Annotated in this window: 80 protein-coding genes and 2 tRNA genes (1 of these 82 running past the window's edge); 59 read left to right on the top strand and 23 right to left on the bottom strand. The window is 61.7% G+C overall.

The features are described 5' to 3' along the window. Both VJ923_RS02550 and VJ923_RS02545 read left to right on the top strand, forming a co-directional pair. Positions 1-829, top strand: partial view of a metallophosphoesterase family protein gene (locus tag VJ923_RS02550; protein ID WP_326438225.1) — the 3' portion only. The gene continues 452 nt to the left of window position 1, outside the view; the window shows 829 of its 1,281 coding nt (coding positions 453-1,281); its start codon lies off the left edge, out of view; its stop codon occupies positions 827-829. After that, positions 826-3,039: an ATP-binding protein gene (locus VJ923_RS02545; RefSeq protein WP_326438223.1), complete on the top strand. Its 2,214-nt coding sequence runs from the start codon at positions 826-828 to the stop codon at positions 3,037-3,039. Before VJ923_RS02550 ends, VJ923_RS02545 begins: the two co-directional genes overlap by 4 nt. 41 nt (positions 3,040-3,080) lie before the next feature. On the opposite strand, the gene VJ923_RS02540 is transcribed toward VJ923_RS02545, so the two are convergent. Next, a complete protein-coding gene (locus tag VJ923_RS02540; protein ID WP_326438221.1) occupies positions 3,081-4,340 on the bottom strand; it encodes an immunoglobulin-like domain-containing protein in 1,260 nt (419 codons plus the stop codon). Positions 4,341-4,493: 153 nt separating this feature from the next. On the opposite strand from VJ923_RS02540, the gene VJ923_RS02535 reads away from it, so the two are divergent. From VJ923_RS02535 to VJ923_RS02480, 12 genes are all read left to right on the top strand, one after another. Further along, complete coding sequence (locus VJ923_RS02535; protein WP_326438219.1) at positions 4,494-5,819, top strand: adenylosuccinate synthase; 1,326 nt, start codon at positions 4,494-4,496, stop codon at positions 5,817-5,819. Between the two features lie 203 nt (positions 5,820-6,022). Next, complete coding sequence (gene purD / locus VJ923_RS02530) at positions 6,023-7,312, top strand: phosphoribosylamine--glycine ligase (RefSeq protein WP_326438217.1); 1,290 nt, start codon at positions 6,023-6,025, stop codon at positions 7,310-7,312. A gap of 106 nt (positions 7,313-7,418) precedes the next feature. Further along, positions 7,419-8,750, top strand: a complete 1,332-nt coding sequence (locus VJ923_RS02525) for a coproporphyrinogen III oxidase family protein (RefSeq protein WP_326438215.1) — start codon at positions 7,419-7,421, stop codon at positions 8,748-8,750. 3 nt (positions 8,751-8,753) lie between these two features. Next, complete coding sequence (locus VJ923_RS02520; protein ID WP_326438213.1) at positions 8,754-9,437, top strand: A24 family peptidase; 684 nt, start codon at positions 8,754-8,756, stop codon at positions 9,435-9,437. A 182-nt stretch (positions 9,438-9,619) separates the two neighbouring features. Continuing rightward, positions 9,620-9,695, top strand: a tRNA-Phe gene (locus VJ923_RS02515). Positions 9,696-9,942: 247 nt separating this feature from the next. Next, entirely contained in the window at positions 9,943-11,118 is a 1,176-nt protein-coding gene (locus VJ923_RS02510) for an FIST signal transduction protein (RefSeq protein WP_326438211.1), read from the top strand. Between the two features lie 37 nt (positions 11,119-11,155). Further along, positions 11,156-12,589: an aldehyde dehydrogenase family protein gene (locus VJ923_RS02505; RefSeq protein ID WP_326438209.1), complete on the top strand. Its 1,434-nt coding sequence runs from the start codon at positions 11,156-11,158 to the stop codon at positions 12,587-12,589. 245 nt (positions 12,590-12,834) lie between these two features. Further along, positions 12,835-14,505 (top strand): sensor histidine kinase, encoded by a 1,671-nt coding sequence (locus VJ923_RS02500; RefSeq protein WP_326438207.1) that lies wholly within the window; start codon positions 12,835-12,837, stop codon positions 14,503-14,505. Between the two features lie 31 nt (positions 14,506-14,536). Further along, a complete protein-coding gene (locus tag VJ923_RS02495) occupies positions 14,537-15,244 on the top strand; it encodes a response regulator transcription factor (protein ID WP_326438205.1) in 708 nt (235 codons plus the stop codon). A 178-nt stretch (positions 15,245-15,422) separates the two neighbouring features. Then, positions 15,423-18,002, top strand: a complete 2,580-nt coding sequence (locus VJ923_RS02490) for a molybdopterin-containing oxidoreductase family protein (protein ID WP_326438202.1) — start codon at positions 15,423-15,425, stop codon at positions 18,000-18,002. Between the two features lie 11 nt (positions 18,003-18,013). Beyond that, positions 18,014-18,589, top strand: a complete 576-nt coding sequence (locus VJ923_RS02485; protein ID WP_326438200.1) for a 4Fe-4S dicluster domain-containing protein — start codon at positions 18,014-18,016, stop codon at positions 18,587-18,589. 292 nt (positions 18,590-18,881) lie between these two features. After that, positions 18,882-20,228: a sensor domain-containing diguanylate cyclase gene (locus VJ923_RS02480; protein ID WP_326438198.1), complete on the top strand. Its 1,347-nt coding sequence runs from the start codon at positions 18,882-18,884 to the stop codon at positions 20,226-20,228. A gap of 140 nt (positions 20,229-20,368) precedes the next feature. Here the strand turns inward: VJ923_RS02480 and VJ923_RS02475 are convergent, their stop codons facing one another. The 4 genes from VJ923_RS02475 to VJ923_RS02460 form a co-directional block, all read right to left on the bottom strand. After that, on the bottom strand, positions 20,369-21,289 hold the full coding sequence (locus VJ923_RS02475) for a hypothetical protein (protein WP_326438196.1): 921 nt from the start codon (positions 21,287-21,289) through the stop codon (positions 20,369-20,371). 144 nt (positions 21,290-21,433) lie between these two features. Then, the gene (proC, locus tag VJ923_RS02470; RefSeq protein ID WP_326438194.1) at positions 21,434-22,297 is read right to left on the bottom strand and encodes a pyrroline-5-carboxylate reductase; all 864 of its coding nucleotides are present in this window, start codon (positions 22,295-22,297) and stop codon (positions 21,434-21,436) included. A 220-nt stretch (positions 22,298-22,517) separates the two neighbouring features. Next, entirely contained in the window at positions 22,518-23,909 is a 1,392-nt protein-coding gene (locus tag VJ923_RS02465; RefSeq protein ID WP_326438192.1) for an APC family permease, read from the bottom strand. 245 nt (positions 23,910-24,154) lie between these two features. Then, entirely contained in the window at positions 24,155-25,060 is a 906-nt protein-coding gene (locus tag VJ923_RS02460) for an acetamidase/formamidase family protein (RefSeq protein WP_326438190.1), read from the bottom strand. Positions 25,061-25,524: 464 nt separating this feature from the next. Here VJ923_RS02460 and VJ923_RS02455 point away from each other — a divergent pair, with 464 nt between their 5' ends. Then, positions 25,525-26,676, top strand: a complete 1,152-nt coding sequence (locus VJ923_RS02455) for a hypothetical protein (RefSeq protein WP_326438188.1) — start codon at positions 25,525-25,527, stop codon at positions 26,674-26,676. 199 nt (positions 26,677-26,875) lie between these two features. Here VJ923_RS02455 and VJ923_RS02450 read toward each other — a convergent pair whose 3' ends face one another. After that, positions 26,876-27,337: a pyridoxamine 5'-phosphate oxidase family protein gene (locus VJ923_RS02450; protein WP_326438186.1), complete on the bottom strand. Its 462-nt coding sequence runs from the start codon at positions 27,335-27,337 to the stop codon at positions 26,876-26,878. Between the two features lie 96 nt (positions 27,338-27,433). On the opposite strand from VJ923_RS02450, the gene VJ923_RS02445 reads away from it, so the two are divergent. Beyond that, the gene (locus tag VJ923_RS02445; protein ID WP_326438185.1) at positions 27,434-27,964 is read left to right on the top strand and encodes a phosphatase PAP2 family protein; all 531 of its coding nucleotides are present in this window, start codon (positions 27,434-27,436) and stop codon (positions 27,962-27,964) included. A gap of 31 nt (positions 27,965-27,995) precedes the next feature. On the opposite strand, the gene VJ923_RS02440 is transcribed toward VJ923_RS02445, so the two are convergent. Next, positions 27,996-29,585 (bottom strand): helix-turn-helix transcriptional regulator, encoded by a 1,590-nt coding sequence (locus VJ923_RS02440; protein WP_326438183.1) that lies wholly within the window; start codon positions 29,583-29,585, stop codon positions 27,996-27,998. Between the two features lie 224 nt (positions 29,586-29,809). On the opposite strand from VJ923_RS02440, the gene VJ923_RS02435 reads away from it, so the two are divergent. Then, positions 29,810-31,321: a flavocytochrome c gene (locus VJ923_RS02435; RefSeq protein ID WP_326438181.1), complete on the top strand. Its 1,512-nt coding sequence runs from the start codon at positions 29,810-29,812 to the stop codon at positions 31,319-31,321. A gap of 268 nt (positions 31,322-31,589) precedes the next feature. After that, on the top strand, positions 31,590-32,705 hold the full coding sequence (locus tag VJ923_RS02430) for a helix-turn-helix transcriptional regulator (protein ID WP_326438179.1): 1,116 nt from the start codon (positions 31,590-31,592) through the stop codon (positions 32,703-32,705). A 17-nt stretch (positions 32,706-32,722) separates the two neighbouring features. Here VJ923_RS02430 and VJ923_RS02425 read toward each other — a convergent pair whose 3' ends face one another. Beyond that, positions 32,723-33,955: an aminotransferase-like domain-containing protein gene (locus VJ923_RS02425; RefSeq protein ID WP_326438177.1), complete on the bottom strand. Its 1,233-nt coding sequence runs from the start codon at positions 33,953-33,955 to the stop codon at positions 32,723-32,725. 483 nt (positions 33,956-34,438) lie between these two features. Between VJ923_RS02425 and VJ923_RS02420 the strand changes: the two genes are divergently transcribed. Continuing rightward, the gene (locus VJ923_RS02420; protein ID WP_326438175.1) at positions 34,439-35,134 is read left to right on the top strand and encodes an SOS response-associated peptidase; all 696 of its coding nucleotides are present in this window, start codon (positions 34,439-34,441) and stop codon (positions 35,132-35,134) included. A gap of 135 nt (positions 35,135-35,269) precedes the next feature. Here VJ923_RS02420 and VJ923_RS12305 read toward each other — a convergent pair whose 3' ends face one another. Continuing rightward, positions 35,270-36,184 carry a nitroreductase family protein gene (locus tag VJ923_RS12305; RefSeq protein WP_326438173.1) on the bottom strand — a complete coding sequence of 305 codons (915 nt, stop codon included), beginning with the start codon at positions 36,182-36,184 and terminating at the stop codon, positions 35,270-35,272. Between the two features lie 901 nt (positions 36,185-37,085). Between VJ923_RS12305 and VJ923_RS02410 the strand changes: the two genes are divergently transcribed. After that, entirely contained in the window at positions 37,086-37,430 is a 345-nt protein-coding gene (locus VJ923_RS02410) for a GIY-YIG nuclease family protein (RefSeq protein WP_326438171.1), read from the top strand. Between the two features lie 33 nt (positions 37,431-37,463). Here the strand turns inward: VJ923_RS02410 and VJ923_RS02405 are convergent, their stop codons facing one another. From VJ923_RS02405 to VJ923_RS02395, 3 genes are all read right to left on the bottom strand, one after another. Next, entirely contained in the window at positions 37,464-38,552 is a 1,089-nt protein-coding gene (locus tag VJ923_RS02405) for a HipA domain-containing protein (RefSeq protein WP_326438169.1), read from the bottom strand. 117 nt (positions 38,553-38,669) lie between these two features. Further along, positions 38,670-38,744, bottom strand: a tRNA-Gly gene (locus VJ923_RS02400). 125 nt (positions 38,745-38,869) lie between these two features. Next, positions 38,870-40,378 (bottom strand): aldehyde dehydrogenase family protein, encoded by a 1,509-nt coding sequence (locus tag VJ923_RS02395; protein WP_326438167.1) that lies wholly within the window; start codon positions 40,376-40,378, stop codon positions 38,870-38,872. A gap of 120 nt (positions 40,379-40,498) precedes the next feature. On the opposite strand from VJ923_RS02395, the gene VJ923_RS02390 reads away from it, so the two are divergent. Continuing rightward, positions 40,499-41,188, top strand: a complete 690-nt coding sequence (locus VJ923_RS02390) for an HAD family hydrolase (protein ID WP_326438165.1) — start codon at positions 40,499-40,501, stop codon at positions 41,186-41,188. A gap of 49 nt (positions 41,189-41,237) precedes the next feature. Then, on the top strand, positions 41,238-41,666 hold the full coding sequence (locus VJ923_RS02385; protein WP_326438163.1) for a VanZ family protein: 429 nt from the start codon (positions 41,238-41,240) through the stop codon (positions 41,664-41,666). A gap of 164 nt (positions 41,667-41,830) precedes the next feature. Here the strand turns inward: VJ923_RS02385 and VJ923_RS02380 are convergent, their stop codons facing one another. Continuing rightward, positions 41,831-43,312, bottom strand: a complete 1,482-nt coding sequence (locus VJ923_RS02380) for a helix-turn-helix transcriptional regulator (protein ID WP_326438162.1) — start codon at positions 43,310-43,312, stop codon at positions 41,831-41,833. A 217-nt stretch (positions 43,313-43,529) separates the two neighbouring features. Between VJ923_RS02380 and VJ923_RS02375 the strand changes: the two genes are divergently transcribed. Together VJ923_RS02375 and VJ923_RS02370 are read left to right on the top strand one after the other, a co-directional pair. Continuing rightward, complete coding sequence (locus tag VJ923_RS02375; protein WP_326438160.1) at positions 43,530-46,007, top strand: molybdopterin-dependent oxidoreductase; 2,478 nt, start codon at positions 43,530-43,532, stop codon at positions 46,005-46,007. A gap of 14 nt (positions 46,008-46,021) precedes the next feature. Then, positions 46,022-46,639 carry a 4Fe-4S dicluster domain-containing protein gene (locus VJ923_RS02370; RefSeq protein ID WP_326438158.1) on the top strand — a complete coding sequence of 206 codons (618 nt, stop codon included), beginning with the start codon at positions 46,022-46,024 and terminating at the stop codon, positions 46,637-46,639. A gap of 177 nt (positions 46,640-46,816) precedes the next feature. Here VJ923_RS02370 and galE read toward each other — a convergent pair whose 3' ends face one another. Then, positions 46,817-48,034 (bottom strand): UDP-glucose 4-epimerase GalE, encoded by a 1,218-nt coding sequence (galE, locus tag VJ923_RS02365; RefSeq protein ID WP_326438155.1) that lies wholly within the window; start codon positions 48,032-48,034, stop codon positions 46,817-46,819. Positions 48,035-48,376: 342 nt separating this feature from the next. Here galE and VJ923_RS02360 point away from each other — a divergent pair, with 342 nt between their 5' ends. Continuing rightward, on the top strand, positions 48,377-49,789 hold the full coding sequence (locus VJ923_RS02360) for a phosphohexomutase domain-containing protein (protein WP_326438153.1): 1,413 nt from the start codon (positions 48,377-48,379) through the stop codon (positions 49,787-49,789). Positions 49,790-49,825: 36 nt separating this feature from the next. Here VJ923_RS02360 and VJ923_RS02355 read toward each other — a convergent pair whose 3' ends face one another. After that, positions 49,826-50,269 (bottom strand): hypothetical protein, encoded by a 444-nt coding sequence (locus VJ923_RS02355; RefSeq protein ID WP_326438151.1) that lies wholly within the window; start codon positions 50,267-50,269, stop codon positions 49,826-49,828. 158 nt (positions 50,270-50,427) lie between these two features. On the opposite strand from VJ923_RS02355, the gene VJ923_RS02350 reads away from it, so the two are divergent. From VJ923_RS02350 to VJ923_RS02325, 6 genes are all read left to right on the top strand, one after another. Further along, on the top strand, positions 50,428-50,682 hold the full coding sequence (locus tag VJ923_RS02350) for a dynein gamma chain protein (protein WP_326438149.1): 255 nt from the start codon (positions 50,428-50,430) through the stop codon (positions 50,680-50,682). Between the two features lie 12 nt (positions 50,683-50,694). Next, positions 50,695-51,135 carry a nickel-responsive transcriptional regulator NikR gene (gene nikR / locus VJ923_RS02345; RefSeq protein ID WP_326438147.1) on the top strand — a complete coding sequence of 147 codons (441 nt, stop codon included), beginning with the start codon at positions 50,695-50,697 and terminating at the stop codon, positions 51,133-51,135. Continuing rightward, positions 51,117-52,142 (top strand): hydrogenase expression/formation protein HypE, encoded by a 1,026-nt coding sequence (gene hypE, locus VJ923_RS02340; RefSeq protein WP_326438145.1) that lies wholly within the window; start codon positions 51,117-51,119, stop codon positions 52,140-52,142. The genes nikR and hypE overlap by 19 nt, the downstream gene beginning before the upstream one ends. Positions 52,143-52,329: 187 nt before the next feature. Beyond that, on the top strand, positions 52,330-52,518 hold the full coding sequence (locus VJ923_RS02335; RefSeq protein ID WP_022738207.1) for a 4Fe-4S binding protein: 189 nt from the start codon (positions 52,330-52,332) through the stop codon (positions 52,516-52,518). Positions 52,519-52,734: 216 nt separating this feature from the next. Then, positions 52,735-53,235 carry a hypothetical protein gene (locus VJ923_RS02330; protein ID WP_326438137.1) on the top strand — a complete coding sequence of 167 codons (501 nt, stop codon included), beginning with the start codon at positions 52,735-52,737 and terminating at the stop codon, positions 53,233-53,235. A gap of 314 nt (positions 53,236-53,549) precedes the next feature. Continuing rightward, a complete protein-coding gene (locus VJ923_RS02325; protein ID WP_326438684.1) occupies positions 53,550-58,694 on the top strand; it encodes an InlB B-repeat-containing protein in 5,145 nt (1,714 codons plus the stop codon). Positions 58,695-58,957: 263 nt separating this feature from the next. On the opposite strand, the gene VJ923_RS02320 is transcribed toward VJ923_RS02325, so the two are convergent. Further along, the gene (locus VJ923_RS02320) at positions 58,958-60,406 is read right to left on the bottom strand and encodes an ATP-binding protein (protein WP_326438135.1); all 1,449 of its coding nucleotides are present in this window, start codon (positions 60,404-60,406) and stop codon (positions 58,958-58,960) included. 444 nt (positions 60,407-60,850) lie between these two features. Between VJ923_RS02320 and dnaK the strand changes: the two genes are divergently transcribed. From dnaK to VJ923_RS02290, 6 genes are all read left to right on the top strand, one after another. Then, on the top strand, positions 60,851-62,755 hold the full coding sequence (gene dnaK / locus VJ923_RS02315) for a molecular chaperone DnaK (RefSeq protein WP_326438133.1): 1,905 nt from the start codon (positions 60,851-60,853) through the stop codon (positions 62,753-62,755). A 5-nt stretch (positions 62,756-62,760) separates the two neighbouring features. Beyond that, positions 62,761-63,432 (top strand): nucleotide exchange factor GrpE, encoded by a 672-nt coding sequence (locus VJ923_RS02310; RefSeq protein ID WP_326438131.1) that lies wholly within the window; start codon positions 62,761-62,763, stop codon positions 63,430-63,432. Positions 63,433-63,501: 69 nt separating this feature from the next. Beyond that, entirely contained in the window at positions 63,502-64,452 is a 951-nt protein-coding gene (locus VJ923_RS02305) for a DnaJ C-terminal domain-containing protein (protein WP_326438129.1), read from the top strand. Beyond that, positions 64,443-64,820: a heat shock protein transcriptional repressor HspR gene (locus tag VJ923_RS02300; RefSeq protein WP_326438127.1), complete on the top strand. Its 378-nt coding sequence runs from the start codon at positions 64,443-64,445 to the stop codon at positions 64,818-64,820. Before VJ923_RS02305 ends, VJ923_RS02300 begins: the two co-directional genes overlap by 10 nt. A gap of 11 nt (positions 64,821-64,831) precedes the next feature. Continuing rightward, on the top strand, positions 64,832-67,675 hold the full coding sequence (locus VJ923_RS02295) for an ATP-dependent Clp protease ATP-binding subunit (protein WP_326438125.1): 2,844 nt from the start codon (positions 64,832-64,834) through the stop codon (positions 67,673-67,675). A 625-nt stretch (positions 67,676-68,300) separates the two neighbouring features. Continuing rightward, complete coding sequence (locus VJ923_RS02290) at positions 68,301-69,368, top strand: DUF559 domain-containing protein (RefSeq protein ID WP_326438123.1); 1,068 nt, start codon at positions 68,301-68,303, stop codon at positions 69,366-69,368. Positions 69,369-69,780: 412 nt separating this feature from the next. On the opposite strand, the gene VJ923_RS02285 is transcribed toward VJ923_RS02290, so the two are convergent. Both VJ923_RS02285 and VJ923_RS02280 read right to left on the bottom strand, forming a co-directional pair. After that, positions 69,781-71,955: a YhgE/Pip domain-containing protein gene (locus tag VJ923_RS02285; protein ID WP_326438121.1), complete on the bottom strand. Its 2,175-nt coding sequence runs from the start codon at positions 71,953-71,955 to the stop codon at positions 69,781-69,783. Next, positions 71,952-74,591 (bottom strand): YhgE/Pip domain-containing protein, encoded by a 2,640-nt coding sequence (locus VJ923_RS02280; protein ID WP_326438682.1) that lies wholly within the window; start codon positions 74,589-74,591, stop codon positions 71,952-71,954. The genes VJ923_RS02285 and VJ923_RS02280 overlap by 4 nt, the downstream gene beginning before the upstream one ends. A gap of 287 nt (positions 74,592-74,878) precedes the next feature. On the opposite strand from VJ923_RS02280, the gene VJ923_RS02275 reads away from it, so the two are divergent. From VJ923_RS02275 to VJ923_RS02235, 9 genes are all read left to right on the top strand, one after another. Continuing rightward, positions 74,879-75,433, top strand: coding sequence for a hypothetical protein (locus VJ923_RS02275; RefSeq protein ID WP_326438119.1), 555 nt, complete (start codon positions 74,879-74,881; stop codon positions 75,431-75,433). A gap of 541 nt (positions 75,434-75,974) precedes the next feature. Next, positions 75,975-76,883: a homocysteine S-methyltransferase family protein gene (locus tag VJ923_RS02270; RefSeq protein ID WP_326438117.1), complete on the top strand. Its 909-nt coding sequence runs from the start codon at positions 75,975-75,977 to the stop codon at positions 76,881-76,883. Between the two features lie 8 nt (positions 76,884-76,891). Then, positions 76,892-77,803, top strand: a complete 912-nt coding sequence (locus tag VJ923_RS02265; RefSeq protein ID WP_326438115.1) for an energy-coupling factor transporter transmembrane component T — start codon at positions 76,892-76,894, stop codon at positions 77,801-77,803. Continuing rightward, the gene (locus VJ923_RS02260; RefSeq protein WP_326438113.1) at positions 77,776-79,497 is read left to right on the top strand and encodes an ABC transporter ATP-binding protein; all 1,722 of its coding nucleotides are present in this window, start codon (positions 77,776-77,778) and stop codon (positions 79,495-79,497) included. Before VJ923_RS02265 ends, VJ923_RS02260 begins: the two co-directional genes overlap by 28 nt. Beyond that, positions 79,485-80,279, top strand: a complete 795-nt coding sequence (locus VJ923_RS02255; RefSeq protein WP_326438111.1) for an ECF transporter S component — start codon at positions 79,485-79,487, stop codon at positions 80,277-80,279. The genes VJ923_RS02260 and VJ923_RS02255 overlap by 13 nt, the downstream gene beginning before the upstream one ends. A gap of 301 nt (positions 80,280-80,580) precedes the next feature. Next, positions 80,581-82,914, top strand: a complete 2,334-nt coding sequence (locus VJ923_RS02250) for an anaerobic ribonucleoside triphosphate reductase (protein WP_326438109.1) — start codon at positions 80,581-80,583, stop codon at positions 82,912-82,914. Positions 82,915-83,452: 538 nt separating this feature from the next. Further along, a complete protein-coding gene (locus VJ923_RS02245; protein ID WP_326438107.1) occupies positions 83,453-84,487 on the top strand; it encodes a Na/Pi cotransporter family protein in 1,035 nt (344 codons plus the stop codon). Between the two features lie 126 nt (positions 84,488-84,613). Next, the gene (locus tag VJ923_RS02240) at positions 84,614-85,354 is read left to right on the top strand and encodes a response regulator transcription factor (RefSeq protein WP_326438104.1); all 741 of its coding nucleotides are present in this window, start codon (positions 84,614-84,616) and stop codon (positions 85,352-85,354) included. After that, entirely contained in the window at positions 85,344-86,198 is an 855-nt protein-coding gene (locus VJ923_RS02235; protein WP_326438102.1) for a sensor histidine kinase, read from the top strand. The genes VJ923_RS02240 and VJ923_RS02235 overlap by 11 nt, the downstream gene beginning before the upstream one ends. Before the next feature lie 106 nt (positions 86,199-86,304). Here VJ923_RS02235 and VJ923_RS02230 read toward each other — a convergent pair whose 3' ends face one another. Next, positions 86,305-86,919, bottom strand: coding sequence for a 4Fe-4S cluster-binding domain-containing protein (locus tag VJ923_RS02230; protein ID WP_326438100.1), 615 nt, complete (start codon positions 86,917-86,919; stop codon positions 86,305-86,307). A gap of 374 nt (positions 86,920-87,293) precedes the next feature. Beyond that, positions 87,294-88,130 (bottom strand): mechanosensitive ion channel family protein, encoded by an 837-nt coding sequence (locus VJ923_RS02225; protein ID WP_326438098.1) that lies wholly within the window; start codon positions 88,128-88,130, stop codon positions 87,294-87,296. A 189-nt stretch (positions 88,131-88,319) separates the two neighbouring features. On the opposite strand from VJ923_RS02225, the gene mobB reads away from it, so the two are divergent. Together mobB and VJ923_RS02215 are read left to right on the top strand one after the other, a co-directional pair. Beyond that, on the top strand, positions 88,320-89,597 hold the full coding sequence (gene mobB, locus VJ923_RS02220; protein WP_326438096.1) for a molybdopterin-guanine dinucleotide biosynthesis protein B: 1,278 nt from the start codon (positions 88,320-88,322) through the stop codon (positions 89,595-89,597). 18 nt (positions 89,598-89,615) lie between these two features. Next, positions 89,616-90,788, top strand: coding sequence for a 4Fe-4S binding protein (locus VJ923_RS02215; RefSeq protein WP_326438093.1), 1,173 nt, complete (start codon positions 89,616-89,618; stop codon positions 90,786-90,788). Positions 90,789-90,950: 162 nt separating this feature from the next. On the opposite strand, the gene VJ923_RS02210 is transcribed toward VJ923_RS02215, so the two are convergent. Further along, positions 90,951-92,576 carry an FAD-dependent oxidoreductase gene (locus tag VJ923_RS02210; RefSeq protein ID WP_326438091.1) on the bottom strand — a complete coding sequence of 542 codons (1,626 nt, stop codon included), beginning with the start codon at positions 92,574-92,576 and terminating at the stop codon, positions 90,951-90,953. Between the two features lie 294 nt (positions 92,577-92,870). Here VJ923_RS02210 and VJ923_RS02205 point away from each other — a divergent pair, with 294 nt between their 5' ends. Continuing rightward, entirely contained in the window at positions 92,871-94,295 is a 1,425-nt protein-coding gene (locus VJ923_RS02205) for a response regulator transcription factor (protein ID WP_326438089.1), read from the top strand. 19 nt (positions 94,296-94,314) lie between these two features. On the opposite strand, the gene VJ923_RS02200 is transcribed toward VJ923_RS02205, so the two are convergent. Next, the gene (locus VJ923_RS02200) at positions 94,315-95,721 is read right to left on the bottom strand and encodes a response regulator transcription factor (protein ID WP_326438087.1); all 1,407 of its coding nucleotides are present in this window, start codon (positions 95,719-95,721) and stop codon (positions 94,315-94,317) included. A 225-nt stretch (positions 95,722-95,946) separates the two neighbouring features. Between VJ923_RS02200 and VJ923_RS02195 the strand changes: the two genes are divergently transcribed. The 9 genes from VJ923_RS02195 (at position 95,947) to VJ923_RS02155 (ending at position 106,012) form a co-directional block, all read left to right on the top strand. Then, positions 95,947-97,596 (top strand): FAD-dependent oxidoreductase, encoded by a 1,650-nt coding sequence (locus VJ923_RS02195; protein WP_326438085.1) that lies wholly within the window; start codon positions 95,947-95,949, stop codon positions 97,594-97,596. Positions 97,597-97,804: 208 nt separating this feature from the next. Next, entirely contained in the window at positions 97,805-98,656 is an 852-nt protein-coding gene (locus VJ923_RS02190; protein WP_326438083.1) for a transporter substrate-binding domain-containing protein, read from the top strand. A 122-nt stretch (positions 98,657-98,778) separates the two neighbouring features. Beyond that, positions 98,779-99,432, top strand: a complete 654-nt coding sequence (locus VJ923_RS02185; RefSeq protein WP_326438680.1) for an amino acid ABC transporter permease — start codon at positions 98,779-98,781, stop codon at positions 99,430-99,432. Positions 99,433-99,442: 10 nt separating this feature from the next. Then, complete coding sequence (locus tag VJ923_RS02180) at positions 99,443-100,216, top strand: amino acid ABC transporter ATP-binding protein (protein WP_326438081.1); 774 nt, start codon at positions 99,443-99,445, stop codon at positions 100,214-100,216. Positions 100,217-100,687: 471 nt separating this feature from the next. After that, positions 100,688-101,659: a histidine phosphatase family protein gene (locus VJ923_RS02175; RefSeq protein WP_326438079.1), complete on the top strand. Its 972-nt coding sequence runs from the start codon at positions 100,688-100,690 to the stop codon at positions 101,657-101,659. A gap of 180 nt (positions 101,660-101,839) precedes the next feature. Beyond that, entirely contained in the window at positions 101,840-103,405 is a 1,566-nt protein-coding gene (locus VJ923_RS02170) for a trypsin-like peptidase domain-containing protein (RefSeq protein ID WP_326438077.1), read from the top strand. Between the two features lie 288 nt (positions 103,406-103,693). After that, the gene (locus VJ923_RS02165) at positions 103,694-104,983 is read left to right on the top strand and encodes a radical SAM/SPASM domain-containing protein (RefSeq protein ID WP_326438075.1); all 1,290 of its coding nucleotides are present in this window, start codon (positions 103,694-103,696) and stop codon (positions 104,981-104,983) included. A gap of 164 nt (positions 104,984-105,147) precedes the next feature. Then, on the top strand, positions 105,148-105,678 hold the full coding sequence (locus VJ923_RS02160; protein WP_326438073.1) for a DUF2975 domain-containing protein: 531 nt from the start codon (positions 105,148-105,150) through the stop codon (positions 105,676-105,678). Between the two features lie 13 nt (positions 105,679-105,691). Then, the gene (locus VJ923_RS02155; RefSeq protein WP_326438071.1) at positions 105,692-106,012 is read left to right on the top strand and encodes a helix-turn-helix domain-containing protein; all 321 of its coding nucleotides are present in this window, start codon (positions 105,692-105,694) and stop codon (positions 106,010-106,012) included. Between the two features lie 432 nt (positions 106,013-106,444). Here the strand turns inward: VJ923_RS02155 and VJ923_RS02150 are convergent, their stop codons facing one another. Beyond that, positions 106,445-106,873 carry a hypothetical protein gene (locus VJ923_RS02150; RefSeq protein WP_326438069.1) on the bottom strand — a complete coding sequence of 143 codons (429 nt, stop codon included), beginning with the start codon at positions 106,871-106,873 and terminating at the stop codon, positions 106,445-106,447. Positions 106,874-106,915: 42 nt separating this feature from the next. On the opposite strand from VJ923_RS02150, the gene VJ923_RS02145 reads away from it, so the two are divergent. Then, positions 106,916-115,343 (top strand): DNRLRE domain-containing protein (locus VJ923_RS02145; protein WP_326438067.1); only part of this gene is annotated, 8,428 nt, incomplete at its 3' end.

Here is a 115,343-nt window from a genome sequence, read left to right as displayed (position 1 = left end):
GAACATCGCCGAGGGCATTACCCGGGCGGCGGCCATCCGCGCTTTGGGGCCGCGCGCTGCCGAGGCTCCCTATGCCGTGGGCGTGCTTCATACCGGGCTTACGCTGGACCCGGTGAAGGCGCCGACTAATCCGGTGGAGCTGCTCCGCGCGGGCTTCGACTACTGGGCCTTGGGCCATATTCACAAGCGCTGGGTCAACGACGAGCGCGTGCCGCGCATTGTCTTTTCCGGTTGCATTCAAGGGCGCGATGTGCGGGAGACAGGGCCGCGTGGCGTCAACCTCGTGACGCTATCGGTGGGCCGGCCTCCCGAAATTGCCTTTGTGCCCACGGCCTCGGTGGTATGGGAGGCCGTCAAGGTAGATGCCTCCGATTGCGCGAACATCCCGGCTCTGGTCGCCAAGACGATGCGCGAGCTGTTCGCCGTTAACGGCGACGCTTCGTGCGAGATGATGGTCTCGCGCATCACGTTCGTGGGCGCCACCCCCTTGCACGAGGTCCTTGCGCGGCCAGGGGTTTTGGAAGAGGTGCGCGAATCGCTGAACGACTCGTACTCCGAGTTCTTCTGCGATGGGCTCTTCGATGCCACGACCGCCCCTATCGATGAGGCGGCTCTACGGGCCGAAGGCCTTTTCCCCGCGGTGTTTCTGCGCACCGCCGACAGCTTCGCGGACGATTTGCCCGGTCAGATCGATTATCTTCAAGAGGAGTACCTCGCCCGCAACGTGCCCCTCACCTCGGCGCTTTCCGAGAAAAAAGCGCGCCAGCTCACCGAAGAGGCTACGCATCTGGTGCTCGATCTTCTGCTGCAGGGGGGCGATGGTCGATGAGCGAGCAAACCCCAGCCTACCTGCGTACGCTTCATATGGAGCGCTTCGGGCGCTTCCATGATACCGTTGTCGGCCCGTTCGGCCCGGCGCTGAACATCGTGTTTGGCCCCAACGAGGCGGGCAAGACCACTATTGCCTCCTTCGTGGGCGGCGTGTTGTTCGGTTGGGAAGAGGCTCGCGGCAACCGCAACACCTACAAGCCCGAGGGAGCCGAGCGGGCAGGGTCGCTGCTGTTCGGGGCCGCGCAGGCCACCGCCGGTGCCGTTCCTGAAATCTACACGCTCGCTCGCCAGCGAAACGTCGACGGTCTTCAGGGCGACGAGTGGCTGGTGGAAGATATCGACAAGGACACCTACCGCACGATGTTCTCGCTGAACAGCGATGAGCTGCGCTCGCTGCGCAACACGACGGACACCACTGCGAAGCTGCTCACGGCGGGCTCGGGAACCGGGTCGTCGCCGGCGCATGCCTTGGCCCATGTGAACGAGCGCCTGGCTGCCTTCACGTCGCGCGCCGCCTCGGCGGAGCAGTCCATCCCGCAGCTTTTGGCCCGCCGCAACGAACTGCGCGCCGAGCAGCAAGCGGCATCGGATGCGGCCGACGTGCTGCGAGCCCAAGACCGCGAGCTGCACGAATTGGAGCCGGAGCGCGCCGCCATGGCCGAGCGCGTGGCGGAAGCCAACCGGGTCATTGAGGCTCTGACCACAGCGAAAAGTGCCGTGGAGAGCCTTGATGTCGAGCGCGACAAGCTGGCGGTGGACATCGAGCGCTTGCACGTTGCGGCCGATGAGGCCGCCGAAGAGCTGCGCACTCACGAGCGCGCCGTCGGCCGCCGCCTTTCCCGGCTGACCGTCTCTGACGAGCGGGCTCTGCGCGACCGACTGGAAACGCTTGCGGCGCGCCAATCTCGCCAAGCCCACGCGATGGAGACGGCCCGGGCGAACTACACGTCCTCGGCGGCAGTTTACGAGGCGCTGCAGGAAACCGCCGACGAGGCCGCCGACCGTCGCCGCGAACATTCGAAACGCCGCATACAGGTGGCGTTCTGCGTCGTTATTCCCGCGGTGCTCTTCCTCTTGGGCGTGCCGCTGTTTATCGAAGGGCGCGACCGCGGCTCGCTCAGCTACATGGCCATCGGTCTTCTGCTGTCGGTGTTCGCTGCGCTGATGGCCGTGGGCGGCTTCGCTCTGCTGTTCCGCCCCGATAAGGAAGAGGGCGCTCGAAAGGCCCGCTTCGATGATGCCCACTGGGTCATGGTGCAGGATAAGAAGAAGCTCGAGGCATGCGAGGCAGAAGAGAATCAGCTGTCTGCCCGCGTGGCCCAGGCGCTTGAGGAAGAGGGCCTCGCCGAGGCCCAGGGCTCGGTGCGCCAGGCGCGGGCTATCCTGGATGAGGCCCGCGAAGTGCGTCAGGCCATGGCGCTCTGTCGCCAGCGCCAGCAAGCGGCTGCTTCCCGCTGTGCCGAGGCCGAGCGGCGTTTGGAGGAGATCGCCGCCGCCCGCGCCAGCGCCTTGGAGCGGGCCGGCTTGTCCGCCGAGGGCGACGTGTCCCTGGTGGAAGAAGAGCTCGACCGCCGCTGCCGCCAGCGCACGGGGCTCATCGAGGCCCTCGAGACCATGAACCAGCGCGCCGGCGAGCTTGCGGCCCTTCTCGCCCAGGCCGAAACCGAGGGTGATTTTGATCGTCTTAAAATCGAGGTGCAGGAAGTGACGACCCGCTTGGAAGAGGCGCGGGCCGATTTCGCCCGCCTGCTGCTTGCCAAGCGCATGCTGGAAGCGGCCATCGCCACTTGGGAATCGAAGCGCCAGCCCGAAGTGTACGCGCGGGCCAGCCGCCTGCTCTCCCTTATGACCGACGGCCACTGGACCGAAGTGACGCTGACGCGGGAGGGGGCGCTGCAGGTGGCCGACGCCCACGGTCGCACCCGGCAGACGGTGCACCTCTCGCTGGGCACCTGCCAGCAGCTCTACCTTGCGCTGCGCATCGCCCTTCTGGAATGCGCCGACAACGTGGGCCGCTCTATTCCCATCTTGGCCGACGACATCCTCGTGAATTTCGACGAGCACCGCCGCCTGGGCGCGGCCCGGGCCTTGGTGGAGCTGGCCGAGCACCGCCAGGTCATCCTCTTCACCTGTCACGAGGAAGTGGCCCGCACGCTGAAAAAGGCCGCCAAGCAGGCCGCACTGCCGGCCACGGTGATTAACCTCTAGGCCGTCGCCGCCCGCAGCGCTAAGCGGGCCCCGCGGTTCGGCTACTGCTCGCCGCCGTTGGGCTCGACGAGGTATTTGAAGCCTTCCTGCTCGTACTCGCCGGCAATGCGCACGCGCGGGAGGGCCTCCGGCGCGTCGCCGGGAACGATGCGGCGGTTCTCGATGGTGAACGCGCACAGCACCCCGGCCTCCTCCATGGCCGCCCAGGCGTTCTCGTTGTTGTCGCCATAGGGGTAGGCGAAGGCCTCGGTGGTGCCGAGCACGGTCTGGGCCTGCTTCAAATCGTCGACGATCTCCTCGGTGCTCATGGCGTGGATAATGCCCCCGCGGCCCACATCGGAGCCGTCGCGGTGCATGTTGTAGGAATGGGACTGCCAGCTGATGTAGGGGCTGGAGTATTCGCGCAGCTTGTCCTCGGTGCTCTCCTGCGACACGATGAGGAACGACGTTGCCGGCACCTGGTACTGGTTCAGCAGGGGGATGCCGTACTTCAGAAAGCCCTTCTGCCCATCGTCGAAGGTGAGCACGACGCTGCGGGCCGGCAGCGTGTGGGTGCCCTCGGCGAAGGCGCGCACCTCCTGGTAGGAGGGGAAGTAGTAGTTGTTCTCGGTCAGGTACTGCAGCTGGGCTTCGAACTTCGTGTCCAGCAGGTAGTTGGCATCGGGCGTCTCGGGCGGGTCGTCTTCGGTATAAACGTAGTGGTACATGAGCACGGGCAGCGAGGTGGCGGCGCCGGCGAAGTCGTCGAAGCTTTCCACAACGTGCACCGTGCGCTCGGCGGTGGCGGCAAGGCCCCGACCCCGAGGGTCGGTGGCGGTGTAGGTGATGGTGTAGTCGCCGGCGGTGGCGGTGTCTACCTCGCCGGAGATTTCGACGCCCTCGATGGCGCCCATCTCGGGGTCATAGGCGTGGCATCCGGGTTCCAGGTACTCCTCGCCCTGCAGCACGTAGGTGTCGGAATCGCCGCCCAGGGTCATGATGATGCTGTCGGAAGGAGCCGGCTCGTCAGCTTCGATAAAGCCGCCCCCTCCGCTGCTTTCCGCCTCGATACGGGCGAGCTCGTCGGCATCGAAGGTGGTCGCTGCCGAGGGCGGTTCGAAGGAGTGCGGGCGCGTGAGCTCGGTGACGAGGAACACGCCCAGGGCTCCCACCATGAGAACGGCCATCGCCGCGCTGAAGACGGTTCGGTTGCGCCGTTGGCGACGAAGCACGGCTCGGTGCATCGTCGCCCTATCGCCGCCGATCGCCGGCCGCGACACCGGGCCCGAAACGGGGCGCTGGGGAGGCAGGTTGTCGGTCATGGAGAGCCTTCCTGGATCTTGCGCGTCTTAACTCCGTAAATCTTAGCACGAAGCCCCGCCTTCCACAGCATTGCGCTGTGCGGCTGGTATACTGAACGCTTGCGGGAATGCCGTCTAAGGGGTGTTCCTCATCCAACGTCGAAAGGATTCAGCATGCCCAGCACAGTGCTCGTCGGCGCCCAGTGGGGCGACGAAGGCAAGGGTAAGATCACCGACCTCATCGCCAGCGACTACGACTATGTCGTGCGCTTCCAGGGCGGCAACAACGCCGGCCACACCGTCATCCACGGCGACAAGAAGCTCGCGCTGCACCTCATGCCCTCCGGGGTCATGTACGAGAACGCGGTGCCGGTCATCGGCAACGGCGTGGTGGTCGACCCGGGCGTGCTCGTGAAGGAGATGGCCATGCTGGAAGCCGAGGGCGTTTCCTGCAAGAACCTGCGCATCTCCAACGACGCGCATCTCATCATGCCCTATCACAAGGACCTCGACGGCGCCGACGAGAAGAGCCTCGGCGATAAGAAGATCGGTACCACCAAGCGTGGCATCGGTCCGTGCTACCAGGACAAGATGGGCCGCAAGGGCATCCGCATGCAGGATCTGCTGGACGAGAAGATCTTCCGCCTGAAGCTGGAAGCGGTGCTCGCTCAGAAGAACCCCATTCTGGAGAAGATTTACGGCCTGCACACCTACACGGTGGAAGAAATCTGCGACGAGTACCTGCCCTACGCCCGCATCCTCGCCCCCTACGTGTGCGAGTCGGCCCACATGCTGAACGAGGCCTTGGCCGACGGCAAGTCCATCCTGTTCGAGGGCGCCCAGGGCACCCTGCTCGATATCGATCACGGCACCTACCCGTTCGTCACCTCCTCTAGCTGCTGCGCCGGCGGCGCGGCCACGGGCACGGGCGTGGGCCCTGCGGCCATCGATCGCGTGCTCGGCATTCAGAAGGCCTATGTCACCCGCGTGGGCGAAGGCCCCTTCCCCACGGAGCTGAAGTTCCCCGAGAACGGCGGCGAAGGCCAGGACGCGGAAGACGGCGAGCTGCTCTGCAAAGCGGGCCACGAGTTCGGCGTTACCACCGGGCGCAAGCGCCGCTGCGGCTGGTTCGACGCGGTCATCGGCCGCTATGCCGCCGAGGTGAACGGGCTTACGGATGTGGCGCTGACGAAACTGGACGTGCTTTCCGCCTTCGACACCATCAAGGTGTGCGTGGCCTACGAGTGCAACGGCGAGCGCTACGACTACTTCCCCATGCAGCAGTCGGTGCTGCACCACGCCAAGCCCATCTACGTGGAGCTTCCCGGCTGGAAGGGCGAGGACATCACCGGTTGCCGCACCTACGAGGAGCTGCCGGAGAACACGCGCAAGTACATCGAGTACCTGGAGGAGATCACCGGCGTGCCCATGAGCATCGTCTCCGTGGGTCCCGATCGTGATCAGACTATTATGCGCGATGTGTGGATGAGGGAAGACTAACTAGCTCGTCCGAGGGCGTTGGCGGCGGAGGGGCGCCGTACTCTGACAGTCCTCGCTTGGTGGAACAGCCCACTGGGCTGTTCCAGTCGCTGCGGAACTCCGTGCGGACCCCTCCGCCGCCAACGCCCTCTGCGTTTCTCCCGGGCGATGGGGGTTGCAAACGACCTGTGATTTCCTAGAAGGAATTACTGAAAGGAACAGACGTGAATATTCTGGTTTTGGGTTCGGGCGGCCGCGAGCATGCCATTGCGTGGGCCCTGCAGAAATCCCCGAGCACCGACGTGCTGTACGTGGCTCCGGGCAACGGCGGCACCGCGGAGATTGCCGAGAATGTCGATATCGATGTGGCCGACGGCGAGGCGCTGCTGAGCTTCGTGCACGAGCGCAACATCGGCCTAGTGGTCATCGGCCCCGAGGCTCCCCTGGTGGATGGCGTGGCCGACCTTTTGCGCGCCGATGGCGTGCCGGTGTTCGGCCCCAATGCCGACGGCGCCCAGCTGGAGGGCTCGAAGGCCTATTCCAAGGAGTTCATGGAAGCCAACGGCATTCCCACGGCTGCCTATGGGCGCTTCGATAACGAGGCCGACGCGCTCGCCTACGTGCGCGAGCAGGGCGCGCCCATCGTCATCAAGGCCGACGGCCTGGCTGCGGGCAAGGGCGTCGTGGTGGCCGAAACGCTGGAAGACGCCGAGGCGGCGGTGAGCGCCTGCTTCGACGGCGCCTTCGGCGAGGCCGGCTCCACGGTGGTCATCGAGGAGTGCATGACCGGCCCCGAATGCTCGCTTCTGTGCTTCGTTACCGGCGGCAAGTCGTTCCCCATGGCCCCGGCCCAAGACCACAAGCGCGCCTACGATGGCGACCTTGGCCCGAACACTGGCGGCATGGGCGTGTACTCGCCGGTGCCCATCGTTACCGATGAGGAGATGGCCGCCATGGTTTCCATCATGGAGACGGCCGCTGCGGCCACGGCCCGCGAGCCGTTCGCCGTGGATTACCGCGGCACGCTCTATGGCGGCTTCATGCTTACCCCCGAGGGTCCGAAGATCGTTGAGTTCAACGTGCGCTTCGGCGACCCGGAGACTCAGGTGGTGCTGCCCCGTCTGGAAAGCGACCTGGTGGAGGTCATGCTCGCTGTGGCCGAGGGACGGCCTGAGGACATCAATCTGGAATGGTCCGACGATTGGGCCGTGTCGGTGGTGCTTGCCAGCGAGGGCTATCCCGGCTCGTACGAGAAGGGCAAGGTCATCCTGGGTATCGAAGAGGCCGAAGAGCTCGACGGCGTCACAGTGTTCCATGCCGGCACCCGCCGCAACTACGACGGCGAGCTGCTCACCAACGGTGGGCGCGTGCTGAACGTGGTGGCCCAAGGCGACAGCTTCGAGGAGGCTCGCGAGCGCGCCTACGAGGCGTGCGACCTCATCAACTTCGAAGGCAAGATGTACCGTCACGACATCGGCAAAAAAGCGCTGCAAGGCCGCAGCGCCTGGGAATAGCGGCAGTATCGAACGACTCACTGCCAGGGATAGAATTCGCAGGGGCAGACATCGGTCTGCCCTCCCTGTACCCCCGCGCCCCGCTTAGAAAGAAGGAATGCCCTACATGCTCTCAGAACGTATGCTTTCGAAGGTGGTAGAGGCCTGCACGGCCAACTACCTTAAGCTTAAGCCCTGCGACGAGCAGTTCATGCCTCGCCCGCAGCCGGGCCAGCCCTACATGCTGTACATGCACGTGCCGTTCTGCGAGCGTTTGTGCCCTTACTGCTCGTTCAACCGCTTCCCCTTCCGTGTGGACCGCGCCAAGCCCTACTTCGAGAACATGCGCAAGGAAATGCGCATGCTGAAGGACTTGGGCTACGACTTCGATTCGGTCTACATCGGCGGCGGCACGCCCACTATCATGATTGACGAGCTGTGCGAGACCATCGACATGGCCCGCGACCTGTTTTCGATCAAGGAAGTATCCAGCGAGACGAACCCGAACCACCTCATTCCGGAGTACCTTGAGAAGCTGAAGGGCCGCGTGCAGCGTTTGTCCGTGGGCGTTCAGTCTTTCGACGACGATTTGCTGCGACAGATGGACCGCTACGAGAAATATGGCAGTGGCCAGGAGATTCTCGAGCGCATCCAGGAAGCGAGCCCGTATTTCGTGTCCATGAACGCGGACATGATCTTCAATTTTCCCGCGCAAACTGAAGACACGCTCATCCACGACATCGAGATGGTGGTGGCCTCCGGCGCCAGCCAGACGACGTTCTACCCGCTGATGGCCTCGCCTTCGGTGCAGCGCTCGCTGGCGGCCACGGTGGGCAAGGTGGACTACAACCGCGAGCGCCGCTTCTACGAGATTATCTGCGACCTGCTGCTGGGGGACTTGCCCGACGGCCGCTCGGGACTTTTCGAGCTGGGAAGCGCGTGGACGTTCAACCGTCGCGGCACTGGCGCCGCCGGCGAGGACGCCATGATCGACGAGTACGTGGTCGATTACGAGGAGTACCCGGCCATCGGCTCGGGCGGCATCACGTACTTGGGCGAGAACCTGTACGTGAACACGTTCTCGGTGAACGAGTACAACGAGACCATTGAGGCCGGTCATATGTCCATGATGGGCAAGACCACCTTCTCGCTGCACGACCGTATGCGCTACCGTTTCATGATGCAGCTGTTCGGCCTGCACCTGGACAAGCGCCAGTTCAAGCGCGACTTCGGCATGTCGGTTGAGCGCGGTCTTCCGGTGGAGATGGCCTTCATGCGCGCCTCGGGGGCGTTCGCTACCGACAACGCCGACGAACTGACGCTCACCTCGAAGGGTCGCTACCTTGTGGTGGTGATGATGCGCCAGTTCTTCATCGGCGTGAACAATCTGCGCGATCAGGCCCGCGCCGCGCTTGTCGGCGAAGAGCGCGAGCTTATCTTCGGAGACGGATGCAAGTAGGCTATGACGTACGTTTCCGTCATAACTCTGGTTGCCTATGTCCTCGTGCTGGCGTTGCTGGCCGTGGTGTCGGTTATCGACGTTCGCTCCCGGCGCGTGCCCAACGGGCTGGCGGCGGCTATAGGGTTGTTGTGGGCGGTATGGCGTCTGGTGCTTGGGTTTGCGGGGAAGCATATGGGCCTCGGGTTTAAGGCCGAGCTCTTGGGCCCCGCGCCCGATGTGGTGGTTCCTCCGGGATTCAGCATCGGAGGCATCTCGCTGGCGAGCGGCATTCTTGGTGCCGTGGTGCTGGGCGGCGGGTTGCTGGTGCTGACAACGGTGTACGAGGCGATCACGCACAAGGAATCTTTCGGCGGCGGAGACATCAAGCTCATGACGGTGCTGGGGTTGTTCCTTGGCATGGAACGCGGCGTGATCTGCCTGCTCGCTGCGTGCGTTCTCAGCGTGGTGTACGTGCTGGGGCGCGCGTTGCTGCAGCGCCTTGTGCGGCGCAGCGCTATGGTGGCATCGGATTCGGACGCTTCGCGCCGTGGTCTCTCGAAGACTGCCGGCGGGAGCTCTAAGCCCTTCCTGAGCGGCGCCATCCAAGGGGTCGCCTCCGAGCGTGATCGCGACTCGCTCCTTGCGGGCACCATGCCCTTCGCGCCGTTCATTACCTTGGGCGCCCTCATCGCCTTCGTCGCGTAAAACCGCCCGTGCGGTTCGCGCTGCCGAGCATGGCGGAGACGGTCGGCCGTCCCAATTGAGCCGCGAGGCTGAACAGCAAGGTGCCGTTTTCCGTTTCGCCGCAAGAAAGTTCTTGCATACGGGCGATAGTCCCGCTAGAATATATGCTCGCGTCGAAACGGTTTCCGTTTCCGCAAGCCAATGGTCGGGTAGCTCAGTTGGTAGAGCAGCGGACTGAAAATCCGCGTGCCGAGGGTTCAAGTCCCCCTCCGACCACCATAATCTCCAGCGCCTTCGGGCGCTTTTTTATTTCTCCAACGGGAAACAGTGTTTCAAATGCGCTTGCGCCTAGCAGGAGTGAGTCCATAAGTGCTTGTTGAACATTAGTCAATAGGTCATCAATTAAATATTAGTCAAAAGGTATGGAATTCTCGAAAAACGGCGCGAATCGGCACCGATGGGCGGTAGGAAAGTGATACGGTGGCAGTTAGGGCTATTCTGCCCAACCTATGACTAGGAGGAAACCATGTTCAAAGCTAACGTAGGTTCCAGCACTGCTGCCGACGCCCGTACCGCGGGCAAGGAAGCTGCCGTTCAGGCGGCTGCCGGCCTCGACGCCACCCAGGTGGCCATGGTCTATTGCAGCTGTGATTACGATGTCGACGAAGTAGTCGCTGGCGTGGGCGAGGCGCTGGGCGAGGTGCCCGTGCTCGGCAACACTTCTTTCACCGGCGTGATTGTCAACGGCGCCGGCTATGTGGGCGGCGATACGCCGTTCGTGGGCGTGCTGGCCCTGTCCGATCCCGACATGACCGTGGGCGTGGCTGCCGCCGATCGTGCCGACAACGATGACCCGACAGCTGCCGGCGCTGCTCTGGCCACCGCCGCCATGGAGGCTGCGGGCATGACCGCTGCTTCCGACTTCTTCTACATGGCCGCCAGCCCGGCGGAGGAGGAGTTCTACCTGAAAGGCATCTCTTCGGTGGTGGGCCGCATCCCGTTCTTTGGCGGCTCTGCCGCGGACAACGCCATCGCCGGCGAGTGGAAGCTCTACACCACCGGCGAGTCCTTCGCCGACGGCTGTATCGCCGCATTTTTCTGGAACGGCCCGGACATGACCAACGTGTTTACCGGCGCCTATCGCGAAACCGACGACTTCGGCGTCATCACCAAGATCGACGGCAACCGCACCCTGGTAGAGATCGACGGCGTTCCGGCCGCCAAGAAGTTCCAGGAGTGGACCGGTTGCTCTGACGAGGACATCGCCGGCGGCAACCTGCTCGCCTACACGGTGTGCTCGCCGCTGGGCGTGAAGGACCGCCTGGGCGACCTCATCGCCATTCGCCATCCCATGAACGGCAACGACGACTTCTCCATCAATGTGGGCAACAACCTGGCCGAGAAGACCTGCGTCATCCGCATGGAGGCCACCGTTGACGAGCTCATCCAGTCTGTGCCCGACACGTTGCGCGAGCTTATCGATCGCATGCCCGGCGAGCCTGCGGCCTTCCATTTGGTGCACTGCGGCGGTCGCCGCGCCGGCATCGATGCCCGTATCGGTGAGGTGGCCGACGCGGTGGCCGAGGTTGCGGGAGAAGTGCCCTACCTCGTCGAGTTCACCTTCGGCGAGTACGGTTTCGAAGGCGACAACAACAATACCTGCGGTGGCCTGATGCTGTCCTTTACGGGTTTTAGCAAGTAGTTGGCATAGTTAGATTCAAACAAAGGAGCATTACTCTATGAAGATGTTTATCAATGGCAAGGCGGTCGATTCTTCCGATGGCGCCTCTATTGACGTGATCAACCCGGCGACGGGCGAAGTGGTCGATACCGTACCTGCCGCCACCGCCGAGGATGTGGCCGAGGCTGTGAAGTTCGCCCGCGCCGCCCAGCCCGAGTGGAACAAGGTACCGGTGTGGAAGCGCGCCGAAATTATGATGGCCTTCCTCGATCTGGTGGAGCGCGACAAGGAGAAGCTCGCGCGCACGCTGTCCGATGAGACGGGCAAGCCCATCACCGAGGCCCGCGCCGAGATCGGCAACATTCCGATCGCCTTCAAGGCCTTCTCCGAGCGCGCGAAGCACCTTTACGACGAGGTGATTACCGCTGGCAGCGAGCAGGGCCAGGAGACCACGGTGCTCATCACGCGCCGCGAGCCCTTGGGCGTGGTGGCCGCCGTCATCCCCTTCAACTTCCCCTGCGACTTGTTCGATCAGAAGGTGGCCCCGGCGCTTCTGGCCGGCAACTCGGTCATCGTGAAGCCCTCCACCGACAACCCCCTGACGCTGTGCATGCTGACGGCGCTGCTCGGTGAGGCCGGCGTGACGCCCGGCGCCGCCCAGATCGTCACCGGCCGCGGCTCGGTGGTGGGCCATGAGCTGTGCGCGAACCCCGACCTTGACCTGGTGACCCTCACCGGCTCCACCGAGGTGGGCATCGAGACCGCCGAGGTGTGCGCGAAGACCCTCACCCACACCGCGCTGGAGCTCGGCGGCAACGACGCCTTCATCGTCATGGCCGACGCCGACGTGGAGCTGGCCGCCAGCGAGGTCATCTGGGGCCGCATGTACAACACCGGCCAGGTGTGCTGCGCCTCCAAGCGCTTCCTCGTGCACGAGGATGTGGCCGAGGAGTTCACGAAGAAGGTCGTGGAGAAGATCGGCGCCCTGAAGCAGGGCATGCCCTCCGAGGACGAGACCCAGATCGGCTGCCTCATCTCCGAGAAGGCCGCGAAGACCGTGGAGGAGCAGATTCAGCTCACCGTTCAGCAGGGCGGCAAGATCGTGCTCGGCGGCGGTCGTGACGGCGCCTTCATCGAGCCGACGGTTATCGTGGACGTGCCGAAGACGGCGGATGTTGCCATCGACATGGAGATCTTCGGCCCGGTGGTGCCCATCATCACGTTTGCGACCGCCGAGGAGGCCATCGAGATCGCCAACGCCTCGATGTTCGGCCTGTCCAGCTGCATCTTCTCGGCCGACCAGAAGACCTGCGCCAAGTTCGCTTGCGAGCTTGAGGCCGGCGGCGTGGTCATCAACGGCGCCAGCTTCTACCGCTCCTTCGAGCAGCCCTTCGGCGGCTACAAGTACTCGGGCATCGGCACCGAGGGCGTCATGAGCACCTTCGACGAGATGACCCACACGAAGTCCATCGTGCTGAAGAACATCCTGTAAGCGCGGGATAGCAAGCGAGAAGCGGGAAACCGGCAACGGGGTCTCGTAACAGAACAAACTAGGCCACAGGGCCGAAAGCCGCAGAGCTTTCGGCCCTGCTGCTTTGTCTTTCTCTTTGAAGTGAAGCGAGTGATGCATTGGATCTTTGAAGATTGGCTAAACTAATCCGACAGCGCGTAGCTTGACTGCTTACTGCGGGGCGCGCTATCCTGATGCGCTTCAATTGCCCTCAAAAGGAGGCGCTTATGAAAGCCAATTTAGAGCTGAGACTTGCGGTGCCTACCACTATCGTTATTTCGCTGCTTCTTGTCGTCAGCGTCATTTCCGATGTGTGGTTGCAAAAGCAGCAGACAGAAGAAATGCTGTTTGAGCAGGCCTATATCCTCTCTCAAGAGATGCAGTCCGTTTGGGATTTTATTTCAGTCAATCAGAACACTATTAACACCGATGGAGACGGTACGTTTACGTTCAAGGGGCTTCATTGTTCCATCGTTGGCACTTCGGTTGGTGCGCTTTTCACCAATCGAACCGATTATGTAATTCGCTATGTGTCTGAGTACCCGCGAAATCCGAAGAACTCGCCTGACTCATTCGAGTCAGGAGCCATAAACGAGTTTAAAGGTAACCCCGAAATGATCGAGTATGCATCGTTTGGCACGATGCCCGATGGCGAAGACTACTACCGCTACTCGGTACCTTTACGCATGCAGTCGGCGTGTGCTGATTGTCATGGAAGCCCTGTTGGAGAAATTGATGTGACGGGGTTTCCAAAGGAAGGTTTGAAAGATGGCGATTTGGTAGGGATTGCGAGTATCTCAATTCCTGTAAAAGCGTACGAAGAGAACCTAAGGGGTCAGATTGTACAGCGTGCCTTTTTGTCTTTCGTGGTGCTGGCCGCCTGCTTGCTGACCATTGTTTTGGTAACCAAGCGGTATGTTATCCGCCCCTTGGGCAGCGTCGCCTCCGCTGTTCGTAAAATCGGTTCCGGCGATTTAGATACGCGTATCGAAATTGATCCTGCTACGGCAAAGGGCGAGATAAGGACGCTCTCAACGCACGTTAACGATATGGCTGACGAGCTAGAATCGTTGCACAAAGATTTGGAGAACTTAGTTGAAGTGCGCACTGAGCAGCTCGCCGAGGCTAACGAGAAGCTCATTGTACAGGCTCGTGAGCTAGAGACAGTGAATGAGCAGTTGCGAGAAAACGATTTGTACAAGTCGCATTTCTTTACGATGATGAGCCACGAGCTGCGTACTCCCATCACGGCTATTCGCGCCTATATCGATATGCTCGACGATACAAGCGCTTTGGATGAAAGAGCTCGCAGCAGCGCTGTTGAAGCAATAAAGACCAACATCCATGCTCTCTCAAAATTGGTAGATAACATTCTCGACTCAGCCCGTATCGAAGCAGGAGCCGCAACGTTGGAAAAAGGCGTTGCCGATGTGGCTGATATTATGAATGAGCTGTCGCGGTCGCTGGGGCCGCTCGCTGTTGACAAGGGAATTGATCTGGAGATAGCCCATGACGGTGAAGTGCCCTTGTTTATGACAGATGAGGATAAGCTCCTCCATATACTGGAGAATCTTGGCTCAAATGCTATTAAATACACTGATCAAGGTGGGCATGTGCAGGTAAATGCATGTCTGTCAGATAATGGGGTTATTCAGTTTGAGGTTATTGATGATGGCGCTGGTATTTCAGAGGAAGACCAGAAAGTCATTTTTGACAAATTCATTCAAGGAAAGAGCTTTGTCGCGCGTCCTGTGAGTGGGAGTGGATTAGGTCTTGCTTTGGCAAGAGAATATGCAGAGCTGCTCGGGGGTGATATTCTGATGCGCAGCGAGCTGGGCTCTGGTAGCGTCTTTACGGTTATCTTGCCGTTCGAAGAGCCTGATTTCGATTTGGATTAAGAGGGATCGATTTGAGTCAAGGGAGGCGCGCATGATTGAGAAAACTGTTCTCGTTGTGGACGACGAGAAGAGCATTCGCGACGCCGTGACGTTTTACTTGAAAAAGGAAGGGTACCGGGTCGTACCGGCCAAAGATGGAACAGAGGCGCTCGAGGTTTTCGAAATGACCCCCGTTGATCTTGTGGTTCTCGATATCATGATGCAGGGCTACGGCGGTTTTGAAGTGTGCTCTGCCATTCGCGATAAAAGTGAGACGGTGCCCATCATCATGCTCTCGGCAAAACGGGATTTGGTTGATAAAAGTCTAGGATTCAAGCTTGGCGCTGATGACTACATCACGAAGCCTTTTGAGCCAGCTGAACTGGTCATGCGTGTTAACTCATGCATCCGACGAAATGAAGCCCGCGGTCGCGAAAGCACCTCAGGGACGGGGAAGCCGGGAGAGGTTATTACGCTGGGCGATCTTGTCATTGACACGCGATCGCGTCAAGTGACTGCTCAAGACCGGTCCCTCGATTTGACGGCGAAAGAATACAATATTTTGCATCTTCTCGCTCAGCGGCCCAACACGGTATTTACGCGTCAGCAGATTCTCGACGCAGTGTGGGGCTACGATTATTACGGGAGCGCCGGAGTGGTGGCGGTGTTCATTCGTAAGCTTCGCGAAAAGATCGAAGCTGATCCGTCAAAGCCGACCCACATCCTTACTGAGTGGGGCGTGGGTTACCGCATCGTATAAGTCTACGCTCTCTAAGAAAAAGTAATAATTCTTAATCTTTTCCTTAATCGGGAGCTAAAGAATGCGCTCTACCATAGGTTTTGTCATGGCATTCGATGCGTGAGGTTTCGGAGGGGCAGAGTAGACAGCCTTCTTCGTTGACGCATTATTTGCCGCCGAGAGGAGAAGAGGAGGCACCATGGGAAAGAAGACCGCCGCAAATCAATCGAACTCGGCTGGGCGTCGAGAGGGTTTCGGTCCTACGCTGGGCCGAAGGGAATTTGCTGCTGCAGCGGGCGCATCTGCGGTCGCCTTGGCTTTGGGCGGATGCGCCTCGAAGCAAGAGCCGCACACGATGCCCGATACCAGCGTCAAAGATACGGTAGCCGCAAACCAGAATGAATCGTTGGAAAAGTTTAGAGTCACCAGTGGGTACAATTGCTGTTATTGCACCATCCAGGGCTATAAGCGCGACGGGTCTATTGTGTACATCGAGCCAGGCGAGTTGCCCGGCATGCCCGAGCGCAACCATGCTTGCCAGCGCTGCATGTCCTGGTGGCAGCGGGCTATCGATGAAAACGAGCGAGTTATGTACCCCATGAAGCGCACGGGGGAGCGTGGCAGCGGTCAGTTCGAGCGCATTTCGTGGGATGAGGCTATCGACTTGATGGCCGAAAAGCTGAATGCTGCTCTAGCGAAAGACCCGCGCTCGGCCAGCTTCTATATTTTTACGGGCAACATGTGCACCTTCGATTGGTGGGCGCCCGTTCGCATGGCCCATTGTCTTGGAGCGACCACCTGGGCCATGGAGGGTATCATGGGCGACCATGCCACATCGGTTGGCTTCACTATGGTTACTGGCAATCCTGACCCGGGTCATGACGCGCTTGACTTCCTGAACTCCAATTTGCTGCTTTTCTTTGGTACTAACATGGTGGACACCATTGTCCCCTCGGCGCGTTATCTTGCTCGCGCAAAAGAGAAAGGCATCAAGCTTGTCGTATTGGATCCACGCCTCAGCTCAACGGCGGCCATGGCCGACCAGTGGATCCCTATCAATCCCGGCACCGATACCGCCCTCATCCTCGCCATGATGCGCGTCATCATTGAGCGCGATTTGCATGATAAGACTTGGCTGGCTAACTATTCATGCGCGCCCCTTCTCGTGTCCGATGCCGATGGTACTTATATCCGCACTGAAAGCGGTGCCTACTGTGCGTGGGATACGGCCACGAATGCGATGGTCGAGGCGGCGGCTTCTCAAGGAGAGGACGACAACACTTCAGGTCCTGAGAACACCTGGGCTCTTACGGGTAATTTTGAGGTAAACGGGGTGGCATGCCATCCCACGATGGATGACCTGGTGGCCGAGGTAAGTAAATGGACTCTCGAAAAAGCTGCCGAGATTACCGGAGTCGATGCGGCCACTATCGAGCAGTTGGCACTCGACTATGCCAATGCCAACCCTGCAGCTATTCAGACGTGCACGGGGTCTTCTCGCTATTATCACGGCTATGAGATTTCTCGAGCTGCGGCAACGTTATCTGGCTTGTGTGGCTATACGGGTCGATCTGGCGGCGGTGCTTCGCGCAACAATGGCGGCGCTCCCATTGACGGCGCCTCTCTAAGCTTCACGGGCTCTGCGGGTTCCGAGGTCCCTCTCATGAACTCGGCCGAATGGGACGTAGTAGGCGATGGTGAGTCCTTCGGTACGTATATGGGTGCTACCTTGGCCCTGTACAGTAGCGATCCCGAAGCGTTTCAAAATGCTCGTGTGTTCAAGAGTTCTGAGATTTACGACGCAGCTTTGACTGGCAAGCCGGTTCCCATAGATTTCTTGTATATCGCCACCTCTAATTTTATTAACCAGAGTCCCGATGCCCACAAGATTATTGACGAGGTGTTCCCTGCCATCGACTTTATCGTCACGGCCGATCCGTTCAACACCTGGACTGCCCAGTATTCCGATTTGGTGTTGCCCGCCTCTACGTGGTTAGAGAATTGGGATATATCTACTAGCGGCACCGGACCTTACATCCGCGTGAACAAGCCTGTCTTAGACCGCGTAGGCGAGAGCAAGTCGGACACGGAAATCATGACGTTGCTTGCTAAGAAAGTTGGCCAGGAGGCGGCGTGGAGCAAGACGGATGAGGAGTGGGTCCGTACGTTCCTCGATAGCGATCATCCCGCTTTCGCAGGTTGCAATATTGAGGATGTTATCAATGAGGGCATTCTTGCTCGTGCCGACGGTATCTACGATCGGGCTACTTATCCGCTCGGTGATAAGGTTTTTGCCACTCCTACGGGGCGCCTGGAGTTTTATACCGAAATGCTCTATGAATTTGGAGCTCACGTCCCAACGTATCTCCGCGGTGAGGACAATCCTGAGAACAAATATGCGGACAAGTACCCTCTGACCTTTATGCAGTTCCATGATCGTGCACGGGTTCACACTCAACATGCTCATACTAAATTGCTAGAGGTCTTGGAGGCGGAGCCTCATATTCAGATTCATCCCGATGATGCAGCAGATCGCGGCATCGCCCACGGTGACGTAGTGAAGATTTTCAATGACAGAGGCTTTTTCAAGTGCAAGGCGCAGGTGACGCCCGGCATTGTGAGGGGCGTCATAGCTATGGGCCAAGGGTGGGAGCCTCGAGACTTTATTGAGGGCCACTATCAGTACTTGACTCACTACGAGAAGAACCCTGTTGAAGAGGCTATCAGTATGACGAATGCAGCGTTCTATGATGTGCGCGCTGAAGTTGAGAAGGCGTAGAAGGGACAACTATGAGCACGAATCAGTACGGAATGGTTATCGATTTGCGCAGCTGCACGGGTTGTCAGACCTGCGTGGTTAGTTGCAAAACCTCTAATGAGGTGCCCGAAGACGGTTGGTGGAACCACCTTCTGGATTATCACGATGGCGAGGTATATATTGCCTCCGCCATCGATGGGAAGGTCTCGCTGCGCTTTCGGCCTACCCTTTGCAACCACTGCGAAAACCCGATATGCGTAGCCAATTGTCCAACGGGCGCTATGCATAAAAACGAGGAAACGGGCATCGTTGCCGTGGATCAAGACGTGTGCATTGGCTGCAACACTTGCGGAAAATCATGTCCCTACGAGGTGCCTGTTCTTCAGAAAGAGCAGGGGGTTATGGGGAAGTGCAATTTATGCGCTGGTCGTATAGACCAAGGAAAAGATCCCTTCTGCGTACAGGCGTGTCCCACGCGCATTCGAAAAGTTGGTTTGATTTCTGATCCTAACAGCGAGGTTTCAAAGCTTATTGCGGAGCATGACGCTCAGGTGTGGCAGCCCGAAAATGGCACCGGCCCCTCGGTGTACTATATTCTTCCTGCATAGGGAAAACGTACCCGAAAGAGAAAGGGTCGCCGACGTAGGTTGGCGACCCTTTGCAAAAGAGAGATTCCTGAACGCTTAGAGCTAGCAAGCCCTCCCTCGAGAAGGTCCCACTTTGTGGGGCCTTCTTCTTGCAGAAACTAACATCTCCCTGTGCTTGCTTAGATGGTTCCTACCGCATTAAAGCAATTCTCTTATATACGAATTCACGCAGGTAGAAAGCTCGCTTAGCGGGTTTTGGAAAGCAGGGGAGAGCGCGGGTGGTATCATCGTTGCGGATAGAAAGGGGCTGGCAGTGACGAAGTTCCATCGCGTGACGGAAGGGAAGCTCGGTTCGCATGAGGGGCGCGAGATCGAAGACGAGGTTTCCCAGGAGTTTCTCGATCGCATCCCCGGCGGCCTGCTCCGCTATCGGGCCGATGACGTGGGAACCATCGATTTCGTGAGCCGCGACGTGCTCGCCATGTTCAACTGCGCCACGTACGATGAATTCAGCGCCATCACGGGTAACGTGTTTCCCGGCATGGTGCATCCCGACGACCGCGATAGTGCGCTTTCGGATATTGCCGCCCAAATTGCTCGCGGTAAGAGCGACGCGGTCACCTATCGGCTGAACCGTCTTGACGGCGTCGATCTGTGGGTGGACGAGCGCGGGCGCTACGTGGTGGACTCTGCCGGAAGCGGCTGGGTCTACGTTACCATCATCGACATTACCGAGAAGGTGCGCTACCAGCGAGAGATTGAGCGCGCGAACGAGCGGGTGACGCTGCTGACGGCGCTCAGCCACGACGTGATGTTCGATATCGACTGCCAGGGCCAAACCGGCGAGGTGTTTGGCGACTTCAACGCCCGGTTCGGGCGCGAGCCTCAGTCCTGCGACCTGGTGCTGCGCAAGCGCTGCCAGCGTCCGTGCAGCCTCAAGGTAAAAGTGCACGACAACGACCCTCTTTTGGCTCAGGTGGAGCGAGGCGATTTCGTCGATATGGAAACCTCCCTACCCGATGCGAGCGGTGAGCCCATCTGGTGCCGCTACCAGTCGTTCGTGCTGTTCGATGAGAAAGGCAGCCCTTTGCGTCATGTGGGTCGCCTGCTCGATACCCACGAGATGATTATGCGCGAGGCGAGCCTCCGCAAGCGCGCCGATTTGGACGGTCTGACGAGCGTCTACAACCGCAAGGCCGCCATGACCCGCATCGAGAAATCGCTCGCGAGCGACGATTGCCGCGGCGGCTGCAGCCTGTTCCTTGTTGATGTGGACAACTTCAAGCAGGTCAATGATGGGTTTGGCCATCCCGAGGGCGACCGCGTGCTGAAGGAGATTGCGGGCTTCCTCTCGCGGAAGATGCGCAAGGACGATATCGTGGCACGTCTGGGTGGCGATGAGTTCGCCGTTTTCGCGGCCGGGCTTGGCCCCGGCCCGGCACTCGAGCGCGTGCTCGGTCAGCTATCTGGCGGCATCTACGCCGACGGTGGCCGTCCCGAGGACATGCCGGCCGACCTGCGCCCCTCCATTACCGTGGGTGCCGCCGCAACAGTGCGCAACCCCGTCACCTTCGACGAGCTGTACCAGAAGGCCGACGAGGCCCTTTACGTGGCCAAGCGTGCCGGCAAATCGCGCGCCGCTCTCCGCGTCCTTGATTAGCCTGCGAAACCAACAGGGCCTCTGCACCCCTATCGCACGTTTTCTGTATAGCAAATGACCTGGGAAAACTTGAAGTATTCCCAGGTCATTCCCCGTTTTTTTGGCATGCGCGAATTGGACGATATCGGTGCAGGTGCCAATTAGGACAGCGTATAGAAGGCGTAGCTGGCCTCGCCCTGGGCGTAATCGGTTTCGATTTCATAGAGATAGCCCGGCTCGATGGTGAAGGCAACGGTGCCGTCTGCCTGCAGGGTGCTGGGCACCATCTCGTCCTCGGCAGCGGGGTCTACGGTGGGGGCGTCCCCCTCGTTCGTGAGAGGCTTGCGCTCGACGGTGGCATTGGTCGGCGTTGCCGAGAACCCGGCGACAGCGTCGATGGCGGCAGGGATGCGGGCGTCTATGATGTCGCTGGCAAGAGCGCCGCTTGCGTCAGCGGCCTCGCCGTCAAGGTCCTCCTCGCTGTTGTTCCCGTTGTCCCCCGGCACAACCCAGTGGTAGTCGAACGGGTTCAGCACAACGGAGGTCTGGGCCAGGTCGGTGGTGTACTCCACATAACCCGTCGGTACCGCAGAGGGGTCGGGTGTGGCGATAACCTCGGCTACGAGGGCGGCGTACTGGTCGGCATCGGCCGGCGTTCCCTGGGAAATCACTTCCACCTTGGTAATGCCCGGGTACTGTCCCGGGTAGCTTTCCAGCATGATGCCGTTGCCCGTTACCTGCACAAGGTTGCCTGCGACCAAATCGTCGGCATCAATTTCTGCGCCGTTCTCGCTCACCACGGCGTCATCGATGAGCGTGGGGAAGTAGGGCGCGCCCGTCTCTTGGTCGACGAACAGGACGGTGTCGTCGTCGGCGTAAGCCACCATAGCGGTGCTGATTACTTCGCCTGCGTCGGCGCTGGGGGCCGGCGTTTCGGCGGCGCGGTTGCCGACGGCATCGGGCTTGCCCGCCGACTCCTGGGAGCCTCCCATGCAGCCGGGCAGTACGAGCATAAGGCAGGCGGCGGCAAGGCCGAGCGAGATGACGGCTGCCTTCAAAGGGAGGGAGGTGGTCTTGTTCATGGCAGAACCTTTCAACGAGAAGAACGTCGGTACGGTCTTGGAAGTCGCGTCCTTACAGGGTCGCTTATGTCCTTCCATCATAGGGGCGCTTTCAGGGCCCGGTGTTGGGCTCGCGAAAACTGTTCCTCGGTTGCTACGCAATGGCTACAGCGTCTTTGCCTTTTGAACGCAGGCCGCGACGGCGTTCATGGTAGCGGCGCGGAAGGCGCCTTCTTCCAGCGCACGTACGCCTTCGATGGTGGTACCGCCCGGCGAGCAGACCATGTCCTTCAAGTCGCCGGGGTGGCGCCCCGTCTCCAGCACGAGCTGGGCCGATCCGGCCACGGCGGCCGCGGCAAATTCGTAGGCTTGAGCGCGCGGCATGCCCGCCGCTACGGCGCCGTCGGCGAGGGCTTCGATGAACATGAACGCAAAAGCGGGCGAGCTGCCCGCGACAGCGCTGGCTGCATCCATAAGGCGCTCGGGTATAACGATGGCGCGCCCGAAGCTTTCCATAAGCTGCAGGCACAGCGCCTCGTCGGCCTCGGTAGCGCCCGGGCCGGGTACGACGGCCGTGCAGCCGGCATTCACGAGGGCCGGGGTGTTGGGCATGCAGCGGATGAGCCGCATGGAGGCCGTATCGCGGCCGAACAGCTCGGCAATGCGCTTCAGGGTGAGTCCGGCGGCGATGCTGATGACGAGGGTGTCCTCGCGCACTGTGTCGCGAATCTCGTCGATGACCTCGGGGAAGAACACGGGCTTCACGGCCAGCACGAGCACGTCGGCGGCGCTTGACGCTTCGCGGTTATCGGCGGTTGTCGCAATGCCGAATTCGGCGGCCTTCGCCTGGCGGGTCTTCTCGGTCTTTGCCGACCCGATGATGTTGGCGGCCGTGAGGGCGGCCAGCATGGACTGCGCGCCGCCGCCCGTCTCGCCGCTACCCGCGGGGCAGCCGCTGGCGCCCTCGCGCAGCAGGCCGCCGATGATGGCCGTCGCCATGTTCCCCAGTCCTATGAAGCCGATTTTCATATGGCTCTCCCTTGGTTGTGTTTCAATTGTCCAAAACGCGCTTTTTTGTCCAAGTTTCTGACCAGGGAAAACTTAAAGAAATACCAGGTAGACCGATGCTTTCTATTTGGCCAAAAAGGTGCGTTTTGGACCCTATCTGCTTCGCGAAAGCCAGTATACAAGAAGAGCCCCCGGCGAACCGAGGGCTCACGTAAGCGGACCGGGACGGGCTGTGTGCTCCCTACACGTCCAGGTTCTTGAAGGCGTCGGGCACTTCCTTGAAACCCTTCGACTTCACGGCGCAGATGATGAAGCCGATGACGAACCAGGAGATGCCCAGCGCATAGGTCATCATATCGAAGCCGGTGAACACGTAGGCCAGGATGAGGATGCCGATCCAGGGGCAGATGAGGAACTTCACGATGTCGCCGAAGGTGCGGCGCTTCTTCTCCTTGATGAAGAAGAACCAGAACACGGCGAAGTTCAGCATGATGAACGAGGCCAGCGCGCCGAAGTTCACCAGGGTGGCCAGGTCGGCCATGGTGAGGATCAGCGACAGAATCATGGCCACGGCGCCAATGAAGATGGCGCCCACCCAGGGGGTCTGGTACTTGGGATGCACCTTGCCGAAGATGCTGGGGATTACCTTGTCGCGGCCCATGGAGTACAGCAGGCGCGACGCGGCCAGCTGCGCGTTCATGATGTTGGCGATGCCGATGGCCACGATGTTGATGATGAGCATGATGTTCATGAACAGGTCGCCGCCGATCATCTGGCAACCGTAGAACCAGGCGTTCTCGGCATGCTCGGGCGTCCAGCTGGCCCAATCGGGCTGCACGAGCGAGGCGATGTAGGTCTGCGCCACGAAGCACACGATGATGATGCCCAGCGCGATGAGGATGCCGCGGCCGATGTTCTTCTCGGGACGGTTGGTTTCCTCTGCCAGGGTGGAGATACCGTCGAAGCCAAGGAAGTTCAGGGCCGCGATGGAAATGCCGGCGGCCAGGAAGTGGGCGTCCACCTTGCCGGGCTGCCACAGCGGATCGGCGTTGAACTCGCCGGCACCGCCGCCGCCCATGATGAAGTTGCAGCCGAGCGCGATGAACGCGATGACGGCCAGAATCTCAACGGCGAAGATGACGAAGTCGATGCCGCGGGTCATAGAGATGCCGCGGATGTTCACGAAGGTGTTGAACACTACGAACACGATGACCCACAGATACCACGGGCTGTTCGGCACGAGCATGGTGCCCCAGTTGGCCACCATGACGTACAGCAGGGCCGGCGTGATGCAGTAGTCCAGCAGGATCAGCCAGCCGGAGATGAAGCCCACATGCGGGTTGATGCCGCGTTGCACGTAGGAGTACACCGAGCCCGCGATGGGGAATTTGTTGCTCATGCGCACGTAGCTGAGTGCCGTGAAGAAGATGGCCACAAAGCCGACGATGTAGACGAGCGTGGACATGCCCAGGGCGTCCTGCTGCACAAGGCCCCAGATGGAATGCGGCGCAATAATGACCATGAACAGAACGCCGTAAAGCACGACGTCCCACAGGCCTAGGCCGCGGCGCAGTTCCTGCTTATAGCCGAACTGCTCGAGAGACGAGTTGTCCCCCTGGAGTTTCTCTGCCATAGTTCCTTCTTTCGCTTTTGAATCGAGCGACCCATGCCTTCTCCGAAACAAGGGCCGACCGATTCCCCCATTGCGCTCTTTGCGCGGCGATAGCTTAGCATTTTACTTAAGTTTTGTGTGTCAGAACAAGAAGGAAGTCGCCTGTACAGGCGCTATATTGGGGGAGAAAGGCCGCAAGCGAACAAAAAAGGCCGACGCACAAGCGCCGGCCCCGTCGGTGTTATGGATGAACCCCTTGCGGGTTCCTACCCCACGAGTGGGGGGAATTCCGGCAACTTCGGGGTGCCGATGCGCAGGGACAGCTGCACCTCGCAGGGCTTGCATCCCTGGCTGATTTCCACATCGGACTGCACCGACATGTACATGTAGGTGTCCACGGCGTCCCAGCCGGTAATGCCCATGAGCAGCCGCTGCATCTCCTTCGACGCGCACACGAGCGCCTCGTTGTACTCCTGGGCGCTGGCGTTCACGTACCACTTGCCCGCCGGCCCGAAGGTCTCAAGCACAGGCCAGTTCAGCTCGAAGCTCTTCAGCACGCCCACGCGCACGGTGATCTCGGCGGCGATCTCGATGCCGGTGCCGCACAGCTCGGCGTCGCCCATGGTGGCGTGCACGTCGCCCATCTGCAGCAGCGCGCCGGGCACGCGCACGGGGAAGTAGAGGCGGGTGCCCTTGGTGATGAGCTTGTTGTCCATGTTGCCGCCGTAGTTGCCCACAAAGCCGTCGGCCGGGGCGCCTTCCGCCGGCGCGGTGCCGATGACGCCGATCATGGGGTTGATGGGGAAGCGCACGCCGTTGAAGTCGGCCATGCCGTCCTCAATCTTGATCTTCTTCGTGCGGTACTCGGTGTCCTCGAAGAGCGGCCCGCAGTGGTCGTCGGTGGCGATGGTGCCCTCATCGGCCACCTGGATGTCGTAGATGTCCACCACGAGCACATCGCCCACCTCGGCGCCTTCCACGTACACGGGGCCGGCAGCGGGGTTGGTGATGTTGTAGGAGAAGTCCATGTCGCGCATGGTGACGGTCTCGTCGGTCAGGCGCCCCGAGAAGCAGTCGAGGGTTTTGAACACCATGACCTCGCCTGGCTGGGCCGTGTAGCACGGCGGGTTGTCCTTGGAAAACGCGTAGACTCGCTCTTCGATGACCTGCATGGGCGCCCCCTTTGCGCATGCGGCGCGGGCGATGCGCGCCGGCGCCTGGAAAATAATGGAACCATGATACTCCGTCTGAGGTTTTCCGCCCTTCCGCGCGACTGGAGTTTTTCGCGCTCGTGCAAAAAAACAGTCGCGGTGGCCGCCGGCGCGCGCCCGGGCTTGGATGCCGGTGCTCGTTGTTTGCGACGTGGGTGTCGGCACCCTTTCCGAAAGCGAGCTTGCGGGCAATGAGCGGGAACTATAAGCGAGAAAGTCCTGTATAGCGATACCGTGGAGCAAGCGTGGGGGCCGTATGGGGAATGGGCGGCGCGCGGGGCGTTCTCGTTATCTTCGCGATATTGGGCGGAAACATCTGATATAACGTGTGCGGCAAAAGTCTAGTACTTTGCTAGATTTACTGAATGAAGCTATGTACGAAGGAGCGCGGGCCTTGGGCGCGACGTTCCTGGAAACGAGGATGGATGAAAAAGCTCGCATCACGTTCCGCTCGGCAGATGCTGCGCAAGGGGGCCGCAGCCTTGTCGGTGGCCCTGGTTCTCGGGGCCGCCGTGCCCTGTTTGGCGTGGGCCTCGGCCGCGGAGAACGACCTGGAGCCCCTCGAGCAGGCGGACGAGCAGGCCGCCGAGCTTACCTCGCTGACCCTGTCTATATACGAGATCGTCTTCTACGACGACCCCTCCTTTTCCGAGCCGGACGGTTTGCGTCTGATGGAAACGAAGGTGATCGACGGGCTGAAGGTGGGCGAGACCATTGACCTGTGGAACTATGTGGAAGCGCGCGAGGACTTCACTTTCTTCGATGGTTGGCCCCGCTACATCGTTTTGAGTGAGAATCCCGAGGAGAACCGTGCGCAGCTGCATTACAGGCGCATCAAGAGTCCGACCGTGGTGAACTACTACCTCGTCGGCGAGGCGCTCACGGCCCCACTGATGAAGGCCGCGCCGATTGTTGATAACGTGGCCGGCGTGCCGGTCTCCTTCTGGAAGATGGGGTCGTACCAGGTGGAAAGCCTGCCGCTGGGAGCTCAGATTGCGAGCGATCAGTGCGCGGTGGACCTGGACGGGTTGGTGTATCTCGACGCGGACAAGGACTCGATTAAGGTGGAGCCTTTGGTGTCTGCCAACGAGCTCAACCTGTTCTACACGGTGGACACGGCCGCGACGCTTCCCGATGACACGCCGGTGGAAGGCCCCAGTGCTCCTGAGGCTCCTGGCGAAGGCGCGGGAGGCGACTCGGACACCGATGACGTTCCGGGCGGCGATGGTGCCGGAACCGACGCTCCGGATGAGGGTGGCTTCCCCTCCGAAGATGGCCCGTCGCAAGAGGGAGGCGCTTCTGAAGGCTCTGCCGGCGGTGTCGCCGACGGGGGATCTTCCGAAGGTGAAGGCGATGACGATGCGGCCCAGCCGAGCGCGGGAGCAGACGATGCTCCGACGGCTGTCATTGAAGATGAGCCGTCTCCGCTCGCCGCGCCCCGCGCGAAGGTGGCCACCCTTCCGCAAACGAGCGACGTCAACGGAGCTCTTGCGGGCCTGCTCGTGACGGCCGTCGCCGCAGCCGCCCTCGCTCTTGCTGCTCGCGGCGCGTCATCCTCTCTCCTGAAGTGGCGTTAGCGACCCGTTCAGGTTGAGCGACGAGGATTTCCCGGCAAAAAACATCCTTGATGGGTGTGGTCGTTGCCCGGTGTTTTCGTCATGATAAAGAAGCACTGCGGAACCCGGCGCCAAAGCCTCTGGCGCCGGGTCGCTTTTTAGTTTGGGGCTTTTCGGCAAAAGGGACAGGGTCGGGCGACCGCGCCAGCGCCGCGGGCAGCTAGGCGTGGAGCCGGGCTTTGGCGGTCAGCTTCTCGGGGACGATCTTCCACACGAGGGTGCGCTTGAGCTCCTCGGCGATGGCGGTGCTGAAATAGTCCAGGTTGCTGGGCGCGTAGTGTTCGACGATGGCGCGCAGGCCGGCGATTTGCTCGGCCTCGTCGGTCACCTCGGCTACAGTGCCGCGCACCGCCGCGCTCGCGTACTCCGTGGCATATTCCTCGGGCAGGGGTACCACATCGCGCACGGCGGTCAGGCACACGGCTGGGTTTGCGCGCAGCAGCTTCGACTTCTCGCCGTGCTTGGCGGAGTGGAAGTAAATCGCGCCGTCGTGTACGGCCGGCGACACGGGAATGGCGTAAGGGCCGCCGTCCTCGCCGATCATGGAGAGCACGGCGAAGGGGCACGTCTTCAGCACGTCCCAGCCGAACTCCTCGCTCTGTTCGCGATCCTTTCTGCGCATACCAGCCCCTTTCCTGCAACGGTTTTGCCCGCATTATAGCGCCGGGTGCTTCGGTTCGGATATCATGGGAAGGAGAATCCCCAGGGAAAGGCTCCAATGGCCGCAGAAAAACACAACGAGGCATACGCACGGCGCTATGGGCGCTGGACGGAGGCGCTGCGAAGGCGGCCGTGGGCGCCCCCTTTGCTGGGTGCGGTGAACCGGGGTATCGTCTGGGTGTTTTACGGGGCTTATGGCGTGTTGCTTTTGGGGGCGTGCGTGACGAGCCCTTGGAAGCTTATCGCGCTTGCGGGCGTGCCGGCGGCGGGGTTTGCGCTGGTGAGCCGGTTCCGCGCGCGCCTCAACGCGCCGCGGCCCTATGAGTGCTGCAATGTGGTTCCGCTCATCGCGCGCGACGGTGCGGGCGCGTCGTTTCCCAGTCGCCATGCCTTCTCGGCTGCCGCCATTGCGACGAGCTGGTTTGCGGCCAGCGCTCCGGTGGCCGTGGCGCTGCTGGCGGCGACGGGCGTGCTCGCAGGCTGCCGCGTTCTCGGGGGCGTGCATTTTCCCCGCGATGTGGCGGCCGGTGTCGTTTTGGGCATGGTTGTAGGGGCTGTGGCGGCGGCAGGTTCGCTTTTGCTGCCGTAAGGCTGTGTGCGGAAGCCCCGCGCGTCATCGCCTAGCCGCGGCGCGTTTGGTCGACGAGGTCGATGACCTCTTGCTTGCTGTGAACGCCGAGCTTGGCGTAGATGTTGCGCACGTGCATCTTCACCGTGTTGCGGGAGAGCACGAACTTCTCCTCCATGAAAGCCAGGTCGCGCCCTTGGGCCAGCTGCTCGAGCACCTCGGTCTCGCGCGGGGTGAGGGAGAACGACTCGGCGATGGTGCGGCAGGGCACTTCCCAGTAGTCGGCCTCGACGGCGAGCGCCGCCGCGGCGTGGGCGCCGGCAGGGGCGGTGCCGTCCGTTGCACTGGGGCCGCCGACGGAGCCGTTGTCTTCTGCCGCGTTGTTGGCGTCCTCGGCGGCCTCTGAGGCCGGAGAGCTGCCGCGGGAGAAAACCAGCAGGATAACGACGTACACGAATACGATGGCCAGCGACGCCGCTTGGAACGCCTGGGGGTGGGAGGCGGTTGCCGCGGCGGCACCTGCGGCCACCAGCGCGCCGGCCAGGTGCCCGAATACGGCCACGAGGCGCGCCCCGGCGGCGGCCCGCAGCTGGCGATGGCGCGTGCGCACGATATCCAGGGAGATGAGCCAGATGAGAATCTCGAACAGGATGGTTCCGACATCGGCCAAGACCGAGCTCGCGCCCGGCGCGGCCAAATCTATCACCGGCCCGAGCAGGAAGGCGGCGCAGACGCAGACGACGGCCGCCTCGAACAGGGAGCGGGTGCCCAGCACTGGCAAACAGCGCACCGCCGCGGCCACGGCGACGAGCACGATGAGCGCCGCCGCCGACCCGATGGAGTTGCCCGGCGAGGCCCCAGTGCGCAGGTAGCCGAGCATAAGTCCCGTGGCGGCAATGCACAGAAGCGCTTTCGCCAGCTCACCGCGGCGCGACCAAAGCGCGACGGGGAATGTCTGCGACTCGTCGTCCTGCTGGTGCGCCGTCGCGGCCGCGGCAGTACTCGCGTTCTGCAGCGCCCCTTCGTTGCCCATGGCCAACTCGGCCTGCATGCGCCGGACAAGGATCACGGCTATGATGCAGCCGCCCGCCTGACAGATAACGCCCAGGGCCAAGGCCGCCGCCCCGGGCACAGCGGCGCCCTCCATCACTGCGCGCATTAGGTACTCGATGAAGAAGGCGCCCGCCATCCCCAGGGCCGCCGTCTTGCCGGCGCGCACCGGAGGCATGGCCGCGAACAGCAGCAGTGTGGCGATGGTAAGGGGCGGCCCCACGCACTTCACCAGGAAGACGAAGGCCATCAGAGGCCCTTTCCCACTTGAGGAGCAGACGACAAGCCCCGCAGAACCTGCGACGAGGCAGGCCGCGCCCAAGGCGAGCGCCACGATAAGGGCCCTAAGCACGCGGGATCGGTGGGTGTCGGCGCGTTCGCTCCCGCGCAGAGCCGCGCAGGCCACCAAAAAGGCGAGCAGATAGGCCGTAAGGGACAGAAGGCGAATGGAGAGATAGCCCTCGGGCAGCGGCGCCAAGGCGAGCATCGCGTAGTCGCACGTCCAGGCTCCCAAGAACATGAGAATGAGGCAGCATGCCGCCGGCAGCGGGGCGTATGCCGCGTCGGGCCGTTTGAGGACTGCGTCGGCCACGGCCCCTCCCCTCTGTTCGTCGTTTTCGCGAAATCCCAGTATAGCGCATCGTTTTCGACCTTCACACCTCTTTTGGGTGGGAAGGCGGACGCTTTCGAAAACACCCATGGCGGGCGTGGGTGCACGATGAGCGCCACGGTAAGGTTTCCTTGCCCTGCAGAGGTGGGGCGCAAGAGCCGGCACGGAAAAGGGAGGGCCGGCGCCAAGCCAAGGAGGGATCCTCAATGAGCAACATCGTGAAGAAGACTGAGACCGCTTTTGCCGCCCCCGCGCTGCGCCTGTCACGCCGCAGCTTTGTGGCGGGCGCGAGTGCCCTGGGCGCCCTGGCGGCGCTGGGCGTGACCGGATGCGCCCCGCAGAGCGGTCCGAAGGCCGCGGATTCCGGCGAGGAAGGCGAGACCGAGGACTTCGACGCGGTTATCGTCGGCACCGGCGGTGCGGGCCTTTCCGCGGCCATCGCGGCCTACGACCAAGGTCTGACCAACATCGTTATTTTGGAGAAGATGGCCGTCACCGGCGGCAACACCAACTACTCGTCCAGCGGCATGAACGCCTCGGAGACCAAGTTCCAGAAGGAACAGGGCATCGAGGACAGCAACGCGCTGTTCGCCCAGGAGACGCTGGACGGCGGGCACAACACCGGCGACGAGGAGCTCGTGACGTTCATGTGCGACAATTCCGCCGGCGCCATCGACTGGCTGGACAGCCTGGGCATCAAGCTGGACAACATCACGCTCACCGGCGGCATGTCCGTTACCCGCTGCCACCGCCCCACCGACGGCTCGGCCGTGGGCCTGACGCTGGTGCCGGGGCTCGTGGCCGCCGCCGAAGAGCGCGGCATTCCGCTGCGCATGAACTGCGAGGCCAAGGAGCTCGTGGTGAACGACGGCGCTGTTGAGGGCATCAAGGTTGAGGAGAAGGGCAAGCCCAAGACGCTGAACGCCCGCGCGGTCATTCTGGCCACCGGCGGTCTGGGCGCCAACCAGGAGATGGTGACGAAGTACCGTCCCGACCTGGCCGGCTACGTGACCACCAACCAGCCGGGCGCCACGGGTGATGGCTACCTCATGGCCGAGGCTGTGGGCGCCGAGCTCGTGCAGATGGACCAGATTCAGATTCACCCGACGGTCGAGCAGGAGACCTCCACGCTCGTGGCCGAGGGCGTGCGCGGCGGCGGCGCCATCCTGGTGAACGCCGAGGGCAACCGCTTCTTCGACGAGATGTCCACCCGCGACAAGGTGTCGGCGGCCGAGCAGGAGCAGCCCGGCGGCTTCGCCTGGTGCGTGTTCGACCAGCAGGTGTACGACAACAACAAGGCCATCGCGAAGTACGACAAGGCCGGCATCGTGGTGACTGGCGACGACATCGCCGACCTGGCCTCGCAGATCGAGGTGGATCCGGCAGCGCTTCAGGCCACCGTGGATGCCTACAACGCCATCACCACCGACGGTGCCACCGACGAGTTCGGCCGCACCGAGGGCTGCATCGCCTTCGCGCCGGGTGCCATGTACGCCATCAAGGTGGCCCCCGGTATTCACCATGCCATGGGCGGCATCCGCATCAACGCGAGCAACCAGGTGCTCGACGCCGACGGCAACCCCATCCCCGGCCTGTACGCGGCCGGCGAGGTGACCGGCGGCATCCACGGCAACAACCGCATCGGCGGCAATGCCGTGTGCGACATCGAGGTGTTCGGCAAGAACGTCGGCGAAGTGGTGGCCGCCGCGTTGGCCTAGCGCCGGTCTGCTGCTACCTACGGGAGCCCGGGGACCCTCCCCTGCCCGGGCTCCGCTTTCAACGAGCGGGATGTCGCGCAGGCATCCCGCTTTTGCGTGGGCGCATGATGGCCCAAGTAAGCGTTCTAAGACTTTGACCTGGGGTTTGCAACCAGCGGGCGCCTGAAAGTTGCGAAAATTGATTCCGGAAGTTGGTAGAATGCACCTTGTGCGACGGATAAAGTTTGACTCGTTGATTCCGTCCTATTACTGAAGAAAGCAGACTACCATGAGCTTCCGCGAAAACCTTCAATATCTGCGTGCCACTCACGCTATGACCCAAGAGCAGCTGGCTCTCATGCTGGGGGTGAGCCGCCAGTCGGTCACCAAGTGGGAGGCCGAGCGCTCCTATCCTGAAATGGACAAGCTGCTGAAGATGTGCCAGATCTTCGACTGCACCTTGGACGACCTCGTTCAAGGCGACCTTACTACCAAGGTTCCCTCGTCGGCCGTGCAGGCTCGGGCCTCTGCCCTGCGCGCCGCTGCTGGCGGGCCCCCTCAAGACGTGTGCGGCTACGACGAGCACATGCGCTCCTTTGCGTGGAAGATTTCCTGGGGCGTGCTCGCCATCCTCGTCGGTGTGGCGCTGCTTATTGCCATCGAAGGCTGGGCCGAAGCGAAGGCGCCCACGCTCGAGGCCCTGGGTCTCATTCCCTTGTTCGCGGGCATTGCCATCGGGGTGGCTTTCATCCTTGTGGCCGCCTTCCAGCATACGGAATTCCAGCGCAGCCATCCCTATATCCAGGACTTCTACACTGCTGAAGATCGCCAACGTACCCAGCGAATGTTCGCTTGGTTGCTGGTGGCGGGCATCGCGCTTATCTTCGCAGGCATCGTGGCGGTGGGGCTTACCGACGGCATGGACGAGCTCACGCAGATGGAGATGACGGCCGTCATGATGGGCTGCATTGCGGCAGGCGCCTGGTGCATCGTGTACGGTTCCATAATGCTGGGCCGCTTGAGCATTGCCAACTACAACGATGCCCGCGAGCAGGCGCTCGCCGAAAGCGACGAGGGTAAAGTTATCGTCGGCTCCGATGCTGCCGCGCTGCGCACCCTGTACACCGACGAGCAGATTTGCGAGCTACTTGGCGTGACCGAGGCCAGCGATGCGGAAATCGAGCGTGCTCGGGCCCGCATCGAGCGCAAGCGCCGCAAGGACCAGATAACGAGCGGCCTGTGCGGCATCGTTATGATCGCGGCCACCATTGCCGGCCTGGTTATGCTTTTCGTTCCCGGCTACCAGACGCCGTTCTTCTGGCTGGCATGGGCGGTCGGCGGCCTTCTGTGCGCGGTCGTTGCCATTGCCGTGGGCACCTTCGTCAAGGACCAGCCGAGCCGCTGACTAGCGCGAGGCATGCCTTACAGCGCTTCGGCGATGACCTCGGCCAGGCGCTTGATGCCGTCGCGGATGGTTTCCTCGTCAGCGTTGGTGAAGTTCAGACGCATGGTGCTGTGCTTGCCGGGCTCGGCGTAGAAGGGGTCGCCCGGCACGAAGGCCACGTTGCGCTCGAGGGCCTTGTCGAACAGGTCCATGGTGGAGATGCCCTCGGGCAGGGTTGCCCACAGGAACATGCCGCCCTCAGGCTTGGTGAACGACACGCCCTCGGGGAAGTATTCCTCCATGGCATCGGTCATGGCCGCCGCCTGGGTGCGGTACAGTTCGCGAATCTTCACCAGGTGTTCGTCCAAATCGTGATGGGTCAGGTAGTCCAGAATGACGAACTGCGAGAACACGTTGGTGTGCAGGTCGGCGGCCTCTTTGGCGGTGTTGAGCTTCTTCAGCAGCTCGTGGTCTTTCGTGAGCAGGTACCCCATGCGGAAGCCCGGGGTGACCGTCTTCGAAAACGAGCCCATGATCACGCCGTGAGGCAGGGCCGTACCGCCGATGTAGGGCAGCGACTCGCCTTCGAAGCGCAGCTCGCCGTAGGGGTCGTCTTCCACCACGACGATGTTGCGGTCGGCCAGCGCCTCGCGCACCTGGCGGCGACCCTCGGCGGAGTAGGTGAGGCCCGTGGGGTTCTGGAAATTCGGGATGAGGTAAATCATCTTCGCGCCGGCGTCCAAAGCGGCGTTCAGCTCGTCGATGTTCAGGCCGTCTTCGGTAAGCTCTACTTCGCGGAACACCGGCTGGTGCAGCGCGAAGGCCTGAATGGCGGCCAGGTAGGTGGGCTTCTCCACGATGACGCCGTCGCCCTTATCCAGAAGCACCTTGCCCAAAAGGTCGAGCACCTGCTGCGAGCCGGTGGTGATGAGCACGTCGTCGGCCACGTAATCGGTGCCGAAGCGCTTGTTGTAGCGGTTGGCGATCCACGCGCGCAGCCCCGCAAGGCCGGCTGTGGCGGAGTACTGGAAGGCCTCGGCGCCATGCTCGCTCACTACGCGCTGCATCGACTCCAGCAGATCTTCCTGGGGGAAGGAGATGGGGTTCGGCAGACCGCCGGCGAAGGAGGTGACGTTCGGGTCGGAGGCCGCCTTCAAGATAGCGCGAACGAACGACGGCGGGGTGTTGGTGATGCCGTCGGAAAGAAGTTCGTCGATGGGAAAGTCGCCGGTCGCTTCAAAGGTTTCGGCCGCGATGGTCTCTTGGGTCATGGGGTTGCCTCCGCTCGGTTGGAAAGCGCTTCGTCGGTGCGTTGCGTTCAAAGTTATCGTGCGCCTCCATTGTTCCACTAACCTGCCCCCACGCAACCGTTATTTCGGCTTACGTGTTGAACCCCTCCGCAAGAGCGGTCATCACGCAGACAGAAAGGCTCATCGAGCGGCTTTTGCGCTCTGTGGAGCCTCTTTGCTCATGAAAAAGGAAAAAGTGGCTTGGAATTCACGATTCTTTGACCAATTTGTCCCGATACAAGGCTGCGTGTAATACGCGACCTGGGGAAATGGGCGATAAAACCACACTGCATCCCTCTATTTCGCGAATCGAGGTCAAAGAATCGTGAATTCCAAGCCACTTTTCGCGATTGTGCCACGGTTCCATGGGCCAGGTGCAAATTCTCGCGATAACGCCAAGGTTCTAGGGGCCAAGTGCAAGTGAATCCAAGTGAATCCAAGTGAATCCAATGCTATGATGCGCTCATGTGCGGACGGTGCGTCATATTAACTTTCGACGAAGTGCTGGATGTGATTCGGCGCATCGAGGCCTATGCGCCCATAGGTCCCGAAGCGGACTGGCCTGCGCGCCGACCTCCCCAAGCGCCCGAGGCATTTCCGAACAGTCTGGTTCCTGTCATCGTGCCCACCTTCGACACGGCCCGTCCCTTCGGTGTCTTCGCGCCCGGTTCCCTTGAGGCGCTCAGCTTCGCTTGGGGATTCGAAGAGTCGTGGAAGCCGGGCGTGGTGTTCAACGCGCGTATTGAAAGTGCCGCGAAGCCCACATGGCGCGAGTCCATGGAGCATCGCCGTTGCGTCATTCCCGTTACGAGCTTCTTCGAGACCCACGAAAGCGAGAAGGTGCCCTCGCCGCGCACCGGGCGCCCCGTTAAGCGGCCCTATCGCTTCGAAGTTCCCGGTGAGAGCATTGTGCTTATCGGGGGAATTTGGCGCGATGGCCGCTTCTCCATGGTGACCACCGAGGCCAACGCTGACATGGCGCCCATTCATCACCGCATGCCGCTTGTGCTGCGTCAGGACGAGCTGCCGGTGTGGCTCGGGCCCGATTACGCCCGCTTGGCCGATCGCTCCGCCATTCCCCTGAATGCGGAACCTGCCGACGCGGGCAGCAAGGCGTCCGGGTCGGCAGGCGATGAGCTTGGCCAGCAATCGCTGTTCTAGGGGGTTTCTCGTTGGCTCGGCAGCTTTTAGGGACGGGCTTTGAAGTCTTCGGGCTTTTTGGCTGTCGGCGGCGCGCCGTTCCTCGCGCTCGCCCATCAGCTGCGCGGCACCGTGTTTTGGACAGGAGTCTGTGGGCTAGAACCGTTCCTTGTGCACTTTGGCGAGCAGGGCTTCTTCGAAGGGGCGGGACTCGGCGGGGGATTCGGGCATGCCGAGGGAGAGGATGGCCTCGAGCTGGTACGGTGCCGGGAAGCCCAGCAGGTTCGCGACGAAGTCGTGGGTGGACCGACCGTCGGCGGCCTTGCGCATGCGGCCCTGAATCCAGCAGCTTCCCACCCCGGACGCGGCGGCTTCCAAGTGCATGTTCGCCACGACGATGGAGCAGTCCTCTACCCAGGTATCGGACTGCGTCGGATCGGCCACGACAACAATAGCGGCATCGGCGCCTGCGAGCATGGAAGCGCCCTGCTCGCGGCACTCGACCAGCGCGTCCAGCATGGTGCGGTCGCGCACCACAATGAGCTCCCACGGGCGGCGCGAACGCCCCGAAGCCGACCGCAATCCGGCTTCCACAACGCGGTCGAGCAGCGCCTGCGGAATCGGCTCGCCGGCGTAGCGGCGCAGGCTGCGGCGGCGCGCCATGGCGTCAAGCACGTCCACGCCGCTTTGAGGCGCGAACTCGGCCTTGTTCGGCAGAATTTCCAGCCAGCAGCCATCGGGGTCTTCGATGAAGTACAGTCCCATAGTCTCGTTCACGTGGCAGATGCAGCCCATTTCCTCGTGTACCGCGCGGGCAGCCTCGTAGTCGTCCACGGTGAAAGCCAGGTGCGAGTCTCGGCCGCCGTTGTCGTAGGGCTCGGTGCGCCCGCGGTTCCACGTGAGCTCCAGCTGGAAACCCGAGGCGCTATCGCCCATGAACACGTTGGTCCACGAGCCGTCTTCGGGCCCTATGCGGCGAATCACCGACATCCCCAGCGCCTTTTCGTAGAAGGCGATTGACTTCTCCAGATCCAGCACATGTAGACAGCGATGAATAGCTTTTCCGTTCATGATGTTCCTTTCCGAGAAATGCTCCGAAGGTCTCGATAGTTTCGCCGAAGCGTAGCACAAGCCGGTGTGCGCGGGGGCGACACGCGGCCGCTGCGGCCCGAAGCTGCCGTTCGGTTTCAGTAGCGCGCACAGGGGTAATGCTCGGTCGTTGCGGCCTGAAGCCACTGTTCGGTTTCAGCGTGCAAGCCAGCGCGTGCGGGGGTAATGCGCGGCCGTTGCGGTTTCAGATTTGGAAAAGGTGCATACGAGACTTCAGGTTTGGAAAAGGTGTTTTTTTGGAATATCGAGCTCCCTTTTGGCGGCCGCGCTGTTGAAAAAGCACATTTTCCAAATCTTCGGCTTTCGGCTCGTCTGACGCGAAAAAGCTCTTAGAAGAAACCCCAGTTCAAGCAAGCGATGTCATTGATGACAGAGAACGAAAGGCACGGTTGTGCCTCATAGGATTTGGAATAAGTGCTTTTTTGGAACGGCTCTTTTGGAAAAGGTGCTTTTTTGTCACCAGCGGAGTACAGATTCTGCTGGCATGAGCCATTAAAGCACATATTCCAAAAACCGGAGAACGGTGCCGGGTATAGGGCTCCTCTCTTGAGGCGTCTCCCCTTCGTTTCTCGCTCCCCGGCGCTTCTCTTCCTGCTTGCGCGTCTCGCCCCCTATGCCCCCTGCGCGTCTCGTCCTCGCCCCCCTTGCGCTTCTCTTTCTGCTTGTGCGTCTTGCCCTCTACGCGCCTACGCTTCTCACCTCTCACTACAGCGCTGATCGTCTTTAGCTACGGCCCCAATCGCATCGCCAGTTGCCAAAGAGGGGGCACTCAGCGACAATAGGCCCTCAAGCTTAAAGCCTTCCAAACGCTCTTCGCCGAACGGAAACGGGGAGCAAACCCGGTCAGAAAAGAGAACCAGTCATGACCACCGACAGTCGCAAGCAGATGAAGGAAGCCTACCGCGAGCGCCGGCCCGAAATGGGCGTGCTGTACTTCCGCTGCACGGTGACGGGCGAGACCTTCCTCATGACCGCAACCGACATTCCCGCGAAGTTCAACCGCTTGCGCTTCCAGCTGGCCGACGGGCTGTGCCCCAACAAGCGCCTGCAGGAGCTGTGGAAGCAGCACGGCGAGGGGGCCTTCGAAACCGGCACCGCGAAGGCGCTGAAGTACGACGACCCCGCCGCCGACCATACCGAAGACTTGGAACTGCTGCTGGAGCTCTGCCTGCTGGACGATCCCGCCGCCCAGCGCCTCTGGAAGTAGTCCCCTCCCGCAGCACGCTGCCGCTTCGACCGATCAGCTGTCCAGCCCTTGCAGCAACGCCAACGCATTTGCCACCCACTCGGTAGCGGCTTCCAAACGGTAGTCGGTGAACCCCGCTTCGGCAAGGAGGGAACGAATAGCGCACGCGTCCAAGTCGAGATTCAGCAGATCGCCGAAGCGCACGCCCTTGACGGCAATGTCGCAGGCGTGGTCCCAATAGGTGCCCGCATAGCCAAACGTTGTGGCGAAGGCTCGCGGGTCGGTGGCGGCCTTCCGCGCGAATTCCTCAGTGTCCTCGTAGAACAGGCTGCGACCATTGTCGTAGAGCGGGTAGAACGACTCGCCTTGTTCGGTTACAAGCACAGCGATATTCGAAAGATGCCGATCATCTTGGCGCATGATGAAATCGAAGGCAATCATGCGGTAGAAGTCGTCGGCGTACTGGGGGCGCACCGCCAGCAGGTTCTCGAGCTCGTTTTCTCCGCGCGGGCCGTCGAACAGCCGGCGCATGTGAACCAAGTGCTCACATGTGAAATCATATTCGAAAGCGCTGAACACCGCGCTGTCGTCGAAGCGCCAGGCGCGACAGCAAGGAACATCGAGCGCTTTGGCCAGAAGCGCGGCCGCCACCTCCGACTCAACATCGGTGGAAAGGGGGCTGATGCGCTGCTTCACGATACCGTATGCGCCGTGGCTCGCTCCGTAGCGCTTTACGTTGGCGCCCTCGGGCGTATCAACACTGTCGCCTACCGCATCGATGCACTGGAGGAAGATGGTGTCGAAGACCTCGGTAGCCGTGTCGGTCATGCGATCTTCGGCGTTGTGGGCCATCCAAAGCTCGTCGCGCGGGTTGATGGCGTGAGTCACATCGGCGATTTTGAACGTGTCGTATTCCGAAAGTCCGCAGCGGAACAAGAGCCGCTCGATATCGCGGCGGCTCGGACTCATGATGCGCTCAGAGAGAAACTGGAGGAACTGCTCGGGCGACCAGCTTGTTTGTCCGTGGGTGTAAAGGCCGACAGCGGTGTTGAAGCGCGGCTCGATAAACTGCACCGAGAAGTCGCGCGCGACGAGTCCGACGACGGCGTCGTTCCACTTGAGATATCGAAAGGCGGCTTTCATAGCGGGCTCGTTTCGCTCGGGCTTTTCCGCACACGACTTGGCGGCGTCTCTTCCGCAGCCAGGAACACCCGCTCCAACAAAAACGACCCTGCCAGTGGGCAGGGCCGCGAAGATTCATGGAGCGGGCGACGGGACTCGAACCCGCGAATACAAGCTTGGGAAGCTTGGGCCTTACCACTTGGCGACGCCCGCATGCGTGAAGGGAATTATAGCGCACCTTTTCGCTCTCGGGAAGAAACACACATTCCGCAGGCGCATCGCCCATGGCTCAGCGGCGAAGGCAAGCAGCGCCCCGCTGCGGTGCGTTGCCAACAAATCTACCTCCCCGGCATGAACAGCTTCAGCAGCTTCAACTTGCTTTCGTCGAACGGCGGGTTGCGGATGCCGGTTTCAATGAGGGTCGATTTCCTCATGGTGGACTGGTAGTGGGTGAAGGCATCGAAGCCCACCTTGCCGTGGTAGGCGCCGATACCGGAGTTCTGCACGCCGCCGAAACCCATGCGGTTGCTGCTCGCGTGGATGACCACGTCGTTGATGGTGGCCCCGCCACAGCGGACTGCCCTGAGGATGCGCTGCTGGAAATCGCGACTTTGGGAGAAGACGTAGCACGCTAGCGGGTGCTTGATGGACCGCACGATGGCGAGCGCCTCGTCGAGGTCGCGCCAGGTGATGATGGGCAGCGCCGGCCCGAAGATTTCCTGGCTCATGAGCGGGTCGTCGATGGTCACGCCGGTTACGGCTGTCGGCTCAATCTGCAGCGTGTCGGCATTGCGGCCTCCGCCGAAGGCGATTCGCGTTCCCTCGGGGCGCTCGTCGATGAGCTTGCAGACCATGTCGTAGTGCCTCTGGTTGATCATGCGCGGGTAATCGGGGCTCGCCAGCACGTCGGCGCCGTAGTACTTGTGCACCCACGCTTCCAGCTCTTCCACGAACTGGTCCGCTACGTCCTCGTGCACGAGCACGTAGTCGGGGCCGACGCAGGTCTGCCCCGCGTTCAGGCATTTTCCCCAGGCGATGCGCTGGCCGGCGCGGCGGATGTCGGCATCGGCGGCGATGAGCACGGGGCTCTTCCCGCCCAGCTCCAGGGTGACGCTCGTGAGGTTCTGCGCCGCCGCGGCCATAATCTCCTTGCCCACGCGCGGACTGCCGGTGAACAAAATCTTGTCGAATTCCACTTGCAGCAGCCAGTCGTTCATTTCACTGGATCCGCGCCAGCAGTAGACGTAGCGCGGGTCGAACAGCTCGCGGCACAGGGTGCGCAGAAACGCCGAAGTATGGGGCGAGGCCTTTGAGGGCTTCAGTGCCACGCAGTTGCCGGCACCGATGGCGTCGACGAGGGGGACGAGCGAGAGCTGCAACGGGTAGTTCCACGGCGAGAGCACCGCTGCCACGCCGTAGGGGCGGGGGTATACCGTGGAGGTGGACGGGAAGTGCGCCAGCGAGGTGGGCACGCGGCGCGGGCGCGCCCAGCGGCGCAGCTTCTTCAGGTAGAGGCGAATCTCGTCGTAGACCAGACCGAGTTCGGTGGCATAGGCTTCGAAGGCAGACTTGCCTAGGTCGGCACGGAGGGCGTCCAGCGCCTCGCGCTCGTGGGCAACCAGGTAATCCTGCAAGCGTCGCAGCTGGCGCAAGCGGAACGCGACGGGCAAGGTGACGCCTGTTTCGAAGAAAGCCTGCATCTCGTTTACCTGGTTCTGGACGTCGGCCACCGAGGTGGCCACGCCGTAATCGCCGGCCGCGGGGGCGGCTGTCGCGCCAGCGTCGGAGGTTCTGGGAACGGAGGCGTTGGCGCCGGCGGCGTTGGGGTTGTCGAGTGTCTGGCTCATGGGAAATCCCTTTCTTGGAATCGTGAGCTTAACCTATCAGTAAGGCGGCTGTTTCCCCGTTGAGAGGGAGTAACCGTTACAATGATGTGGCCCTCAAAAGCACGAAAGGAACCATGCCTTATGGCTGCAACGAAACTTACGCCGCCCTTCCAAACCTTTATCTTCGATTTGGACGGAACGCTGCTCGATACGCTGGACGACCTGGCGGTGCTCACCAACGACGTGCTCGCCGAGTTCGATATGCCGACGCACACGCGCGAGGAGATTAACTCCTACGTGGGCAATGGCGCGAAAGCGCTTATCTATCAGGCCGTGCCCGAGGGCACACCTCAGGATGTGGCCGACGCGGCCCTCGCCCGTTGGAAAGAGGCCTACGACCTGTATCCGAACGACCTGACGCACCCCTATCCGGGCATCGAGGATATGCTTGCCGAGCTGCGTCGTCGCGGCTGCAAACTGGGGGTGCTCTCCAACAAGTTCGACCGTGGCGTGCAGTTCTCCATGAATAAGTACCTGCCCGGTGCGGTGGATGTGCAGCATGGGGAAGATATCCCGAACGGGTTCATTCGCAAACCCGACCCGCATGGGCTGCTCACGGTTATCGAAGAGCTGGGCAGTACGCCCGCGCGCACGGTGTACGTTGGCGACTCGCCGGGAGACATTCACGTTGCCCGCAATGCCGGCTGCTATGCGGTGGGCGTGACGTGGGGCTACCACGATCCGAGCGACTTTGTTGCCGAGGGTTGGGAGCCCGACGTGTTGGCCGACGATCCCGAGCAGATTCTCGCCCTCGCGCCCGAGGCTGTGTAGCTGCGCTGTGAGTCGTCGGACGAAGTCAATATTTCTTTGGGCGCTGGTCGTGCTCTGGGCGGCGGTCATCTTCTTCATGTCGGCCCACGCGGGAAGCGACTTCGATGGCACGGGTCCCCTGGCTGCGATAAAGCGGTGGCTCGTGGGACTGGTCGCTCCGGTGTTTGGTCCCGAAACCGACATCGTGAACGTAGCGGCTCACTTCACGGAATACCTCGTCTTCGGCGTGCTGCTTTTCCTTGCGGCGCACCAGACCTGGCCCAACGCGAAGACCGTGCAGCTTGCGCTCATCGCCATTGCTCTTGCGAGCCTTTATGCCGTAACCGACGAGTTCCACCAGTCCTTCGTCCCCGGTCGCCTGTGCGACCCCGCCGACTGGCTTACCGACACGTTGGGCGCCGCCTTGGGTGCCAGCGCGGCGGCGACGCTGTCCAGCGCAAGTTTATCCTCTCATTTGCGCGTTTTCCGCGATTGTTAGACATTCTCTCTTCGCGGCTGCCGATTGCCGCCATCACCAGGTTGCTGTGACCTGGGATTTCTTTCAGGAAACAAGGCGGCCTTCACTCGCCGAGCCGCCTTCGACGCTTTCAAACGTCTAACAATCGCGCAATTTCTGCAAATATCGCAGAAAAACATGATGCGTCAGGCTAGCTCGCGGCTCCAGTCTTCCACGTCGCTTCCGTAGACGATGGCAACGAGCTCTTGCTGCGAGTTGATGTCCAGCTTGTGAAAGATGTGCGCGGTATGGGTGCGCACCGTCCCCTCCGAAATAGTGAGAAGCTGGCAAATCGAAGTTTTCGTGCGGCCCTGGGCAAGAAGGTTGAGCACTTCTGCCTCTCGTTTGGTGAGGCCGTACTCCTGGGCGAGCAGCGCACAGCGCCGCGCAAGCATGAGCGAGAGCCCGATGCTGTTCGCCTCCACGGGAATGGTGCGATCTCCCTCCACGGCGTACTCGTTCAGCTCGTCGCTGTCCGCCATAGCAGGAGTGCTCTTCTCGTACAGCAAGCGCGGGTGAACCGAGACAATGAACACGAGTCCGCAGATGAGCGAGATGAGAACGAATATCGCCAGATCGCTGTTGGCCTCAATGGAGGAAATCCACAGGAGCGAGAAGATGCTGTAGGCGAGCATGCCCACGCCCGCCGGGCGGTAGGGAGACCCTTCAAGCTGCTGCATGGCCTGAACGATCATCACCCAGAACAAGATATGGGAGAAGTACTCCACGCCGGTCATCAGGGCGTCCACGAAAAGCGTTCCCGAGCTCAGCAGGGTGTTCGCGTACAGTGAAATCACGAGCGAGCACGAAATGAGCAGGAAGGGAATTTGAAAGCGGTAGCTGATAGGCTTGTTATCGCTGTGGCGCAGCGAGAGCGAGCACACTACGGCAAAGGAGCACGAGAGCAGGTTGAACCACAGGGAAGCCCCAAGGCGTTCCGAGTCATAGTCGGGGCGCGTTGCCCCCCAGGTCCCTACGCTGCTCATGGCGCCCATGGCGAGAACGGCGACGCCTGCTACGGCGATGAGGGCCAGAAAGTGCGTGCGAGCGGCTCCTTCCAGGGGCTTGGTCTGGACGCCCGATGGGTGCTGGGGCTTGACGCAAAGCAGTACTGCCAAAGGAAGGAGGGGAGCCGCGCAGCAGATGAGCAGCTGCACGCCACCCAATGCCAGCGATCCGAAGACGGCGCCGAGAAGCTGCTCGGCAATTTGCGCGCCGATGATGGCCGGCACCACGAGAGGGGCTTCCACAGACTGGGCGATGCGAACGTAGAGCGCGGCGTCTACCCACATGTAGCTAATCCCGAGGAAAAGCGATGCTCCTGCTCCAAGGACGATTGGCGGAACGAGCGTCTGGTTGAACGACAGGGCAAGGCTTAGGGTGCCGAAAGCCATGATAAGCGTCATGACGATGGTGAGAGGGAAGACGCTTCTTTCGAAGAAGGCAGGCATCAGCATAAGGCATGCGGCAATAACGACGCGGCCCACATAAAAGGCGAACCGGGTGTCTTCGAATGCGGCATCGAGGCTCCCATAGGCAGAAAAGGCGCCGGAATATCCCACCAAGTTGAACCAGATGCCAATGGCAACGAGGGAGAGCCCCAGCAAAAAGGGGTTGCGAAGCGACATGAGGGCACCTCCTTCGACATGGCTATTCGGTAGAAGAAGTATAGCTGAAACCCAGATAGATGCCCCATCATCCGAATCGTATGATATCCGCGATTCCGAAAATATCTGATGCGCCAGCGGATGCCGGTCTCGGTCTCGCTTCGCTATGGTTCTCGTCGCCAGGCGTTCGGCGAACGCAGAGGCGATGTGAGAAGAGAGAAAAAGAAGGAGAGAGTTCATGGCTGAGAAAACTATGGCCAAGGGGCTGACCCGGCGCGCCTTCCTCAAAAGCACCGGAGCTGCCGTGGGAGCAGCCAGCACCTGTGGCATGCTCGGTGCCTTGGCAGGTTGCGCGCCTCAGGGGGACGCTGAGAAGAGCGGGGAAGGCGAGAGCCTGTCTGCGACCGGTTCCGAGACCCTCCACTTCGCAGGTTCCTGCCGCGGCAACTGCAACCAGGGCTGCTTCCTCGATTTGCATGTGCGCGACGGCAAGCTCGTGCGCGTGACCAATGGCGAGTTCCTCGATCCGCAGTACAACCGCATCTGCTTTAAGGGCATGTCACTTCCCCAGCGCGTTTACAACCCCGACCGCATCAAGTACCCCATGCGTCGCGTGGGCGAGCGCGGCAGCGGCGAGTGGGAGCGCATTTCCTGGGACGAGGCCATCGCCACCATCACCGACAAGTGGAAGGCCGACATCGAGAAGTACGGCAACCAGTCCATCGGTTGGTATACGGCTGCGGGCAACAGCGGCGTGGCCCTCACCATTGCCCTCGGCCGCCTTCAGGGGCTTATCGGCGGCGTGCAGATCGCCTACGACGTGGACAACGAGTTCAACAAGGGCATGCTCGAGAGCCTTGGACGCTTCAAGAAGGTGTTTAACGGCAACGATCCTTCCGACTATGTGAACGCCAAGACGATTATCTTCATCGGCAGCAACTTCACCGACAGCCGCTACCAGGAATGGCACTGGGTGCATGAGGCTCAGGAGAAAGGCTGCAAGCTCATCGTGGTCGATCCGAAGTTCAGCGGCACGGCTGCCAAGGCGGACATCTGGGTTCCCATTCGCCCCGCCACCGACCCCATCCTGTTCATGGCCATGGGCAACATCATTATCGAGAAGGGCTGGACTGACGAGGAGTTCCTGAAGACCAACACCGTGGCCCCCTTCCTGGTGAAGGAAGAAGACCAGACGTTCTTGCGCAAATCCGACCTGGACGCGACGGTCGGGGAAGAGGACGACGACCTGATTGTCATCGACGCCGCCACCAAAGAGCCCGTGGCTTCGAAGGAATGCGCCGACCCGATGCTCACCGGAACCTACGAGGTGGAGGGCTTCAAGGTAACCACCGGCTATGACCTCTATGTTGAGGCGATTGCCCCCTACACGAAGGAGTACGCGGCGGAGGCCTGCAATGTGCCCGTCGAGATGATCGACGAAATCACCGAGGTGTACTGCACTAATACACCCAGCAGCCTTTACCAGGGCCTGGGCCACGAGCATCGCCAGAATGCGCACAAGGCTTACCTGGCCTCCAATGCTCTTGCCATGCTGACCGGCAACATCGGCAAGTCGGGCGCGAGCGCCGGCTTCTACCGCCCGCGCGGTACCTACAACGTGCCGGACATTCTGCCCGTGGAGGGCAGCGAGCCCATCGGCGAGCTGGTGGAGATTTCCTCCAGCGAAATGGTGAAGTTCTTCGAGACCGGCGATTATGCTGGCGAGAAAATTCCGCTGAAGAACCTGCTGGTCATGTCGGGCGATTGGTTCCACACCCATGGCAACCGCCAGGCTCTCATCAAGGCCATCGACAGCCTCGAGATGCTCGTCGTCATCGACTTCCAGATGAACGACACCACCCGCTATGCCGACATTCTGCTTCCCTGCACCGACTGGTTCGAAGAGATGGACGTGCAAGGTTGGAAGACGCTCTATCCCTTCCTCCTCATGCAGGACAAGGCTATCGATCCGCTCTACGAAGCCAAGAGCGATTGCGAGATTGCCAAGCTGCTCATCCATGCCATGGGGTATCCCGAGTGGTGGGATTGGACCCAGGAGGAGATGCTTGAGGCCGCCTACGGCACCGAGATGTGGAACGACCTCAAGGAGAACAAGTGCGTGTGGGCCCCCTACCATGTGGAGAACGACTACCACTACATTTACGGTGAGGACGGCGTGTGGGGCACCGACACGACCAAGCTCAACCTGTACGTCGAGAAGCCCATCCGTGGTGGCAGCGACGCTATTCCGTGCAAGGAAAACGATCTGAGCTGGCAGCATGTGCCCGGATTCCGACCGCCCCACGAGGCTTGGAACCAGACGGCCGCCGGATTCGAGAAGAACCCGCTTGCCGACAAGTACCCGCTCTCCCTCATGCAGGAGCATGCGAAGTACGGAACCCAGACCCAGTTCAGCCACGTGCCGAATCTTCGCGAGCTTGATCCCGAGCCTAGTGTGTTCATCTCTCCGGCCGATGCCGAGGCCCGCGGCATCGAAGAGGGAGACGAGGTTCGCGTCTTCAACGACCGCGGTGAGACGGTGGTGCGAGCCCGCATTCACAACGGTATGCCCCAAGGCCTGGCCAGCATGCCCAACGGCTTTACGGCAGACCAGTACATCAGTGGCAGCATCTGCGATGTCATGAACGATGAGGACAGCGCCGCGTGCCCCAACTTCAACATCAACGACCAGCTGGTCGAAATCGAGAAGCACTAAAGGAGCGATGAGCTATGCAATATGGAATGGTAGTAGATCTGCGGGGCTGCATCGGTTGCCATGCGTGCTCCATGGCCTGCAAGATGGCGAACAACCTTCCGGTTGATGTGTGGTACAACGATGTGCAGACCGAAGGCGGAAACAGCCGTGACACCCCGTCGGGCGAGTACCCCAACAACGCCATGCGCTTCTTCCCCGTGTCGTGCCAGCATTGCGACGAGCCGGCCTGTGCCGCCGTCTGTCCGACGGGTGCCACGTGGAAGGACGAGGAAACCGGCATCGTTCATCAGGATCTTGATGTGTGCATCGGATGCCAGTCCTGCGTCAATGCTTGCCCCTACGAAGGCGTACGCACCTTCGTGGAGGATCCGAAGTTCGCCATGGACGCTACGTTCGGCGTGGAAACGGCGCCGGCCCATAAGGCCAACGTCGTAGAGAAGTGCAACTTCTGCGCGCCTCTGGTGGAGAAGGGCGAAGTGCCGGCTTGCATGGAGTTCTGCATTGGCCGCGCCCGCTTCTGGGGCGATCTGGACGATCCCGAGTCCGAGGTGGCGAAGCTTGTCGCCTCGCGCGAGTACATCCAGCTTCTTCCCGAAGAGGGAACGGGCCCGAACGCCTATTACCTGGTGTAGAAAACGAGACCTATACCCGAAGCAGATCCCTCCCTCTGCTTCACCCCAAGGGCGCACCTGCACGGTGCGCCCTTCTTTTTGCTTGATTGCGTCTCAGAAAACCCGAACGTGCGAGTTGCGGGGCCCAAAAACAAAGGGAGCGCCTTGGGCGCTCCCGGTATCTACGGTGCTGCAGGGTTATTCCGCATCCCCATACCCGTCGGGGTTTTGGGACTGCCAGCGCCAGCCGTCTTCGCACATGCGGGCCATATCGTACTCGGCCACCCAGCCGAGCTCGTCGCGGGCTTTGCTTGCGTCGGCGTAGCACTCGGCGATGTCGCCGGGGCGGCGGTCCATGATCTCGTAGGGAATCTCGTGGCCGCAGGCTGCTTCGAAGGCGTGAATCACGTCGAGCACCGAAGAGCCGTTGCCCGTGCCCAGGTTGAAGATGCCTACGCCGCGGCGCGAGCCGTCCTCAGCGGGTTCGCCGGCCAGCGACCCAAGCCCGATGGGCTCGCCGGTGCCCACGCGCCCGGCCATCCAATCGAGGGCGGCCACGTGTCCGCGGGCCAGGTCCACTACGTGGATGTAGTCGCGCACGCCCGTGCCGTCGGGGGTGGGGTAGTCGTCGCCGAACACGCCCACGCGCTCGAGCTTGCCTACGGCCACTTGGGCCACGTAGGGCAGCAGGTTGTTCGGAATGCCCTTCGGGTCCTCACCGATGGTGCCGCTTACGTGGGCGCCGATGGGGTTGAAGTAGCGCAGCAGCACGACGTTCCACTCGTTGTCGCCCACGTACAGGTCCGTGAGGATCTGCTCCAGCATGCTCTTGGTCTGGCCGTAGGGGTTCGTGGCGTTGTGCTTGGGGCACGCCTCGGTGATGGGCACGAACTCCGGGTCGCCGTAAACCGTGGCGCTCGACGAGAACACGATGTTCTTGCAGCCGTGCTCGCGCGCCACTTCGGCGAGCACCAGGGTGCCGGCGATATTGTTCCAGTAGTATTCCAGCGGCTTGGCCACGCTTTCGCCCACGGCCTTGAAGCCGGCGAAGTGAATGATGACATCCACCGGGTGCATGGTGAAGATGGTCTCCAGCGCTGCGCGGTCGAGGATGTTCGCCTCGTAGAAGGTAAGGGACGGGCCGGACGTGACATCGATGAGTTCGGCGCCGGCGACAGTTGCCGCGGCCTCGGCCAGCTCTTCGGAGGCCACATCGGCGAACACGGGCTCCACCCCGGCAATCTTGCCCACGCGGCGCACGGCCTCGCGGCTGGAATTGCTCAGGTCGTCCACGATAACCACCTGGTAACCGCGCTCGAGCAGCTCCACCACCGTGTGGCTGCCGATGAACCCGGCGCCCCCCGTCACCAGCACGCAGGTCTGCGCGGGGTCTTTCGCCAACAGTGCATTCGCCATAGCAGTCTCCTTCGAGGGGCATCAAAAGCATTTTCTATACCCAGTATGGTACCAGCCTAGGGCTTGCTGCGCGAAAAATGGCTTCAAAAACGCGATTCTTTGACCGAAACAAGTCGAAGAAGGCGCTTCTGTCATACGCGACCTGGGAAAACGTTGGACAAGCGACACTGAACTCACCGCAGAGGGGCCGAAATGGTCAAAGGACCGTGATTTTCAAGCCAAAAACTCGCTTCGAAGAAGCATCAACTATAATCAGCGCAGTAGAAACTGCCGACAGGGTTCCGTTCTTCACGTAAGCAGCCCTGCCGTTTTTGCGAGCCCAAGAACTGGAAGGAACGCATCATGGCTGACATTCATTTCGGAACCGATGGCTGGCGCGCCATTATCGGGGAGGATTTCACGCCCGACAACTTGAACCGCGTCATCGCGGCGGCGGCGCGCATCTTCAAGGAGGAGGCCGTGGCCGCGGGGCGCGACGCTGATGCTCCGGGTACGCTCATCGTCGGTCACGATTGCCGTCAGGATGCCCACGCCTACGCCGAGCTGGCCGCCCAGGTGGCCGCAGGCGAGGGCTTCAACGTGCTGCTCACGGAAGACTACTGCCCCACGCCCACCCTGTGCTGGTCGGTGGCGCACAACGACGATGCTGTGGGCGGCATTATGCTCACGAGCTCCCATAACCCTGCCGAGTATCTGGGCGTGAAGCTGCGCATGGCCGACGGCGGCGCGAGCCCCGCCGAGTTCACCGACCGTGTGGAGGCGGTGCTGCCGCCCGAGCCCACCGACGTGCTCGGCCTCTTCCAAACGGCCGACCTCATGACCGACTACCTGGCCGCCCTGCGCGAGCTGGTCGATGTGGAGGCCATCCGCGCTGCGGGGCTTTGCGTGGTGTGCGACCCGCTTTACGGTGCCGGCCGTCACTACCTGGCCGACCTCCTGCGCGACATGGGCGTGGAAGTGGTGGAAATTCACAACGGGGAAGACCCCACGTTCGCGGGACTGCATCCCGAGCCCATCCAGCCTTGGGTGGACGAGGGCCTCGCCAAGGTGGGCGAGCTCGGCTATGACGCGCTGTTCATCAACGATGGCGACGCCGATCGCATTGCCGCTGGCGATTCCCGCGGCAACTACGTGAACGCCCACCGCATCATCACGCTGCTCACCAAGCACATGGTCGATCGCGGCGAGACGGGCCGCGTGGTGTCCACGGTGACCGCATCGGCCATGCTCGACCGCATGTGCCGCAAGCTGGGGCTCGAACTGGTCAGCACGCCGGTCGGATTTAAGTGGATCTACGGCGAGATGGAGAAGGGCGGCGTGATGATCGGCGGCGAGGAGTCCGGCGGTATTGGGCTTCCCGGGCACGTAAAAGAGCGCGACGGCCTGCTCATGGCGCTGCTGCTCACCGAGTGCATGGCCCAGTCCGGCAAGGACCTCGGCACGCTGGTGGACGAGATGCTGGAAGACATCGGGCGTTTGGAATTCGCTCGCCGCGGCCTTTCCATCACTCCCGAGCAGATGGAGCGCTTCCGCGCAGAAACGGTGCCGAACTACACGGCCGATGCGGTGGCCGACAAGCGCGTTATCGACGTGGACCGCCGCGACGGCGTGAAGCTCTTGCTGGAGGGTGATGCCTGGGTCATGATGCGTCCCTCCGGCACCGAGCCTCTGGTGCGCATCTACGCCGAAGCCGCCACCACCGAGGAGGTAAACGCCCTGCTCGACGCCGCCGAAGCGGTGGTGACGAGCCTTTAAGCTATAAGCGAAGCTGCTCCGACTAGGCGCGACTGGTTAGCGCAGCTTTTTCAGCAACGCCCACGCCCGCTGCTTGTCGGCGGGCGTTTTCATGAGGGACTCGAAGTCTTGGAAGACGACGGCCGTGCGGCCGAGCAGGCGGTTGGCCTCGTCTAGGGTGACCGGCGTGCGGTAGGCGGCCGACAGTGCTTTGGTTGCAGAGGTGTCTGTGGCCACAAGCGCTACGGGATCGAGTCCTTCCACGATGGTGCGCACGTCTTCGGCACCGAGCTTTCCCTCGGCGGTTTCCATGGTCGCCAGCGCCAACGGCGCTGTGCCGAATCCAAGACTCGCGGCCGATTTTTCCAGCGCCTCGCGCGCCGTTTCGTTTAAAGCGGTCCCGCTTATCACGAGCAGCGTCGATGTCGGCGCACCGGTTACGTGGCTTCCGTAAAGCGTGAGCACGGATTCGCCCGTTACCTCAAACATGTTACTATTCACGGAAAAAATCACACTCCATCTTGCACTGCGCCAGCGGTCGCGATAAAACATTCCTTACTTTTATATAGTAGCAAACAGAAGGCCACGCGCGCGGCTCGCGAAGGGCCGGGCAAGGCGGCGTAAAGGCCCCAACGCTACGCAAGTCAAAGGAGACGCCCATGTGCACCAACGGAGTTAACACCGGCCAGCTGGAAATGATGATCGACCAGATTGATGACCATATCAAGCTGGAGCGCCGCCATGCGCACGACTTGGGGCATCTGGCTTCGGACGCCGGGTTTACTACGGTAGGCGAGAAGCTGCACGATGTCATGCACCTGCTTGACGAGGTGCGCGCGGCCCTGGACGAGGCCAAAGATGCCATGGAAGACGACGCCACCGAGGCCGCCGGCTTCACCGTTGCCCGCGTTTAGGCGGCGCGGCCGATGAGCAACGACCTCGTTCGTTTCTCCGTCGCCATGCCCGAGAGCCTGCTGGTCGAGTTCGACCAGCTCGTGGCCCGGCGCGGCTTGGCTAAAAATCGCAGCGAAGTGGTGCGCGATCTGGTGCGCGATGCGCTTGTGGAAGAGGAGTGCGCCACGCCGGGCGCCTTGGTCATGGGCACGCTCACCATCGTCTACGACCACCATTCAAACGATTTGCAGGAGAAGCTGCACACCATTCAGCACGACTATTTCGACACGATTATCTCTACCATGCACGTGCACGTAGACGAGCATATGTGCCTGGAAGTCATCGTCATGCGCGGCGAGACGGGCCTGGTGCAAAGCGTGGCGAACCTTATCCTGGGCACGAAGGGCGTGAAGAACGGCAAGCTCGTGCTCACTACGACGGGAAGGCATCTGCGATGGCAGACGAGAAGGTAATGCTGGGCCACGGATCCGGCGGCTCTATGATGAAGCGCATCATCGACGAGGTGTTCTTCGAGGCCTATGGCAGCGATGAGCTTCTGCGCGGCGACGACGCGGCGGTGCTGTCGTCCCTCGCCCCTGGCGAGCGCCTGGCCTATTCCACCGACAGCTTCGTGGTGACGCCGCACTTCTTCCCCGGCGGCGATATTGGCCGCTTGGCTGTGTGCGGCACGGTGAACGACGTGGCAACCTCCGGCGCCCGTCCGCTGTATCTCTCCTGCGCCTTCATTTTGGAAGAGGGCTTTCCCATGGAAGATCTGCGCCGCATTTGCGCTTCCATGGCCGAGGCGGCGAAGGAGGCCGGCGTGCGCTTCGTGACCGGCGACACCAAAGTGGTGAATCGGGGCCACGGCGACGGCATCTACATTAACACGAGCGGCATCGGCGCGCTGCCCGAAGGCGTGAACCTGGGAGGGGCTCAGATTCGCCCGGGTGATGCGGTGCTCGTGAGCGGCACCCTGGGAGACCATGGCATTACCATCATGAGCTGCCGCGAGGGATTGAATTTCTCGGCCGCCATCGAAAGCGATGCCGCCCCGCTGAACCACCTCATTGCCGATGTGCTGACCGCGGCGCCCAACACGCGCTGCTTCCGCGACCCCACGCGTGGCGGCATCGCCTCTACGCTTAACGAGCTGGCCGAGCAGTCCGGCACCGATATTACGGTGAACGAGGATGCCGTTCCCGTGAAAGACGCCGTGCTGGGCGCTTGCGAAATGCTCGGCTACGACGTGATGCAGGTGGCCAACGAGGGCAAGATGGTGTGCGTGGTGGCGGCCGATGAGGCCGACGCCGCCCTGGCCGCCATGCGCAAGAGCCCCTACGGTGCCGATGCTGCCATTATCGGCCGGGTGACCGAAGCCGATGCCGCTCGCGGACCCAAGGTGTTTCTGCGCACCGCTTTCGGCAGCACGCGCATTTTGGACATGCTGGTGGGCGAGCAGCTTCCGCGCATCTGCTAGCTTTGAATCGCCGCTCACCGAGGGTTTGGGCGGGGCTTTCGCAGCAAGCGCGGCCATCCCCTGAAAAGTTCGCATTTCCTGCTTGCGCTTAGGGGCTTTCATGGTATCTTGCGCAGTGAAGTTACCGGGAGCGAGAAGCTCCTGCTTCATAGACGAGGAATGTCACCGAGAACAGAAGGAGCCTCCCATGTCTCATCCCGTTATCGAAGCTGACGAGTGCATCGGCTGCGGCATCTGCGTTGACGCGTGCCCCCAGGAAGTGCTCGAGGTCGTCAACGGCGTCGCTGACGCCGTGAACGAGGAAGCCTGCATCGCCTGCGGCGACTGCGTCGAGGAGTGCCCCATGGGCGCCATCCCCGAGATCGTCGAGGACTAACTGAGCGTTTCCCCATAGCTGAACGGGTCAGTGTTTCGCGCTGGTCCCGCGCAGCAAAGCACAAACATAAAGAGCTCGTTGCGCAAGCGACGGGCTCTTTTGCGATTTGGCGAGCGAACACGCGATTAATGCTAGAATGTCATGCTTGAAAGCTGTAAAATTGGCAAAATGGAAACAAACCGCTCACCACGAGAAACACCTTGGGAGTCACGCCGCATGCGAAAAAGCAATTGGATCATAGCTGCTGTGCTGCTGCTGGCGTCGGTGCTGTTTCTCTGGCTGTGGCAGGCGTTGCAGTTCAATCTCGTCGATAACCCCCTCGATCTTGTGGTCACCGTTGTGTGGTGGGTCATCATCATTGCGGCGTGCTTGGCTATTCATTGGGCCGAAAAGAAGCGCCAGGAGCGCATTCGCACGATCTTTGTGGCGCCAGGTCTTATCTACAACAGCGAGCTGGGCGTCATCCGCCTCAATCCCGATACCGATTTGGTCGAGGCTCTTCAAACGGTGCTCTCGAGCCTCACCTACGGGTTCGATTTGGCCGAGCTGCCTTCCAATTCGCGCGTTCGCTTCCAGCGCATCGTGCGCTCCTCGAAGTTCAGCGATGCTGGCTCTACCTGGGAAGGGGAGGTTGTCGAAGTCGCCCATCCCGATCAGCCCAAGCCCTTCCACGATCGCCGCGAGCTGGCGATGTTGGTAGGCGGGGCCCGCGCCTAAGGCTATCCCCTTTAGAGTACGGCATCTAGAAGCATGCTGTTTGGCGGCCTTGGCCGCCTTTTTCATACCTGTCATTACCGTTTCAGAACACGAAATTGACAATTTGGCGGCAAATTCCCTAGCATTGCCATGTCATTGTCATTTCAAATACCGGTTATCCTCCTGACGCCCTAGTAAATGCTGCGTAAAATCCTCATCGATGCTGAGAACTGGGCCGAAGAGCGTCCAGGTTTTTGCACGCGTCGAAGACGAACATAAAGAGAGTGGAAGCAAGGCGGCAAGGTGCCGCCGGGTTTAAGGAGAAGTTGGTGGAAATGAACACGATACAGCGACTCGCCGACGCGCGTAACTGCCTCGAGGGAAAGGTCGTCGCGACCATTCTCTCGGTGCTGTTGACGCTCTCGTTCTTAAACGTCTCCGCGTTTGCCGGTACGGCTCTTGCAGCCGAGGGATTCGATGGGGATGTGGCCGAGCCGACGGTGGCTTCTGAGACCGCGTCTCAGGTTGATCCCGATGCGACCATCAAGCGCGTGTCGGAGAACGGAAGCGAGACCCCCGAGACCTCTGGCACGACCGAGGGGGACAAGGGTCCGGCTTCCGAGACGACGCCCGAGGGCGACGCTGGCGATACCGCGGATGGTTCTTCCGAGACGGTTCTCGGTGCGCTGACCGCTCAGGCGAACGATGGCGTGACAGTGCGCGTTGCTCCGGTGAACCACTCTTCTCTTCCGGCCGGCGCTACTCTGAAGGTTGAAACGGCCTTCACCGACAAGGTGACAGAGGCGGTCCGAACCGTCCTGGGCGAGGGCTTGAGCGTCAAGGGCGGCGTGGCTTACAGCATCACGCTGCTTGACGAGGACGGTCAGCCGCTGGCTGTGGACGAGCCCCTCATGGCCACCATCGTCAATCCGCTTGGGGCCACGATGGGGCTGAGCGTCTTCGCTATCAACGGCGAAGAGGCGCGCGAGCTTGCGCTCGATACGACGGTCGTGCCCGACCCCACGGAGCTCTCCTTTGTTATTGATGGCGCTCCTTCGCTGGTCGCCCTTCTGCTGACGGAGCCTGCGACTCCCGAAGAGAACGAGGGTGACGAGAACCAGGGCCCCGAAGTGCCGGGAACGACCGAGGGCGACAACCAGGGCGGCGCTGACGTAGTGCCCCCGTCGGGTTCCGATGAGCCCAAGGACCCCAACGCGGGCGACGGTAGCGACAACCCGGAGGCTCCTGAGGTGCCGAGCGGGGAAGAAACGTCCCTGGTGATGTATGTCGGCGAGAGCCGTTCGCTCGTTTGCAATGAAAGCCATGTGCATGAGTGGAAGACTGAGAACGCAGGCACAGCCCTTTGGCTTACTGGCGCCAATCAGTCTGCGGTTACCGTTAAGGCGAACAAGGTGTGCGACGCGGTGGTATCTTGCGGGGACACGCGTTACAGCGTGAGCGTTCGCGCGTTGCCTGCTGAGTCTGGCGAGCAGCTTGCCTACTTCTATTTCGTTCCTGCCGAAGAGGGCGGAAGCGCAACCGCCTCCAAGGCTCAGTTCCTGGGATCGGGCTCCATTGTCCTGCCCGATGGCTATGCCGGAGGTGAAAGCCTCTACGAGGGAACGCTTTGCGGCGGCGTCCCGGTCAGCTTGGAGTCGATGATCGCCGAGCGTCCCACCGACCGCGAGATTCGCCTTGGCCTGGCCAGCTACTACAAAGACGTCATCGACAATGAGACCAAGCGCCCCCATTACGACGACAGCTGGACGTACAGCTATGCCCCCTATCTGATCAAGGGCCCTCTGGCTTCCAACGACAGCAACGGCACTCAGCTGGAGAGCGCCTACCACGTCTATGTTCAGATGTCTCTGAATACGAACGACCGCTTCGCAGTCTCCTATCAGGTGAACGCCCCTGCGGGAACCAAGCTGGCAACGGCTTCCTATGGGGCGGACGAAAGCGTCACTTTGCCGACCTTCAACGACGAGGGTGACAAGCTCACTGTTGGGGAGACGACGTTCAGCCGCGTCCTTACAACTGACAACCGCGAGTACGTCTTCGATGGCTGGTACACCGATGCCACCTATCGCACCAAGGCTCCGGCTGTCTACCAAGAGGCCGCGCCGACGACCTTCTACGCGCGCTATATTGCTGCCAATGCGCCTGTGGTGACTTTCGATCCCAACGGCGGAGCTTTTGCCGGCAACCAGAAGGAAAGCAAAGCTATCAGCGTGAACGAGGGCAGCCGCTATTGGCTGATGGATGCACCGACGCGCTACGGCTACGAGTTCGATGGCTGGGTGGCCGAGGATGGCGCGACGAAGCAGCCCGGCGACTCTGCCATCATGGGCTCGGAGGCCGTGACCTATATTGCTCAGTGGAAGGGCGCTCCCGCTACCTTCGAGTTCAACGCCATGGGCGGCAAGGTTGCTACGAACGGCGAGCCCGATGCCGTTGCCTCTTACGACGGCTACACCGGGCAATCTACCAAGGGCCTCGAGCTTCCCACGCCCGTTCGTCCTGGCTTCAAGTTCGCCGGTTGGTACGCGAACGAGAGCCTGGGTGACGGTGCCATTCAGGCGCTGCCGAGCGAGTTCGCCGCTGGCACGACGACTTACTACGCGAAGTGGGTGGCCGATTCTAGCCAGCGCGCCGAAATTACCTATCGCTCCAACCTCGGTGGCCGCGTGTGCCGCGGCGAGACGGCGCTGACTTTTGGCAACGCCTTCTACGACACCGACATCTATCCGGGCGCGGAATCGAATATTCGCGGCTGCACGGTGAAGGTGCTTCCCGGCTATATGTTTGTGGGATGGTTCAAGGTGGATCCGCAGGGCGCCGGCGAGGGCGAGAAAGTTAGTGAGTTCACGAATCTCGATGTTGTGACGGTTAAGCAGCACCTGAACAAGACCACGCTCGAAAACAACGGAGAGTGCTACGAGGACACAGTTTTCGAGGCTCGCTTCGCTATCAACAACGGCACCATCGACTATGAGGACGCGGCCTACGAAATTGAGTACTATCTCATGAACGCCGATGGCAGCTATCCGGACAGCCCCAGCTTGGTGGTTAAGGATAAGATGCAGTGCCATCCCGAGACGCTGGTCCAGTTCGATACGAGCCTTAATCCGGTCTATCTCAACGTCCCCGAGGTCATCGAGGGCGAGGCTACGGGCTACAAGGCCGACGACTATCGGCGCGATAAGACCTATGCGGGCCAGATTACCGAGTGCCTGTTCGCTCCCGCCGACAGCGATGCTCCTCTGGTGTTCAAGGTTTGCTTCGAGCGTCGCATGACGGTGAAGTTCGCCTCCGACAGCCGCGGTGCGCTTTTGATCGACGGTAAGCCGCTTGCCGCAGACGAGAACGGCAACACGGTGAAGGAGTACGTGGTCTGGCCGGAGGAGAACCTGCCGCAGGCGCCTGAGGTAGACCCGAAGGCGGGCTATGAGTTCGCAGGCTGGTATTTCGAGGGCCGCGGCAATGCCGGCGATACGCTTCTCGAAGACGAGATGGTTTCCTACGACCGTACGTACACCGCGACCTATAGCGCCCTTAACGCCTCCATCGAGCTCGTGTCTGCGGATCACGAGACCGTGACCATCGAGGGCGAGACCGATGAGGCTATCGAGGCGAGCGTGTGGCCGACGATGGAGCGTGCGGGCTACACCTTCGAGGGCTGGTACGCCAACGAGGGCTTCGCGGGCGAGCCGGTGACGCTGCCCGAGACGTTCCCGGCGGGCAAGACGACCTACTATGCCAAGTGGTCGGCGAACAAGGCCTCTATCGTGTTCGACAAGAACGCCCAGAATGCGACGGGCTCCCAGGAGGGCGCCGAGGGTGTGACCGACGGAGCGGTTCCGAGTGTTTCCCTTGAGCCGGGCTATACGCGCGCCGGTTATGTGTTCGCCGGCTGGAACACGCAGGCCGACGGCGAGGGCGCAACGGTAACGGAGCTCCCCAAGACCTTCGCCCCGGGCACCACGACCTATTACGCTCAGTGGAAGCTGGATGTGGAGGGCCTGGATGCCACCGACTTCTCTGCAACCTATACCTACGATGGACGCGCCCACGGCGTTAAGGCGGCCGCCATCGAGAACCTCATGAAGGATGGGGAGACGGTGGAGCTGCAGGCTCGGGGCGTGAAAGTGAGCGATCGCTTCGCCCTGGCCACCAACGTGGCCGACAGCGCCGCGAACTTGAAGGTGATTGTTCGCGACAAGAACGGCAACGAGCTTAAGGTTGTCGATGGCGTGTCCGTGACGATTAAGCCCGCCACCCTAAAGGTGACCACCAGCTCGATCATCTATCCCTTCGACGGCAACGCCGCTACCAGCGCGGGCATGACCGTGACCGGTCTGCAGAACGGCGAGACGCTCGGCTACCGCACCACGGGCCAGGCCTTCCAGGTGGGTGACGAGGTCGCCAACACCTTCGAGCTGATCTGGGCTGACGAGGACGGCGCTTACACGGCGCAGTCCGCAAACTACGACGTGGTTTCGAGCCTTGGCACCATCCGCGTGGTCAGCTCCGCCTGCCCGGTGACCATTGAAGGGTATGTGGGCGTCTACGACGGCCAGGAGCATGCCATCACCTACACCGTGGCCGACGAGGAGAAGAACAAGGCCCACGTTACCTTCGATGCTCCGACGGCTTACACCAACGCCGGCAACCGCACCATCAACTTTACCGTCGACTGCGACGACCACGGCACCTACACGGGTTCTATCGACCTGAAGATTCTGCCGCGCCCGGTGACCATCGCGGTGGAGGACTCCTTCAAGGTCGTCTCCACGCTGGACCCGGAGTTTAAGGGAGCCATTGTGGAAGGCGACCTGGTGAACGAGACCGACCTGGGCGCCATCACCTTCGGCCGCATCAACGACGCGGAGGAAGTGGGCTTCTACCCCGAGGTGCTGACGGCCAACTATCTGCGTAACGCCAACTACGATGTGCAGGTCATTCCCGGTACCTTCACCATCGGCCCGGCGGGCTCGGTTGTAGTGCCCCCGAAGAACCCGCTTTTGCCCCAGCGTCCCTATTCCAGCCTGGGCGCCGGCATGCCCGAGGGCAGCAACTCGGTGGTCAACGCGGCCGCTGCCGTGGTAACCACCCTGGCCGGTCCCGAGCGCGCTCGCGCCATGGCCGCGGGCTTCGGCACGGCGGCCAGCGTCATCCTTGATGAAGAGGTGCCCATGGCCGGCTTTGCCTCCTTCGATGACGAGGAGCCCACGGTGAAGCGCATCGGTGGCGAGGAGACCATCGAAGACGACGCCACGGCTCTCGGCGCCTTCGACGAGCCGCATTGCTGGGTGCACTGGGTGATGGCCCTCGGCATCCTGCTCACGGTGGCTTACGCTGCGGTGGTTGTGGCCCGTCGTCTCGGCTATGCTCGCAAGATTGGCGATTTCGACAACCACCTGACCAGCAAGGTCACGACTGAAGAAACGCGCGCGGCCCGCGCTGCCCGCACGGCCTAAGGGCGCTCGCGGCTGCAGAAGCCGACGGGGTGCGAGGTCCGGATTTGCACCTGCCGGCGCATGCCATGGACCGCCCGCATGGATCAGGACATGCGGGCGGTCGATGAGGGCCTAGGCCTATCCCCACCCGTTAGATCAGGATGATGGGCGGGGATGGGTCTGGGCCCTGACAAAGGGAAGACGCAACCCTCCTCCCTCCCTCCAACAGGAAAGGCAGCCACAGGGCTGCCTTTCCGCATTTCTGAAAGCTTGTCTGGGAGCGATTATTTCACTTGCCAGAAGCCAGACTTGTCGGAGCCGACGCGGTCGATGAGGCCGAGCTCACGCAGGCGGCGGAAACTGCGGCGCACGGTGCTCTCGCTGATGTTGAGGTTCTTGGCGATGCGCGGGGCCGTCAGGCGCCCGTCGATGTCAATCATGGCGAGCACCTTTTCGTCGTTGAGCGTCAGGCTCGTGTCCTGCTGAGTGGCGTGGGCCCGGGCGGCGGCCTGCACTTCGGGAAGGGCGTTTCGGGCCACCGGCGAGGCGCTCACGCTATCGACGTTGGTTACCGAGGCGGCCAAAAGACTGTCGGAATCCATGGGGAAGCAGATGGTGGTCTCGTCGTCGCGCAGCTCGAAAATGGGCTCGGGGGTGCCCGCCTCCATGCAGTGCATGCGGATGGAGGAGATGCCATTGCCCCAGCCGTCGATGACGCCGAGCGAGCGCAGGGCGGCCACGAGGTTCGGATTGTTGGGTCGCGACGTGTGGCGACCGAGCAGGGCCGCTACGGTCCAGGTGCGCGGCGGACGCCCCACGTTGTCGATGCACAGGCGGTCGGTGAACACGCTCACCTGAACCGGCGTGCCGCTGTCGTAGTTCTTGTGGGCAAGGGCGTTGAGCACCGCCTCGTGCACCGCATCGCGCGGCGGGCGGCCGTGGCCGCCGGCGGTGCCGAGTCGGTAGGTGCCTTTGGGGGCGGGCTCGTCTTCGGGCAGGTACTTCTCGTAAAGCAGCTCTACCGTGGCGTGCACCTGCTCGATGATGGAACCGAAGATCTCATCCTCGTAGATGGGTCTGCCGCCGTGGCTTCCGAAAAAGCCAATGCGCACCGTGGCGCCGGGGATGTACTGGTGAGGGCGGTTGTGCAGCAGCAGAATGCCCGCGTTGGTGGGCGTGCCCACGCCGGTCATGAGGCCCGCGTGGCGCAAAGTCTCCTCGATGGCCGTCAGCTCATCGCGGTCGGTGGTGATATCGGTGTCGCGGGCGGCGCCGGTGAAACGGGTCACCAGGCCCATGTTCAAGTCATCAAGGCTCGCCTGCACCACAGGGCGGATGTCCCACTTGACGTCCGATTCCGTATCGCGCTGCATAAGGCGGTCGAGGGCCTGGTCGTCGAGAATCTGGTTCTCGCCATCGCGGAAGAAGTAGAACACGCCGTGATAGCTCAAAGGGTCATCCACCGGCGGCACAACCACCTCAAGGCAGAATTTGCCGCTGTCGAGCACGAGCTCCACGGCGCAGGTGAGCGAAAGCGAGCGGGCGATGGTGCCGGGAATGGCCTTCATCAGGCGGCTTGTGCGTCGCTTGACCGTGCCTCGGCTATCGACGTCGGCATCCAGAATAAGACGGCCGCCGCCGGCGTTAGCGATGCCGCAGACCAGCTCGAGGCATTCCTCGTCGCGCCACGTTGCCCGACGAGCGATGGGCAACGAAGATTCGGAAATGGGCATTAAGACCTCTCTTACCCTAGCAGTACCAGTTCATTGCATTATATATAAGGAGGTGGCGCCAAAGCGAGGGCCCTGCGCAACTTCCCGGCGTGGGAAAGCCGGGTTCCTTGGAAGGCGCGCATGCCTGCAGGCCGTTTTTTGCATGGTAAGCACGAAGGTCATAGACACAACTCGAACACATATTCTTTGCGTCCAACGGGCGAGAAAATTTGAAGCGAAATCTAGCAACCTCTTTGAATTCTCCCTGATGACGGCAATGTTTTAGTTTGGCAACAGATAGCCCGCGCTGCTTTTTCGGGGCCTTCGGCCCGCTATTGTGGCGAGCAGTGAGCTCGTCTCACTGAATGATATTGAGGAAACTTGACAGTATATGACTCAAGTTTTATACTGCGCTTCAATATCATTCATCTGTATCACTAACTGTGAAAGCGAGGCAGTACACACATGGCTAAGATTCTTGGAATCGATTTGGGCACCACCAATTCCGCAATGGCCGTCATGGAGGGCTCCGAGCCGGAGATCCTCGTGAACGCCGAAGGCGACCGCACCACCCCGTCCGTCGAGGGCTTCCGCAAGGACGGCGAGCGCGTCGTCGGCAAGGCCGCGAAGAACCAGGCGGTCACCAACCCGGAGAACACCGTCTCCTCTGTGAAGCGCTTCATCGGCCGCTCCTTCGACGAGACCCCCGAAGAGCAGAAGACCGTGAGCTACAAGGTTCAGAAGGGCAAGGACGGCCGCGCCGTCATCGACATCGACGGCAAGGACTACACCCCCGAGGAGATTTCCGCCATGGTGCTTCAGAAGCTGAAGACCGACGCGGAGAAGCAGGTGGGCCAGCCCATCACCCAGGCCGTCATCACCGTGCCGGCTTACTTCAACGACGCTCAGCGCCAGGCCACCAAGGACGCCGGCAAGATTGCCGGCCTGGAGGTCCTGCGCATCATCAACGAGCCGACGGCTGCGGCGCTCGCCTACGGCCTCGATAAGGTCGACCACGACGAGAAGATCCTCGTCTTCGACCTGGGCGGCGGCACCTTCGACGTGTCGGTGCTCGAGCTTGGCGACGGCGTGTTCGAGGTTGCCTCCACCGCTGGCGACAACCACCTGGGCGGCGACGACTGGGATCAGCGCATCATCGATTGGATGGCCGACAAGTTCCAGGCCGAGAACGGTATCGACCTGCGCCGTGACCCCATGGCCCTGCAGCGTCTGAAGGAAGCTGCCGAGAAGGCGAAGATGGAGCTGTCCTCCACCACCCAGACCAACATCAACCTGCCCTTCATCACCGCTGACGCCTCCGGCCCGAAGCATCTGGACCTGACGCTCACCCGCGCCGAGTTCGAGCGCATCACCAAGGATCTGCTGGATCGCTGCAAGAAGCCGGTCGAGCAGGCGCTGAAGGACGCGGGGCTCAAGATGGGCGAGGTGGACGAGGTCATCCTGGTCGGCGGCTCCACCCGTATGCCCGCCGTGCAGGAGCTGGTGAAGACCCTCACCGGCAAGGCCCCGAACATGTCCGTGAACCCGGACGAGGTCGTGGCCATGGGCGCTGCCGTTCAGGGCGGCGTGCTGGCCGGCGACGTGCAGGGCATCCTGCTTCTGGACGTCACCCCGCTTTCCCTGGGCGTTGAGACCATGGGCGGCGTGATGACCAAGATGATCGAGCGCAACACCACCATCCCGACCCGCAAGACCGAGATCTACTCCACGGCCGCCGACAACCAGACCTCCGTCGAGGTGCACGTCCTGCAGGGCGAGCGCGAGATGGCCGCGGGCAACAAGACGCTCGGCCGCTTCCAGCTGACCGGCATCCCGGCCGCCCGCCGCGGCGTGCCGCAGATCGAGGTCACCTTCGACATCGACGCCAACGGCATCGTGAACGTGTCCGCTAAGGATCTCGGCACCGGCAAGCAGCAGCAGATCACCATCTCCGGCTCCACGGCGCTGTCCGACGACGAAGTGGATCGCATGGTGAAGGACGCCGAGCAGCATGCCGAGGAGGACGCCGCCCGTAAGGAAGAGGCCGAGGTGCGCAACAACGCCGACGCTTTGGTGAATGCCACCCAGCAGACCCTCGATGAGCTGGGCGACAAGGTTCCGGCCGACGCCAAGACCCAGGCCGAGGAGGCCATTGCCGAGGCCAAGACCGCCCTTGAGGGCACTGACATCGACGCCATCAAGGCTGCTACCGAGAAGATCCAGCAGGCCGGCTACAAGCTCGCCGAGGTTGTGTACTCCACCGAGGGTGCCGCCGCGGGCGCCCAGGCCGCCGCTGCCGAGACCGCTCCGGCCGATGACACCATCGAGGCCGACTACGAGGTCGTCGACGACGAGAACGAAGGGAAGTAAGACCGATGACTGAGCCCGAGAAGGACAACGTCAACTCTTCTACCTCCTCTGACGCGGAAGCCGCTCCGGCGGCTTCCGCCCCCACCGACGCCGAGGTTATCGCTGATGCCGAGGTGATCGAGGCCAACGAGGCCGGCGAGCTGGATTCCGAGCTCGAGGCGGCCGCCGCGGAGGCTGTGGCCGGCGTGATTGAGGAATCCGAGGTCGTGGCCGCGGCCAAGGCCGAGGCCGCCGACTGGCAGGACAAGTACGTGCGCCTGCATGCCGAGTGGGATACCTACCGCCGCCGCATGGGCGAGCAGCGCGAGGCCGAGAAGGCCCGCGCCACCGAGAAGCTCATGGAGAGCATCATCCCGTTGCTCGACGACTTCGCCCGCACGGTGGAGTACGCCGAGACCAACGGCGAGACCGGACTGCTCGGCGGCGTGAAGGCCGTGCAGACCAAGCTGAACGACGTGCTGGCCAAGGGCGGCCTTGAGGTCATCAGCCCCGCTGGCGAGGCCTTCGACGCCCTGGAGTGCCAGGCCGTCGGAACCGTGGACGACCCGAGCGTCCCCGACGAGACCGTGGCCCAGGTATACCAGCCAGGCTACAAGATGGGCTCGAAGGTAATCAGGCCCGCCATGGTAACCATTACCACCGGCGGCCCCAAGAGGGAAAAGCCTGAAGAAGAGTAAGACTGATCGGGGCGGACTTGCGGGTCCGCCCTTGTATTCGATAGAAGAAAAGTAACGGAGGTGGAACGAATGGCGGCTACGCCTGATTACTACAAAACGCTAGGCGTTCCGCGCACCGCCACAGCCGACGAAATCAAGAAGGCGTTTCGCAAGCTCGCCCGCAAGCACCATCCCGATGCCGGCGGCGACGAGGCGAAGTTCAAGGAGCTCAATGAGGCCTACGAGGTTCTGAGTGACGAGAAGAAGCGCGAACTTTACGATCAGTACGGCACGGCGAACGAGAGCCAGATTCCCCACGGATGGGGCGGCGGCCAGGGCTTCAACGTCGAGGACATCTTCGGCGGCTCCGGTGGCGGCGGCTTCGGCGGAAGCTGGGCCGACATTCTGGAGAGCATTCGCCATGGCGAAGGTGCGTTTGGGGGCAATTGGGACTTCGGTGGCGGCTTCGGCGGCCAACCGCAGCCCCGCAAGGGCCAGGATATGAACGTCACGCTGAACGTGACCTTCGACGAGGCCTTCAACGGATGCGAGAAGCGCATCACCGTGCGCATCCCCGGCAAGAGCGAGGCCGACACCCACACGGTGAAGGTGCCCGCCGGCGCTGTGGACGGCGGCCGCGTGCGCTTGCGCGGCCAGGGCGCCCTGGGCGAGAACGGCGGCGCGGCGGGAGATCTGCTCATCACCACGAAGATTGACGGGCATCCCTACTTCAGTCGCGACAAGGCCGATGTGGTGCTCACCCTGCCGATCAACGTGGCTGAGGCAGCCCTGGGCACTTCTATCGTGGTGCCCACGCCCGACGGCAAGAAGCTCAAGGTGAAGGTGCCCGCTGGCACCCAGGACGGCAAGGTGCTCACCATCAAGGGCAAGGGCGCACCCGATTTGAAGAACAAAGGGCAGTTCGGCAACTTGAAGATTCAGATTCACGTTGACGTGCCCACGGATATGAACGACGAGCAGAAGAAGGCCATGGAGGACTTCCTCGCGGCAACGGGAGAGGAGAAGCGGCCATGGCAATAGACGATAGGAATCGGCCGCTGTACATGATCAGCATTGCAGCCGAGCTGGCCGGCGTGCACCCGCAGACCCTGCGCTCCTACGAGCAGAAAGGCCTGGTCACCCCCCGGCGCACCAGCGGCAACACGCGCATGTACTCCCAAGCCGACATCGAGAGACTCAACTTGATCAACGAGCTGACGAGCGAGGGCATCAACCTCGCCGGCGTCACGCGCATTCTTGATTTGCAGAGCCGACTCGATGACCGCGAGGCGGAAGTGGAGGACCTGCACGCGCGAGTTCGCCGCCTGGCCGAACGCGTCCGCGAGCTTGAGAATCGCACGACCGTCGGAGCCATCGTCCACGTGACCCCCACCCGGCGTTTGCCATAAAGGAGAACGATATGAGATTAGATAAGTTAGCGGTGACGGCGCAGGAGGCGTTTCAGGCGGCTATGGGTGTCGCCGGCGATGCCGATGCGGCTGTCATCGAACCCATTCATTTGCTGAAAGCGCTGCTCGATTCCGACGAGAACAACCTCGCCGCTATCATCAAGCGCATCGGCGCCGACCCGGTTTGGCTCGCCCAGAACGTGGCCGACGAAATTGCCAAGATGCCCAAGCAGACCGGCGCTGCCCCCATGGCCATTCCCGGTCAGGACCTCATCAAGGTCATCGACAACGCGGTGAAAATCGCCGAGAAGCTGGGCGACAGCTATGCCACAAGCGAGCACTTGCTCATTGCGCTGTCCGAGGACAAGGGCGCCGCAGGTCGCATTCTCACCACGGCCGGTGTCACGCGCAAGAACATCGAGGCAGCCTACGAAAGCCTGCGCGGCGACACCCGCGTTACTTCTCAGACCGACAAGACCCAGTTCGAGGCCTTGGAGCAGTTCGGCCAGAACCTCACCCAGCAGGCTCGCGAGGGCAAGCTGGACCCGGTTATCGGCCGTAACGAGGAAATCCGCCGCACCATCCAGGTGCTGTCCCGCCGCACCAAGAACAACCCCGTGCTCATTGGCGAGCCCGGCACCGGCAAGACCGCCATCGTGGAGGGCCTGGCCCAGCGCATCGTGGCCGGCGACGTTCCCTCGTCTTTGAAGGACCGCGAGATCGTCTCGCTCGATCTGGGTGCCATGATGGCCGGCGCGAAGTACCGCGGCGAGTTCGAAGATCGCCTGAAGAACGTGCTGCGCGAGGTGAAGGAAGCCAATGGCAACGTCATTTTGTTCATCGACGAGCTGCACACTATCGTCGGTGCCGGTGCCGGCGGCGATTCGTCGCTGGATGCGGGCAACATGCTGAAGCCCGCCCTCGCCCGTGGCGAGTTGCGCGCCATCGGTGCCACCACCCTGGACGAGTACCGCAAGTACATCGAAAAGGACGCCGCCCTGGAGCGCCGCTTCCAAACGGTGCTCGTGAGCGAGCCCACGGTAGAGGACACCATCGCCATCCTGCGCGGCCTGAAGGAGAAGTACGAGATCCACCACGGCGTGCGCATCACCGACGGCGCCATCGTATCCGCGGCCGAGCTTTCCGACCGCTACATCACCGACCGCTTCCTGCCCGACAAGGCCATCGACCTCATGGACGAGGCGGCCAGCCGCCTGCGCATCGAGATCGACTCTATGCCCGAAGAGGTGGACGCCGCCGAGCGCAAGCTCATCCAGATGCAAATCGAGGAACAGGCCCTCATGAAGGAGTCCGACGACGCCTCCAAGGAGCGCCTGGAGAAGCTGCGCCATGAAATCGCCGCGGCCCAGGAGGCCCTGGATGCCCAAAAGGCCGAATGGCAGAACGAAAAAGACGCCATCGTGGACGTGCAGAACCTGAAGGCCGAGCTGGAAAGCGCCCAGCTGGATGAGGAGCGCGCCACCCGCGAGGGCAATCTGCAGCTCGCCTCCGAGATTCGCTACTCGCGCATTCCTCAGCTGCAGCAGCAGCTGCATACGGCCGAGGAGGCCGTGAAGCTGAAGCAGCAGGACGGCGCCATCCTGAAAGAGGAGGTCTCCGAAGAGGAGATCGCCTCGGTGGTGGCCGCTTGGACCGGCATTCCCGTGGCCAAGATGATGCAGGGCGAGATGGAGAAGCTCGTCGACCTGGAGGAAGTGCTGAAGGGTCGCGTCATCGGCCAGGACGAGGCCGTGGGCGTGGTGGCCGGCGCCATCCGCCGCAACCGCGCGGGCCTGTCCGACCCGAACCGCCCCATCGGCAGCTTTTTGTTCCTCGGCCCCACCGGCGTGGGCAAGACCGAGCTGGCCAAGACGCTGGCGGAGTACCTGTTCGATTCCGAGAAGGCCATGGTGCGCATCGACATGTCCGAGTACATGGAGAAGTTCTCCGTGCAGCGCCTGATCGGAGCGCCTCCGGGATACGTGGGCTACGACGAGGGCGGCCAGCTGACCGAGGCCGTGCGCCGCAACCCCTACTGCGTGGTGCTGCTCGACGAGATGGAGAAGGCGCACCCCGACGTGTTCAACGTGCTGCTGCAGGTGCTCGATGACGGACGGTTGACCGACGGCCAGGGCCGCGTGGTGAACTTCAAGAACTGCATCATCATCATGACCTCCAATGTGGGCAGCCAGATCATCCGCGAGCATGCGGCTGAAGGCCGCGCCTTCGACGAGGCTCAGGCAACAGGCGGCGAGACCATGGGCGAGATGGCCGAGAAGATGATGTCCATGACGCCCGAGCAGGCCGCCAAGCGCATGCAGGAGTTCACGAATCGCATTCAGGATGCCCTGTCCTCCACGTTCCGCCCCGAGTTCCTGAACCGCATCGACGACGTCATCACCTTCAACGAGCTGTCCATCTCGGCCATCGAGCCTATCGTGGATTTGCAGCTGGAAGAGGTGCGTGATCGCCTGCAGTCTCGTCGCATCACCTTGGACGTGACGCCGGCGGCCATGGAGCACTTGGCCATCGACGGCTACGACCCGGTGTACGGTGCCCGCCCGCTGAAGCGCCTGATCCAGCGCGAGGTGGTGGACCGCATCGCCGAGAAGGTCATCACCGGCGAGCTGCATGACCGCAGCCACGTGCTCATCGACATCGACGCTGAGGGCAACTACGCCTGCCGCGTCGAGGGCCCCATGGACCTGGACGGCTTGAACCTGGACGACTTGAACCTGGACGACTTGAACCTGGACGACCCGAGCTTCCTCACCGCCGGCGCCGCCCCGAAGGAGATCCTCCAGGATCTGGACACCCTGAGCAACGGCGACCTCGGTGAGGACCCCATCGCCTAAGACTTTGCAAGGGGGCGGGCTCCGTCCCCTTGCGCGTCGGCTCCCGGCGTCGCTATCCGAGCCCCCGCTTTGCTGTTCGCCTTCGGCTCAGGCGCTGTGTTCCTTCATGCATTTATGGGCGACCTTCGGTCGCAGGTAGGCAGTGTTCAGAGGTCTCGGCCGGCGACGCCGGGAGCCGACGCGCTACCTTTTGCAACCTACCCTTTCACAGTAAGCGCCCCCGGTTCAGCCATGACCGGGGGCGCGTTGCGTTCTCGCCGACTTCGATTTGGCTTGCAAATTTTGCTTCCCTCATACCGGTGACAAAACAGTTCCTCCTGGTGCATATTTTTGGATTTATATAGGCATTGGAATATCCAGCGGCTCTCCTCAGGAATTTGACCTTTCCAGTAGATTTCCCCGTGAGCTGGAAAAATGCTCTAGCTTGCGCTCGGAATCGGCCTTCTCCAGCGACAGTGCATTTTTCAAATGTCTATATAAGTCAAGAAATATGCATCATAGCGCCTCTTCGTGTCACCGCTCAGCTAAACGGGGATCGAAGCGGCGTGCGATTTAAGATATGTAACCTTTGAGAAGTGCGGCGCGAACAGCTGCGCAAACGCACGTCGTGATATAACTGTCCGCCATGAATATATATCTCTCGCATATCAGTGCCTGGCAATTCTGGATCTGGTGGTCCAAGGCGAATGCCATCCCCCTAGGGTTCTTCCATTCGGGGGACTGCTTTACACGCGACCGACTGCCGTCCTTCTCTTTGCCGACAGCATCGGTGTTCAAGAATCCTGCTTGCACGAAGCGCGAGATCAAGCAAGCGCTGGACGCCCATGGTCAGAAAGTGCGTGCGCTTTTGGTGCGGGCGGGCATTGGTGTCGGCTCGGAAGGTTGTCTGCATGTTTGCGTTCCATACGCGCCGGGAAGGCGTTGCGCAGAAAAGAACGTCCAGTTCCACCAAGTGAGCTGCGCGCTGCCTCGGCGGTCCTTTGTGAGCATTATCGACGGTCTGTATGTCGCCTCGCCGGAGCTCACGTTCATGCAGATGGCAAGTGTGCTGGAAGAAGGGTCCCTATGTGCCTGCGGGATGGAGCTGACGGGTGGATATCCGCTGGATGCCGACTATCAGCCCGACGGAGAAGTTGTCTACGTAAGGGCACCCGTCACTTCGCAAACGCTCCTTGCGGCCTATGCTGATCGTTACCAGGGTCGTGGCGGCACCAACAAGGCCCGGCGAGCAGCGCGGCAGCTTCGCGACAAGTCCGCCTCGGTTAAAGAAACCGAACTTGCGCTCCTCGCGCTTCTCCCGCGTCGCTATGGAGGCCTTGGGGCCAAGGGGGCGCTTCTAAATGATGTCGTGACGCTGAGCCCCGAGGCTGCAACGATTGCGCGCCAGAAGAAAGTCGTCTGTGACCTCAAGTTCAAGAATGCGAATGTCGTGGTGGAATACGACGGCGCAAGCCACAGCGATGCAGAGGCCCGAACAACCGATTCCCGTCGGCGCGATGCCCTGCGAGCGGAAGGCTACGAAGTGGCCACGCTTACCAACGCGCAGCTGCAGAATCCTGAGGAATTCCAAGCAATCATCGTGCCGGCCTCAAGAAAAGCAGGGAAGAGAACGCGCTACCTCTCTGAGCGCGACATGCCGCGCCATCGGGCTCTTCGCGCGCAAATCGCCCGCTATCATGCGCGGACCTTCTAGGTGCCGTCTCCAAGACTTGCGACGCCGTAAAAGGGCAGTCGCTCACTTTGGGAAAAGGCAAAGCGCCCCTCGCTCTTGCCTCCCGCATCGCTTGGTACCTAGGTTGCGCCGCTCTGGTGACATGAAGGCCCCTGTAGCTGCAGATAATTCGACTTATATAGGCATATGATTTTCTGAGATTTTCAAATAGCAGAGGGCGGCGATCTCTTCTATAGCTGGACCTGGGAAAACGTCAGCGCGGTTTACCTGTCGTGGGCATGATTCGTGACCTGGGCGCGTTGAGTTACTATATAAGTCGAAAAATGTGCAGAAAAGCCCTTGTTTATGTCACCAGGCAACACCGTAAGCGCTCTCCGTTCAGCCATGACCGGGGTGCGTCGCGTGCTCTGCCGCGGTTGCCGAAGGCGTTTCCCTACAGGAATTTCGTTTCGTCCAGCTTGGCAAGAACCCAGTCGTTTAGGCGGATGACGGGGCGGCGCAGCACGAGGCCTAGGATGAGCGACGGAACGAGGAACGCGGCAAGCAGGCCCATCTGCATGAGGTACTGGTCACCGTAGATGCCCGCCATGGCGCCTTCAAGGGCAGGCATCGAGTGGGCGAAGGGCAGCCAAGGATAGATGTCTTGGAACAGCGGAGCGGAAAGCATCTGCACGGGCATAAGGCCGCCGGCGCCGGCCAGCTGCAGCACCAGCCCGATAATGGCGAGGGCCTTGCCAATGTTGCCGAACGAAACCGTAAGGGTGTACACGAGGTTCGTGAACACGACCGAGGCCAGACAGCAGGCAAGAAGATACAGGCCCAAGTGCTCGCATTCCACGCCGAGGAAGAACACGTTGCCCAGGCCCACGATGAGCGCTTGGGCAAGGCCGATGAGGCAGAACACGCCGTAGCGCCCCAAATAAAGCTCGGCTTTGCGCGGCGCGCGTCCATATTTCCCGGTCAGCTCGTTTTGACGAGCAGGGGAAACGGACACGCTCATCAGGGCCACCATGAAGATGGCGCCGATCCACAGGCACAGCGAGGTGTAGAAGGGGCTCATGGCGCTGCCGTTGTTGGCCATGGGATACACCGCGTGCCGCTCGAGCTTCGTCGGGGCGGCCAGGAACTTGGCCACAGCCGAGGGGTTGTTGCCGATGATGCGGCGCACCTCGTTGATGTCGCCCGTGCTGATGGCGTGGGAGAGGTCGTCCCGCGCCTGGGACAGCTGCGCGGCCGCCGTGCCGAGCGTATCGGCCGTCTTGCGCAGCGATGCTTCGGCGGCCTCAAGGCTTCCGCCGAGCGCATCGGTGGAGCTGCCCAGGCTGAGGGCGGTCGATTTCAGCGAATCGGTGAGCGCTTCGGTGTCGTCGCCTACCTGCTGCAGGCTGGCAGACAGCCTGGAAAGGTCGTCTCTCAGCTGGTTGTTGTAGGTATCTTTGCTCTCGTTCAGAGCCGAGTGGGCATTTGCGAGGGCGCTTTCCACGCGATCGTGCGCGGACTCGATGGAGGCGGCGTCCTTATCGACGGTATCTTCGGCGGCCTTCAGGCTCGTGCTGAGCGTGCCCAACTCGGCGATGGCGCGGTCCAGGGTTGCCAGGGCAGGACTTGCGGGGTCAACGCCTGCCAGCGTTTCCCGCATGGTCTGGTAAGCCTGGCTCAAGGCCTCTACGTCTTGGCGGCACCGGGCGAGCAGCTCGCGGGCCGCAGCGGGATCGTTTTTCATGGTGTCGAAGGCGTCGTTGCTCGCCTTGGTCACGGCATCGTAGCTCGCGCTCGCCTCGCTCAGGGCCGCGTCGGCGGCTTCTGTGGCAGCGGCCAGGCCGTCCTCGGCGCTGGCAAGACCGCTTCGGGCGTCGTCGATCAGCGGCGTGGTGGCATCGGGGGCTTTCCCCGCCTCATCGAGAATAGAGGCCGTCGCCTTCACGAGCGAGCCGGTGGACCCCATGAGGTCGGCATAGGCTCCCGCCTGGTCTGCGGCCGCCTCCAGCTCGCCCACCGCGCTCTCGAGTCGCGTGCCCAGCGTTTGCGCGTAGGTGAGAATGCCCTCGCCGCTCATGAAGGAGGTGAGGCTGCTGGTGGTTCCCAGCGCGACGTTGGCCACCGTTTCGGCGAAGGTCTCATCGATGGTTTCCTGCAGGGTGCTGGCGCCGGTGGAGGTCACGCGCTGGGCGATGGCGTTTTCCTTCTCGTTGTCGTAGTACACGATGGTGGCTTCGGTGACGTGATCGGAGAAAACGGTCATAAGGTCGGCCGAAAAGCTCTTCGGGATAACCAGTGCCGCGTAGTACTCGCCGGAGCGGACGCCTTCTACGGCATCATCTTCGCTGACGAACTGCCAGTCGAACTGGTCGTTGGCTCGCAGGGCGCTTACGACCTGGTCGCCGGCATTAATGCGCGTTGGAATGAGGTCGGATGCGTAGCCTTCGTCGGCCGAGGCCACGGCCACCTTGATGTTGCCCGTGTTGTCGTAGGGGTCCCAAAACCCGAGCGTGGTGAACCAGGCGTAGAGCGGCGGCACAAGCATGAGGCCCACGACCACAATGGCGGCAATGACGTTCTTGAACAAGTTCCGCACGTCGCCGAGGAATATCTCGCCCATCATGCTCATGCCGTATCACCGCCGCTATCTCGGGGCGGTTTCGGTGCCGCAATCCCTGCCTGGCGAGAGGCCATGGCCTGCAGGTCGGCGGCGCTCATGTTCGCCAGGGCAAGTTGGTGGGTGAGGCGGTCGTTCAAGAAGCTGATGACGATAAGGTAGACGTTCACAACGATAATGCCAGCCACCATGGCCATCAGCATCATGACGCGCGCGTCCACGTCGGCTTTCACGACTACCATAACGGCGAAGGTGACAAGGGGCTGCAGGATAAGCGCCGCCCATCCCGCGGTCAGAAGCCTCGGGTAGCGCTTCTTGAACCGGGCGGCGCGCTCAAGCAGTTCGCTGCGGAAGGCCTTGGTGTCAAGGAGCGCCTGAACGAGGGTGCGCGTGCGGAAGCGCGCTTGGCTGGGCGCCGGTGCGGGCCTCGTTTCGCTCGCACTGGTCGTTACCGGCTCGGCGGTGAACAGGTCGGTGGCGCCGAGCTTCTCGTCGAACATGAGGTTCAGATTGAAGTCGTAGCGCCCGATGCCCAGGCCGATGAGGAAGCCGAGGGGCACGAACAGCAGCCCCAAAAGCAGCATGTCGTGCAGGTAGTCCATGCCGTAGAAGCCGCCAATGGCCTCGCGCATGGCATCGATGGAATAGGTGAAGGGCAAAAGCGGATGGATGGCGCGGAAGAACGCGGGCATCATCTCGATGGGGAACATGCCCGAAGATCCCGGTATTTGCACGATGAGCAGAATAACGGACAGGGCCTTTCCCAGGTGGCGGAAGGCGTAGGCCAGCGCAAACATGAGGTTGACGTCGACGAACACCGTGAGCAGCCCGGCCCCGATAAAGGCAGCCGGGTTTTCGCACTGGATGCCCAAAACCAGGTCGCCCGCGCAGCAGACGAGCCCCATGGCCAGGCCGGCGACCACATAGAACAGCCACCGTCCGAAGTAGGCCTGGGTCGGCGTGAATTTCGGGAGGCCCGCGGGGTCGACGCGCAGTTTCACCATGGCCATGAGAATGAAGCCGGCTACCCAAAGCGCCAAGTTCGTGAAGAAGGGGGCAACGCCGCTGCCGTAGTTTTTCACGGGATACACGAGCTGGGTGTCAAGGGCGACAGGCGCGGCCATGAACGAGCCGACGGTCGCGGGGTCGGCCTTCAAGTATTGGGCGAGGGCCTCAGCGGTCGCCGAGCTTTGCAGCGCTTCCAGGTCGGTCAAGGTGCGATTGAGGTTTTCTTCCATGGTGCCGAGAGAGGCCGATGTGGAGGAAAGCGAATCGGAGGCGGTGCTTAAGGTGTCGTCGAGCTCGGCGAGAATGGCCCGCGCCTCGCCTAACGACGGGGTGAGCCCCGCCAAGGCTCCGTCCAAGGTGCCGCAGGCCTCCACCAGGGCATCGAGGCTTTTGGTGATGTTGGGCAGCACGGAATCCTGGAAGGCCGCGGCGGTCTTTTGCGCGGTGCTTGCGCCCGACTCGGCGGCGTCGGTGAGAGCCGTCCCCTCGGTCTCGAGCGCTGACGTCGTGCTGGCGAGGTTCTGCTCGGCCTGGGAGAGCGCGCTCACCGTGGCCTTGAGGCGGTCGTTGGCGTTGCGGGCATCGTTGAGCGCTTGGCCGATGGCCGGATTCGCGCCCTCTTGGGCCGCTTGCTGCGACAGCTCGGCGATGAGGGTCTCGTTGTCGGTGACAAGGGCCTGGGCTTGGAAGAGCGCCGCCTGAGCGCTCGCCTCGGCTGAGGCGACGTCTCCGCTTACGGTGCCCAGGGCCTTCTGGGTGGTGGAGGCGGCCCCGGCAAGGGCCAAGGCTCCGTCGGTCACGTGCTTGGAAAGCGACGTTCCGTAGCTGCTGGCGGTATCTCTCGTCTGTTCCAAAAGCGTTTTCGATTGCGCGATGGCATTGCGCAGATGAGGCAGTGATTCCTGCAGGCCCGTCAAGGTGTCGTCGGCGTTTTTTACCGCCGTGCGCGTTTTCTGCACGGTGTTCGCCAGGCCGTCGAGGGCGGTGCGCGTCTGCGCTACCGTCTCATGGGCGCTGCGAACGCCGGCCGTGAGGCTGCCTTCCGCATTATGTGCCTTGTTTTCGGTTGTGGCGCCCGCGTCCTGGGTGGTGTCGACCACCTTCTCCGTCACCGTCTTCACGAAGCTCTCGTTCACGGCCTTCTCCACGGCGTTCGCGGCCGCGTCGGTGACCTTGGGCGCAATGGAGGAGGGCTTCTCGTTCACGTAGTAGTCAAGGGTAGGCTGGGTGAAGTCGCCGGTGAAAACGCTGGCGAAATCGGCGCTGAAGTCCTTCGGAATGACGAGGGCGGCCCAGTATTTCCCCTCGTAAACGCCCTGCACAGCGCTCTGCTCGTCGGTGAACTCCCAGCCCATGTCGTGGTTGTCGTGCAGCTGATCGACCACCTCCGCGCCAACGTCCAGGTGCCCCGCCTCGGGGCTGTCGGCGCCCTCGTCGTTGTTGGCCACGGCCACCATCATGTGCTCGGTGTTGCTGTAGGGGTCCCAGTTTGCCACGATGACGTACCAGGCATACGCCGAGGGCATGGCGATCATGCCGAGGGTGATGACGAGCGCCACGGGGTTGCGCAGCACGCGCTTCACGTCCCGCGTAAAAATGGCGAAGATGACGCCAAAATATGTCAGCGCTCGTTTCAGCATCGGCACCTGTCCGGTCGCTCTTCCGCCTTACTCGTTTCGTTGCGGCTTGTTCGGTCGGGCAGCCCCGACAGCCGCCCGACCTGTCGTGATGCATCTGAGAAAATTATCCGCGCCCTCATCGAAAGGTTGGGCCGCGCTGCCAGTTTGTCGCCGTGTTGTGGCTTGAGTCGCAGAGGCGTTGCTTTACACTACGGGCAAGCAACGATGCGCCGATGGAGGCGCCCGTGAGCCGGGCGAAAGGACCGTAGGGCGGCCCGAGCCCGACGCCTGAAGAAAGGAGGCCCTAAGTGGCCGATCGCAACATCGAAAACGCGAGCACCGAGGTGCCGGAGATTCCCGAAGAGCTCGAGCGCGTGCTCGTATTCGCCCTGGATGAGGCCAAGGAGAAGGTCGAAGGCGGCGAGGATGTCATTCCCTTCACGACGCTGGTGGTGAAGGACAATCTGTTCTTGGAGTCTCATCCCGGCGACTCGGCCGAGGAGTGCTTCGAGGCGGCGGAGAAGAACGTGCGCGGTGCCCGCGGCGCCACCTGCTACGCCTTCTGCTACGACGGTTACATCGAGACTGACGACGGCGTGAAGGACGCGCTCATCGCCGAGGGCGGCGTGCCCGGCGCCGAGGACGGCTACGCCATCGCGTATCTGTACGAGGTGTCCGACGACGGCGCCTTCACCTTCGAGTCGGAAGCCGCCTACATCGGCGAGGCCCCGAATTTCATGGAGAACCTGAAGGAGCCGGTGGACTACGCCGAGGAGGAAATCGACGAGCGCTACCTCGAGGAAGAGGAAGAGCCCGGCGAGACCGATGCCGTCGAGGAAGCCGAGGACTCCGAGGGAATTTAGGCGATACGTAAGATTAAAGTAATTCACTGTGAAGCCCGGCGCACTGAAGAGTGCGCCGGGCTTTGTTGTTGCTTGAAAAAGAAAAACCGGCGGAACTCCGATCCAGTTCCGCCGGCGGGCTGCTCATCGTCATGAGCACGGCGCTTGTTTCAAGGGCAGCGCCAAGAAAAGAAGTGACGCGGTGAGGAGGGGTGCCTCACCGCGTCGGAGGAGGGGGTAGCGGCATCGAGTGCCGCATTCTGCTTTCAAGGGGTATGAAGCAGAGCGATGGAAGCAGGGGAACTTCCAAATCGCTAATACGAATTGTAGGTCAAGACTTGTGTTGATGGCCATAATGTGCATGGTCCTCTGCGAAGAACGGCGTAAATTCGGCGGTGGAGGGCGCTCCAAGCCTACGACCTGGCCGTTTACCCCGCTGAGGAGTCCGCTCGCCCTCGGAGGACCTCTGAAGATGTTCCCGAATCGATTGTCGCGCCGCCGCAGAAAGCGGCAGGCAATCTTGTATCATGGAGGGCAACACATTCTCGGAAAGGAACTTCCCATGGCTGATCTTGCGCTGCGCTTTGGCAAAGATATGCTCGCCGTCTCGTCTCCTGCGGAGGAGGCGCTGCGCCGGGCGGGCATCGAGTCGGTGCGCGACCAGGCCCTGGCTCTGTTGGTGGAGCCGGAAACCATCGAGGAAGTCTATCGCATGGAAGCAGCGGCGGGCCCCCAATGCGTCGTTACCCCCGTGGCCGCTCTCACGCCGGCGCGCCTTGTGGCCATCGGCGCCGAGGGCAAGGGCGAGGCGCTTGCCGACGCGGCCCTTGCGGTGATGGCAGAGTTCAAGCCCCAGCATGTCCTGGTAGAAATCGGCCCGTGCGGATTGCCGCTCGATCCCGAGTCGAAGGCGTCGTTGGTTGAGAACCGCGACCAGTACGCCCGCGCCGCGAAGCTCTTTGAAGGGCGCACCTTCGACGCGTTCTTCTTGAATGGGTTCACCGCGATAGCCGACCTCAAGTGCGCGCTCATGGGACTGCGCAAAGTGAGCGATGCGCCCCTGATCGCGTCGGTGGAGGTGCGCGCCGACGGCCTGCTCACCGATGGCGTCGGCACTTGGCGCGAGTCAGTGGAGGTGATGGCGGAATACGGTGCGGCCGTGGCCGGGTTCTCCACGCTGGCGACGCCGGGCGCGGCCCGCGTTTTGGCCGAGCAGGCTCGCGACGCGCTGGCGTTCCAAGGAGCCGATCTGTGCCTTATGGCTACGCTGCAGGTGTTCGAGCGCGACGCCAAGCAGCAGGGCCCGACCGAGGAGAACCCCTACTACAGCCCCGATACCATGATGGCTGCCGCGCTAGAGTTGCGGGCCGCCGGCGTTCAGTTCCTGCGCGCCGCCGGCCAGGCGACCCCGGCCTACACCGGTGTTTTGGCCGCCGCTGTTGCGGGGCTCGACGTCGCTTCCGAGCTCTAAGAGGGTTAATGCTCGCTCTGCCCGTTCAAGCTCGCTGCGCTTTTGCGTCGCTGCATCCGGCGGTGTCGTTCGCGTTCTTTGCGGGGGCCCTTCTGCTCTGCATGGTGTTCGCCCATCCGCTGCTGCAGACCGAGGCTCTCTGCCTGGCGGCTCTGTGCTATGTCTCGTTTCGCGGGCGCAGCGCTTGGCGGTTCATCGGCGGCTTGGCGGTGCTTCTTGCGGTGGTCGCCCTTGTGAGCCCCCTGTTCAATACCCAGGGAGAAACCGTGCTCTTCCGCTGGTGGGCGGGGCGTCCCTATACGCTGGAGGCCCTGGCCTTGGGCGCTTCGACGGGGCTTATGCTCGCCGCCATGATGCTGTGGTTCGCGAGCTATCACCTGGTCATGACCTCCGATGCGTTTACGTTTCTGTTCGGCCGCGCTCTGCCCGGCCTGTCCACGGTGCTTGTGATGGTGCTGCGGCTTGTGCCCACCTATCGCCGGCGAATCGAGAAGCTCGCACTGGCCCATGCCGGCATCGGCCAGGGCCCTTCCGAGGGCGCCACGTTGGCGGCGCGGGTGCGCTCGGCGGGAACGGTGCTGGCGGCACTTTCCGCCGATGCGTTGGAAGGCGCTATCGTCACCGCCGATTCCATGGTCGCGCGGGGCTACGGGCTGCCCGGCCGCACGCACTTCGCGCTCTTTCGGTGGGAACGGCGCGACAGCGTGGTGCTTATGGTGATGGTCGGGCTGCTTGCTGCCGCGGTTGTCGCGCTCGTTCTGGGGGATACGACGGTACGGTATTTCCCCGCCATCGTTGTGCCGCCGGTGGGTGCCGACGTGCTCGTCGGCGTGCTCTGCTACGGCGTGTTTCTGCTGCTGCCCACCGCCATCAACCTGGGAGGGAGGCTCGCGTGGCGCTGCTCGCTTTCGAACATGTGACGTTTCGCTACCCGGGGGCGGCCCGGGCGGCGTTGCGTGAGGTGAACCTCGCCGTTGAGCCGGGGCAGTTCATGGTGGTGTGCGGCCCAAGCGGCTGCGGCAAGACGACGCTTCTGCGGCATCTCAAGCCGGCGCTTGCGCCCCATGGCGCTCGCGAGGGAAGGGTTCTCTTCGAAGGGGCGCCGCTGGAAGAGGTGCCCGCCCGCGAGCAGGTTGCCCGCCTCGGCTTTGTCATGCAGGATCCCGATGCGCAGTTGGTGACCGACAGCGTGTGGCACGAGCTCGCCTTCGTGCTGGAGAGCCTTGGCTGCGATCAGCGCACCATGCGCGTGCGGGTAGCGGAAATGGCCAGCTACTTCGGCATTCAGCACTGGTTTCACAGAAGGGTGGATACGCTGTCTGGCGGTCAGAAGCAGCTGCTGAACCTGGCTTCGGCCATGGTGGCGCGGCCTGAGGTGCTCGTGCTGGATGAGCCGACCGCCCAGCTTGACCCCCTTGCGGCGAGCGATTTTCTGGTCACAGTGCACAAGATCAACCGCGAGCTGGGAACCACTGTGGTTATGAGCGAGCATCGCCTGGAAGAGGCCTATGCGCTGGCCGATCGCGTTGTCGTTATGGATGCGGGGCGCGTCGTCGCCGATGGGGCGCCGCAGGTTGTGGCGGAGGCGCTGTTTCGCTCGGAGAGCCCGATGAGGGCAGCGCTGCCCGTTCCGGTTCGCGTCTGCGCTACCGTGGAAGAGTCGAGGGCCGACGGGCGAGCCGACGCCCTCGCGTCAGAAACCTGCGGGGCGGCCGATCGCCTTCCCCTCACGGTGCGCGAGGGGCGCGCGTGGCTGGCCGCGGAAGTTGCAGCTCATCCGCCGACGCGGCGCGCCCTGCCCGACGATTGCGCGGCCGATGCCCCGTCCGCGCCGCTGGCCGTCGAGCTTGAAGGAGTGTGGCTGCGCTACGAGCGCGATGGCGCCGACGTGCTGAAGGGCACGACGCTGGCGGTCCCCGAAGGGTCGCTGTTCGCCGTGGTCGGAGGCAACGGCACGGGGAAGTCCACGATGCTGCGGGCTCTCTGCGGCATTGCACGCTCCTATCGCGGTAAAATCACGGTGCTCGGGCGCCGTCTGAAAGACTGGAAGCGCGGCGATCTGTTCCACGGCGGCGTGGCGCTGCTGCCCCAGGACCCGCAAAGCCTCATGGCGAAGAAAACGGTGCGGGACGAGCTGGAAGAGATGCTCGCGCATCGGGGCCTTTCCGCCGAGCAGCGCGCGACGGCCCTTGCCGAGGTGGCGACGGCGACTGAAATAGAGCCGCTGCTGAGTGCCCATCCCTTCGACTTGTCCGGCGGCGAGCTGCAGCGGGCGGCGCTGGCCAAAGTGCTGCTCACGAGGCCGCGCCTGCTCTTGCTTGACGAGCCCACCAAGGGGCTTGATGCCGCGTTCAAAGAGCGGCTGGCGCGCATCTTTCGCCGGCTGGCAGCCCGCGGCACGACGGTGCTCATGGTGTCCCACGACGTGGAGTTCTGCGCGAGCTTCGCCGATGCGTGCGCGCTTTTCTTCGACGGCGGCATCGTGGCTGCCGATGCTTCTCGGCCCTTCTTCGCTTCCAACAGCTTCTACACCACCGCCGCTAGCCGCATGAGCCGCGGCCTGTTCGACAACGCCGTCACAGCTGAAGACGTGGTGAACCTATGCCTGAGCTAACCTTTGGCCCCGACGTGGGGGGCACGCCGGAGCGGAAAGGGCGCCCCGGGCGAGCGAAGGCGCTGGCTACGGTGCTGGGTGCCCTGGTGCTCGCGCCGCTGACCGTCGTGCTCGGCATGGAGGTTCCCGGCAACGGCTATTACCTTTCGGGCACGCTCATTGTGCTGTATGCGCTCGTGCCCTTCTTCGCATCGTTCGAAGGTCGCCGTCCCCAGGCGCGCGAAATTGCGGTGGTGGCCGTGCTCGCGGCTCTTGCCGTGGTGGCCCGTGCGGCGTTTGTCTGGGTGCCGCACTTCAAGCCCATGGCCGCCATCATTATGATTGCCGGCATAGCCGCCGGTCCTCAAGTTGGGTTCCTCGTCGGTTCCACCGCAGCCTTGGCCAGCAACTTCATCTTCGGCCAGGGCCCGTGGACGCCTTGGCAGATGCTCGCCTTCGGTCTGGTGGGCCTCATCGCCGGGCTTCTTGCCGATGCGCGCCTCTTCCCCCGGGCGAACCTCACCTGGCCCCGTCGCATCGCCCTAGCGATTGCGGGCTTCGTTCTCATCGTGGGTCTTGCGGGCCCCCTTCTCGACACGTCCACGTTCTTCTATCTTTCCACGGCGCCCACCTTCGAGCTGGCTGCCGCCGTCTACCTTGCCGGCCTTCCCGTGAACGCGGCCCATGGCGCGGCGGTGGCCGCAACGTTGCTGCTCGCAGCCAATCCGTTGCTCGATCAGCTGGATCGCCTTCGCGCGAAATACGGCCTGCTCGACCGGGACTGCGCTCCTCATCGAAATTAATTCTGTTCTTTTTCGACGCCGAAAAACACAACTTGTTCGGTTGAACTCGAACGGTGCCGCGAGTACTATATGTATCCGCCCTTAGAACCGCGAAACACAATATATTGTGGTTCTAATGGTTAATAACTCGTGGAAAAGAAGTTGGCAAACAATTCCAAAACACGGGTTTACCCCTTCGGGAATCATGGAGTGCGGTAGTGGGGAAAACATTGCTGCGCTTCTGCATGTTGTGGTTGGCAGGCCGTGAAGAGCGGCGCAGAAACGGTGTGAAGAGGACGCCGAAGAAAGGATGTAGAAGGACATGGTTAAAACCATCATCAAGCGCGACGGGCGTACGGCGGAATTCCATCCGGGCAAGATTGCCGATGCGGTGGAGAAGTCGTTCCAGGCGTGCGCGGCCATGCAGGATCGCGCCACCGCCGAGCAGATCGCCGCGACGGTCGTCGAGAAGCTTGAGAGCGGAGCCATCGAGGGCACGCCCACGGTTGAAGGCGTGCAGGACCTCGTGGAGGAGACCCTCATCGAGTCCGGCTTCGTGCAGACCGCCAAGGCCTACATTCTGTACCGCGCCGAGCGCAGCCGCGTGCGCGATGTGAACTCCCGCCTCATCCAGACGCTGAAGGACATCACCTTCTCGAAGGCCGCCGACTCCGACATGAAGCGCGAGAACGCCAACATCGATGCCGACACCGCCATGGGCACCATGCTGAAGTACGGCTCGGAATCGGCCAAGCAGTTCTACGAGATGTGCGTCATCGACCCGCGCTACGCCAAGGCGCACCGCGAGGGCGACATCCACATCCACGACATGGATTTCTACACGCTGACCACCACCTGCTGCCAGATCGAGCTGCGAAAGCTCTTCAAGGGCGGCTTCTCCACCGGCCACGGCGTGCTGCGCGAGCCCAACGACATCTCCAGCTACGCGGCTTTGGCCTGCATCGCCATCCAGTCGAACCAGAACGACCAGCATGGTGGCCAGTCGGTGTGCGACTTCGACTACGGCCTGGCCGTGGGCGTGCGCAAGACCTTCCGCCGTCTGTTCAAGAAGCACATCGCCGAAGGCATCGATCTTCTGACCGACATCGCCGACGACCGCGACTTCGCCGAGAACATGCTCGCCCGCATCGAGGAGGAGACCGGCACCATCGCCTCGCTTGAGATGGATTCCGCCTTCCGCGCCGCCGTGGTGAGTGCGCTGGTGGAGGCCGGCACCGACGAGGCTACGGCCGACCGCATCGTGGCCTACGCCGAGAAGAACGCCTCTCGCGACACCGATCGCCAGACCTTCCAGGCCATGGAGGCCCTGGTGCATAACTTGAACACCATGCACTCCCGCGCCGGCGCGCAGACGCCGTTCAGCTCGGTGAACTACGGCATGGACACGAGCCCCGAGGGCCGCATGGTCATCAAGAACATGCTGCTGGCCACCGAGGAGGGCCTGGGCTCCGGCGAGACGCCCATCTTCCCCGTGCAGATCTTCCGCGTGAAGGAGGGCGTGAACTACAACCCCGAGGACCCGAACTACGACCTGTTCAAGCTGGCCATGCACTGCTCGGCCAAGCGTCTGTTCCCGAACTTCAGCTTCCTGGATGCTCCGTTCAACGCCCAGTACTACAAGGGCACCCCGGAGACTGAGATCGCCTACATGGGCTGCCGCACCCGCGTGATGGGCAACCTGTACGACCCCGACCGCGAGATCACCCCCGGTCGCGGCAACCTGTCCTTCACCTCCATCAACCTGCCCCGTCTGGCCATCCGCGCCAAGGGCGACGTGGATTTGTTCTTCGACCTGCTGGATTCCAAGCTGCAGCTGGTGACCGGCCAGCTGGACGAGCGCTTCGAGATTCAGGCGCGCAAGCATGTGTACAACGCGCCGTTCCTCATGGGCCAGGGCGTGTGGATTGACTCCGAGAAGCTGAAGCCCACCGACGAGCAGCGCGAGGTGCTGAAGCACGGCACGCTGACCACCGGCTTCATCGGCCTGGCCGAGTGCCTGGTGGCGCTCACTGGCCAGCATCACGGCCAGTCGCCCGAGGCGCAGCGCCTGGGCCTGGAGATCGTGGGTCACATGCGTTCCTACTGCGACCGCATCTCGAAGGAGCGCGGCATGAACTACACGCTCATCGCCACGCCCGCCGAGGGTCTGTCGGGCCGCTTTGTTCGCATGGACCGCGCCCGCTACGGCGTCATTCCCGGCGTGACCGACCGCGACTACTACACCAACGGCTTCCACGTGCCGGTGTACTTCGACATCTCCGCCTACGACAAGATCGCCCTGGAGGCGCCCTACCACGCGCTCACCAACGGCGGCCACATCAGCTACATCGAGTTGGACGGCGATCCGTCCGACAACCTGGAGGCCTTCGAGAGCGTCATCCGCTACATGAAGGACTGCGGCATGGGATACGGTTCGGTGAACCACCCCGTCGATCGCGACCCGGTGTGCGGCTACAACGGCATCATCGAGGACGTGTGCCCGAAGTGCGGCCGCTCCGAGGATGCCCACAACCAGCCCTTCGAGCGCATCCGCCGCATCACGGGCTACCTGGTAGGCACGCTGGATCGCTTCAACGACGCCAAGCGCGCCGAGGAGAGCCAGCGCGTGAAGCACGACGTGCCCGCCGCGGAGTAACTGCGACGCTAAACGGCGTCAAAGAGCGCGACTGATCAGCATCTACACATAAGATGGCAGAGCGGCCTCCTATCCCGGGAGGCCGCTCTCGTTATCTGCCAATCTCTCGTTTTTGAGCATCCCCTGGCCCGCGCGTTTTGCCCGCGTCCCCCTCCCTCTCTCTCCGCCGCATACTTAAACTATACAAAAGTGCAGCTAACTCCCGCCAATCCATACAAAAGTGCTTCCAAGTGCTGTTGTGCGAGGAGTTAGCTGCACTTTTGTATAGTTTAGAACGAAACGGGGTCGCGGGGTTACGGGTCGTGAGTTGTGGGTCGCGGGGTTGTGGGTCGCGGGGTTGTGGGTTGCGAGTTGTGGGGTCGCGGGGTTGTGGAGAGCGTAGGGCACGGGCCAATCTAAATGCCGTGCCGCAATTTTTCGGAAAGAATTTACCTTCTCTTTACCTATCGCTTACTGGCACGGCTCATTGGATTCGCATACTGCCTTCGGCAATGATTTGTCGCGTTAGTTGGGCGACGGTTTTCGAAAGGCGGAAAGCGTGCAGGAGCTGATGCAAATCGGGTTGGGGCTGTTGGGGGGCCTCGCCATTTTCCTCTACGGCATGAACCTCATGAGCGGGAGCCTTCAGGAGGCAGCGGGAGAGCGCATGCGTTCCATTTTGGCCGCAGTGACGAAAAATCCCGTTCTCGGCGTGCTCGCTGGCGCGTTGGCCACGGCGGTGCTGCAAAGCTCGTCGGCCACCACGGTCATGGCCATCGGGTTTGTCAGCGCGGGCCTCATGAAGCTGCGTCAGGCCATCCCCATCATCATGGGCGCCAACATCGGCACCACCATCACCGCGCAGCTTATCGCCTTCAAGCTTTCCGATTACGTGCTGGGCATTGTGTTTGCGGGTTTCATCATCATGACCCTGGCGAAGCAGAGCAAGACGAAGCTTGGCGGACGGGCGCTCTTCGGGTTCGGCCTTTTGTTTCTTGGCATCGATACCATGGGCGGCGTCATGAAGCCTTTGGCGGAAAATCCTGTGTTCACGGATATGATTGCCCAGGTGACCGGCGTACCAGTGCTCGGGGTAATCGTGGGAACTCTCATGACCGTGGTCGTGCAAAGCTCCAGCGCCACTATCGCCGTGCTCCAGAACTTCGCCGCCACGCCGGGCCCCGACGGCGCGAGCCTTATCGGCTTGGAGGGTGCCATTCCGTTCCTGCTCGGCGATAACCTGGGCACCACCATCACGGCTTTGCTCGCTGCCATCGGCCAATCTCGCGACGCGAAGCGCGTGGCTTTGGCCCACTGCGTGTTCAACCTCTCCGGGTGCGTGCTGTTCAGCTTCCTTCTGACCCCCTTCGCGGTGGTCGTGGCCGCTATTCCGCCTGCTGGCCCCGAGGTGGAGGTCATCGCCCGCCAAATCGCCAATGCCCACACGCTGTTCAACGTATCCATGACCGCGCTGTGGCTGCCCTTCGTCTCCGTGATGGAGAGAATCGTCATGGCGCTTTTGCCCGAGAAGCCGCGTCGTCCCCGCGATCCGCTTATGGAAACGCCTTTCGCACCCGATGCGGCGGCGGCTTAAATCCCACGTCGCCGGACAGAGCGCACGTCTTTAGGGCCTACGGCTCCTTGACGCTTGCGTGCTTGTCCCGGCGCAGGGAGCACGGTGCGCTACAATGACCGCGCATCAATCCAAGAAAGGATACCTATGAGCCAGGCCCCGCTCATATACTATGTGGAAGACGACGAGCATATTCGCGATCTGACCGCCTATGCCCTGCGTCAAGCGGGTATGACGGTTCGAGCGTTTCCCGATGGCGAAGGATTTGCCGCGTTGTGCGCGGCTGAACCACCCGATGCCGTGCTGCTGGATATCATGCTTCCCGGCGACGATGGCCTTGCGCTTTTGCAGGCTCTGCGTTCTCAAGTGGCTACGGAGCATCTTCCCATCATGATGCTCACGGCCAAAGGCACCGAGTTCGACAAAGTAGTGGGGCTCGATGGCGGTGCCGACGATTACCTGGCGAAGCCCTTCGGCATGATGGAGCTCATCTCGCGGGTGAACGCCCTGCTGCGCCGTGCCAGCCGTCCTGCGCAAAGCGCTGCGGGGGAAAATTCGCCCGAACCCGGCGACGTGCTGAAAGCGGGGTCTGTCGTTCTCTCTCCGTCGGCGCGCACGGTAACGGCGGCAGGGCACGAGGTTAATCTCACGCGCAAGGAGTTCGACCTTCTGCGCGTCTTGCTCGAGCACAAGGGCCGCGTGCTTACCCGCGAACAGTTGCTCGACCAGGTGTGGGGCGTGAGCTTTGTCGGTGAGACTCGCACCGTGGACATGCATGTGAAGACCCTGCGCCGCAAGCTCGCCGAGGCTGCGCCCGGCTCCGAGGCGGCCATCGCCACCGTGCGCGGTGTGGGCTATCAGCTGAAGGAGTGGCGCGGTGACCAGTAAGCGCAGCGACTCGCCGACCACGTCTTTGGCCGCGGGAACCATCGGCCCTGATGCTGGTGCCGAGGTGGCGGGCCACATCGAGGAAATCGCCGAGATGACGCCCGAGTTCGCTGCGAAGCCCGCCCGCTCGCGTACGGCACTTTCGCGCAACAAGGAGCTCGCCCGGGCCGAGAAGATGCGCCGGGAGTTCTCGGCCAACGTGTCCCACGAGATGAAGACGCCGCTGCAGGTGATTTCCGGCTATGCGGAGCTTATGGCCAACGGCCTGGTGCCGCCCGAGGATGTGCCGCGCTTCGCCCAGCTCATCTACGAAGAGGCCCAGGCCATGCGCGCCCTCATCGACGACGTGCTCGTGCTCTCGCGCCTCGACGAGGTAGCCCCCGCCGCCGAAGAGGCTACCGCCGTGGATATTGCGGTGGTGGCCCATCATGTGGTGCAGCGCCTGGCGAAGCTAGCCGCCGACGCAGAGGTGACCGTGGCGCTGAGAACCGATCCGGTCATCATCCAGGGCAACGAGACGCTGCTTGAGCAGATGATCTACAACCTCGTGGAAAACGCCATTCGCTACAACCGGGAAGAAGGGCGCGTCTTCGTTGAAGTCTATGAAGAAGACACGGCCGTCATTCGCGTGAACGATACGGGCGCCGGCATTCCCGCCGACAAGCTGGAGAAGATATTCGAGCGCTTCTACCGTCTGGAAAAGAGCCGCTCCAAAGAACTCGGTGGCACGGGTCTTGGCCTAGCCATCGTAAAGCACGCCGCCCTCTACCACGGCGGCGACGTCACCGTGGAAAGCGAAGAAGACGCCGGCACCCGCTTCACCGTACGCTTGCCGTTGAGCTGAACGCCGACGGGCGCCTGCACATAGTGAAATTTCCGTTTCACTATTATTTCACTATTTTGGACGAGCCGGAGTCCTGGGTTTTGAAAGCCTGCGTGGTGCTGGGACGCTACCAGTTAAAAGGCTTCTCCAGGGAAAACGACGCGGGCTGCCATTCGACGACGGCGCCTTTGCGGCGGGTGGCGGGAACATCGATGAGGCGTTGGTTGGAAGAGCCGCGCCACTTCAGCTCCAGCGACTTGCGCGACTCAACGAAGGGGCCATCTACCAGCACGTCGATGCTGTCGAGCAAGCGAGCGACGCCCAGCTCAAAGGCAAGCGCGGCATCGGGTGCGGCATCGCCGAGCTCGGCGAGTTTCGCGCGGGCCTCTTCCGCCCGGCGCGCAAGGTCCTCGTAGCGGTAGCCGGTGTAGCACCAGATACCGTAGCCATCGCGCTTGAGTTCGGCGGCCAGGGCGGCGCAGGCCTCGGGCTGCTCGAAGGGCTCGCCGCCCGAGAGCGTCACGTCGCGTACAAGGCCGTTGGCGCGAATGTCGGCCAGCAGAGCGGCCAGGGTCGTTTCGGTGCCGCCGCAGGCAGGCTGGCTTTCGGGATTGTGGCATCCAGGGCAGTTGTGGGTGCAGCCCTGCACGAACACGGCATAGCGCAGCCCCGGCCCATCCACGATGGAATCGGGCTCGGTGCCAAAGAGCGAGAGGGTGGTGTTTTCGAAATCAGTTTCCATAGCGGCCATTGTAGCGCACTGGCCCCCTGGATCCCGACGGCCGCCGCCTTGTCATAAAGTTGGCACGTACGGCGCCAGCGGCACGGCGCCGATGGCCTTCCGGACAAGGTGGGCCTCCGCGCGCTGTGGGCAACGATAAGCCAACAGCTTATGGATGTTCTCCTGTCAAGACTTCCCCTGAGAGTTGTTTTGCGTATACTGAACTCAAGTCCTGTTCCCGCCATACACTGCGATGGACCGACGTATTATGACGAGGGAGCTCTAGAAGCGGTCGGAACGGAGATTCGTGTCCGTTGATACGAAAGCCGGGAAACCCGATGCGAGCACCCACCTTTTGAGGTGGGTTCATCCTCTGGCGTGGGGCAGGGCTCTTTTCATGCTTGGGGCCCGGTCGGGGTCTCCTTGGGGCCCTCTTCGGTTGTGGGCTCCTCTTCAATCGGGTGATTGTGCACATAGGGCGCGGCGGCGCGAATGGCGGCGTCGGTGGCGTTGCTCACTTTGTCCGGGTCGGCAATGGTAAAGCTCAGCGACCCGACGAAGCCCCGATCGCTGATGGACGAGAACGACACGTTCGGTCCCTTCTTAATTTTGCTCACCCGCGACACGGCCTTTTCGGCGGCATCTTCAATATGATGGGCCGCAGCCGTAAGGCGCTCGCTGTTGGTGGTGACCACCAAGGGAATGGAGATGACGTTCGGCGGCGAGAGCCTTTGCACGGCCGTTGAGGTCATAAGCGAGTTCGGGATATTGATAGAGGTTCCCGAGCTGTTCACGATCGTGGTGTAGCGCCAGGTAACGTCCTGCACCACGCCGGTCACGCCGCTGGGGCCCATCTGGATGTGGTCGCCGGGTTCCACGTTGCGCGACACGCTCACCATCAGGCCGCCGATAAGGTTCGAGAGCGTGTCCTGAAAACCCAGGGACACGGCAATGCCGACAACGCCCAGGCCGGTGATCATGGCGCTCACGTTCACGTTGAAGCAGATAGACAGGACGCACCCGATGCCGGTGAGCCATACCGCAACGCGAACCAGGTTGATGAAAATGGAGCTGGAGGGCAGAAGGGTCGTCTTGTTCAGAATGCGCCGCATGAAGGCCACGGCGATGCGGCTTGCCACCAGCGTGACAAGGCAAATGACCACCACGCCGATGACGGTGTTGAACCAATCGGCGTGAACGAATTTGTCGAAGGTGTCGAAAAGCGTTTCCATGCGCTCCATTATAGAAGCGGGCTTGGCCCAGAAGGAAGGGCGCACGCGGTCTTCACGGTTTTGTTATTCCGCTTCAACTGCCCTCTCGGGGACTTTGGAGGCAGGGCGTAAGCGGCGAGGGGTAGTGCTATACTTTCCCGGAACAAAACGGCGGCCGCGGGGTCGCGCCAGGGGAGGGACGTAACCGTTATGATAGACATTCCAAGTCCGGCTATTGCCGTGGTTGGGCGGCACAATTCAGGGAAGACCACGCTTATCGAGCGGCTCATTGCCGAGCTGGTGTCGCGGGGGCTTAACGTGGGCTCCATCAAGCACCATTCCCACCGCGGGTTCGATATCGACATTCCCGGGAAAGACTCCTACCGCCATCGCGCGGCCGGGGCCTCCGAGACGGTGATCGCGGCGCCGGGCCAGGTGGCGCGCATTAAAACCGTGGAAGACGAGGCGGAGTGCAGCGAGCTGGTGCGCTCTATGCCCAACCACGACATCATCGTGGTGGAGGGCTATCGCAAAAGCGGTCTGCCCACGGTGGAGATTATGCGCTCGGGCAACGAGGCCGACCATCGCGCGGCGCAGCTGTTCGTGGAAGCCGCGCGCAAGGGCCTGCCCCTGACCACGGACTTTACCCAGCTTGGCCGCAAGGCCGACCAGGGCGCGCTTGCGCAAGGCGCGTTCTCGGCGGCAGCCGATGCGGCGGCGAAGATGCCGTCCACGAACACCGTGGCGGTGGTGACCGACATTCCCGAGGCGCGCGAGGCCGCCGAGATCTACGGCATTCCCGCTATCGGTTTGGAAGACGTGGCGGCTTTGGCCGACTTTCTCGGCGAGCACTACGTGCGTCCGCGGGTGAGCGTGGTCATCCAGGCCGGCGGCGAGTCGCGGCGCATGGGGCAATCGAAGGCCACGGTGCCCTTTGCCGGACGTCCGCTCATTTGCCGCTTGGTGGAGCGCCTTGCCCCGGTAGCCGACGAGCTCATCATCACCACCAACGAAGCCGAGCGCCTCGGTTTTCTTGCCGAGCAGTATCCGGAGCTGGACATCAAGCTCGTGCCCGATGCCTATAAGGAGCGCGGCGCCCTTCCCGGCATGTACACAGCGCTCTCCTCGGCGAAGAACCCCTATGTGGCCGTGGTGGCCTGCGACATGGTGTTCGCGAGTCCGCGTCTGGTGGTGGCCGAGGCTTTGGCCATGCATGAGAGCGGCGCCGATGTGGTGGCGCCGGCCAACAAGCACGGCTTCGAGCCCTTACACGCTATGTACCGCAAAGACGGTTGCCTGGGAGCGGTGCATGCGCGCACCGAGCGCGGCGAGAAGCGCGTGCAGAGCTTCTTCGACGACCCCGCCGTTATGGTGCTGCCCTTCAGCCAAGACAAAGTGCTTGAGGTGGAGCCGCGCGGCGGTTGTTTCATTAACGCCAACACCCCCGAGGAGCTTGCTCGCATCGAGCAGTCCTACCTCGGCGAATAGGAGAAAGGCAGACGGGCCATGCCGAATTTGAACGACATCATGGAGATGATGGATGCCTTGGAAACGAAGGCGATCATCACTATCCCCACCTTCTGCGTGGCTGTGCGCAACCGTCACTCCTCGTGCCGCAAGTGCGCTGAGATCTGCCTGGCCGATGCCATCACCATCGACAAGAACGAGCTGAATATCGATGCCGGCGCTTGCGTGGCCTGTGGTGCCTGCGTGGCCGTGTGCCCCACCTCGGCGCTTGTCCCCATGGATCCGATGCCCGATGACTTGGCGGCGGCCGTGGCCGAGACCACCAACAGCGCCGAGGGCCTCACGGTTATCGCCTGCGCCCGCAAGGCGGCCCGCAACGTGGGCGACCCGGACAAGTACGCGGTGGTTCCCTGCCTGGGGCGCATGGAAGAAGAGCTCATGGTGGAGCTGGTGGCCCGCGGCGTGCCGGAAATCTGCCTGGTCGATGGCGAGTGCCGTACCTGCAAGTACCGTGGCGCGGTGCCCGCCATCGATGACACGGTGGAATCGACCCGCACGCTCATCGAGGCCATGGGCTCGGACGCGAAAATCACCCGCACTTCCGAGTTCCCCGAGTCGGTGCGCGTGGCTGATATGCGCAAGGCTGTGGGCGCCGCCCGACGCGAGTTTTTCACCTCGTCGGGCCACTACGCCAAGGACGTGGCGAAATCCGCCGCCGAGAAGGTGGTGAACGACAAGCTCAAGCAGCTGCACCTGCAGAAGCAGGAGCAATCGCTGCGCGAAAAACTCGGCGTGAAGAACGGCGCGGGGAAGATGCCCACCATTACCGCCGAGCGCAACATCGCTATTCTGGATGCCATGAGCCGCATCGGCGACCCCGACGAGCCGGCCGTCGACGAGATGTTCACGCGCATTTTCGGCGACATCGCCATCGATTCCGAGAAATGCTCCGGCTGCGGCATGTGCGTCATGTTCTGCCCCACCGACGCCCTGCGCAAGGCGGTGGACCGTCATCCCGACACAACTAAGGCCTACTTGGAGTTCCAAGTTTCCGACTGCGTGCAGTGCAACCTGTGCGCCGACGCATGCCTGAAGAAGTGCATCGAGATTATCCCCGTGGTCTCCATGGAGGAGCTCTTCGATTTCGAGCCCCGCCTCGTGGAGATATCCGCCGCCAAGAAGGGCAACAAACTCTTTAATCGCAATAAGTAAAGGAAGCTCTGCCGAAGCTGGCGATGCTGCGTTTGCGCTCAAAGTTAGTGCAACGCAACAAAGATTTAGAAACAGCCTGGACGACGGATGGGGAGGGTGGTATCCGCCGCCCAGGCTTTAAAGAAGGCGCGACGGTTGGGGGGTCGCGCGAGAGAAAAGCGCCTAGGCGTTTTCGGCGATGAATTTGCCCGTAAGATAGCCGTAGGTCATGGCAATGGAGTGGCTTGCTCCAGCCAAAGTTGCCGGATAGTCGCCGAGGAAGCGACCGCCCTGGGTATTGCCGATGGCGTACAAGCCAGGAAGCACGCGGAAGTTCTCGTCAAGCACTTGGGCATTTTTGTTTGTGGAAAGGCCGCTCATGGTTACCAGACAGCGTAGCGAGTCGTGCACATCATTGCCCTCGCCGCCGGTCACTTCCCATTTGATAGCGTAGAAAGGAGCCTTTTTGAGGGCAAACATACGCTCTGCTGTTTTACCGAAGTCTTCGTCTTTGCCCTTTTCGGCAAGTTCGTTATAGCGCTCAATCTCGGCTTTCATGGTGGCCGCTACATCTTCTTCAACACCCAAGTTGGCAATGAGCTCCTCGATGGTGTCTCCCTTGGCGCTTGTCCACTCGTCTACCGACTCCACCACTTCTGGCGCAAGCTTGGTGTAAGAGCCCAAGCCCGATTGCATATGGGTCACTTGTTCCGCGAAATCCCCATCGAACAGCTGGTAAACGAGCGTGCCGGGCTGGCGCAACACGGCCGAACCGAAGTGATCGTTCGTGAGGTCCTCGTTGATGTAGCGCTCTCCGTTGGCATTCAGTTGCAAGAAAGCGGCGACACCCATCTTGCCTAAATCACCATGAGCCATGGCGCAATGGGGCCCTTCTTCAATACGTCCGCCGACCCAATGCCCCATGAGCATGCCGTCTCCCTGGTCGCTATAATCGCCGTTCACGTCGGCGTGGGGATAGGTGAAGGTGAACTTGTCCTTCAGGTTGTAAATCCAGGGCATGTAGTAGGCGAGCAGGTCATCGTTGCGTACATAGCCACCGGTAGCGAGCACAACTCCCTGCGTGCCGTTTACCTGGGTGTGCTCACCAGTAGTCACATCTTCGAATATGACGCCGGTAATACGCCCGGTCTCATCGGTTACGAGCTGGCGGGCGCGGGCGTTGAAGAGCGCCTCTACGTTGCCCGTGTCCAGAGCCTTTTGGAAATTGGCCATCATGATGGGCTTGTGGCCCTTTTCAGGGGTGCGGAATGAGAGTGTTCCTGTGAAGACGCGCTCGTGGTCGACACCATATCGGTAGGGGGCATAGATATTGTTGTTGCCTACGTAGTACTGAGTTTCCTGATCGTACTGCTCACCGCCGGGGATTTGCCACAAAAGACCGTCGTAGGCTCCAGCGTACCAGTCGAAGGCCTCGCCGCAATGGTCAGCCCAGTTCTTAAGAACGCGGAAATCGGAGCGATGCCCGCACTGAATCATCATTTCGTTTACCAGCTCGGTAGTGTCAACGTCCTCAATCCCCATCATACGGGCGTTGTCGGTGTTGAAAGCGGCGAACTGCGAAGAGCGAGCAGAGGGCTCTTGGCAGCGCTCGATGGCGATAACCGAAAGACCGTTTTCGGCAGCAGAGCGAGTGGCAGATACGCCTGCTACGCCCAGACCCACGACGACCAAGTCAGCCTCTTTCGTTTCCTTGATGTCGGTGATGGGCTCAGGGGCAGAGAGAAACGACGGTGAACCAATGACGGCAGCTCCGGTCGCATCGGTAGCCGCTCCGCCGCCTGCCGCCATTTCGTTCGCGGTTTTTGGAGCGCAGCCTGCCATAGTGGCTGCCATTGCCGAGCCGAACAGTCCGGCTCCAACCAGAAATGAGCGGCGTGAAACATTTTGAGTCATAGGGTCCCTCCTAAGGTGACGGGTGGCAGCTCTGATGGCTGCCCTCTGCCGCCGCAGTATGGTTGTTGACGGCGTGCTCAACCAGTGGATGAGAGGGGGGATAAGGGGGGATTTTCATCCTCCCTTCATCAAGGATGCCTGGTAAGGGCTCTGCTCATCCCTTATGATGGAGAGGTGGAACGGAGTTGAATGGAGCTGTCGACAACAAAACCCAAAATGTGGGGTGACCGCTTTGAGGCCCTTTGGTGCACGGGACTTTTCTTCGCGCTCTCGTTTTCCACGGTATCCAGCCTTGCCGTAGGCCAGGATTTCGAGCCACCTGTTCTTGGCAGCTTTTCCACGTTCGTCCGTGCTGCGGCCTTTCTGGCTGTGGCTCTAGGGGCTGGGCGTGTCAAAAGCCTTAAGGGCCGGCCGCGTCTGCTGGCGTTAATCGCCGCGGTCATGGGCCTGTGCTTTCTAGGGCGCATTGCGGGGTTTTCTGCGGAAAGCGGGATGGCGGGCGTTGCGTTTGTTTGCGCGCTGGTGACTGTGGCGAACGCGTGCTCGGCAGTGCTGTATCTTGCTTGGATGGAGCTGTATGCCCAAATGGACATGCGCCACGGGTTGCTGCTTCTTTGCGTGGTGCATCTGGCTTCGGCGTTGACATCCTTCGGTTTGTTCTCTTTGGGCTCGAATCCGGTCGCGCTCGTCTCTATTGCGGTACTGCCCTTGGCATCTGTGGCAGCTCTCTTTAAAGCGGATCGGTCCACAGCTGGCGCGCCTTATCGTCAGGGAGAGGCGACGAGTGGTGCAACTTGGACGATGTCACCGCGACCGCTCATTCTTCTTGCCGCCTTCACTCTGACTAATACATTTCTACGCAGTTTCCTCGGTGTCGAGGATAAGGCATTCGTGTTGCTTGGGGTTTGCGTAGCCGCTCTCGCGGTGCTCATCGGTGCTGTCGCGCGGTTTGGGGCATTCGAGCCCAAGACGCTTTACGAGGTGTCGGTCCCTGTTCTCATTGCGGGCACAATGTTTGTGCTTGTGGGCTTGCCGGGCGCTGGTGTGGCCGCAGCGTTTTGCTCCAATGCTGCCTTTACGCTGTTCTCCATTTTCATCACGGTGGTGTTCTGCGCCATCTCCTACCGCTACGGCGTGAATGCCCTGTGGTTGTTCGGCATTACGCAGGCGGCACTTACGGGTGGTTCGTTTTTGGGGTCGATTTTGCCCTGGGGTGAGAGGCTGCTTTCCATTCCCAGCGTGGGGGTGACGGCTCCCATTGCGGTGCTGGTGGTTGTGCTTGTGGCGCTTTCGATGTTGCTAGTGTCTGATCGTGATTTTGAGACTACCTGGGGTGTGACTCCGCTTCAAAAGGCCGAAACGACTCCTTCGACTTTGGCAGGTGAAGACATAGAAGTTCGTCGCTGTGCGAAAGCGGCGAAGCTTTATGGCCTTACCCGTCGGGAGGAAGAGATACTGTTGTTGATGATGCGCGGTCATACCCTGTCGCGTATCGCCGCCGAGCTGTATGTTGCTGAATCCACAATGAAGACACATACACGTCATATATATCGAAAGGCTGGAGTATCTAATCGTCAGGAGCTACAGACAGAGATCGAAAGGCTTTCGGTGTAACCTCAAGGCTTAGATGCGGCTAACGGACTTCCTGCTCAAAAACAAGCGTCTTAAGCTCTTCACGGGTATGAATGCTTAGCTTCTCGTAGATATGGCGCACATGGACTTTGGCAGTGCCTTTTGCAATGACGAGATTCTGCGCTACTTCAGCGATGCTTTTTCCTTGTACAAGTAGGGAGAGAACATCCTCTTCACGAGGCGTGAGCTCGTATTGCCGTCGTATAAGGGAGCAGGCAATAGCGAGACGCTCTGCGCTGTCATCGATTTCAGAAGTAGCGCTCAGATTGGAACCAGAGGGATTGATGCGCGGTACGCTCCAGTATTCCTTTTGAGTCGGGGCGCGCCACAAGATGAGAGCGAACGCGATGACAAGTACGGCGACAGCTCCAGCTACCACAAGGTCTGATAGGACGGAATGTCCGCCTATGCTTATGACAACGTTGTCTACCAGGCGCCCGAGCAGAGAGAATATGGCACGAATGCCTCGCTCCAACCCGAAGAGCATGATTGCGCTGAAGCCGAATCGCCGCGACAGGTCGCAAAGAATGCAAAAAATGAGGATAGAAAAAGCTGTGTAACTAAGAGAAGCGCATATGTTGGCAAAAAGGGTGCCGACAAGATTGTAGGCGGAAACGAAAACCAGAGAGCAGACCATTGATGGGAGCGCTATTCGCTGCATGACGTCAAGGTCGAATTTATCTCGAAAACGCGTGATGCCAATAAGCACAATGGATGAAGCGGCTATGACACCTATCGAAGACATAGGCCCCATTACGGATGTCAGCTCGTTTTCACGCAGCCCGTAAGCAAAAGCATACAGCGACATGAGAGCAATAGGCGTCCAGGGTAGGGGATGCCGCGTTGCTTGCTTGAGCGGAAGATCTTCGGGGGCCACTTGAGAAAAACTGCGCAGTACACATGCCATGGATGCGACGGGGAGCAAGGTTGCCGCTGTTCCTGTGTAAGGGAGAATAAAGCCTCGGCATATCAGAATGACCGCCGCGCCTGCCAAGATAGAGGCGGCGTAGTACACAGCGACCTGATACGGGCTGAGGCAAGCGTACAGTTCCGACCAAATGAGAATGAGCAAAGCGATGCCAAAGCCGCAGGTAATGGCGGAGGGCAAAGCGGTCAGAGGAGCCGCGGCGGGAAAGACCAAGGTCAAGAAATTGACAATCGTGCCGAGTGATACCGCGCCGGCGGCAGCCCATAGGAGCATGCTCTTCCTGAAGAGTGGTGTAACGCAACGATGCAAGAGCGCACAAGCTAGCAGGACAAGAACCATAGCTCCATCGAAAATGTCCTGACCGGCAATGGGCAGGGTGGGAAAAGGGATCCACGTTCCCACGTAGACGATTTCAATCCATGCGCGATAGAGGCCCAAGCCAAGAAAAACCAGGGGTATCTTCGGTAGCTGAGTGCTCAAAACTTTCCCTTCCCTTTGAGTCCATTATAGCGGAACTTGGTAAGACTCTGGAAAAGGAGTGCTGAGAAACAGGGATTTGAACTGGGGAAATAGGGGTAGGTATAAAAATAGACAACCTAATACTCCCCTTGAGGTGGATGTCGAAAAGGCTTTGGCGCACTAGGGTTGTTCGTGTCGGGCTGCCGAAAGGCGTCCGGTGTTTAAGACATCCAAAAGGAGGAAACTATGGGAGAGAATAACATCAGCCGACGTTCGCTTATGAAGATGGGCGGTCTGGCGGCCCTGGGGCTTTCGGGAGCAGCGGCGCTTGCCGCTTGTGGCGGTCAGCCGCAGAGCGCGGGTACACCTACGGCTTCAACGGGTGGATCGGCTATGTCGGCAGAGGCGTCAATTCCTACGCCCTGGCTTGTGGCTCCTGAGCCCATTGCCGATTTTGTCGACACCAAGGAGTTCGACGTAGTGGTTGTAGGTGCCGGTGCTGCAGGTCTGCCTGCTGCTTTGACGGCCTTCGAAGAGGGCGCCACCGTGGCCTTGCTGCAGAAGGAGAATCAAGCGGTTTCTCAAGGTAGTGCTGGTTTGGGAATTGACTTGGCTACAAGTGACCCAGCGGGCGTCGAAGCGGTTGTGTCCCTGCTCGAGCAGGTGAACCAGTATCGTCCGCGCCGCGATCTGCTGGAGCTTTGGGCGCAAAACTCAGGTGAGGCGGTACAGTGGGTCATCGATAAGGTAACTGAAGCTGGCGGTAAAGTTATTTCCCAGGGTAATGCCCAGGTGATGAAGTACACCGATTTCGACGGAGCTAAGGTGAATTACATATCGGCCTTCTTCGGGCCGAAGCCCTACACCAATACTGAGGCCATGCTCGATTTGGCGAAGGTGGTGGAGGCCTCTGGCGTTGAAGTTTTTTACTCCACTCCTGCTGAGCAGCTCATCACCGACGAAAGCGGTGCTGTGACGGGCGTGGCCGCCAAAACCTCTGAGGGCTACGTGCAGTTCATGGCGAAGAAGGGCGTTATTTTGGCCACAGGCGATTACCAGAACGATGAAGAAATGTGCGAGTTTTATCTGCCCGACATTAAAAACTTCGCCCGTAAGCAAATGAACAAAACCGGCGATGGCCACAAAATGGGTTGCTGGGTCGGTGGTCGCATTGAGCCGGTGGGCCACACCAAGATGCTGCATGACTTCGATGCTGGCCCGGCCACGATGTGCGATTTGCCGTTTCTCGCAGTGGACGTAAATGGAAATCGCTTCTGTTGCGAAACGGCGCCTATGGATGTGCTTAACAACTTTTTGAAGGATGGCGATAAGCTTAAGAACGGCGAGGCCGGCTGGTATTCTCAAGTGTTCGACGCCAACTACGAGACGGCTTGTGCCGACTGGCCGTGCCCGAAGATGTATACGCCCGAAGAGCTTGAAAATTTCATGCCCGATGTCGAAGGCGAGAAAATGGGCGTCGTGGAAGGCTTCATCCGCACGTTCCGCGCGGACACCCTGGAAGAGCTGGCTGAGAAGATCGGCGCCGATCCGGTTACGTTCAAAGCTACTGTGGAACGCTACAACGAAGTGGTCGCCACCGGCCACGACGACGATTTCGGTAAGCCGGCGCAATTTCTAAAGCCCATCGACACTCCTCCGTTCTACGCCATGAATCGCTGGCTGCGCGTTTCTGCCATTACCTCGGGTCTTGTTGTCGATGGCAACTTGCAAGTAGTCGATGAAAACAACGACCCCATCCCCGGTCTTTACGCTGCAGGTAATGTCAGTGGAGGCTTCTATGGCGGAATTGATTATCCCATGACGCTGGCGGGCCTCTCGTTGGGTCGCTGCTATACCCAGGGGCGCTATTTGGGTCGCATGCTGGCCAATAAATAGCCCACCTCCTTCGCCCTCCCTTTTGGCTCTGGGCCGTCCGCAATCGGGCGGCCCAGAGCTGTATTGAAAGCTATCCATTCGCAAGGTTTCGCTTTGCTCTCATTCAGGGTGTGTTATACTCACCAACACTTTCGGTACTTTAGTACAGTAAAGAAGTAAAGTGAGGAAGGCGGAAGCGCCTTCCTTGAGCTCTTTGAGGGAGGACGTAATGAAGAAACTGACGAAGATTGCCGCCTTTGCCGCGGCTCTGTGCCTGGGCGCTGCGCTTCTGGCGGGCTGCTCCGGCAGCAACGACGCCGCCAGCGACAACGCCGCCGACGGTGCTGCCACCAACGCCGATGCCCCCACGCTCATCGTGGGCCTGGACAATGCCTATCCGCCCTACGGCTTCATCGGCGATGACGGCAACCTGACCGGATTCGACATCGACCTGGCAAGCCAGGTGGCCGCTCGCAACAACTGGAATCTCGAGCTTGAGGCCATCGATTGGGACGCCAAGGACGCGCTGCTGAACCAGGGCACCATCAACTGCATTTGGAACGGCTTTACCATGGAGGGCCGCGAGGGCAAATACACTTTCTCGAAGCCCTACATGCACAACGAGCAGGTCGTGGTGGTGAAGAAGGATTCTGGCATCAACACCCTGGAGGATCTGGCGGGCAAGAACGTCATGACCCAGGTGGACTCCGCCGCCCTCGAGGTGCTTGAGGACGAAGAGGGCCAGAAGGCCCTGGCCGACACCTTCGCCGGCGGCAAGGTGCAGACCATCGGCGATTACAACAACGCGTTCATGCAGCTGGAGTCTGGCGCTGTTGACGCTGTGGCCTGCGACCTTTCCATTGCCGACTACCAGATGTCCGCTAAGCCGGATATGTTTATGAAGCTGGAGCCTTTGTCCGCGGAGAACTACGCCGTGGGCTTCAAGAAGGGTGATACGGAGATGGCTGACGCGGTTTCCAAGACCCTGAAGGAGATGTACGACGACGGCACCATCGCGCAGTTGTGCGAGAAGTGGGGCGAGTACGGCATCACGATCGACAACTGGGTGTTGGTCGACTAACAGTTAGAAACATCTTTGCGGGCAGGCTGTCCGCAAGGCATTACAGGAATCAAGGGAGGGCGAGGCTCGGTTTTGGGCCTTGCCCTTTCGGTCGCTTGAAAGCGAAATGAGAGGAAGTGGAGATGGAGTTCTCGGTCATGATGGGCATCCTCATGGAGGGCTTCGCGTTAACGGCGGAGATTTTCGTGATCACGCTGGTGGGGTCGCTGCCCTTGGGCGTGGTGGTCGCGCTGGCGCGCATGAGCAAGTTCAAGCCGTTAGCCTGGCTCGCGCAGCTCTACATCTCCATCCTGCGCGGTACGCCGCTCATGCTGCAGCTGATGGCCATTATGTTCGGTCCCTACTATCTGTTTGGCCTGAGCATGGGCAGCGATTGGAAGTTTTGGGCCTGCGCCATCGGCTTCATTTTGAACTACGCCGCCTATTTCGCGGAAATCTACCGCTCGGGCATCCAGTCCATCCCGCGCGGTCAGTACGAGGCGGCCGAGGTGCTCGGCTACACCAAGGCCCAAACCTTCATGAAGATCGTGCTGCCCCAGGTAATCAAGCGCATTCTGCCGGCCATGGGCAACGAGGTCATCACGCTGGTGAAGGATACGTCGCTGGCCTTCGTGCTTGGCATCATGGAGATGTTCTCCGCCGCCAAGGCCTTGGCGGCCAGCGAGGTTTCCATGATTCCCTACGCTATCGCGGCGCTCATTTACTGGGTGTTCTGCCTGCTCATTGAATTCATCTTGAACCGCGTCGAGAAGCGTCTCGATTACTACCACGACTAGGAGGCGTTTCATGGAAAGCAAAGCTGTTGTCAGCCTCACGAACGGCAAGAAGGCCTTTGGGGCCAACGAGGTTCTGAAGGACATTTCGCTCACGGTGAATGCGGGCGACGTGCTGGCCATTATCGGGCCCTCCGGCGGCGGTAAGTCGACGCTTCTTCGGTGCATGGCGCTGCTGGAAACGCTGGACTCGGGGGATTTGTCTTACGGCGATTTGGTGGTGTGCGCGAACAACGGCGAGGGCCGCGCGGTCTACGGGGGCAAGGATGTCATCGCCCAGGCCAAGACCCGCTTCGGCCTCGTGTTCCAAAACTTCAACCTGTTCCCGCACTACACCGTGCTGCAAAACGTCACCGATGCGCTCATCTGCGTGCAGAAAATGCCCAAGGACGAGGCGCTGGCTCGCGGGCGCGAGCTTTTGGCCCGCATGGGGCTGGCAGACAAGGAGTCCATGGTGCCATGCGACTTGTCCGGCGGTCAGCAGCAGCGCGTGGCCATCGCCCGCGCCATGGCGATGAATCCCGACGTGTTGTTCTTCGACGAACCGACGAGCGCCCTTGACCCGGAACTGACCCGCGAGGTGCTGAAGGTCATACGCGATTTGGCGGCCGAGCACATGACTATGGTCATCGTCACCCACGAGATGGGATTTGCCCGCGATGTGGCAGACCACCTCATCTTCATGGACGGCGGCGTCATTGTCGAGCAAGGTTCGGCTCACGAGGTCATCAACAACCCCCAGCACGACCGCACGCGCGCCTTCCTCTCCAACTACGACCGCGACTAATCTGCCGGAGCCTTATGCGGCGGCCGCACCGGCTACCGCCCGCGCCGCCCCCGCCCGCGCCGGTTCGCGCCGGTTCGCGCCCGCGACATCCGCTATCGCTCCAGCCGCATATCCAAAAACCATGCAAAAGTATGGTTTACTTCCTGCAAACCATACAGAAGTGCCTCCAACTACCGTTGCGTAAGGAGATAAGTGCACTTTTGTATGGCTTGCTCCTTAGTAAGGTATGGTTTGCTCCTTGGTGCGGCGCAGGCTGCGGCGGCGCGCGGCGCGCGGCGGAAGGTGCTGGGGGTCGCGAAAGCGGCGCGTCGGGTTTCGCGGCGGCGCTTGCATTGTGCCTTCAGGCGGCGCATAATGACACAGTTTAAAGCGCGCCATTGTGGTGCGCGCGATGGCACAGCCCTCCGGTAGCTTCCGCCTCCGCGACCGCGTCGTCGGTAGGAATCGCTGCGTCTGAAAGGGGGGTCTGTCGTGACGGTTACGTTCTACTTCGCCCGCCATGGCGAAACTCTCTTCAACGTGCGGAGCTTGGTTCAGGGCTGGTGCGACGCGCCGCTTACTTCCGCGGGCATTTACGATGCCTACAAGTTGGGCCAGGGTTTGGCAAAAGTGAACTTCGTCGGCGCGTGCGTGAGCGATGCGGGCCGCGCCCAGGACACGCTCTCCATCGCTTTGGAGGCGCGCGAAAACGAGCGCGTGCGGCTGCAGAGCGGCCTGCCCATTCCCAGCGATCAGGTGAAGGCCGACGCCCTTGACGAGCTGTTCGGCTGGGGCATTGCCGATGAGGAAGATCGCACGCTCGCCATCGAGGAGTTTTTGCGCTCGCGGGGATGTCTCAGGCCCCATTCCTTGGTGGCTGATAGCGATAGGACGCCGCCTGCTGACGAGCGATGGCTTGCCCTTTCCGAGGGCTGGGAGCCGGCGATGGACGAGCTGGAATGGGTCGATTACCCGGCCTACGCGCTGGCCACCCATCGGTTCGGCCCCCGTCTGGCCGCGCCGCTTCCCGTGCGCACCGACACGCGGCTGCGCGAATGGTGTTTCGGCGATTTGGAAGGCGAGCCTGCTCTGCGCATGCGCAACCGTCTGTTCGATCTGTTCGGCGATGACCTTCCCCGTCAGGACCAAAATCGTCGCCTTGACGAGATCGCCGATTACTTGGCAAAGCGCGACAGCACCCGGCGGGCCGAGAACTTCGCGGCCATTGCTGGGCGCATTGGGTCGTTTCTGGAAGACTGCGGCCGCTCGGTGGAGCGGCGCGGCGGCGGCAACGTGCTCGTGGTGAGCCATGCGCTGCTCATCCGCTCGGTGGTGTTCCTGTACGCGCGCGACCGCGTGGGCGACTCGCCCAAAATCAAGAACGGCTCGGTCACGGAGGTAGTGTGGAACGACGGCGTTATTGCCGTCGGCCCCATTGGCGTTGCGCCTTCGGAGCTGTTCTAGCTATATCCCGGTGCTCTTGGGGCCGCGAGGCGCACCGCCGGGGTGGCTTTGGAAGTACACCGTTTGGTGTATATCCGTGACGCAAGCGTGACGAAGGGTTGCCATGTCGGTGGAAACGTCTAGGGGCGTGCTAAGGTTTGGCGCAGCACAAGGGAAACCCCTCTGTTGAAGGAGACTTCGATGACCGATATGAACAACACCCCCGCCCCCTTGGGCGGTCAGGGAGACGGCCAGCCTCTGGGCTCTCAGCCGACAAGCCCCCAGCCCACGCCGCTGCAGCCGACGCAGCCGGCGGCCCCGGCACCTCAGGGGCAGCCCTCCGCCCAGCCCTATGGCGGCCAGGCCTACGGAGCCCAGTCCCAGCCTGGTTACGGTTACACGGCCCAGCAGGCGCCCGGCGCGGCCCAGCACACGTACAACCCCCACCAGACCTATGAAGCCGAGCCTGTTGTCATGCATGCCCAGCATGCCGCGCCCAAAGGCGGCGGCAAGACCTTTCTCATCGCCTTTGCCGGCGCGCTGGTGGCCTGTGTGCTCGCCTTCGGCATTTGGGGCGTAACCGGCGCTATGAGCGGCGGCGGCAATTCCGGTGCCGCCGAGGTCATTACCGATCCGACCACCGGCGAGACGACGGTCATCTCCCCTTCGGATGACCCGACGCTGGCCGAGGCCGTTTCCGCCAAGTGTCTGCCTTCGGTGGCTGCCATCACGGTGTACGCCGAGGCTTCGGGCAACGACGTTATGAGCCAGTACTTCGGCTATGGCTACGGCCAGGGCGGCGAGGGCAGCAATTTGCAGGCCTACTCCCAGGGCTCCGGCGTCGTGCTGACCGAAGACGGCTACATCATCACCAACAACCATGTGGTTGAGGGCGGCAGCGCCTTCGACGTGATGGTGTCCGGCGAAACCTATGAGGCCGAGCTGGTGGGCGCCGATCCCTCGTCCGATGTGGCTGTGCTGAAGTGCAAGGATGCCAGCGGGCTTACGGTGATGGAGCTGGGCGATTCCGACAACCTCACCATCGGCGAGTGGGTCATGTCGCTCGGCTCGCCCTTCGGCCTCGAGCAGTCGGTGGCCACGGGCATCGTGTCCGCCACGAGTCGCTCCCAGATCATGGATGCTTCCGAGTCGACCCAGGCGGGCGGCACGGGCGAGATCACCATCTACCCGAACATGATTCAGACTGACGCGGCCATCAACCCCGGTAACTCCGGCGGCGCGCTGGTGAACGACGAGGGCAAGCTCATCGGCATCAACACGCTGATCACCTCGTATTCCGGCAACTACTCCGGCGTCGGCTTTGCCATTCCGGTGAATTACGCCATCAATCTGGCCCAGCAAATCATCGCCGGCGAGACTCCGACCCATGCCCAGCTCGGCGTGAGCCTGTCCACCGTGAGCGCCCAGACGGCTTCCCGCTACGGCCTGGCCGTTGATACCGGCGCCTACGTGGCCGCCGTCACTCCCGATTCCGGCGCCGCCGCTGCGGGCATCGTTCCCGGCGACATCATCACTGCCTTCGACGGTCAGACGGTGGAAAGCGCCTCCGACCTCATGCTGGATGTGCGCACTAAGAACCCCGGCGACACCGTGACCCTTACGGTGAACAGCGGCGGGCAGGAGAAAGACGTGCAGGTGACCCTGGGCGACGACTCCGCCAGCCAGCAGGCCAAGCAGGAGCAGCAGAGCCAGGAGCAGTCGATGGACGGCTACAGCCTGGAAGACCTCTTCGGTCGTCGCCGCTAGGCGCGAGCCAGGTGGCTCCAGGGAAGCGGAAGCGCGCCTGGGAAGCGAGGTTCGAAATAGCTTGAGCCGTAGGGCCCCTCTTCGGAGGGGCCCTTTTTCGTAGAGGGGCGCTTTCGCGAATGGATGTTTCCGCGGGTGGGTGCTTGAAAGGCAATTTTTCTTGGTGCTCTATGGGAAAAATAGCGTCGTCTGCTAGGTGACGCAAAAACCATGGCAAATTCAGCATAGGCCAGTTTGCGTCTGCCGCATACTAATTGCACTATCCCGACGTATGTAGAGGAGCGTGCGGTGAGGTTCGGACCTGACGTTGTGGAGCATGCTCCCTTTTCTATTCCCATGATTGGCAATACCGCGACTGGCTACGCTATCGGCCTCACGTCGGAGGGCGCGGCGGTGTGTCATCGCATGTTCACCGAGGATGTGCCCGAGGAAGAGGTGGCCGCGGTGAACGAGCAGCTGCCGGTGCACCTGCGCCGCGGCAGGTTTGTTGTGGAAGGGGAGGACGTGGCGGACCCCCGTGTGGCGGGAGACGCTGCGACGGGCGCGGGGCCGGTGCCCTCGACGGGTACGTCTGCGCTTGCACCGCTGCAATCGGCCTATCTGCATGTGACCCACCATTGCAACTTGAACTGCGTCGGCTGCTACTCGGCGGTGGACGCCCGCAACACGCGTGAGGACTTGAGCTTGGAGGCGCTGCGCGGCGTGATTGACGCTCTCGCTGAGGCTGGGTGCCAGCACGTGGTCATCTCGGGCGGCGAGCCCTTCTTGCGCGCGGACTTGGCCGACATCGTCGCGTACGTGCGCGAGGCCGGCATCGGCTCGGTGGATGTGCTCGCTAACGGCACGGCGGTCACGCCGGAGAAGCTGGAGGCTATCGCGCCCTATGTGGGGCGCGTGTCGGTGTCCTTTGATGGCCCCAATGCCGAGGCGGCGCCGGTCATCCGCCGCGAGCCGCTGTTCGATCGTTTGGTGGCCGCGGTTGAAATGATTCGCGAGGCGGGTATTCAGCCCCATATTATTCCGACGGCCCATGACGGCAATATCGACGCTCTGGGCGATTACATTGCCCTGGCTGATTCTTTGGGCGCCACTATGAATCTCAGCTTGCTGTCGGCGCCGGTGGATAGCGACGAGCTAGCGGCGGTTCTTCCGGACGATGCGGCTCTCGCGCGTCTTGCCCGCGCGACGTTGGCTATGGGGCGCAACGGCGTGCCCGTGCTGGCTGACACGCCGGTGAGTACGAGTTTGACGACTACCTGCGGCTGCGGCGCCGGTTGCGCCATGGTGAGCGTGTCGGCCGATGGCGAGGTGTTTCCCTGCCACATGATGCACCACGAGGCGTTCTGTCTTGGATCGCTGGTGGAAGACCCCGACTGCCTAGCCGCTCGACGCCCGCCCGCGCCCCGCGTGAGCGAGCTGGCCGCCTGCGCTGATTGCGAGATCCGCTACCTCTGCGGTGGCGGTTGCCGCGCCCGCGCCTACTTCGCTACTGGCGACGTTGAAGCGCGCGATCCCTATTGTGCCCTCATGAAGGAGTTCTACCGACTCCTTTTCGAGGCAATGCTAGCCCGCGAGTAACCAGGAAAGGAGGTGGATTATGCTGTTCTATAGCGACGTGGAGCCGCAGAGCATTTGCTATCTTATTGGCCCAACTGGTACGATGTGCTTGAAGATGGGCATCTAGATGCTGTCGTGGGGTAAGAAGCGGTAGTGTCTTCTTACCCCATCGAAGAGAGTGGTTTATGAACAATCTTAACGAACGTGATATAGAACAATCTCTACAGAGAATGAAGAAGACTTGTAAGGTAATTAGATGCTGCTTCCTGATAGCAACAATTATCTACGCTATCTTATGGGTGTCCATTATCGTGCTTGCGGCATTGGAGGCGAGTGGTAAGGGTTTTGTGTCGCATGAGGCGGTTTATGCGTTTGTAGGCGGATTGTTCACTGCTTTGATTCTGTGGAATCTTTTTCGGCTGTTTGACGAAATCGACAAAGGCGGTGCTCCCTTTTCATTTCAGCAAGCAGGTCGACTGCAGCAAATTGCTATTATTGCGCTAGCGTATGTGGCTTTGGATTTCATTATTTCTTTTGGATTCATGTTCAATCCGGTTCCAGAACTTGGTTTCGCGGTAGTCTTCAATAATGGAATCGCTGAGCCGACTCTAAATCTAAACGTCGGCATGCTGGCGTTCTCTGCTATTATGTATTCGCTTTCGGCAATATTTCGGTATGCTGCGTTGCTTCAGCAGCTCAGCGACGACACTGTGTAAGTAAGGAACTGCCATGCCCATTATTCCGCGTCTTGACCGAGTGATGGCGGACCGCAAGATGTCCGTCAACGAGCTTTCCCAGCGCATCGACATCTCTCCGGTGAATATTTCCCGTATGCGCCGCGGCCATATTAAGGCCGTGCGCTTCTCCACCATGGAGCGCATCTGCGAAGTGCTTCAGTGCCAGCCGGGCGACCTGTTCGAGTATGTTTCTCCCGAACCGGGCACCGAAGAGGCCATGGAGATGGACGCCATCATCAATCGCGACATCGAGGAGCCTGCCCGCCGTCCCATCGGCGCTGTCTCTCGCACACCGGTGAACGTGGCCAACTAGCCACTCCTTCGCTACATCAAACAAAACAAGGGAGCGCTCGGCATCGCCGGGCGCTCTTTTTGCGTTCGGCGCCATTTTGGTCGTAGCTAGCAACAAGGTTGCAAGACGAAATGCGCTCTTTTCCGCCCTCTACCCCTGTCATTGGCCTCTCATTAATGTGAGAGTAAGACAATCATAAATAAATATAACTCGTTGACCTGGGATATCTTCCTTTTGTGAGCTCTTGCCTCATAATTCCCTCTTGCCTTCGAGCATAGCTAGTTATATAACGTCAAAAGATATTAATACGATGATGAGCATGCTTAGCAAAAAGAGGGCGAAGGGAAGACGGGGTAGACGAGCATGAGTGCTGGCAAAGTTGCGAGGAGTATTCTCGTCCATTGGCTGCTCGCTGCCCTCATTGCGGCCGTCCTGGGAGCGGTTGAGGGCGTGCTAGCGTGGCAATGGCTCGTGCCTTTCATGGGGACCATCGCTATCAGAAATATTGTGCGCTTGGGGGTGATAGCCACAGGCGTGATTTGCGTCGCTGTTTCGGTTGGGTTTGTCCTTCGCGATGCGCTCGACAGGCCGCATCCGCTGCCGGAATTCCGAAAGGAAGCGGCAAATGCTCACGATGGCGCCGCTACCCCGCGCATTCCCAGTCGCGCTGCGGCGAAGAATGCCCTCTGCTGTTTCGTAGCGCTTTTGCTGGCTTTCTCTTTGCTGGGCGACGGCCTGGCGGCTTATGCAGAAGAGCTGCACGGAAACGGAGATGCGGCCCCCATTGAATACGAAGCCGACGATGCGGCTGTCGACGATGGGGGCGCAGCGGAAGGGGCAGACCCAGGCGAAAATGCCGCTGATGCGGCCGACCGCTCTCATGGGAGCTCTCGCGTAGACAAAGGGCAGTCCGACGGGCTGTCAGTGGACGAGAGCGACGAGGAGAGTGACTCGCAGTCGCTCGGTGCCGAAAACGAGGAAGAGTCTCCAGCAGCGCAAGACGCTGCAGCTTCGGAGACGTCTCATGATGGGGAAGCCCCCGATCCCTATGAAATTCTGAATGCTCCCGTTGATTACTACGACGAAGTCGAGCCCGAGGGCGAGCTTGTATCAACGGACGAGGGCGTTACGGTCTATCGGCTTTCCGAGCGAACCTTCAAAACGGTCATAGGGGGTGCGGCAACCGCCTATGTTGACGAAAGCGGCAGCCCGCAGTGCATCGACAACACCTTAGTACCCGCGAGTGACGAGTCTCGCGTCGAGGCCTCTCCCGCCGAAGCGGCTTCGGGTGCCGAGCCCTCCAGCCCAGAGGTTGCGGTCTTGCTCATCGAAGAGGACGGCACCGTGTCCGACGAATCGGTGGACGCATCGACGGTCTACCAGCCCAAGGCCAACCATTGTGAGGTGGCCATCCCCGCCGTTATGGAGGATGAGGGTATCCTCATATCGAAGAACGGGCACGACATTCGGCTTGTGCCCGAAAACGGCATGTTCGATGGCTCGGTGGCAGAGGGCAACGCGATTCGTTTCACCGACGTGTTCCCCGGGGTTGATTATCAATACACCCTCGTAGGATCGCTCATCAAAGAAGATATCGTCCTGACGCGCCCCGTGGAGCCATTTCGACTGGCGACGCGCATTGAGGTGGACGAAAGTGCCACCGTGTCTCTTGAGGGTGGCGTCGTGGTTGTTCGCGAAAGGGCGGAGGGGCCAGAGCCTGGTCGAGAACTTGTTTCGATCGCCGCCCCGATTGCGATAGATGCGGCCGAGGCCCTCGATAACTCCTTATCTCTCAGTCTGGAAAAGGCGCAGGACGGCACGGCAGTTGCGGTGCTGAATGCAAATTGGGAATGGCTCACTGCCGACGAGCGCGCTTATCCGATTCGCATTGACCCTACCATCGATATAGCCACGACGGCTATGAGGCTGACGTCGGTAGAGCAACTGGCTCCGAACATCTGGGTTGGCGAGAACAACTACCAATACGCCGGTTACGACGATGGCGACGCAACGGGCACGGGCGACTACCGCGGCGGCGAGGGTCTTGGCATGACCCGCGTCTACCTGGACATCAACTACGACTTCGGAAACATCATGGACGAGGCGCTTATCAAGAGCGCCGATTTGAAGCTGCACCAGCGTACGCGCTACTCGAAGGGCGCCACGGTGTTCGGGCTGTACCGCAACAAAGGCAACTGGGATTTCAACGAGATAACGTGGAACAGCCAGAAGTCCATGGGCCATGAGTTCATCACGTCTCAGAATGCTCGCTCGACAAAGGGATACCTCACCTGGGATGTGCGGGAACCGGTGAACAATTGGGTGCAGGGCATCTGGAAGCAGCAAGGCCTCTGCGTGAAGGCCACCGACGAGCGCTGGATGCAGTGCGAGCTGTTCGACCACCGCTATTCCGACAACCCTCCTTCGCTTGAGATTACCTGGGAGGTTCCCGATCCAGTGAGCGAATCGGTGTCGCTGAATGCAACCACTATCAACTTGCGCACCGTTACCGAGACGGACTTCTCGGGCAAGCTGCAGTTCGACGGCGTGTTCGCCGATGGTGTGGCGAAGCCGCGATCGATGGTGGCCTACGAGCTGGTTGGCAAAAGCGACGCAGGCGTGGCCTATGCGAGCCGCAGCTACAAGTATCCCGATAGTTCCGAGTGGGAGAAATCGGCACCGAACGGCACCAAATACCGCGATAAGCTCTCGAACTGGCAAAGCAAGCTTTTCAGTGGGCTGGCCTACAATACGAGCTACAAAATTCGTGCAAGGGCGGCTGCAAATGGCAGTTCCGGCAAGCTTGTAGAAACCGATAGCTTCCTTATCTATCGGGCCACCGCCAAAGACACGCTTCCTTCCATTGCCGCGCACTACGGCGTTACGTTGAACACGCTGGCCCGCGACAACCGCGTACAGGACACGCTCGTTGTGGGTGGCAACACCATTTTCGTACGCAATCCCAAGACCACAAAAGCCTACAACCCCAAGCAGCTTACCGACACGCAGAAGAAGCGTATCGACTCGGCGCTCATGGGGCGTGGCAAGCACTGCGAGTACGGCTTCGAGCCCATCAACTTGAATACGGGCAATTTCATTCTAGAGGCGGCTGACGCCACGGTGCCCGACTATCGCGGCGACTTCTCAATCAGTCGCACCTACAACGCTCAGGGAGAGGGCTACCAGTCGGCTTTCGGTCGCAACTGGAGTTTTGCCTGGGAGGAAAGCCTTGGCTTGCAGGCCAACGGGGCCGTTGTTTACTCCGCCGGCGATGGCAAGACCTTTTGGTTCGACGCCGATGGAAAGGGCGGCTTTAAGGCTCACGCGGAAGAACACCTGACGCTGAAGAAAATTGCCTACAAGAGCGGGAGCGCCACGCGCTATCGCTGGGAAATAACCGATTCCCAGGGTGCGGTGAGGCGATTTGATTGCTATGGGCGGCTGACCGAAGTGGCAGACGATTCGGGTGCGGTGACCAAGATAAGCCGAGACAGCGCAGGCCGCATCACCGCGATTACGGCTCCGTCGGGTACGCGCTTCTCCGTAACCTGCAACAGCCAGGGGCTCATCACGGCCATCGGTCTGCCGGGTGGAAGCAAGCTTGGCTACAGCTATGACAACGCGGGGAATTTGACGGGCTTTACCGACGCGGCGGGGCGAAAAACTCGCTACGAGTACGATTCCGCCGGCCGCATGACCGCTTGGTACGATGCCAACGGCCATCGGGTTGTGGCGAACACCTATGACGGCGCAGGCCGAGTGGTGAAGCAGATTGACTTGGCAGGCCGCGCGAGCACGCTTGCCTACGGCAGCGGGCTCACGCGAGCCACCGATGCCGCCGGCCGTACAACCGTGCATCGCTATGACAGTCGGGGACGCACCACGGCTATTGAGTACCCCGACGGCAGCAAGGCTGTTCGAACCTACGGTGCCAACAACACGCTTGCTTCCGACGAAGACGGCACGTACACCTATGACGCCCTGGGGAACATGACGTCGGCTACCAGCCCCGATGGTCATGTGACGCGCATGACATGGGATGCAAAAAGCCGCATGACGAGCCAGACCGACCCCGACGGCGCGACGACGCGATGGGCTTACGACGGCCGCGGCAACGTGATTTCCGAGGCGAGCCCCTCGACGGGGAAGACGACCTACACCTACGATTCCCTGAACCGGCGCACATCTGCCACCGACGCCGATGGCGTTCGCGAGAGCTATACCTGGTCGGGTGCAAATCTGACCTCTGTTTCCACGGCAGCAGGCGTCACGCGTTTTGCCTACGACGCCATGGGCCGCAAGGTGTCAGAGACAGGTCCCGATGGCGCGTGCCGCACCTGGGTTTACGATGTGGCTGGACGTCTTGTCGGCGAGCAGGACGCCGAAGGGGGCTACACGACCTATCGGCTTGACGCCATGGGCTTTCTGCTCTCTACGAGCGATGCCGCCGGGAACACGACGTCCTTTAGCTATGACGGGGCCTACAACATCACGGCAATGACCGACCCTGCGGGAGGCGTCACGCGCTACGGCTACGATGCGGCGGGAAACCTCGTCTCGCAAACCGACCCTAACGGTGCGGTCGCGAAGTACGTCTACGACAAGCGAGACCGCCGCATTGCAAAAACCGATGCCTTGGGCCATACGACTCGCTATGCCTTCGATGAGCGCGGCAACGTTGTGCGCGTGGAAAGCCCCGGTGGAGGCGTCGAAGTCGCCACGTACGACGACACCTACGGCGTGCCGCTCGCCTATAAGGACGCCTTGGGGAACACCACGATTTACGAGTACAGCGCGTCCGGCTTGTTGACGGCCGTCACGCATCCCGATGGCGCCCGCGAGGAGACGACGTGGGCGCCCGGCGGTCTGCAGTCGTCGCATACCGATGCCTTGGGCGTTGCCACCTGCTACACCTACAGCGCAGCGGGCCGTGCCACGGGTGTAGAGCAGGCGGGTCGTGCTTGGACGTTTGCCTACGACGCGGCTGGCAACATGGCATCGGCTACCAATCCAGCGCGGCACCGCTACCTCTTCAGGTGGGATAAGGCCGGCAATTTTATTGAGCTCGCCGGCGAAGAGGGTGTCGTAGCTTCATGGACGTACGATAAAGCGGGTCGCATTACCAGTGAGTCCGACGCTTCGGGAGCCACGAATGGCACTGTCTACGATGAGCTCGGAAACGTTGTGAGCCAAACCGACGCCCGCGGTTCTACGACCACCTACGCCTACGATGCGTTCGGTGCTGTGACGAAGCAGACCGATGCCTTGGGCCAGGAGGTGCGCTGCGAATACGACGCGGCGGGCAACCCCGTTGTCGTAACCGATGCGCTCGGCAATCGTCGCACGGCTGCCTACGACCTGATGGGCAATCTCGTTAAGGCGACCGATGCGCTCGGCAACGCTGCAACCTACGAATACGATGCCGTAGGACGGATGACGGCGCGAACGAGGCCCGATGGTGCTCACGAGACCTACGAGTACGACCTTGCGGGCAACCTGGTTCGTCTTACCGATGTGGCGGGTCGCGTGACGGAGAACACCTACGACGCCCGCGGCAACCTCATTTCCACGACTGACGCATCGGGCCGCACTGAAACCTTCGAGTACGATGCGGCAGGCAAGGTAACGGGTGCTACCGACGCTCTGGGTCGCAAGGCATCCATATCTTATGACTCTTGGGGTCAGGTTGTCTCTGAGACCGACTACGACGGTGCGACGACAACGTACGAGTACGACCTTGCAGGCAATCCCATTCGCGTAACCGACGCCCTTGGGGCCGCCCAGTCCTACGCCTGGGACGCCCGGGGCAATCTCGTGAGCGAAACGCGCGAGGCCGATGGTGCCAGCACCTCCTACACCTATGACGCAGTAGGTAACCTGACGGCGGCTCTTGACGCTCTGGAACAGGTGCAGCGCTGGTCCTACGACGCTGCGGGCAACCTGACCGAGGCGGTCGATGAGGAGGGTAACGCTACCTCTTTTGTCTACGATGCGCTGGGGCGCCTCGTTTCCTCTGCCGACGCCTTGGGTAATGCAACCGCGCTTGAGTGGGATGCCAACGGCAATCTCGTTGCCGCTACGAGCCCTCGGGGCGCTCGCGATGAATGGACGTACGACGGCGAGGGCAACGTTGTGGCGCACATCGACCCTCTGGGCAATGCCGAGGCCTGGGAGTGGGATGCGGTGGGAAACCTCGTGGCCCACCGCAATTTCGCTGATGGCGTTACGCGATACACCTACGATCCGCTCGGACAGATGCTTACCGAAACTGATCCACTTGATCGTACGACGGCCTACGAGTTCGACAATCGCGGCAATGTTGTGTCCCGCGTATCTCCCAGCGGCGCACGGTGGGATTATCGCTGGGATGCGCTCGACCGCCTTACGGGCATAACCACACCGCGGGGGTATGAGCGCGAAATTGCCTACGATGAGGCGGGCAATGCCGTGCTTGACCGCGACAACCTTGGGGCGCGGACAGAATACACCTACGACGCCTTGCACCGCATGACCGCGCGGGCCGATGTCGCTGGCCGCACGAGCACCTGGGAATACGATGCTCTCGGCAATCTTGTCGCCGAGACCGATTCTGCGGGTCTTCGCACGGAATATGCCTACGACGCCCTCGATCGCCTTGTCGCCCAGAAGGACAGCCTTGGGCGCACGGCCAGCTGGTCGTGGGATGCTCGGGGCAACCTTGCCGCTCAGGGCGGCACCGCCCAAGAGGGTCTCGTGTACCAATGGGATGCGGCGGGCAACCTTGTAGGGCAAACCGACGCGCGAGGCAATGAAACGGGCTATCAGTGGGATGCCGACGGCAACCTCGTCGAGCTGACAACGCCTTCTGGTGCGAAGACGACCTATACCTGGGACCTTGCAGGCAACCTCACGGCTGCCGTCGATTCCCTCAAGCGCGTCTCTTCGTGGACTTACGACGCCCTCGGCCGCGTCGTGGGCGCCACCGACCGCAATGGAGGCGAGACGACCTACGAATGGGATGGCGCGAGCCAGCTTACGAAGGTGGTAAGCCCCACGGGGGCCGAGACCCGTTACGGCTGGGACGTTGATGGCAATCTCGCCCAGATAACCGACGCCATGGGACGGGTGACCGAGTACGCCTACGATGCCGAGGGCGCCCTGGTGTCGGTAACGTCGCCCTCGGGGGCGCTGGAGCAGCTTGTGCGCGATCCCGCCGGGCAGGTGACCGCCTCCATCGATGCTGCCGGCAACGAGACTCGCTATGACTGGGACGAGCTGGGCAATTTGGTGGAGAAGGGGTACGCCGCCGATGAAACCGCCGCTGTGCTCTATGCCTACGACGCCAACGGCCTTGTCACAGAGCGCACCGACGATACGGGCGAGGCCACTACTGAGCGAGACGAGCTCGGGCGCGTTACGGCCGAGACCGATGGCGCGGGCAGGCGCATCGAGTACACCTACGATGAATACGGTCAGCTGGCAACGGTCGCCTACCCGAACGGCTCACAGGTGGAATACGGCTATGACGAAGCGGGCAACCTTACCGAGGTAAACGCACCGGAGGGCGACTACATCTACGCTTACGACGAGGAAAACCGCCCGGTGAGCCTAGAGCGCCCCGATGGGTCGAGCACCACGTATGCCTACGATGGCGAGGGGCAGCTGCTGCGTTTGGAAAACCTCGATGCCGAGGGCGCGTCCATTTCGTGGTTCGCCTACGAATGGGACGGGGAGGGCAATCCCGTCTCGGAAGAGTCGCTGGCTGCAATCGCAGGCGGCGGGCAAAGTCATACGGTGAGAACCTACGCCTACGATGGCGATGGCAGGCTCGTAGCCCTTGAGGAAGAGACAAGCGGGAGCAGCGACGCGTATTTTTGCGAGACCTACGAGTGGGACGCCGCGGGTAATCGAACGGCGGTTGAGCGTGTTGACAGGGACTCCGGCGAACGGGCACGCACCGAGCTTGTCTACGACGACGATGACCGACTCGTTGAATCGGTGGGGCCAGATGGCCGCACAACCTACGAGTACGACGATGCGGGCAACCTGGTGCAGAAAACCACGGCTGGCGAAGATCCCGTTCTGTATGCCTATACGGTGGAGAACCGCCTGGAGGCGGTGCGTCAAGGTGGCCGCGTTCTTATGGCGGCAACCTATGACGGGGACGGCAACCGGGTATTCCAGGCGAGCTTGTATCGAACGAACGAGATGGCCGAGGGAGAGCGCTCGTTTTCGTGGCTCGAGGGCAAGCAGGTTGAGCTGAGCGCAGCGGCCCCAGAGCTTGAGGAGACTGTCTGGACATCGCCCACGCGCGTTGCGCCCCGATGGACGCCCGACGAGTTAACGGGCCGCTTGGAATCGGGAGTTATGAAGCCTGTTCGTGCTGAGGCGCCCAAGGCGGGTTGGGGCTCCCGGCGGCTCGCATCGACGAATGGCCAGCCTTCAGCCGCGCCCTTGAAATGGGCCCTGTACGGCGGCGTTCTTGGGGCATGCTCGGCTCTGGCAGTTGGTTGCCCTCCCATTGGCGCGCTGGCCGCATGGCTTGATGGATTGCTCGACCCGACCTCTCCAGTGGGGGCGGCGCCCTTGGGCTTTCCCATGCCCAAGTACGCTGGCGCGCTGGCTTCGACGGGGCTTTCTTCCTACGAGCAGCGCCGCGTGTTGGCGCTTTCTGGCCCCGGGCTCCCCTTGCCTTCGGCCGTCGGGCTAAGGGCGCCTCTCGTTCAGCCGAAGCCTCCTGAGGAGGAGCCTCCGACTTTGCAGCTCTTTGGCTTGCGCTATGGGACGATACCCACCTACTCTCCCTACGTACAGGAGCGTTGGGAGTTGGTGGAGTACGTGAACTCCACGGTGCTCGATGACGTGGCCCAGCCGGTGTGGCGCGAGTCCTCGGCCGTGGGCGAGTTGGCCGACGTCTACGGCCTGTCGCGCCTGTCCACCTCCGGCGGCAGCGAGGGGCTGGCGGTGTCGGACTCCTACCTGGAGGACGGCCTGGGCAGCGTGTCCGCCGTCCTGAGGGAGGGCGGCGCAGTGGCGGCGAGCTACTCCTACTCGCCCTGGGGCGACGAGACCTGCGCCACGGAGTCGCTGCCCGGCTACGGCGGCCGCTTCGAGCTGCCCCACTACGGCTACAACGCCGAGCAGTCCTCGCCCGAGGGAGGGCTCCAGTACCTGCGCGCCCGCTGGTACGACGCCTCCATGGGCGCCTTCGGCAGCCGCGACTCCTACCTGGGCGACGCGGCCGACCCCGCGAGCCTCAACCGCTACGCCTACGCCGGCGGCAACCCGGTGGCGTACGCGGACCCCACGGGGCACGACTCGCGGGTGAAATACGGCGGCGCCAACGCAGAAAGGACAAGAAAGCTCGCATCCA

It is taken from the genome of Adlercreutzia shanghongiae, from assembly GCF_035830635.1.
GTDB lineage: Bacteria > Actinomycetota > Coriobacteriia > Coriobacteriales > Eggerthellaceae > Adlercreutzia > Adlercreutzia shanghongiae.
Note: the sequence above shows the minus strand (reverse complement) of the source record. Positions and strands in the feature narration are given on the sequence as shown.

Bases quoted from the DNA above. Each gene is read 5' to 3' on its own strand.
- dnaK (WP_326438133.1), top strand. From the start codon at position 60,851: ATGGCTAAGATTCTTGGAATCGATTTGGGCACCACCAATTCCGCAATG.
- VJ923_RS02170 (WP_326438077.1), top strand. From the start codon at position 101,840: ATGACCGATATGAACAACACCCCCGCCCCCTTGGGCGGTCAGGGAGAC.
- VJ923_RS02280 (WP_326438682.1), bottom strand. From the start codon at position 74,591: ATGCTGAAACGAGCGCTGACATATTTTGGCGTCATCTTCGCCATTTTT.
- VJ923_RS02405 (WP_326438169.1), bottom strand. From the start codon at position 38,552: ATGAAAGCCGCCTTTCGATATCTCAAGTGGAACGACGCCGTCGTCGGA.
- VJ923_RS02160 (WP_326438073.1), top strand. From the start codon at position 105,148: ATGAACAATCTTAACGAACGTGATATAGAACAATCTCTACAGAGAATG.
- VJ923_RS02520 (WP_326438213.1), top strand. From the start codon at position 8,754: ATGACGTACGTTTCCGTCATAACTCTGGTTGCCTATGTCCTCGTGCTG.
- VJ923_RS02495 (WP_326438205.1), top strand. From the start codon at position 14,537: ATGATTGAGAAAACTGTTCTCGTTGTGGACGACGAGAAGAGCATTCGC.
- VJ923_RS02205 (WP_326438089.1), top strand. From the start codon at position 92,871: ATGGAGCTGTCGACAACAAAACCCAAAATGTGGGGTGACCGCTTTGAG.
- VJ923_RS02475 (WP_326438196.1), bottom strand. From the start codon at position 21,289: ATGAACAAGACCACCTCCCTCCCTTTGAAGGCAGCCGTCATCTCGCTC.
- VJ923_RS02210 (WP_326438091.1), bottom strand. From the start codon at position 92,576: ATGGCGGCAGGCGGCGGAGCGGCTACCGATGCGACCGGAGCTGCCGTC.
- VJ923_RS02335 (WP_022738207.1), top strand. From the start codon at position 52,330: ATGTCTCATCCCGTTATCGAAGCTGACGAGTGCATCGGCTGCGGCATC.
- VJ923_RS02310 (WP_326438131.1), top strand. From the start codon at position 62,761: ATGACTGAGCCCGAGAAGGACAACGTCAACTCTTCTACCTCCTCTGAC.
- VJ923_RS02505 (WP_326438209.1), top strand. From the start codon at position 11,156: ATGAAGATGTTTATCAATGGCAAGGCGGTCGATTCTTCCGATGGCGCC.
- galE (WP_326438155.1), bottom strand. From the start codon at position 48,034: ATGGCGAATGCACTGTTGGCGAAAGACCCCGCGCAGACCTGCGTGCTG.
- VJ923_RS02295 (WP_326438125.1), top strand. From the start codon at position 64,832: ATGAGATTAGATAAGTTAGCGGTGACGGCGCAGGAGGCGTTTCAGGCG.
- VJ923_RS02225 (WP_326438098.1), bottom strand. From the start codon at position 88,130: ATGGAAACGCTTTTCGACACCTTCGACAAATTCGTTCACGCCGATTGG.
- VJ923_RS02540 (WP_326438221.1), bottom strand. From the start codon at position 4,340: ATGACCGACAACCTGCCTCCCCAGCGCCCCGTTTCGGGCCCGGTGTCG.
- VJ923_RS02410 (WP_326438171.1), top strand. From the start codon at position 37,086: ATGACCACCGACAGTCGCAAGCAGATGAAGGAAGCCTACCGCGAGCGC.
- VJ923_RS02325 (WP_326438684.1), top strand. From the start codon at position 53,550: ATGAACACGATACAGCGACTCGCCGACGCGCGTAACTGCCTCGAGGGA.
- VJ923_RS02240 (WP_326438104.1), top strand. From the start codon at position 84,614: ATGAGCCAGGCCCCGCTCATATACTATGTGGAAGACGACGAGCATATT.
- VJ923_RS02255 (WP_326438111.1), top strand. From the start codon at position 79,485: ATGCCTGAGCTAACCTTTGGCCCCGACGTGGGGGGCACGCCGGAGCGG.
- VJ923_RS02180 (WP_326438081.1), top strand. From the start codon at position 99,443: ATGGAAAGCAAAGCTGTTGTCAGCCTCACGAACGGCAAGAAGGCCTTT.
- VJ923_RS02375 (WP_326438160.1), top strand. From the start codon at position 43,530: ATGGCTGAGAAAACTATGGCCAAGGGGCTGACCCGGCGCGCCTTCCTC.
- VJ923_RS02380 (WP_326438162.1), bottom strand. From the start codon at position 43,312: ATGTCGCTTCGCAACCCCTTTTTGCTGGGGCTCTCCCTCGTTGCCATT.
- VJ923_RS02430 (WP_326438179.1), top strand. From the start codon at position 31,590: ATGAGCTTCCGCGAAAACCTTCAATATCTGCGTGCCACTCACGCTATG.
- VJ923_RS02370 (WP_326438158.1), top strand. From the start codon at position 46,022: ATGCAATATGGAATGGTAGTAGATCTGCGGGGCTGCATCGGTTGCCAT.
- VJ923_RS02350 (WP_326438149.1), top strand. From the start codon at position 50,428: ATGTGCACCAACGGAGTTAACACCGGCCAGCTGGAAATGATGATCGAC.
- VJ923_RS02390 (WP_326438165.1), top strand. From the start codon at position 40,499: ATGGCTGCAACGAAACTTACGCCGCCCTTCCAAACCTTTATCTTCGAT.
- VJ923_RS02460 (WP_326438190.1), bottom strand. From the start codon at position 25,060: ATGCAGGTCATCGAAGAGCGAGTCTACGCGTTTTCCAAGGACAACCCG.
- VJ923_RS02330 (WP_326438137.1), top strand. From the start codon at position 52,735: ATGCGAAAAAGCAATTGGATCATAGCTGCTGTGCTGCTGCTGGCGTCG.
- VJ923_RS02395 (WP_326438167.1), bottom strand. From the start codon at position 40,378: ATGAGCCAGACACTCGACAACCCCAACGCCGCCGGCGCCAACGCCTCC.
- VJ923_RS02305 (WP_326438129.1), top strand. From the start codon at position 63,502: ATGGCGGCTACGCCTGATTACTACAAAACGCTAGGCGTTCCGCGCACC.
- nikR (WP_326438147.1), top strand. From the start codon at position 50,695: ATGAGCAACGACCTCGTTCGTTTCTCCGTCGCCATGCCCGAGAGCCTG.
- VJ923_RS02195 (WP_326438085.1), top strand. From the start codon at position 95,947: ATGGGAGAGAATAACATCAGCCGACGTTCGCTTATGAAGATGGGCGGT.
- VJ923_RS02450 (WP_326438186.1), bottom strand. From the start codon at position 27,337: ATGCGCAGAAAGGATCGCGAACAGAGCGAGGAGTTCGGCTGGGACGTG.
- VJ923_RS02525 (WP_326438215.1), top strand. From the start codon at position 7,419: ATGCTCTCAGAACGTATGCTTTCGAAGGTGGTAGAGGCCTGCACGGCC.
- VJ923_RS02230 (WP_326438100.1), bottom strand. From the start codon at position 86,919: ATGGAAACTGATTTCGAAAACACCACCCTCTCGCTCTTTGGCACCGAG.
- VJ923_RS02290 (WP_326438123.1), top strand. From the start codon at position 68,301: ATGAATATATATCTCTCGCATATCAGTGCCTGGCAATTCTGGATCTGG.
- VJ923_RS02215 (WP_326438093.1), top strand. From the start codon at position 89,616: ATGCCGAATTTGAACGACATCATGGAGATGATGGATGCCTTGGAAACG.
- VJ923_RS02435 (WP_326438181.1), top strand. From the start codon at position 29,810: ATGAGCAACATCGTGAAGAAGACTGAGACCGCTTTTGCCGCCCCCGCG.
- VJ923_RS02320 (WP_326438135.1), bottom strand. From the start codon at position 60,406: ATGCCCATTTCCGAATCTTCGTTGCCCATCGCTCGTCGGGCAACGTGG.
- VJ923_RS02185 (WP_326438680.1), top strand. From the start codon at position 98,779: ATGGAGTTCTCGGTCATGATGGGCATCCTCATGGAGGGCTTCGCGTTA.
- VJ923_RS12305 (WP_326438173.1), bottom strand. From the start codon at position 36,184: ATGAACGGAAAAGCTATTCATCGCTGTCTACATGTGCTGGATCTGGAG.
- VJ923_RS02270 (WP_326438117.1), top strand. From the start codon at position 75,975: ATGGCTGATCTTGCGCTGCGCTTTGGCAAAGATATGCTCGCCGTCTCG.
- VJ923_RS02455 (WP_326438188.1), top strand. From the start codon at position 25,525: ATGAAAAAGCTCGCATCACGTTCCGCTCGGCAGATGCTGCGCAAGGGG.
- VJ923_RS02545 (WP_326438223.1), top strand. From the start codon at position 826: ATGAGCGAGCAAACCCCAGCCTACCTGCGTACGCTTCATATGGAGCGC.
- VJ923_RS02535 (WP_326438219.1), top strand. From the start codon at position 4,494: ATGCCCAGCACAGTGCTCGTCGGCGCCCAGTGGGGCGACGAAGGCAAG.
- VJ923_RS02285 (WP_326438121.1), bottom strand. From the start codon at position 71,955: ATGAGCATGATGGGCGAGATATTCCTCGGCGACGTGCGGAACTTGTTC.
- VJ923_RS02500 (WP_326438207.1), top strand. From the start codon at position 12,835: ATGAAAGCCAATTTAGAGCTGAGACTTGCGGTGCCTACCACTATCGTT.
- VJ923_RS02150 (WP_326438069.1), bottom strand. From the start codon at position 106,873: ATGAGAGCGGTCGGCCGCATCAGCGGCATTTTCGCCTGGGTCTGCCCC.
- VJ923_RS02490 (WP_326438202.1), top strand. From the start codon at position 15,423: ATGGGAAAGAAGACCGCCGCAAATCAATCGAACTCGGCTGGGCGTCGA.
- VJ923_RS02420 (WP_326438175.1), top strand. From the start codon at position 34,439: ATGTGCGGACGGTGCGTCATATTAACTTTCGACGAAGTGCTGGATGTG.
- proC (WP_326438194.1), bottom strand. From the start codon at position 22,297: ATGAAAATCGGCTTCATAGGACTGGGGAACATGGCGACGGCCATCATC.
- VJ923_RS02300 (WP_326438127.1), top strand. From the start codon at position 64,443: ATGGCAATAGACGATAGGAATCGGCCGCTGTACATGATCAGCATTGCA.
- VJ923_RS02250 (WP_326438109.1), top strand. From the start codon at position 80,581: ATGGTTAAAACCATCATCAAGCGCGACGGGCGTACGGCGGAATTCCAT.
- VJ923_RS02155 (WP_326438071.1), top strand. From the start codon at position 105,692: ATGCCCATTATTCCGCGTCTTGACCGAGTGATGGCGGACCGCAAGATG.
- hypE (WP_326438145.1), top strand. From the start codon at position 51,117: ATGGCAGACGAGAAGGTAATGCTGGGCCACGGATCCGGCGGCTCTATG.
- VJ923_RS02445 (WP_326438185.1), top strand. From the start codon at position 27,434: ATGGCCGCAGAAAAACACAACGAGGCATACGCACGGCGCTATGGGCGC.
- VJ923_RS02360 (WP_326438153.1), top strand. From the start codon at position 48,377: ATGGCTGACATTCATTTCGGAACCGATGGCTGGCGCGCCATTATCGGG.
- VJ923_RS02485 (WP_326438200.1), top strand. From the start codon at position 18,014: ATGAGCACGAATCAGTACGGAATGGTTATCGATTTGCGCAGCTGCACG.
- mobB (WP_326438096.1), top strand. From the start codon at position 88,320: ATGATAGACATTCCAAGTCCGGCTATTGCCGTGGTTGGGCGGCACAAT.
- VJ923_RS02465 (WP_326438192.1), bottom strand. From the start codon at position 23,909: ATGGCAGAGAAACTCCAGGGGGACAACTCGTCTCTCGAGCAGTTCGGC.
- VJ923_RS02510 (WP_326438211.1), top strand. From the start codon at position 9,943: ATGTTCAAAGCTAACGTAGGTTCCAGCACTGCTGCCGACGCCCGTACC.
- VJ923_RS02425 (WP_326438177.1), bottom strand. From the start codon at position 33,955: ATGACCCAAGAGACCATCGCGGCCGAAACCTTTGAAGCGACCGGCGAC.
- VJ923_RS02190 (WP_326438083.1), top strand. From the start codon at position 97,805: ATGAAGAAACTGACGAAGATTGCCGCCTTTGCCGCGGCTCTGTGCCTG.
- VJ923_RS02265 (WP_326438115.1), top strand. From the start codon at position 76,892: ATGCTCGCTCTGCCCGTTCAAGCTCGCTGCGCTTTTGCGTCGCTGCAT.